The following is a 115,343-nucleotide window of genomic DNA, read 5'->3' on the forward strand; positions in this document are numbered from 1 at the left end:
AGTATTTTGTTAAAATTTCCACAGTTTCCACAATAACTACTACTACTAAGACATTTATTTATTTGATATTTTTTATATTATTAAGAAGAGAAAAAAAGAATGATTGAATTTAATTTACGAAAAAAGTATATTGTGAATGTATAAAGTTCCAAATTCCGATGGAGATTATTTGTAATCAAAATGAGTTGAATAATGCTATACAACTAGTTAGTAAAGCTGTTTCTTCAAGACCAACTCATCCAATTCTTGCAAATATACTTTTAACAGCTGACCAAAGTACAAATAAGATAAGCCTTACAGGATTCGATCTTAATTTAGGAATTCAAACTTCTTTTGATGGAACTGTAAAAAATAGTGGAGCTATTACTATACCTTCAAAACTTTTATCTGAAATAGTAAACAAATTACCTAATGAGACACCTGTTTCTCTAAAAGCAGAAGAAGATTCCGATAATATTTTGATAAAAAGTGATAGAGGTTCTTTCAATCTTAAAGGTATTCCATCTGATGATTATCCTAATTTGCCATTTGTCGAAAGTGGTACCTCTCTAAATATTGATCCTAGTTCTTTCTTAAGAGCTTTAAAATCGACAATTTTTGCAAGTAGCAATGACGACGCAAAGCAATTACTTACAGGAGTAAACTTTACCTTTAAGCAAAATTATTTGGAGTCTGCTTCTACAGATGGTCATAGATTGGCTGTTGCTTTAATTGGTAATGAAGAGCACATAGAAAAGAAAGATAATTCTTTTTCAAATGAAGGAGACTTATCCGTAACTATTCCTACTAGATCTTTGAGAGAAATTGAGAAACTAATCTCATTAAGAAGCACAGATAATTCAATAAAGCTTTTCTACGATAAAGGTCAAGTTGTGTTTATTTCTTCTAGTCAAATAATTACTACAAGAACTCTTGAAGGTACATATCCAAATTATTCTCAATTAATTCCTGATAATTTCTCTAAAATTTTTAATTTTAATACTAAAAAACTAATTGATGCATTAGAAAGAATTGCCGTTTTAGCTGATCAGCAGAGTAGTGTAGTAAAGATTAAATTAGAAAATACTGATTTAGCTTCAATAAGTGCTGACGCGCAAGATATTGGAAACGCAAATGAATCTATACCAGTTTCTTACTCTGGTGATGATTTTGATATTGCATTTAATGTTAGATATCTTTTGGAAGGTTTAAAAGTTATTGGTTCTGAGAATGTACTTTTAAAGTGTAATCTTTCAACTACCCCAGCTATTTTTGTACCAGAAGATAACCTTAATTCTTTTACTTATTTAGTTATGCCTGTTCAGGTTCGTTCTTAGCTTGAAATTACCTAAAGAAATTTTATTAAGTGATTTACTTAAATACAATGTTAAGGGGAACTTGTCTCTTAATTATGGACATGGTGAAAATGTTTGGATGCATCCTCCAGTTCATCGAATTCTAGGATGGTATTCTCGTCCTTCAAACTTTGATTTAAAAAGAAATGTTTGGCGCTTAAATCAAATTAATCAAATAATTGATAATGAAATTTATATTAAAGGTGATCCAGCTATTTCTGATTTAGCAACTTTAAATAGGTTTCCAACTTTAATAGAAGCTAATCTCATAAATATAAACAACTCAAGAATTGGAGTTATTGCAGATTTTTTGTTTGAAATTAAAACAGGTAAAATTAAATATTATTTAGTATCTAGATCGAATCCTAAAATTCCTGGTTCTAGTAGATGGAAATTAAATATTGATAATATTAATGATCAACAACCTGGTTTAGTATTTTGCGAAGTTAATTCTTTAGATGATTTATATTTAATAAAATCAAGTATAAAAAATGAATTTTTTCAAAAAGGAAGAAAAATAATTGAGAGATTTGATGATATGAAAAATGTTGCATCTAATAGATTAGAGGATTGGCTCGAAGAAGATGAAGATATAAACCAAAACTTAGATTTTAAACAAAAAAGTTTTTATAATAACAATAGAACATCAAGATCTTTTAGTGAAAAAAAAGAAGATGACCCTTGGATTTAAAGAATGATAAATAAAGAAAATAATGATCCTTTTGATCTAAATAAAATACTAAATGTTGAAAATTTAACAATTAATGATTACGAAGAGATTTGTAAAAGATTGAAGAGAAAACCTAATAGAACAGAATTAGGGATGTTTGGTGTTATGTGGTCTGAACATTGTTGTTATAGAAATTCAAAACCTTTACTTTCTAAGTTTCCTATTAAGGGAAAAAATGTTTTGGTTGGTCCTGGAGAAAATGCAGGTGTTATTGATGTTGGAAATAATCAAAAACTTGTATTTAAAATAGAAAGTCATAATCATCCCTCTGCCATTGAACCTTTTCAAGGAGCAGCAACAGGTGTTGGAGGAATATTAAGAGATATTTTTACAATGGGTGCAAGGCCAATTGCAGTATTGAATTCATTGAGATTCGGAAATCTTGATAAGCCATCAAATATTGACTTGCTTAGAGGAGTTGTATCCGGAATAGCACATTATGGAAATTGCGTTGGTGTACCTACTGTCGGAGGTGAAATTGAATTTGATGATAGTTATTCTGGAAACCCTCTAGTCAATGTTATGGCTTTAGGACTTTTAGAGACTGATGAAATCGTTTGTTCTGGAGCTAAAAATATCGGATCACCAGTATTATATGTTGGCAACACTACTGGAAGAGATGGTGTGGGTGGTGCCAGTTTTGCTAGTTCAGAATTAACTACCTCTTCATTAGATGACAGGCCTGCAGTGCAAGTAGGTGATCCTTTTATTGAAAAAAGTCTTATAGAGGCATGTTTAGATGCTTTTAAAACAGGAGATGTAATTGCAGCTCAAGATATGGGTGCAGCCGGTTTAACGTGTAGTAGTGCAGAAATGGCTGCAAATGGAAATTTAGGTATATCTATTGATTTAGATTTGGTTCCTTCTAGAGAAGAGAATATGTCTGCATACCAATATTTACTTTCTGAATCACAAGAAAGAATGTTGTTTGTTGTGAAGGAAGAAAAAATTAATAACCTTATTGAAAAATTTACTAAGTGGGGATTACATGCCACTGTTATTGGTGAAGTAATAGAGACTAAGGAGGTAATTATTTATCATAAAGACAAAATTGTTGCTCAAATTCCTACTTCTGCTTTATCTGATGATACGCCTGTAAATGTTCACAAAGTGATTAATAATCCACCTGATTATTTGTTAAAGAAATGGCAATGGCAAGAAAATAATTTACCAGAAATTAATAAGCAAAAAATATTTTCATTGAAATACGATAAGAGTTTTTCTTTATCAGAAATTATTTTAAAAATTCTCTCTAATCCTTCAATAGCCTCAAAACGATGGATTTATAAACAATATGATTCTCAAGTATTGGCAAATACAGTTTTCAAACCTGGAGAATCAGATGCATCTGTAATAAGACTAAGAGAACAAAATGAAAAAAAAAGTAGAGTTTTTTCTGGTATAGCCGCTTCGGTTGATTGTAATACAAGATGGGTTTCACTTGATCCTTTTAGAGGAGCGATCGCTGCAGTTGCTGAATCTGCAAGAAACGTAAGTTGTGTTGGCGCAGAGCCACTAGCAATTACAAATAACTTAAATTTTTCTTCTCCTGAAACAGAAACAGGATATTGGCAACTTTCATCTTCGTGTGACGGAATTTCTGAAGCTTGCAAAATTTTAGAGACTCCTGTTACTGGAGGAAATGTTTCTTTATATAATGAATCAATAAATAAAGATAATAAAATTACTCCTATTAACCCTACACCAGTCATTGGAATGGTTGGGAAAATAGAAAACGTTGAGAAAGCTATAAGTAGTGGATGGAAAAATTCTTATGATCAAATATGGATAATTGGCTCTGATAAATCAGAAAAAACAATTGCAGCTAGTTCTTACTTGGAGTATTTTCATGGAGAAATTACAGGTCGGCCTCCAAAAATAGATTTACAGGATGAAAAATTTTGCCAAGTTTTTTTAAGGAATGCGATTATAAAAAATTTTGTAGTTTCTTCTCATGATGTTAGTGATGGCGGTTTAGCTATTGCTTTAGCAGAATGTTGTATTTTGTCCTCGAAAGGTGCGACCATAGAGTTGCAGAAAGATGCGAATAGAGATGATAATTTATTGTTTGCAGAGGGAGGGTCAAGAATTATTTTTTCAGTAGATAAAAGGAAAGAAAGAGATTGGCTTAATTATTTAAAAAAGATTCAAATAAATTTGAAATCAAGTATTTACGTTAAGAAAATAGGCTATGTTTCGACTCAAACTTTAAACATAAAAATTCAAGATAAAAATATCTGCAATATTAGGGTTGAGGAATTAACAGAAAAATTTAATAATAGTATTTCCGGTTATTTTTAAATATGAAAAATACTTCTCAAATATTTAAATTTTTAAGCAATTAAGTTATGTGTGGAATAGTTGGCATTGTTTCTTCAGATGATGTAAATCAACAAATTTACGATAGTCTCTTGCTGTTACAGCATAGGGGTCAAGATTCAACAGGTATAGCTACAATGGAAAATACTATTTTCCATATTCATAAAGCTAAAGGGCAGGTTAATACCGCTTATAGAACAAGAGATATGAGGAATTTAATTGGCAAAATTGGATTAGGTCATGTTAGGTATGCGACAAAAGGATCAGCAGAAAGTGTGGAGGAAGCCCAGCCTTTTTATGTTAATGCTCCTTATGGAATTGTTTTGATACATAATGGTAATTTGACGAATACTAGAGATCTAGAAAAACAATTATTTAATATAGATAAAAGGCATACAAATTCTTCAAGTGATACTGAAATGCTTTTAAATGTATTAGCGACAGAATTGCAAGAACAAATACATAATCAAGAATTAGAACCTGATACCATTTTTGATGCTGTTAAATCTTTACATAAAAGAATTCAGGGTTCATATGCTTCAATTGCATTAATTTCAGGACATGGTTTATTAGCATTCAGAGATCCTTTTGGTATAAGACCTTTAGTTATCGGGAAAAGACTTTCATTAACTACAAATAAAGAAGAGTGGATGGTTGCTAGCGAATCTTTAGTGCTTGAAAATAACGATTATCAAGTAGTGAGAGATGTAGATCCTGGAGAAGCTGTTTTTATAAACCTTAACGGGGAGTTTTTTTCCAAGCAGTGTTCTGTTAACCCAATTTTATGTCCCTGTGCATTTGAATATGTTTATCTGGCTAGACCTGATTCAATTATGAACGGAATCTCTGTTTATAAAGCTCGTTTAAAAATGGGAGACTACTTGTCTGAAACAATAAAAGAAACAATAAATTCTGGAGACGTAGATGTTGTAATGCCTATCCCTGATTCTTCTAGGCCTGCTGCTATGCAAGTTGCAAGACAGTTAGGTATTGAATATAGAGAAGGTTTTTTTAAAAATAGGTATGTTGGAAGAACATTTATAATGCCTGGTCAGCAAAAACGTAAAAAATCCGTAAGACAAAAATTAAATGCAATGAGTGCAGAGTTTAAAAATAAAAATGTACTAATTGTTGATGACTCGATAGTAAGAGGAACTACTTCAAAAGAAATTGTTCAGATGGCTAAAGATGCAGGCGCTAATAAAGTTTTTTTTACATCGGCAGCACCACCAGTTCGCTTTCCTCATGTTTATGGAATTAATATGCCTAATAGAGATGAATTAATAGCGCATGATAGAACAATACAAGAAATTGCTAGTAAACTTGAAATCGATAATCTTGTTTATCAAAGTGTTGAAAATTTACGTAAATCTATAATAAAAGATTCGCTTATTAAAGATTTGGAGATGAGTTGCTTTACTGGTTCATATGTAACAGGAACAGTAAATCAAGAGTACTTAAATTGGGTTGAAAATGAATATAAATCTTAGTTAAGAAACTTTTCGTGTTTAAAACAATTTTCGAGATATTCTCCGTTATCTAATTTTAAAAAGTCAATTAAAAAATTTTTATTGTTAGATTTGGAATTTAATTTATCAAAATCTAATCTAGCCGATTTATTTTTATTAGTTTCAATATCTAGGTAATGGTTACTTGGCAAAATTTTGATAAATAAATCATCGTTTTTAAGTTGAGTTTTTTCATTTAAATATCCTAAACTGCATTCATTTGCATAATAAATTTCATTACTATTCAGACAAAAGATTTTTCCTTTTTTTGAAATTATATAAATAATATCTCCATTCTGATATGGACAAAAAGAAACAATTTTTTCTGTTGGAAAAAGTTTTGCAAGCATTAATCCCTGTGATTGTTTACTGGTGGGCGATAAAAATTCATTTGATAAATTAAATTTGAATAGTCTTCCTATTGAGGTTAGTATTATTAAATTTTTTTCATTATTGGCTATAAATGAATCAATTATTTTAATATTATTTTTTAATTTTGCAATTGTGAATGATCTATTACTTTTAAGCATATTTTCATCAAATATGATTTTTTTAAATCTTCCATCTGTATTCAAGACACATAAATAATTTTTAGTGCTTTTTTTAAATGAATGAAAATTTACAATTTCGTTTGGATCAATATTCCCAAGAATTTTATTATCTAACTTAAAGTCATTATTGATATTTGATTCCCAATCAACGTGAAAAACTTTTCCTGAAGAAGTTATTCCAATAATTTTTACATCTTTATCGATCCTACATATAAATTTTTGAATGTTTCTATTATCTATAATTTTATTTATATCTTCAAACGATTTCTTATAGTTATTAAAAATCATTTTTTTTAAATATAGTCTATTGTCTATAAATAATTTAGTTTTTTTATTAATCAACTCCTCTAATATCTGATTATTAATTGTTTTTAATTCTTGATTTTGATCTATATTTCTAAGAAGTTTTGTTTTTCTTTTAACATTATATTTTTTCTTCAAAATTAATAATTCTTCTATCAGTAGATTAAGTAATAATTTTCTTTCATTTAATAACTCTTGAAAATAATACTTTTTTTCTTGTAATTTTTTTATATCAATATTTATTTGATGTCTTTCAAGATTGGTTAATTTTTTAAGAGGCATATCTAATACTGAATTTGCTTGTTTTCCACTTAAGTAAAAACTATCGATCAATTTTGATTTTGCTTCTACTGCATTTTCTGAATCTTCAATAATTTCGATAACTTTTTTAATGTCTTTTGTTGCTTTGGATAAACCCTCCAATATTTCAAGCTTTTCAAGAGTGTTTTTGAGAAAATAATTTGTTCTTTTTCTAATTGTTTCTTCTCTAAATTCAATAAAGTAGTTTAAATATTGTTTTAAGTTTAGCTGTACGGGCTTACCATTAATTAATGCTAAAAAGATTGCTCCAAAGTTGGTTTGAAGAGTTGTTTTTTTATATAAGTTTGAAATTACAAGTTCATTATTAGAATCTTTTTTTAACTCTATTACAATTCTCATTCCATCTCTATCGCTTTCATCCCTAATATCAGAAATTCCATTAATTTTGCCTGAATTAACAAGTTCAGCTAGTTTTTCAATCCATCCTGCTTTACTGATTTGATAAGGAAGTTCTGTTACGATCAAAGCATTTTTTTTATGCTTTCCTTTGCCTAAATTTAGTTCCTCTGTTTTTATGATACCTCTAATCGTTATTGATCCTTTTCCGGTATCGTAAAGTTCTTCTACTGCTTTATTACAAATTAATTCTCCTCCTGTAGGAAAGTCAGGTCCTTTAATAAGGTTAAAAAGTTTTTTATTGCTTATTTCTTTATTTTCTACTAATGCAATTAAACCATCTATTATTTCTCCTAAGTTGTGAGGGGGAATGTTTGTTGCCATGCCAACAGCAATACCAGATGATCCGTTCAACAATAAAAATGGAAGTTGAGCAGGAAGAACATCTGGTTCTTTCTGTGAACCATCAAAGTTATTTGAAAAATTTACTGTTTCTGATCCAATTTCTTCAAGAAAGCATTGGTGAGCTATCGGTGCTAATCTGGTTTCAGTGTATCTCATCGCTGCTGGTGGATCATTATCAACAGATCCAAAATTTCCATGGCCGTCTAAGGTGGGATATTTAGTTGAAAAACTTTGTACTAGCCTTACTAGCGCATCGTAAACTGCTTGATCTCCATGAGGATGGTATTTTCCGAGTACATCTCCAACTACTCTTGCGCATTTTCTAAATGGCCTATCTGGCGTTAAACCTAATTCGTACATTGCAAATAATATTCTTCTCTGAACAGGTTTAAGACCGTCTCTTGCATCGGGAAGAGCTCTTCCAACTATTACACTCATTGCATACTCAAGATAAGAACGTTGCATTTCTTCTTGGAGTGAGATGGAAGTGTATTTTTTCTTATACATCAGAGTGCAAAATTGAATATGTTTTAATTAACTAAATTAAGATTAGTTCGTAAAAAAATATTTACCAGTATAAAAATCAAGAAGATGAACTTATTTTTGATTTTGCCAGTATTACATCTTTTTGTAGCTTTTTATTTTGTAAAAGAATTTCTGTTGAGTTTTGCAATTTTTCTCCCCACAACTGTTCTTTTCTATATTCGTAATCAACGTAGTTATGATTTTTAGCTAAAGCTTTTTTTGCTAGCTCAATAGCTAAATTAATATTTTTAATTCTTAGACATGCAGCAAGTCCTAATAATGGTTCAGCATTATCCTGAATTGAGATTGCACTTTCAAAAAGTTTGATTGATAGGTTTATTTTATTTTGCTCGAAATAAGCTAAACCTTTGTTGTTAATCGCTTGCCAAAAATCAGGCTTAATTTGTATAGATTTATCAAACATGTTGATAGCTTGGGCGTAGTTTTTGTTTAACAAATAAATATTTCCTAATTGAAAAATAGCTTTGTGGTTATTTGGTTCAATTTTCAATCCTGTTTCTAGAGAATTTTTAGCATTTTTTTGTTGTGAAATTTTCAAGTAAACATTACTTTTTGCAAAGTGTATTTCGCTCATATTCGGATTAATTTTTTGTGCTTTATTTAGAGAATTTAATGCGTTTTTGTAGAGTTTATTAGCTATCTGTGCTTCAGATAATATTAACCAAAGTTTTTCATTTTTTGAATTTATTTTTACAGCTAATTTAGCTAAATTAAGGCTATCTCTATATTGTCCAAAATATAAAAGTTGATATGCATTTTTGCCAATAGATAAACTGTCCTTTTGTAAATTCTTTATTGTTGGGAAATAATAATAGGGAACAATTGATTTAACTTTTTCTACTTTTAGAAAGTAAAAGCTTATTAAAGATATGCATATTAACCTTTTTAAAAACTTGTTCATCATTATCCTTTATTCCTTAGATTTGCTTCTATGTTTCGTCTCCACATCCATGGTTTTATTCTTTTTAATGTAGTTCCTTTTAGATTTTTTTTCCAAGTATCATCATCCCAATTTAAAGATTCTATATTGAGGTTTTGAATCCAATTTTTTGGAGTAGTTTCAGAAGTATTGTTATATGGGACTGCCTTGTTCCAAGGACATACATCTTGACAAATGTCACATCCTGCAACCCATCCATTTAAATTTTCTTCTATTTTTTTTGGAATGGTCTTTTCTCTACTTTCTATAGTGTGATATGCAATACATAGATCTGACTGTATTACAAAGGGTTCAACTATTGCCTTTGTTGGACAAAGGTCAATACAAATATCACATTTTCCGCAAAGTGATTGATGAGGTTTATCTGGTACTAAATCTTTTGTAAGAATCAAAAAACCCAAAGTAAACCAAGAACCATTTTTTTTATTTATTAAATTACTATTTTTACCTATCCAACCTAAACCTGATTCTTCAGCCCATGCTTTTTCAAGAAGCGGCGAGGTGTCAACACATATTTTCCAATTGCAATCTGGAACTTCTTGGTTGATCCACTTACCAACATTCTTTAATTTCTTATAAATCACTTTGTGATAATCTTCTCCTTGACTAAATTTACCTACCTTGAAGTAGCTGTTGTGGTTTTGTGAATTCTTGTAATTAAATCCAACGCATAAAACACTTTTTGCATTATCTAGGAGTGAGCTTATGTTTTTTCTTCTTTCTGCTTCCATCCATTTCATTTCAGCATGGTAGTTATTTGATAACCATCTTTCTAATGCTCTAGTTCTCATTTTTATACGCGAGCTTCCTGGAATTGAAGCAATTCCAGAAATTGTAAAACCTTCAAAAATTGCTCTTTCTTTTAATTTTTTACTTATTTCTTTTTTGTTTTTAAAATTATCAACCATTTCTTCATTATGTATGGCATTTCTTTTAAAAGTTAATTTTGGAGAAGAAACTAATAAATTATTTAAATTTATTCAAAATAAATATATCCTAACTAAGTAAAAACAGTTAAATTATTAGTAAAGTTAATATAGAAAGAGAAGTTATTTTGGTTGATTCTAATCAAAATCAGAACACGAACTTAGGTTCTAGGCTCCAACAGGATCTTAAAAATGATCTTATAGCTGGCTTATTGGTTGTAATTCCTTTGGCAACTACTATCTGGCTCTCATCATTAGTCAGTAAGTTTGTTTTGTCCTTAGTAACCTCTGTCCCTAAGCAATTAAATCCATTTATTAATTTAAATCCCTTATTACAAGATTTAATTAATCTTACTTTAGGATTAACAGTTCCTTTATTAGCTATTTTGCTTATAGGCTTGATGGCAAGAAATTTTGTAGGAAGGTGGCTTTTAGAATTTGGTGAAGGTACGTTATCAAAAATTCCTGTAGCAGGTGCAGTTTATAAAACTCTTAAACAATTACTAGAAACTTTTTTAAGTAATAAATCTAATCGTTTTAGAAGAGTTGTTTTGGTGGAATATCCTCGTGAGGGACTTTTTAGTATAGGTTTTGTTACAGGCGATGTCGGACCCTCTCTGCAGCCAGAATTGGATGAAAAGTTGTTAAGTGTTTTTATACCAACAGCACCAAACCCAACGACTGGTTGGTACACATTAGTTCCAGAGTCTTCAGTAAAAGATTTAGAAATTTCCGTTGAAGATGCCTTTAGAACGATAATTTCAGCTGGTATAGTCAATCCAGACGAGAAAAACAATACAACAAATCCAACATTTTCAAAATTATTTTCTCAATTACGTGCCTCCACTAATACTTCTTCTTAATTAATGCATAATAATAAATCCCTCTCTAGAGAATTATCTTTAATTTCTCTAGGCCTTATAAAAGACAAAGGTGATTTTAAATTAAATAAATTTCAAATAGAAGAAATTTTTGAATCTGCTTTAGATTCCTTAATTAACCATTGCAGAGATGAATTAGATAATTGCGAATCAGAGTTAGAAAATGCATCACAAAAAATATTAGATAGTGAATTGAAGGAAGGAGTTAACTCCTCTTTTTCAAACATTAGGGACGACTTAAAAAAATCTTTAGCAAAAATTGAAATTGTAATGAATACACTCTCAGTAAGTTTAGATTTTCCAAAATTGATAATTTCTAGTGGACAAATGGATATTAGAGAGGATGTAAATGATAGGGTAAGTAGTATTATCAATAATCTTAAAATTATTGATTCTGATATTGATCAGGTAATGGATGGCTGGAGATTAAAAAGATTACCAAGAATTGATCGAGATATTTTGAGATTAGCCTATGTTGATATGAATTTTTTGAGTACACCAGTTGCTGTTGCTTGTGATGAAGCGGTTAATCTTGCTAATAAATATAGTGATACTAAAGGAAGAAAATTTATTAATGGAGTTTTAAGGAGATTACAAACAGTAAAATTGCAATAATTATTTGATATAAATAAATAGTATTTTAAAATTTATTAAAAAAGGACTATAAATATCTAATGACAAATATTGATTCTGATAATTCTCGAGAATGGGCTGCACAAGCTTATGCATTACTAAAACAACGACAAGAGGAGCAGAAACAAGAATTAAAGAAACAAGAGGAGCAGAAACAAGAATTAAAGAAACAAGAGGAGCAGAAACAAGAATTAAAGAAACAAGAGGAGCAGAAACAAGAATTAAAGAAACAAGAGGAGCAGAAACAAGAATTAAAGAAACAAGAGGAGCAGAAACAAGAATTAAAGAAACAAGAGGAGCAGAAACAAGAATTAAAGAAACAAGAGGAGCAGAAACAAAGTTTGATTGATAGTGATACTAAAGAAAACCTTCAATCATTTAAAAATATTCCTGAACCTGAATTAGGAGATTTTGATGATAATTTTACTTGGTCGGCAATGGTACTAGCTTCACAAGGAAAAAATATCAATCAAATTTCGATAGATGAAATCGATTGGTTAACTAAATTAAGAAGAGGTTTAGAAGAAACAAGAAAAGGATTTGTTACTGAATTATTGGATAAATTAGGAGATGATCCTCTTACTCCGGAATCTCTTGATGATTTAGAGACCCTTTTGATAAGAGCTGATGTTGGTATAGATTCAACTGATAAAGTTATAGGATCTCTTAGAAAAAAATTAAATGAAGAAGTCGTTGGGGGAGAAGCAGGTATAAAATTTTTAAAAAAAGAATTAAAATTAATCATTGACAAACCAATAAAAAATTCAGGCACTGATCTTTTAGTTCCTAAAAAGGGTAAGTTAAACGTTTGGTTAGTAGTAGGAGTTAATGGAGTTGGCAAAACTACTACTATTGGAAAGTTAGCATTCTTGTCTGCGAGAAGTAATTATAAAACCTTGATAGCTGCTGCAGATACTTTTAGAGCTGCTGCTGTAGAACAACTTAAAGTATGGGGTGAGAGGAGTAATGTTGATGTTATATCTAATCAATCAAAGAATGCTGATCCTGCCGCTGTAGTTTTTGATGCTATTAATTCCGCAATACAAAGAAACGTCGATCTTTTATTAGTTGATACAGCAGGCAGATTGCAAACAAAAAATAATTTGATGGATGAACTAGCAAAAATAAAAAAAATTATTGATAAAAAGGCTCCAAATGCAAGTATTGAATCATTATTGGTTTTGGATGCCAGTCAAGGTCAAAATGGTTTAAAACAAGCAAAAAGTTTTGCGAAATCGGCAAATTTAAGTGGAGCAATTATTACTAAATTGGATGGAACTTCAAGAGGAGGAGTATCTTTAGCTGTTGCAGAAGAAGTTAATTTGCCCATAAGATTTATTGGAGCTGGCGAAGGTATAAAAGATTTGAGACCCTTTAATAGTTATGAATTTGTCGAGGCTATGCTTGCAGATAAATAAAAATTTAATTAAATTTTTTTAAAAATTAAAATTTAATGTTAAAACATGACTAACTAATAAATTTGTTGTGACAAATAATCAAAAAGATAAATTATTTTCAAACAAAATTTTAAAAAAATTTTTAGATTATGAATCTACTATTTCTTTAAAAAATAAATATAAATTTGATGAGATCGCACCTTCGTTAGCATACTATTTAAAAACATTTTCCAATATTAATAAGTTTTTGGATTATGTATGCTTAATTTTGAAACATATTTTTGATGATAAAATAATACTGATTATACCTATAAATGACGAGGGAGAGATTTGGTATAAAAACATAAAAATTTCTGCCAATGATAAAGACTCAATAATAAAAGAAGAAATTAATATTTTTTTTAATCAATTTAATTTTTCGAAAAATTTCAAAATTAAGGATAACTTTATATTTGAAAGTTCACTAAAAAATAAATTTAAAGAATATAAGATTGAAAATGAAAAAGTATTATCTAGAGGAAAATGCAGGGGATTTATTTACATTTTTAGCAAAAATAGATCTAGTCAATCGATCATTGAAGATAATCATTTTAATTTTATTATAAATTGTTTAGCTATTGGACTAGAAAATTACTGCTTAATTAAAACCAAAAAAAAGCATGAAAATGTAGATAGAGAAATTTCTATTGGAGCTGAAATACAATCCCAATTACTTCCAGACTATTGTCCTATTATTTATGGTGTTGATCTTGCCGCACATTGTAGGCCGGCGCTGCAATTAGGAGGAGATTACTATGATTTTATGTGTTTAAAGACTAATATCTCAGAAAAAAGAAAAGAAAAAGCAAGATGGGCATTGGTTATTGGTGATGTCATGGGTAAGGGGATACCAGCTGGTCTTTTAATGACGATGCTCAGAGGAATGCTGCGTGCAGAGGTTCTTACAGGTTTACCTCCAGATAGAATTTTGCACGATTTGAATCAACTAGCAATAAATGATCTAGATCAGTCTCATAGATTTGTTACTCTATTTTATTCAGATTATGATCCCAGAACTAGAAAATTAAGATTTGCTAATGCAGCCCATAATCCCCCTTTACTTTGGAAAAGTTCAGATCAGAAAATTGTAAAATTAGATGCAGAAGGTTTTGTACTTGGAATACAAAAAGATGCTGAATATCATTGTGGTGAAATTAAGCTGAGTGAAAATGATTTAGTTCTGTATTACACCGATGGAGTGATAGATACTTCAAATTCTTTAGGTGAAAGATTTGATGAGGGAAGGTTGATTAAAACTTTTTCAAAATTATGTAAGCAATCCTATACATCTCAAGAAATTTTAAATAAATTATTTAAAAAATTAGATGATTTTACAGGACAAAATAGACACCTGGAGGATGATGCATCTATGGTTGTTTTTCAATTGAAATAGATATTTTTTGTCACATATATAAAAAAATGCTTTATTAGAGATATCTAAAGTTTCTTATTGATATGGCAAAAGTTTGGAGTAAAAGATTTGATAATACACTTAATCCTTTCATTGAAAAGTTTAATGCTTCAATTGGCTTCGATAGAAAACTTATTTTAGAAGATTTAGAGTGCTCTATTGCTCACGCAAAAATGCTTGGTAAGACGCAAATTCTAACATCTTCTGAAACTTTAAAAATTATAAACGGTTTAGAGATAATAAAAGTTGAGTATTTGGAGGGTAAATTTTCTCCTAGCTTGCCTTCTGAAGATATTCACTATTGTATTGAAGAAAAACTAATAAGCTTAATTGGTGAAACTGGGAAAAAATTACACACCGGTAGAAGTAGAAATGATCAAGTTGGTACAGATATAAGGTTGTGGTTAAGGAAAGAGATTGACAATATTGAAACTCTAATAATTGATTTGCAAAAATCCTTATTAAACGTTGCGAAATCAAATATTTACACCTTAATTCCTGGTTATACTCATATGCAGAGAGCGCAACCATTATCGTTAGCTCATCATTTATTGGCATATTTAGAAATGTTCCAAAGAGACCGTGAAAGGTTTAAAGAAGTACGATCAAGAGTAAATACTTCCCCATTAGGCGCTGCAGCATTAGCTGGCACAAAAATAAAAATAGATAGGAACTTTACAGCTGCAGAACTGGGTTTTGATAAGATTTATAAAAACAGTATTGATGCTGTGAGTGATAGAGATTTTTGCATAGAGTTTGTTTCTTCATCTTCTTTAGTAATGTCTCATTTGAGTAAAATTTCTGAGGAAATAATTTTGTGGGTAACTGATGAATTTTCTTTTGCGAAATTAACAGATAAATGTGCTACTGGCAGTAGCTTAATGCCACAGAAAAAAAATCCTGATGTTCCAGAACTGATTAGAGGTAAAACTGGAAGAGTTTATGGACATCTTCAAGCATTGTTAACGATGGTTAAAGGAGTACCACTTGCATATAATAAGGATTTTCAGGAGGATAAAGAGCCAATATTTGATACTGCAGAGACTATATCTTCTTGTATTAAAGCGATGACTATTTTAATTGCTGAGGGCATAGAATTTAATATTAAAAATTTATCTGATTCTGTCGAAAATGACTTCTCTAATGCAACTGATTTGGCAGATTATCTAGTTAATAAAAAGGTTCCTTTTAGGACTGCTTATCAAGTCGTCGGTGAAATTGTTAAGTATTGTTTGGAGAGAAAAATTTTGTTTAAAAATATGAAAATTGATGAATTTAAGAAATTTCATCCCGAATTTGATGAGGATTTATTTGTAGATCTTCAACCTCATAATGTTGTTAAGTCAAGAATTAGTGAAGGTGGAACAGGATTTATCCAAGTAGAAAAAGAGGTAAATAATTGGCAGAAAAAATTGTTACTCGAAATTTAAATTATTTTTCTACAACAAGGGTATGCTTTGAAGTAGAATAATAAAGTAAAGTTTATCAACTACTTTTTGTAGTTTTTTTAGAGTTTAAAGTGAGTATTTTTGTTGGCAATTTGCCTTTCCGTGCAGAGCGCGAAGATGTTTTACAGTTGTTTGCCCCTTTTGGTGAAGTTTTGAATTGTTCCTTACCTCTTGAAAGAGATACTGGAAGAAAAAGAGGATTCGCATTTGTTGAGATGGCAGATGAATCTATTGAGTCGACAGCTATTGATGGTTTGCAAGGCACTGAGCTAATGGGAAGACCATTAAGAATTAACAAAGCAGAGCCAAGAGGTTCTGGAGGGTCACGAAGAGGAGGAAGAGGTGGCTACGGTGGTGGAAATAATGGCGGCGGTTATGGCGGCGGTGGCTACAGCGGCAGAAATAATGGCGGCGGTTATGGTGGCGGAAATAATAGCGGCGGTTATGGCGGCGGTTATGGTGGTGGAAATAATGGCGGCGGTTATGGAGGCGGTTATGGTGGTGGAAATAATGGCGGCGGTTATGGAGGCGGTTATGGTGGTGGAAATAATGGCGGCGGTTATGGTGGTGGAAATAATGGCGGTGGCAATTATGACTCCAATTCTTCTTATACCAACAAATCCTCTGGTGCAGAAGGTTGGGAAGATAGAAGTTATGGAAATTCTTCTGAAAACTCTGAATATGAAACTGGTAGAAGTAGGAGAAAAAGAAGCGTTACCAATGAGGGTAATACTTCAAAAGAAGAAAACTAGTAACCCATTTCCTCAAGTTGAGAAGTTAATTTAATAAGGTACTCTATATCTAATTCTTTTTTTATAGATTTAATTGAAATTTGATTACGCCAAATTTTTGCTTTTGGAATGCCCTCGACTAAATTTATAAGATGTTTACAAATATCCCAAGATTTTCCTCCTGTATTTAAATGTTCTTCAATGTAAGGAATTAATGAGAAAATGATATTAGAAGCAGATTTGGGTTTTTTATTGATCCCATAAAATTTTTGATCAATTTCAGACCATCTTAAGGGATATTTATATACAGATCTTCCTATCATTACACCATCGAAATCATTTAGAGCTTTTAATGATTCATCGATATTTGTGAAACCTCCATTGATTTCTATTAATAATTCAGGATTTAATTTTTTTAATTTTTTCACCACATCATACTTAAGCGGAGGTATGGTTCTGTTTTGTTTTGGATTAAAGCCTTTTAATATGGCTTTTCTAGCATGAACAGTAAATCTGTCTGCTCCAGCATTTGCAATACATCTCACAAAATTATTCAAATTTATGAAACTATCATCATCGTCTACACCGATTCTGTGTTTAATCGTAACCGGCAAGTTGCAGCTATTTTTTAGTGTTTCTATGCATTTTGCTACTTTCGCAGGGTCTTTCATTAGTAAAGCACCAAAATTTCCAGAACATACTCTTGGACTTGGACATCCAACATTAAAGTTTATTTCGTCATAACCCCAATCCTCCGCCATTCGTGCAGCTTCTTTAAGGATTTCAGGTTCATCGCCACCAAATTGAATGGATATCGGGTGTTCTTCATCATTAAAATCTAAAAATTTTTCTTTTTTATCCGTATGAAATAAACTTTGAGCTACGATCATTTCCGTATATAAAAGAGCTTCAGAACTTATTTTTCTCATTATCATTCTGAAATGTTTATCAGTACAATCCATCATTGGAGCAATACTTAATTTATGAATATTTTTAATAGAATCAGGATGTATAAAACTCATTTCTTTTTACGTGAGTAAATATATGAATCAATTTTTATCAAGAAGAACTTTTATTCTAATTCCTACTATGTCAATACTAAAAACTTTTTTTAAGCCTATGCAAGTTTTAGCTTCTTCGCTTGCTTCTAAAGAGGAGTGGAATTTATCAAAAGAAGAATGGAAATCAAGGCTCAGTCCAGAATCTTTTTATATTTTGAGGGAGGAAGGCACTGAAAGAGCTTTCAGTAGCGAATTAAATAATGAGAAAAGAAAAGGGGTTTTTCACTGCGCAGGATGTGATTTACCACTTTTTCTCTCAGATAAAAAGTTTGATAGTGGCACTGGATGGCCAAGTTTTTGGGATCCAATTCAAGGATCAGTCGAAACAAAGGTTGATTTTAAGTTAATTGTTCCAAGAACCGAATATCATTGCTCTAGATGCGGAGGTCATCAAGGACATGTTTTTAATGATGGGCCACTTCCTACAGGTAAAAGATACTGCAATAACGGTTTAGCATTAAGATTTGTTCCTGAGTAAAAAATTTGTGCGGCCTTCCGCAACTTGTTTTGTGCAACACTTTATTGGAAAATAGTTTTATTAAATTTTTAGAAAAATGATTGAAAATCAATCAGACAATATTGATATTAAAGAAGATGATGTTTCTAATCAGGATAGTGCCCCTGACGATACTTCATCTGCTGAAGATAAAATCGTTGAAAATGATGATTTATCTTCACAAAAAACAGAAGAAATAAATACTGAAGAATTAAAAAATACTATCTCCAATAATGATGCACGGTTAGAACAGTTAGAAAAAGAGCACGAAACATTAAAAAATCAATATGTAAGAATTTCAGCAGATTTTGATAATTTTAGAAAAAGGCAGTCTAGAGATCAGGATGATTTAAAAGTCCAACTTGTTTCTAAAACTTTAACTGCAATACTTCCAATTGTTGATAATTTTGAAAGAGCAAGACAACAACTAAAACCAGAAAGTGAAGAAGCTCAAGCCCTTCATAGAAGTTATCAAGGATTGTACAAACAATTGGTAGAGGTTTTAAAACAACAAGGAGTTGCCCCGATGAGAGTTGTTGGCCAACAATTTGATCCAAATTTGCATGAAGCTGTGTTAAAAGAGCCGAGTGAAGAGTTTAAAGAAGATTTTATCGTAGAAGAATTGCAGCGAGGATATCACTTAGAGGGAAAGGTTTTGAGACATGCTTTGGTTAAAGTTTCCATGGGGCCTGGTAAACAAAATTCACAAGAGGAAGTAGAAAAGGATACAGTTGAAGAGGGTATTGATTCAGAGGAAAATACTTCTGAAGATGTATAAATTCCAAATTTTTTACTTGAGCGTTCTTTAATGGCTGATTTTTATCAAATACTTGGAGTTTCACGAGATGCTGATGCTGATACCTTAAAAAGGGCTTATAGAAAATTAGCAAGACAATATCATCCTGACGTTAATAAAGAACCTGGTGCTGAAGATAAATTTAAAGAAATTGGGAAAGCTTATGAAGCATTAGCTGATCCTGAAACTAGAGCTAGATATGATCAGTTTGGAGAGGCTGGTCTTGGAGGTTCAGCAGGAATGCCTGACATGGGCGATATGGGTGGTTTTGCAGATTTATTTGAAACCTTTTTTAATGGCTTTGGAGGGCAAACTCCACAAGGAAGAACTCAAAGAAGAGGTCCTCAACAAGGAGATGATTTAAGATATGACCTTAATGTTGATTTTAAAGATGCAATATTTGGCCAACAAAGAGAAATTACAATTCCTCATCTTGAGACATGTGAAGTCTGTAGGGGAACAGGTGCCAAGCAGGGAACCGGACCAAAAACTTGCACAACTTGTGGAGGAAGTGGACAAGTTAGAAGAGCTACGAGAACACCATTTGGCAATTTCACACAAGTAGCTGAATGTCCTTCATGTAATGGGAATGGTCAAATAATCTCAGATCCATGTACAAGTTGCGGCGGTAATGGAGTAAAGCAAGTTAGAAAAAAATTACGAATTAATATTCCTGCAGGAGTTGATACTGGTACTAAATTAAGAGTTTCTGGAGAGGGAAATGTTGGTTTGAAGGGAGGTCCATCTGGAGATCTTTATGTTTTTATAAAGGTAAAGAATGATTCGAAATTAAAAAGAGATGGTGTGACTATTTATTCAGAAATAGTTGTGAGTTATTTACAGGCGATTTTAGGAGATACTGTTGAAATTACGACAGTTGATGGCAAAGTTAATTTAAAAATTCCAAGTGGTACGCAACCAAATACAACTCTTTCACTTGAAAATAAAGGGGTACCTAGACTTGGTAATCCAGTTGCCAGAGGAAATCATGAAGTTCTAGTAAAGGTAAAATTGCCAACTCGGATAACTGATGAAGAGCGAAATCTTTTAGAGGGCTTAGCTTCTCAGTATTCAGATAAAAATATCAATTCCAGTAGTGGACTATTTAGTAAATTATTTGGTAAAGAATCTTAATGACTTTTTTAAAGTATTTGGATCTGAAATCTGTTCCATGTCCTTTAAATGTCGTAAAAATTAAATTGGCTTTAGATAAGTTATCCAAAAATGAACAACTTATTGTTGAATTAGATAAAGGTGAACCAGAAGAAATGGTATTAAAAAATTTAAAAGAGATGGGATGTTTGTATGAACAAATCAAAGAACATGAAAAATTTTTAAAAATAAAAATTCTGAATGAAAACTAATATTAAAAGTTTAGGCTTAGTTACGAAAAAATTTAATGAATTTTTCCTTGTTGACCAAAAAAATAAAGAAAACTTGGGAAATAGCGAAAGATTTTTATGTAAGGTAAGAAAATCTATAAATTTCAAAGATCAATTTATTTATGTTGGAGATGAAGTAGAAATTGATAATATTGATTTAACAAGCAAACGGGCAGTAATAACAAGTCTAAAAAAAAGACAAAATTTATTAAATAGACCATCAGTTGCAAATATTTCTAATATTTACATAACTTTTTCAGTTGAAGAGCCAAAGTTAAATTTATCTCAAGTTAATAGGTTTTTGATATCAGCAGAATCTATGGGGGTAGAAGTCTCATTAGTTTTGACAAAGTGTGATTTAATATCAGATAAAAAACAGATTTTTTTACTTGATAAATTTAAGAAATGGGGTTATCAAGCAATTACTTTAAATTTACATAAATCTAATCACTTTGAAGATTTATTAGCTCAGTTAAAGAAAAAAAGGTGTTCGATTTTTATGGGCCCATCCGGAGTTGGTAAAACTACTTTGCTTAATAAGATAATTCCAGGTCTTCAAAATAGTACTGCTCCAGTTTCCAATAAAATTAAGAGGGGCAAAAACACTACTCGAAATGTTGAGTTATTTTCCATATCTAATCAAAGTTATATTGTTGATACACCAGGTTTTAATATGCAACCTTTAGAGGTTGATATCAGATTGTTACCAAATCTCTTTTCGGAAATAAATAAACAAGTAATTAATGAAGGAATTAGGTGTAAATTTCGGGACTGCTTACATTTGAATGATGAGGGCTGTAATTTAAACAAATCTTTTGAAAGATATCCTTTTTATAAAGAAATGATAGAGTCTTCTAAGAGTCACTATTATCAAAACCCGGAAGATTAAGATTTAATCCACCAGTTAAATCATTCATTCTTTCTTTCATAGTGGTGGTAGATAATTCATGAGCTTTTTGAATGGCTTGTAATATGTTTTGCTCAATTTTTTCTTTATCTGAATTTAAAATATTGTCTTGCACTTCTACCTTTAAGGGAACTTGGTTCCCACTTATCCAGACTTTTACCATTTCATCATCACTTTTACCCTCAATTTCCATATTTTCCAGTTCATCTTGCAATTTTTGAGCATCTTGTTGAATTTGTTTAGCTTTTTTAAAAGCTTCTGTAAGTTGTCCAAAATTAGGAAGTCCAAAACCAGCCATTTGATAAAAAAAGTTTCTTTAATTAGGATAGTCAAAACCAATCATTCTTACTTCCGGTTGCAAATAAATACCTTTGTTTTGTAGTACTTTTTGTTGAATTGCAGTTATTAATTCATAAATATCTTTTGAACTTGCTGAAGAATTGTTAACTATAAAATTTGAATGCATTGTTGAAATTTCTGCACCACCAATTTTAAAACCTTTTAAACCCATATCATCAATTATTTTTGCTGCATAATTATTTTCAGGATTTTTAAAAACGCTACCAAAACTTGGTAAATGATATGGCTGTGTTTTTGTTTTAAATTTAAGGTTATTTTTGGTTGTTTGAATTAATTTATCGAGATTCCCATTAGGTTCAAAATGTAGTTTTGCACTAATAATTGCCAAATCATTTTTTTGAAAAGAGCTTGATCTATACTCAAAATTGATATCTTTTTTGTCAATTTCAAGTTTTTCATGAGTTTTATTATTTATAACTTTTACAGATATAAGATTTTTTGCTAACGATAAATCACCAGTCCCGGCATTCATATAAATTGCTCCTCCCAAAGTTCCTGGAATTCCGACAGCCCATTCCCCTCCTTGCAATCCATTTTTAGCGAGAGAATTAGATAATGTTGGGAGCATCACACCTGCTTCTGCTTCAACAATTCCTGAATATTTTTCTATTTTTAATGACTTCATTTTTTTTGTACATATAACTAAACCTTTAATGAAAATATTGTTTATTAAAAGATTTGATCCTGCTCCAATTATTTGGCATCTTTTATTTCTGGAATTACACCATTTTATTAAATAAGAAAGTTCTTTTACATTTCTTGGTTCAGCAAAATATTCAGCTATTCCACCAACTTTTATAGTTGTATGATTACTTAGATTACAGTTTTCAGAAAAAATTTTTTTATTCATAAATTAAGTAAAAATTTTAGTTATCTTTTCTTTTTAAAATTGACCAAAAATTATGACAATTTCCAGCTCCCATATTCAAAATTAAATCTCCTTTTTGAGTTAATTTGTAAAAGTTTTTTGCTATTTCATGATAATTATTTAAGTAACAAACATTTTTGTTTCTTTTATATATCAAATCGGTAATAATTTTTGAAGTAATTTTATCTTTGTTTACTTCTCCTGCAGAATAAATACTAGTTAAATAAATAACATCTGCTTTTGATAATTCTTCAGCAAAATCTTTAGCAAATTGTTTGACTCTAGAATATCTGTGAGGTTGAAATATGGCTATTAATCTACTTTTTTGAAATTCATTATTGAGTGTTTGCTTAACAAATAGTCTTCCTAATTTAATTGTTTCTTTTATTTCGTTTGGGTGATGTGCATAGTCATCATAAAAGCTTCTTCCATCTATTTTGCCCCTGAATTCAAATCTTTTTTTTGGTAGTTTGAGGTATTTAATATTTTTCTTAATTTCTATAAAATCTACACCTATCATTCTTGAAGCTGCAATTGCGGCGGTGATATTAGATAAGTTGTGTAGTCCTGGAATTGGAATATTTAAATTACTAATGAAATTTCCATTTTCAAAATACTCCCCAACCGTGTGACTTTCGGAAATCTCAGTAGGGATTATGGCATAATCAACGTTTTTTGCTGTTGTGTTTGACCACTTAATATCAGAATAAAAATTATTTCTCGTGGTAACACAGTCAAAATTAAGTAATAATTTTTTTGAGTTTGCAGCGAATTCTTTAAAAGAAGATATAACTTTACCTAAATCAGAAAAATGATCGCAATGATCAAAGTCAATGTTATTAATTATTCCAATATCAGGTTTATATTTATTAATTGTCCCATCAGATTCATCAACTTCAGCTACTAAGAATTTTGTATCTTCCAAATGACAATTAGAGTTGTAGATAGGAATTATACCTCCTGTTATTGAAGAACAATTTTCTGTACATAACTCAAGAAGTGTTGAGAGAAATGTACTGGTTGAAGTTTTTCCATGACTGCCTGCTACTGCCAATGAGATATAAGTTTGCATTAGCATTGACAGTATTTCTGAACGATGTTTTATTAAAAATTTTTTTTCTCTGCAGTATGAAAATTCTTCATTTTCTTGTTTGATTGCGGAGCTTACAACAAAATAAATCAATTTGTTGGTAAATTTTGAAATTACAAATTCAATATTTTGTCGAGCTTGAGAAGTAAAGATTACTGCACCTAATTGTTCTAATTTATTAGTTTCATTGTTTTTCACTAGATCAGAGCCTGAAACTGAACAACCTTTTTTAAGTAAACCCATTGCTAATGCTGACATTCCAATACCTCCGATCCCAATAAAATGAAAATGACTTTTCAACATTAATTCTTTATCCAATGTGTATCTTTTACTTAAATTAAAATAACTTCTAGGTAAAATTTTGCTATTTTTTTTAAAAAAAAAAAAGTTTTTTCTCCTTGAATTAATACAAAACTAGACTTATTTGCTTAATAAATCAAAAAAACCTTACGTTATTGCACAAAATTCAGTATGATCAGCAACTTAGGTTAATCATTTAGAAATTATTAGTTATGACTTTGCGTGTTGCAATTAACGGCTTTGGCAGAATTGGTCGAAACTTTATGCGTTGTTGGCTTAGTAGAGGGGCTTACACCAATATTGAAGTAGTAGGAATTAATGTTACCTCTGATCCCAAGACTAATGCTCATCTATTAAAGTACGACTCAGTCCTTGGGCAACTTGATGGTGTTGATATTCAATATACTGATGACACTTTTGTAATTAATAACAAGACAATTAAGTGTTTCTCTGATAGGAACCCACTTAATCTTCCTTGGAAAGACTGGGGTGTAGATTTGGTTATTGAATCTACTGGAGTTTTTAATACAGATGTAGGTGCAAGTAAGCACTTAGAAGTTGGAGCAAAAAAGGTAATTTTAACTGCTCCTGGTAAAGGCGATGGGGTTGGTACTTATGTAGTTGGAGTTAATGCTGATACATATAAACATAAAGATTATGATATTTTGAGTAATGCAAGTTGTACAACAAACTGTTTAGCTCCAGTTGTAAAAGTTTTAGACCAAACTTTTGGTATTAACAAAGGTTTGATGACCACAATACATAGTTATACAGGCGACCAAAGAATTCTAGATAATAGTCATAGAGATTTAAGAAGGGCTAGAGCTGCTGCTACAAATATCGTTCCTACTTCTACAGGTGCTGCAAAAGCAGTAGCACTTGTGTATCCAGAAATGAAAGGCAAATTAACAGGAATTGCAATGAGAGTCCCAACTCCTAATGTTTCAGCAGTAGATTTCGTTTTTGAATCTTCTAAGTCTGTCACAACCGAAGAAGTCAATAATGCTCTTAAGGAAGCATCTTTAGGTTCAATGAAAGGCATTATTAAGTATGGAGATGAACCATTAGTGTCAAGCGATTATGCAGGTACTAACGAATCATCAATTGTAGACAGCGACCTCACTATGTGTATTGGTGATAATCTTGTTAAAGTCCTTGCTTGGTATGATAACGAGTGGGGCTATAGTCAAAGGGTTGTTGATCTAGCAGAGATTGTTGCTAAAAATTGGGAATAATTAAAAGTGCTTATAAGGAGTCTTCTTCAATAATTTATTTTTACTTTTATCTTTAAATTCTATTGATGGTACACCTTTAGCAAGATAACCGATTGCGTAAATGCTTTTATCTAATTTAGATAAATTATTGGCCCATTTTTTGGGTAATGAGAAAACTAACTCGTAATCTTCACCTCCAAAAAAATAATACTCATCCCATTTATCTCCTTGGGGCCAATCTTTATCTTTGGGTATTTTTTCATAATTCATTATTGCTTTACAGTTACTAGCTACTGTTAAATCTTGTATAGCTTGAAAAAGACCATCGCTACTATCGGTACATCCTATTCTCTTTATTTTTTTATTGGATCGAGTTTTTAGGAGATTTTTTAGAAAATTTGGGTAAACTTGAGGGCGACAAAAATGTTTAATAGATTTACTGATTAATCTTTTATTAAGAGAAACATTGTTATCGAAATTAATTTTATTTTGTATCAAAAATCCTAGTTTGCTAAGTCCATGAATTCCTGTGGTTAAGATAATATCTCCTGGTTTACAAGCATTTCTTCGTAATTCAAGTTCACCTTGAATCCCAAAAGCTGTAATTGAAATAATTTTTTTATCTCCTTTTGAGCAATCTCCCCCAAGAATCACCCCGCCATATTTTTTTAATGCTTTATTTATTCCTATGTATAATTCTTCAACCCAAATCCACTCAGTTCTAGCAGGCAGAATTAGACTTATTGTAATGCCTATAGTTTTTTTGCTTCCGCTGGATAATAAGTCAGAGATGTTGCAAACAACAGCTTTCCATCCAAGGTCTTGAGAGCAAATTGTATTGTCATTGAAATGAACATTTTCTACCAAAGAATCAGTATTAACAAGTAAATTTTCTTTTTTAGTTTTGATTAAAGCGCAATCATCTGAAATTTGATTTTTAGGCATAAATTTTTCTAGCCTTTTTATTAATTCTTTTTCCCCTATGTCTTTTAGTACTTCTTTATGCATTTAATTTGAGATTTTCAATCCCTTCTAAAACATCAACTGAGATTATTGTGTCATCTTTACTAAGCTGTTCTAGTACATCAAATCCATCTATGACGTAACCAAAGGCAGCATTCCTCCCGTCAATTAAATTTCGACCTGCAGGATTTAATTCTGCTTCATATAAAAAGAAGAAAAATTGCGATGAGCCATCATCAACTGAGGTATTGGAATGGGACCATCCTAGAGTGCCAAGTGTTGCAAAAGGTAATGTTGGGGTCTCTGTGTACAGACCTAAATCTTCAAAAGTTTGATTATAAAAAGTATCTTTTTGATCAGGAATTCTAATTTCTAATGGAACGTGACGTTCTTCGTTTGTTTCAGGATCTATATATCCAATAGCTTCACCAATAGGATCACCTGTTTGCAATACAAAAAATTCTTCTGCTCTGTTAATAGGTAAATCTTTGTAGAAGTTTTTTGAAGCTAAATCTACAAATGCTCCCGCTGTAAGTGGAGCGTTGAATCCATCCACAATAGCTTGCATATCTCCTTTGGAGGTCTTTATATTGACTTTTGCTCTGCCCAGTAATCTTGGTAAATTATCAAACTCCTTGGGAATAGCGTAGGGAAATTCATTTGGCAGAAAATATTCTTCTAATCCACCTATTTTATCTAAAGCATTTCTGCGGGTCGCTATAAATGAGTATTTATCCTTTGATTTTGAATATTCTTGAAGACTATCAAAATTTTCTTTTAGTTCTAAAAATGTTTGTTCAGCAATTTTCTTATTATCGTTTGGTAATTCTTGAATAATCCGGCTTTGGTATTTTTTTAGTAAAGATTGACATTTTGTAACAGTTTTCGTAAGGGCGGGCCATCTTCCTCCTCTTACAAGGTCACTAGTTTCTTCCAATTTGTGTTGAATTTCTTGTAACTCAACTTGCTTGATAGGTAGTGCGTTCCTGAGGATTGCACTAGGGTCTTTTACTGCATTTCCAGTGGGCAAATCAGCCAGTACTTCAATCGGTTTAAAGAGAAAAACCTCAAAAATTATGATTAATAGAATTAATAAAAGTTTGTTCTGATTTGATAAGAATTTTTGCATAGCACTCTTGCAGGTTTATGATCCATGAGGATTTAATACAGGAATGATTTCCAGTAACGATTTTCGCACAGGTACCACCATCGAATTAGATGGACAAGTTTGGCGTGTTGTAGAATTTCTACATGTCAAGCCTGGTAAGGGTTCTGCTTTCGTGCGAACAAAATTAAAATCAGTTCAAAGCGGCAACGTGGTTGAAAAAACTTTTCGAGCCGGAGAATCTGTACAACAGGCTATCCTTGAGAAGTCTAACCTGCAACATACTTATGTGGAGTCTGAAGATTATGTTTTTATGGATATGACAAGTTTTGAAGAGACAAGACTTTCCTCTGAACAAATAGGTAAAGGCGCTAAGTATTTGAAAGAGGGAATGGAGGTTAATGTAATTTTCCACAATGGTAGAGTTTTAGAGGTAGAACTTCCAATATCTATCACTTTGAAAGTAACAGAGACTGATCCTGGAGTTAAAGGTGATACTGCTAGTGGGGGTACGAAACCAGCTATCCTAGAAACAGGTGCTCAAGTTATGGTTCCTTTATTTATTTCAGTAGGTGAAATGATTAAAGTTGACACTCGTAATGATAGTTATCTTGGACGTGAAAATTAATGGCTATGAAATTAGATCATGAAGACTTAAATCGCCTAATAGAGAAAATCTCTACAAGCGATATTCAAGAATTCTCGCTTGAGGGAGAAGATTTTAAGCTAGAAATAAAAAGAAATTTATTTGATCAAAACCAAGTTACTAATAATTTAGTTTCTAATACTTCGTTTGATAAGCAAAAAATTGTTAATCAAAAATCCATCAATGATAATGCTTCAATAGTTAGCGAACCTGAAGTACAACAGGTAGCCCCTCCTGGGCGTTCAGGCCTCACTGAAATCACTTCGCCTATGGTAGGAACGTTTTATAGGGCTGCAGCGCCCGGAGAGGATCCATTCGTCGAAGTAGGAAATAAAGTTAATGTCGGTCAAACTATATGTATTTTGGAAGCTATGAAGTTAATGAATGAAATTGAATCTGAATTTAATGCTGAAATAGTTGAGATTCTCGTTGAGAATGGAACGCCAGTTGAATTTGGCCAAGTTTTAATGCGTGTTAAGCAGTTTTGAATTTTTAGTCATTTCTGCAGCAGCTTTTATAGCTTCAATCATGCTTTGAGATTGAGCTATTCCTTTGCCAGCAATATCAAAACCCGTTCCATGATCAGGAGATGTTCTTATAAAAGGTAAACCTATTGTGGTATTTACTGAGTAATTAAAAGCTATAATTTTCATTGGTATTAAACCTTGATCATGATACATGGCAAGAATGCCATCATGTTTTTCGGAATCTTTATTTGTCCAAGCTTTGGCGGAAGAATTCCAGCAACTATCTGGAGATAAAGGTCCTAACAATTCAATATTTTTATTCCTCTCATTCCAAGCTATCAATGCATCAGTGAGCCAATCTTGTTCTTCATTACCCAAAACCCCCTCTTCGCCAGCATGAGGGTTTAATCCGGCAACTTTTAAAATAGGTTTATCATTATAGGTACAACAAAAATCTTTAAAAAGATCTAATTTTGAATGGATTAATTTTGTTGTTAATTTTTTTGGAACCTCACAAAGAGCTATATGGGTTGTAGCTAGTAAAGTATTGAATCTCCATCCTGTAATTGGTGATTTTGCTGTAAATAACATTCCAACATTTTTAACTCCACACATTTTTGCTAATACTTCAGTTTGACCAGAGAAGAAATGACCTGCAATGGACCATGATTTCTTGCAAATTGGTCCAGTTACAAGTGCTGAATTAGGATTTTGTTGTACAATTTCAATTGCTTTTTTTAAGTAATAGAAACTTGAATTACCATAACTTGATTTATCGTTTTCGTCAGATGAAGAAATTTCGAGATCATGAATTTTTAAATTTTCAGGATTTGCGAGGTTTTTTAATCCTAATGTTCTTAGGTGTTTATATGTATTTTGTAGATTCTTTTTTGAACCAACTAAAATAAAGTCGGTATTTTCGGGAATCTCATTAGAACCAAGAGCCTTTAAGATTATTTCAGGCCCAATTCCAGACTCATCTCCGACGCTTAAAACTATTTTTAATTTATTATTAGTATTCTGAAAGTCCATAAAAAGTTTTTTTATTTTTAACTATTCAAATAGCAATTCTTTAAACCTATTTTATAGTTTTTATAAATTAGTTTATATCCAAGTGTTTCACATAAAAGTTTATTAGAAACTCTTCTATTTTCCATCCAAAAAGATTTAGCGATAGGTGATAATTCCTCTTTTGCATCCTCAAATATTATTGGCTTTGGCATTTTTAAACCTAATAAATCGTAGCAATATTGAATAACTTCAACTTGAGAGCAGGGTTCATCATCTGCAATATTAATAATCTGGTAAAACTTTAAAGAATTCTTATTTTTTAATAAATAGATAATTGCATTTGCAATATCGGCTACATGAATCCTTGAAAATACCTGATTTTTTTTTGAGATAACGCGTATTTTTTTATTTTTTATTGCTTCAAAGGTGGATCTTCCAGGGCCATAGATACCCGGTAGCCTAAAAATTTGTACGGGTAAACCTGATTCAATCCATTCTTTTTCACAATTTAACCTCTTATGACTCCTTTTTTGAAAAGGGTTAGGTTGATCAATTTCAGAAACCCATTCACCTTTTGTGTTCCCATATACTCCTGTGGTAGATAAATACCCAACCCATTCAAGTGATAAACTTTTGAGCTTATGTCTAAGACTTTCTAAAACTGGATCTTTACCATTGTTGTCCGGAGGTATGCAACTAAGAATATGTGTAACTCCATCAAAAATTTTTTTATTAGGGATCATACCGTTTTCACTGTTAAAAACGAAACTATTTGGATCATTTTTTTCAGATCTCGAACTTGTTAAGGCTGTACAACCTAATTGCCTTATTTTTTTTGCAAAGAAACTACCGCTAAACCCACACCCTAAGATTAAAAATTTATTTTTATTATTTAGTGAGCTTGCGGGATTTTTCATGTGACGCTAGGATAGTACATATGTATTATATAATGATGAAAACAGTTGTTAGGCCTGATTTAAAATCAAAAACTTTCTGCATTAACAAAAGTTATTTGCGTCCGATAGAAAAAGAAGCCAGTTTTGTTAGTTATAGATTCTACCAAAAATTTTTTGTCATTCTCATTTCATTTTCGACAATTTTAATATTCCCAGAATCGCCAAGAGATTTGGAAAAGTTATGTGAGAGCTATAACTCTAAAAATATTTGTAATGTTTGGTAGTCAAGCTGCTTTATATGTTGAATCTTTTTTTTTGTAATTTATATTATTTGTATTAAAATTAGGATTTGCCCATTGCAGTAATCTTATTGCTAATCTTAGATCACCTTCCAACCAAGCTCTAATAGCCATTGCTCTGCGAGGATCATAAAATTTTTGTCTTCTATACCAATACAAAGCATTTTCATCTGATTTATCCCCGTTACATGAGAGACATGCAGGCACACAGTTTTCTGTTGTGCTTAAGCCGCCTTGGCTTCGTGGTAATACGTGATCAATAGATTCTGATGGCTTTCCGCAATATATACAACTTTTTCCTGTAAATCTATGAATAGACTTTCGCCATTGTCTCAATCTGAACTTAGGACATAAATCCTCTAGAAACACCGCATCATTAGTATGCATTCAGATTTTTTAATTAAATAAATAATGGCTTGAATATATCAAAAGTCAATATTTATTTATTATGTTTTAGGCTGAATTTGAGTGCAAAACTATAATTTAGTGTTGATAGATACAAAATAAAGTGTGTTGAAAAATCTATTTAATCGTTCTAACTTAATATTTTTTAATAGCTATATCTTTCAAGGGTTTCTTCTGAAAATTCTTCATTAGATTCTTTTTCTTTTCTTTTTTTTTCTTTTTGTAACTCTCTTTGTAGTTTCCTATCAGGATGTAAATTATCTAAGTATTCAATACAGTAACTAAATTTTTCTCGTTCTCTAATAACTGTTTCAGTGATTTGCGATGCTGCTTGCCTAGGTGAGACTTTAAAAATTCCTCCTCTTTGTTTTTTGATATAGGTATAAGCAGCTTCCCAGCTACTTCTATGGTCATTTCCGCTGTCTCGCATGCTGCAAAAAATTTCAGCTCCAAATGAGCCTGCATGAACTTTTGATGTTGTAAAAGCTAAAGGTGTAAATATACCTAAAGTTATAAATATCAGTTTTTTCTGCTTTAATCTTTGCATTAAACTTTTTTCTTCTATTTAAAAATATCTTTTATTAACAATATGTCTATAGAAATTTAAGATTTTATTATTCCAAATAAGTTTAAACACTTCACTACAAGAGGAAGAATTAAAAGCACAGTAATTAACCTTACTGCGTGCAGAGTTGCGACTGCAGCACCAACTCCATATTCTGAACCTACAAGACTCATCCCGCTTATACCTCCAGGTGCGGCCCCAAGAATAGTTGTAATCACATCTATATTAAGTAATCTGCTTGTCCATAATCCAATTGCTAACCCCGTAATAACTAAAGTAAAGGTTATCAATATCGCAGGCCTCCACAAGCTTTGAAGATCAATTAAAGAGTCTTTAGTTAACGATGTTCCAATTACTGTCCCGATGCCAATCTCTAATATTGTTCTTGTTCCAGTAGGCCACTCTGCAATATCCACTTTGCCACTGATGCTCAGTAAACTTGCGCCTAATAAAGCTCCTGCAAGTGGAGCTGCAGGAATACCCGTTTTGAGGGCTAAAGTTCCAAAGATTCCACCAGCAATTAGATAATAGATTAGATTAATGTTTGGCATAAAATTTAAAGGAGTTCGGAATAATATTAGAAAAAATTTTTTTTTCTTGGGTTGATAGTCGAATTATATTTCTCCAACCCTCCCATAATGACCCCTTTTATTGGCATAATATTATAAAAGGGTGAATTTTATGTCTTCACAGATTTCATACAGAGCTAATAAAAGCCGTATAAAGAAAAAACTATCTTTTTTCGAGGGGGGCCATCAGCTAGAAAAATTAGAGTTTGCTCTTGCAATTGCTCAAACTAAGGGGGATGAAAAAAAATCAATTTCTCTAAGAAAAAAAATTGTCGAATTAGGTGGAAATGTTGAGGAGCCAGGAACTTAACTTATTTTGATTCAAGACAATTAGTTGCCAACATTAATGCATCGCCTGCTTGTTGTGTTGTTATCTTGCCAAGCTCAAGAAGAACATAGCTGATAGCAGAAATGACAGTAATTATATCTCTATCGTTTACATAGCCCAAGTGACCAACTCTAAATATTTTTCCTTTCAAATGATCTTGACCACCAGCAAGTAAAATATCAAACTTACTTTTTATTAACTTTCTGAATTCTTCAGCATCCATTTCTCCAGTTTTTATCGCAGTAATTGAAGGACTTAAATAATTCTCATCAGCAAATAATTTGAGATTTAAAGCTTTCATGGCTGTGCTCATTGCCAATTTGTGCCTATTATGTCTGAGAAAAATGTTTTCTAAGCCCTCATCTCGCATCATTTTTAAAGCTTCATCTAAAGCAAAAAATAAATTAACTGCTGGAGTATATGGGTTGCTATTACTTAGAAGACTTTTTTTGTATGATTTTAAATCTAAATAAAATTTAGGTAAATTAGATTCTTCTGTAGCTGCCCATGCTTTTTCGCTCATTGATATAAAACTTAGGCCTGGGGGAATCATATATCCTTTTTGTGATCCTGAAGCAACGATATCTAGTTGCCACTCATCTATTGGTACATTGCAGGCCCCAAGACTTGTGACGCAGTCAACAATAGATAATGCTTTTTTGTGTTCTTTAATATATGAGCTAATAGTTTTTAGATCATTAATTACACCTGTTGAGGTTTCAGAGTGGGTTAATATGACGGCTTTTATTTCTTTTTGTTTATCCTCTTCTAATATTTTTTTGAATTCATCTGGATTAAGGGCAGTACCCCATTCCGAATTAATTTTTATTACCTCTAATCCAAATGTTTTAGCTACTTTTACCCATCTTTCACCAAATTTTCCATTTTCTCCACAAATTACTTTGTCACCTTTACTTAAAGTATTAATTATTCCAGCTTCCATAGCGGCAGTTCCGCTTCCAGTAATTGTGAGAATATCATTTTGAGTTTGATGAAGCCATTGTAAATTTTTAGTGGTAATTTCTACCAACTCTTGAAATTCCTTACTTCGATGGCCAATAGGATGCTTGCTTAATGCTTGTAAAACTTTTTCTGGAACTGGTGTGGGCCCAGGAATCATCAATGATAATTTTTGTTGTATGGCCACTTTTTATTAAATAGGTCATTCTTAGATTAGTTCTCATTATATATTTTTCAATTACTTGATTTGAAAAAAGGATTTTCTTTACCTCTATGGGTTGCCGGGTCTGCAAAGGCAGCATTAAAAAAACTTGTAGGGTCTTCTTTTGAAAATTATGAATTAATAAAAATTCCTAATGAAGAAAAAAGAATCAAAATAGAAATTCATTCTGTTGGTCTGTTCAAAGATGACTCGCATGCGTTAGGAATTTCATTTGCAAAGTCTGGTTTAGATCTTGACATTACACAGAATTTAGAAATATGGACAATAGCTTCTTTAGAAAAAATTTCTTTGAATAATCCTGTTCAAACAAATCCAATAAACATTATTCCAGGATCTGGTGTTGGTATCAAAGAAAATACTTCAGAAATATGTATTTCTGATTTTGCTAAAGAACTTTTATATGAAAATTTATTGGAAATTATTCCCGCGGGTTTTTATTTAAATTTAGAAATAATTTTTCCAAAAGGGGAGTTTCTAGCTGAAAGAACCAGTAATAAGTCATTTGGTATTGTAGCCGGGTTATCTATTATTGGTACTTCTGCTGAGACTTATTCGAGTGCTTCACCTGATCAATTAGAAGAAGCTAAAACAAAGCTATCAAAATTAATGAAAAATGATTTTAAAGGAAAGGTTGTTTTTGTTATTGGTGAAAATGGCTTAAATTTAGCAAAAACTTGTAATGTTAATTTGCCAATTATAAAGGTTGGTAATTGGATAGGGCCATTAATAGTTGATGCTGCAATAAAAAATGTAAAAACTGTAATCCTTTTTGGTTATCATGGGAAATTAATAAAATTAGCAGGCGGCATTTTTCATACACATAATCATTTAGCTGATGGAAGAATTGAAATTCTTGTTTATTTAGCTGTTCAAGAAAAAGTACCACCTGAAATCGTAGTTAAATTATCTTATTTAAATACTCTTGAAGATGCCTTATTACTTCTTGAAAGATTTGATAAATCTACAGCTGAAAAATTATTCAAACACTTATCAAATACGATTGAGAAGCGTTCTTTTGCATATGTTAATAGGTATGTTAAAACTGATATGGAAATTGCAGCAATTATTTTTGATAGAAAAAGGGAAATAAGGTGGACTGGAACTATAGGTAGTGATTATATTTCTTATTTTCAATCCAATAAATTTTAAATTGATTCTGCTTTTGTAAAAAAATTGAGCTAACTTTTATACATGAGTCAAAAATCATTAAAAAAAGAACGAGAGCCTTCAATATTAATTTTAGATTTCGGATCTCAATATTCTGAATTGATTGCTAGAAGGATTCGAGAAATTAATGTTTTTTCACTTGTTGTTAGTAACTATATTTCAATTGAGGATATTCAAGATATTAATCCTAAGGGCATAATTTTGAGTGGAGGTCCTAATTCTGTATATGCTCAAAATGCTCCTAAATGTGATAAAAAAATTTTTGATTTAGGAATTCCTATTCTTGGCATTTGCTATGGAATGCAACTAATAGTCAAAGAACTTGGAGGATCTGTAACTTCAGCCACTAAAAAAGCTGAGTACGGTAAAGCACCAATAAATATTGATCTAGAATGTGACCTTCTTTCTAACGTAGTAGATAAATCTATAATGTGGATGAGTCATGGGGATTCAATTAATTGTTTGCCTGACGGATTTAATAAAATTGCTCATACGGAGAATACAGTCCATGCAGCAATTTCACATGATAATAAGAAATTATTTGGGGTACAATTCCATCCTGAAGTGGTTCATTCAGAGTTTGGAATGACAGTAATTAAAAATTTTGTTCATAATATTTCTTGTTGTGCAGCTGATTGGACAACCGAAACTTTTTTAGAGGAGACGATTCCTAGGATAAGAGAACAAGTTGGCAATAAGAAAGTTCTGCTTGCCTTGTCAGGAGGAGTTGATTCTTCAACCCTTGCCTTCTTGCTTAATAAAGCAATTGGAAATCAGTTAACATGCATGTTTATAGACCAAGGTTTCATGAGAAAAGGTGAACCTGAGTTTTTAATGAATTTTTTTGATAAAAAATTTCATATAAAAGTTGAATACATTAATGCTAGGGAAAGGTTTATTGCAAAATTAAAAGGGATTACTGATCCGGAACAAAAAAGGAAAATTATTGGTGGAGAATTTATAAGAGTTTTTGAAGAAGAAAGTAACAAGCTGGGACCTTTTCAGTACTTAGCGCAAGGTACTCTTTATCCTGATGTAATTGAAAGTGCTGGTACTAATGTTGACCCTAATACAGGGGAGAGAATAGCCGTAAAAATAAAGAGTCATCATAATGTTGGCGGATTACCAAAAGATTTACAGTTTAAATTAGTTGAGCCATTAAGAAAACTTTTTAAAGATGAAGTTCGAAAATTAGGAGCTGCTTTAGGTTTGCCGGATGAAATCATAAAAAGGCATCCATTTCCAGGCCCAGGTTTAGCAATAAGAATTTTGGGAGAAGTGACTAATGAAAAACTTGATTGTCTAAGAGATGCAGACTGGATAGTGAGAGACGAAATTAAAAAAGCAGGTCTATATGATGATATTTGGCAAGCTTTCGCAGTATTGTTACCAGTTAAAACTGTTGGTGTTATGGGTGATAAAAGAACTTATGCCTGGCCAATAGTTTTACGTTGTGTATCTAGTGAAGACGGAATGACAGCAGACTGGTCAAAAATTCCTTTGGAGATTTTGGAAAGAATTTCAAATAGAATCGTAAATGAAGTAGTTTTAGTTAATAGAGTCGTTTACGATATTACAAGTAAACCCCCTGGAACTATTGAGTGGGAGTAATTTAAGAAATGTTCTAAAAAATTAAAGTCTTTTAATTTTTTGAACAAATTTTTTAATGACAATAAAAATGCAATGAGCCAGATTATTAAATTAAGTCGTTCTACTGTTGAGAAATACCTTAGTTGTCCAAGATGTTGTGTACTTGATAAAAAATATCAAATAAAACCTCCATCATTACCATTTACTCTAAATATAGCTGTAGATAATTTATGTAAAAATGAATTTGATTACTACAGAAGCATTCAGAAACCACATCCATTGTTTATTGAACATGGTATTGATGCTGTTCCTTTTAAACACGAAGATTTAGAACGTTGGAGAAGTAATTTTCAAGGGATTAGATATAAGTCAATTGAACATAATTATGATTTTGGTGGAGCTGTCGATGATATTTGGCAGAAAAAGAATGGTGATCTTATCATTATTGATGTAAAAGCAACTTCTAGAAATAATTTTGATTGGTCTGAAACTTTTAATAAATACGAATATGCAAAAGCTTATAAGAGGCAATTGGAAATGTATCAGTGGTTATTTAAAAAAAATGGTTTTCAAGTTGCTAAGGAAGCTTATCTTTTGTACTTTAATGGAAAGAAAAATGAAGAGCTATTTAATAATCAATTAAATTTTGATGTGCATTTAATTAGATTAGATTGTTCTACATCATGGGTAGAGAATAAGATTATAGATACTGTAAATTTATTACGGTCAGAAATTTTCCCTAAACCTTCATTAAATTGTGAATACTGTAATTATTTAAAAAAGCGTTGGCAGTTATCAGTAACTTAGTACTCATAAAAAATTATCTGATATTCCTGGAAAATTAGTAAATAAAAGATAACCTTTAATTAGATTATAAAATTTTGGCTTTTGATAAATTCTAAAGAAACTGAAAAAAAGATAACTAATCATCTTCAAAAAGATGTAGTAAAAATATCTGGTAAAACAATTTTTATCAATCCTTTTTTGTATTGGCGGAGGTTTGATGAAAATACAAATAGATGGCTGAGAGAACCTGGTCAAATGTCAGAGGCTCAAATTCAACCTAATAGGAATCGTTTTTATCCGGAAATAGAGTGGGCTGATTTAAGTCATGAGCAAAAGCTCATAAAAGATGGGACTGTAGAGATGTTTTTAAAAACTCTTGAATTGATAAGTACGTTTCACCCTTATCTTAATTCCGGGCATTTATTAGAGGTTGAGAGAAAAATGACGATAATAAAAAAAATACCATTTGAAAAGTGGGTTACAAAATCCTTCGCCAAAAAAGCAAAATTATTAGAAAATGAAAAAAGAAAATTTCAAAGAGAAAGGTTTTTTAGTAGCTGGAAGGAATGGTTCAGTCTTGAAAATACACAACAAGCTATTCTGCCATTAATAGTTACTATATTCATATCATCATTCATTGGCTGGACTCTAGGGATATCTAAAAATAGTTGTAATCCTTATTTTGAACAAAACTTAGATCAAATAAATTAATTTCTCTGCTATGTTTCTCAGTATGGTACTTAATATTTTTTTGAAAAAATAAATTTTTTTATTTAGAATTAAGATGAAATAAACAATTAATCTTAAAAATAAAATTTTTATGAATGAAAATTTTACTTCAAATTATATTAAAAATGATGAGTTCACACTGAATACTGAAGAAAGTGACTATAAACATTTAATTACTGTTCTAAAAGAGATAAGGGAAACCATTTCTTTACTGGAAAAAAAGATATCTAAATAATTTTAAAATTTTTGATAAAAAATAACTCTAATAAAAAAATTATTTCATTAAAAAGGCAACCTTTAGTCTTACTAATTTTTTCTTCTATTTCGTTTTTGTTGATTTTATTAAGGTTAATTTTTTTACAGCTATTAAATCATGAATCTTTTAAAACAATGTCTGATGAAAATAGGATTAGGCTCATTGCTGCTCAACCAATACGGGGAAGAATACTTGATAAAAATGGTTATATTTTAGCCGATAGTAGAGTTAAATATTCTTTAATAATTAAGCCTCAATCTGTAAATCAAAGCAATTGGGAAAAACATAAATTACTAATCTCTGATTTATTAAAAGTTGATAGTAATTTAATACAAAAAAAATTTTTTAATGGTTTAAAAAATCAAAAACTTTCAGTAACTATTCTTGAAGATTTAAATGTGGATCAATTAATAAAATTTAAAGAAAATGAAGATAATCTACTTAGTTTTGAAATAGCTTCGAAATTAATTAGAAATTATCCTTATAAATCAGTTGCTGCACATGTTATTGGGTATACTCAGCCAATCACAGATTCAGAATATAGTTTTTTATCCAAAAAGGGTTATAAATTTAATGATTTAATAGGAAGAACTGGAATTGAATATGTTTACGAAGACTTTATAAGGGGTGAATGGGGTGGAGAAATGATTGAAGTAAATTCTTTAGGGAAATTTCAAAAATCATTGGGTATTAAACCTCCATTACAAGGTAATGATATTGAATTGACAATTGATATGAATTTGCAATTAGTTGCTGAGGAAGCACTTAAAAATAAAAAAGCTGGAGCAATAATTGTGATGGATCCTAGAGATGGTGCAATAAGAGCAATGGCCAGTAAACCGACTTTCGATTTGAATTTTTTTTCAAAGGATTTTAAGCCTCAAAAAGAATATAATGAGCTTTTTGATTCTCCTGATAAACCTCTTTTTAATAGGGCATTAAATGCTTATGATCCAGGAAGTGTTTGGAAAATAGTAACAGCTTTAGCTGGCTTAGAAAGTGGTATATTTCCTAGTAATACTTTGTTAGAGACAAAACCATGTATCACTTATGGGAGTCAATGTTTTCGCGAACACAATGATTTAGGTTTTGGTGTTATAGGTTATGAAGATGCTTTACGAGTTTCAAGTAATACATTCTTTTATCAAGTCGGATATGGTGTAGGAGTCGATAAAATTTACGAGATATCTAGAAAACTTGGTTTTAATTCTTTTTCTGGCATTGAAATTTCTGAACAAGAAAATGTAGGATTCATAGCTAATAGTAAATGGGCTAATGAAGGTAGAGGATGGGGCAAACCAGGTAGAACTCCTTGGGTTCCAGAAGATATTGCAAGTATGTCTATTGGCCAATTTGTTGTCCAAGTTACTCCTATTCAAATTGCTAGAGCATATGCTGCCATAGCAAACGGAGGATATTTAGTTACTCCTCATTTAGCTAAAAATGATGGGGAATATTTTTCAGATAAAAAACGTATTAAATTAGATTTAGATCCAAAAAATATTGAGTTGATAAAACGAGGTCTTAGAAAAGTAGTTGAGTCAGGTACTGGTGTATCAATTAACTATGGGGTTTCAAATTTACCTCCAGTTTCAGGTAAAACTGGAACTGCTGAAGATGGTGAAGGCGGATTAGATCATGCTTGGTTCGTTTGCTTTACTCCCTCTGAAAAGAGTGAGCTGCTAGTGGTTGCTTTTGCTCAAAATACACCTGGTGGAGGCTCTGTACATGCACTTCCAATGGCCAGACAAATTTTAAAAGTTTGGAATGAACAAAAGTGATATTTATTGTAACGATTAAGTGTTTATGTTTTTAATTTTTTCATTTGTAAAAGTCTTTTAATAATATCTTCAACAGTTTTGGTATCTATGGGTTTACTATATGATGACAACATTTGTCTCCCTAATACTTGACTACCTAAATGGACTAATTGTATCCGTAAAGAGGTTAGTAGTTCTAATCCTATACCCCCTGAAAATGTTGCAATTGCAATTGGTTGACCATTAAATAAATTCCTAAAATCATCTCCAGAAATTGAAAGCCATGCGATGAAATTGGAGAGAATTGGAGGTATAGATCCATTATATTCTGGAGCACAAATAACCCACTTTTCTATTGCGAAAAGCTTTTTTTTAATTTCTTCTATTTCAACTGGAATATTGTCTTTGTTATGAATTCGTGGATTAAATAGAGGTATGTCAAGAGTGGTTAGATCTAATATCTCAGAATTTATTTTAAGCTCAATACTTTTTGCAAGAAACTTTTTAGAAAGTTCTAGATTTTTCCCACAACTAGCTGAGATGATTATTAAATCTTTAGATTCAGTCATAAATTAGATAAACAAATTTAATAGTTAGCACCAGTTTTGCGGTGGTGAACTGCTGTTAGACTATCGGATTTAACTATATTACCGTGTAGCACTTCGGCGTAAATCACCCAATGATCTCCACATTCCATTCTCTCTTTTACAGAAGCATCTAACCATGCTAATGACTCAGGAATTATTATCTGTTCGTTAGGAGTCAATTCAATGTTTAATCCTTCAAATCTATTTTCTCCAGGCGCAAAGGGTCTTGTAAATCTTTTCAAAGGTTCTTTAAAATCTTTTTCACTTAGAATATTTAATGCGAATGAATCTCCAATTTGAAGCAAAGATTCTACTGATCTATCTTTTGCTACTGCGATACTTAATCCAGGAGGAGAAAAACTTGCTTGACTAACCCATGATGCAAGCATCGCTCCTTTTATATTGTTTTCATCTTTTCCTTTGGAAGCAGTAAGAACGCAAAGTGAACCAATTACTCTTCCAAGAGCTTGTAGCTTTGGATCTGTTTTGCTTGTTATCATTCCTGTATCAGATTTTCTAGGTTTTTTCTTTGTTTTTTTTATGATTGTTCTTCCAAAGTGAGTTCCTATTTCTTCTAGTTCTTTAATCTTTGGTTTATTAGGGCTAAATTTAATTCTTATAGGATCAAAATTAAACTTAAAACCACCGTCTTTCAATTTTGATTCAAGTAAATCTATTGCTTCACCGCTCCAGCCAAAACTACCAAAAATTCCTACTGGTTTATCTCTATTTCCCTCTGATAACAATGTTCCAAGTGCACTTACTATAGGAGTTGGAGCATGACCCCCTAGTGTGGGAGACCCTATTAAATATCCATCAGCATTTTGAATGGATTTTACAAGTACATCATTAGGGGTAAATTCACAATTAATACTGTCTACCTCAACTGAAGTTCTATTGATCCCTTTAGCTAATGCGTCACCAATGGATGCTGTATTTCCATATGCACTTGCATAAATTAAAACGATTTTAGGATTATTTGTTATGAGATTTTCACCCCATCTGATGTAGTCAATTAGAAAGCTTTTTAAGCTGTATTCAATAGCTGGACCATGTAATGGTGCGATAGTTTTTATATCATACTCTGCAATTTTTTCAGTTATTGTTATCACTTGATTAGACATTGGTGCCATAAGGCAATCATAAAAATGCTTTCTATCAATTTCTGTACATAATCGATTTTTTTCAGACCAATATTTAGATGAAATGTGTGCTGAAAAGATCTTTTCACTTAGAAGGAGTTCTTGATTTCTTTCATATACTATTAGGCCTCCAGGCCAACGGGCTGTTGGTATAGGAATTAAATCTAGTGAAATATGATCTAATTCTAAATGATGTTCTTTTTTGACTACTTTTAATTTGGGTAATTGAATTTCAATAAAGTTTTTTAAGTTAGGATTTCTTTGATTCCAAAGTTCGGTAATAAGTTTAAAACCAGGATTTGAGCAAATAATAGTTAAGTTTTGAAAATGCGTACTAATTTTTTTTATGGTTTCTATGATTTGTGGATTAATATGACCAGTAATTATATTGATTTTATGTAATTTGAATTGACCATAAAAACTAGATATTTCCTCAAAAAATTTATCTAAATATTGTTTTTCAGGAGGATGAATAATAAAAAGTTCCTCATTACTTCTCATTAAAAAAGTATTAAAAGAGGACCCTTGTTCAAGACTAAACTCAAGTTCAAATCTTTCTTTATTTTGATCTAGAAATCTGATGCAAATAATATTTTCGGTAATTTCAAATTTTGATAATTTTTGATTTTTTGAAAGTAAGTTTTTATTAATTTCTGACATTTTAAAATTTATTTTTAGTTTTAATTTGTGGTAGGCATGCTTATGATTGACGTCATATTTATCTTTAATGAAGATTCAACTATCGACCTGCACATGAAATTCTTTTTAAAATCGTTTAATATCAGTAAATTATACCTACAAAGTAGCTAATACGTTTATATTGCTTGTACGTTTTCCATGTCGTACTATTAATTTTCAATACCTTCACTAGAGTATTCCTGTTTCGGATTTTTTATTATTATCACTATCCATATAGCTAGAATATAAAAAAGGGATTCCAAAGGGACTCTTCTACATTGTTTTCAGTAAGGGATAAAAGACTTGAAGATGAAAAAAGATTCTCTAATTTTTGTTTAAATTTTATTTATACATAAAAAAGGATCCCTATAACTAGAGATCCTTTAATAGATTTACTAAATCTAGTGTTTCCTTGTTACCACTATTTTAGTAAACCACTCCTACACACGTATTTACAATATTACAGATATTTCTTTTCCGTGGATGCAGGTAAAGGAATGTTATTTAATTGTCACATGTGACAGTTGGCAAAGAATAATATTTGGACTTTAAACTTTAATCAAATAATTTATTCTTTAGATGTGTGAGTGAGTTGTTGAAAATATCTTAATTTTTAAAATGAAAATTCTTATCACAACTCTTATATTAGGCGCTTCTTTTCCAGTTAATGCTCATGAGAGCATTGGAGATCACATTTATCAAGAAGCATATGAGTCACAAAAAGGATACGCATATGAGAACAAGTGCTTCAGTTATGAATATAGGGAAAAATATATTCCAGGTACTTCAACGTCTCCAGGCTATGTCAAATCTTATAGTGAGAAAGTTTCTATCCCATGCAATAGTCATCGCAAGGTATTTAACCATTATCATCATAAGACTGAACCACAAACTGCGTATGTGAAATATAAACCTGCTCCAAAATGCACTGGAAGTACAGCTTTAGGTGGATTAATCGGTGGTGGAATTGCAGCATCTTTATCAAAAAGTGATGCATATAGCTGGAGTATTCCTTTAGGTGCAGTTTTAGGTGCAGGAATTGGAAATGCCGAATGTCAATAATTATGGTTTTCATTTAATATGGGGGCCAATTTTCAACGGATTTTAAACTATAAATCAAAAAAACCTAGTTATAACTTCAATCTATATTTTCTTCAACTGGATTTCAAAGTATATTTTTTCTATCTGATTGTATTGATACCAACGGTTTATAAATACTCTAAGTCCAAAGACTGGTCAATAGTGATTACCAACTTTTCTATGATGAACAGCGGTTTTGCATGATAAGTCTGATACATTACCATTTTCAACAATTCCGTATATTATCCAATGATCAGGAGTTTCTAATCTTGAACTAACTTTGCAATCTAAAAAAGCGAGTGAATCTGATAGAACAGGTCCACCGATTGCAATGTTTTTAATTACATCTACATCTGCAAATCTATCAGCTCCAGGAGCAAATCTCTTTAAAAAATGTCTAAACATTTTTTGATAGTTGTCTTCTCGCAAGATATTTACAACAAATCCTTTCCCAACTTGCATAAATGATTCAATAGCTCTATCTTTTGCAACCGCAACTGTAATACCTGGAGGAGAAAAACTTGCTTGACTGACCCAACTTGCAACCATTGCACTTTGTCTAAATGTCGAACCTTCTCCTTGGCTAGCTGTAACTACATATAATCCCCCACTTAACCTACCTAAAGCTTTATCTAAATTTGAATCCAGACTCTTCATTGAAGCTATATTTTTCTTCTTATTTATCAATTGACCCAAGTCAGTTCCGGCTTCTTCGAATTGTTGATAAATAATAGGATCTGGAATGTTTTTAACTCTTAAAGGAGAGAAAGCTTCTTTTTGACCAAGTTCTCTTAATTTATTAGCTAAGGAATCTATTGGCTCATCATTGCCACCAAACGCATCATAGACAGCTGTAAATTGTTTTGATTTTAGTGCTGCAAATAAAGTACCAAAAGATTCTTTTAATTCATTATCTGAATTTACTGGCCAAGTGGGGATTACTACTGCTTTGGATTCCGAAATTAAACTTGTTAATTCTTGAGGGTCGGAAGATCTTAAATCAATTAATTGAACCTGTGCATCTGCTTTACTTATTCCATGAGAGATCGCCTGACTTAGTCGATCACAATAACCATAGTCGCTTATATAGCAGACTGATACAAAATCATTACCTTTGCTTTTATTGCTACTCCATTCTAGATATTTTCCTTTCCAAAAATTGACTTGATTTTGAAGTAAAGGCCCATGACCTACAGCTATTGTTTTTAATTCAGGTAGCTTATCTATTCTTTTAATTGCCTGCAGAACACTTCTAGCGTTTGGACCCATTAGGCAATCGTAATAAAAACGAAAATCATCATATATTTCTTTTTGATCAGCATCATAAAATTCATCAGAACAATAATGGAGTCCAAATGCATCACATGTGTACAGAACTTGAGTGCTGTGGTCATATGAAAAAATTGTATCTGGCCAGTGTAAATTTGGGGCGCTTATAAATTCAATATTATGCTCTAAACCGCTATTAGGATTAGTTCCGAGATTTAAAAACTCTCCACTCTTAACCTCTAGACGTTTAAAGGGAATATGTATTTGATCTTCAATAAATTTAAGAGCTAATTTGGATCCTACGACTGTGATATTTTGATTTAATTCTAAAAGATTACCTATTAAACCAGAATGATCAGGTTCTGTATGGCTTGTAATTAGATAATTAACTTCTTGTGGATTTACATTTTTCAGTAATTCTTTAAACCATAATTCTTCGAACTTTGCGTGACTAGTATCAATAATTGCTAGTTTCTCGCCTTTAATAATAAAACTATTGTAAGTAGTTCCATTTCTTAAACCAAATTCAATATCAAATCTACTACGATCCCAATCCAAAGATCTTATGGCACAAGAATCATCAGCAAAGTTTTGAGATTGAACCGACAACTTGTTATTAGTTTTTGCCAATTTAGAATTACTTGTCTGGGCAGAGGCTATCATAGAATAATTAGCTTTATAAATTAACTTTAGTTATATAGAATATAAATTCGCGTGATTATTTTTGCGAAATAACCGAAATTACGCTTTTATTTAATTTTTAATCTTCTTATTCTGGATAAATGACATCTCAACTTATTAAAAAAATAGTTACTGGAGATGAGATAAGAAATGCTTTTTTAAAATTTTACAGTGAAAAATTACATAAAATCATTCCAAGTGCATCTTTGATTCCAGATGACCCTACGGTTATGCTCACAATTGCTGGAATGCTACCTTTTAAACCAGTTTTTTTAGGTTTAAAAGAAAGACCATCAAAAAGGGCTACATCTAGCCAAAAGTGCATCAGAACAAACGATATAGAAAATGTTGGAGTTACAGCTAGACATCATACTTTTTTTGAAATGCTTGGTAATTTCTCTTTTGGTGATTATTTTAAACGAGAGGCTATTCAATGGGCTTGGGAATTAGTTACTAATATTTATCAACTTTCTGTTGAAAATATAATTGTGAGTGTTTTTCACGAAGACGATGAGTCTGCAAAAATTTGGAGAGATGAGATTGGCATTCATCCAGATCGGATAGTAAAACTAGGTGAGGAAGATAATTTTTGGTCATCTGGCAAAACAGGTCCATGTGGACCTTGTTCAGAACTTTATTATGATTTTCATCCTGAAAAGGGTCTGAAGAATATTGATTTAGAAGATGGAGATCGTTTTATTGAATTTTATAATCTTGTTTTTATGCAATATAATCGTGATCCTAATGGAAAATTGACAGATTTAAAATTTAAAAATATTGATACAGGAATGGGTCTTGAAAGGATGGCTCAAATACTACAAAAAAAGCAAAATAATTATGAGACAGATTTAATTTTTCCTATTATTCAAAAAATTTGTGAGATTGCAAATATTGATTATTTTTCTTCAGATGATAAAAACAAAATTTCTTTAAAAATCATTGGTGATCATACAAGAGCTGTTATTCATTTAATTTCTGATGGAGTAGCAGCAAGTAATCTCGGTAGGGGATATATATTAAGGAGGCTTATTAGAAGAATGGTCAGACATGGCAGATTATTAGGTATAACAAATGAATTTTTACCTCATATTGCTACTGTCGGGATCAATTTAATGCAAAATAATTATCCTGATTTAAAAAATAATATTGATTTAATTTTGAATGAGATAAAAATTGAAGAAATAAGATTTAGGGAAACTCTTGAAAGAGGAGAGAAATTGCTAGATGAGTTAATTTCTTCAGGGCAGAAATTAATTTCTGGTTTTAAAGCTTTTGAACTTTATGATACTTATGGATTTCCTCTAGAACTTACTGTAGAAATTGCCGAAGAAAATAATATCAGCGTTGATGTAAAGGGTTTTGAAGAAGAAATGAATGGACAAAAAGAGAGAGCTAAAGCCGCTTCAAGTAATATTGATTTAACGTTAGAGGGATCATTAGAGCGAGAAATAGATCTTTTTAGCAAAACTGTTTTTAATGGTTATAATTCACTCCTTTCGGAAGCTGAAATCAAGGGTATATTCCTGGATTCAACATTAGTTAAGCAAGCAAGTGAAGGTCAGAAAGTTTTAATTGTTCTTGATCAGACATCTTTTTATGGAGAATCTGGCGGACAAGTTGGTGATATTGGAACGATATTTTCAAAAGATGTAGAGGTCTTGGTAGATAATGTTATTCGAAAGAAAAATGTTTTTTTACATTATGGAAAGATTAAAAAAGGAATATTAACTATTGGACAAAAAGTTACGACTAATGTTAGCCCCTCTAATAGAGCTAAGGCTTCTGCAAATCATACAGCTACTCATTTATTACAATCTGCACTTAAATCAGTTGTTAATGAAAGTGTTGGACAAAAAGGTTCATTAGTAGCCTTTAATAAATTACGATTTGACTTTAATTCCTCTAATCCTATTTCTAAAGATCAAATTTCTAAGATTGAGACTTTAGTTAACTCTTGGATTATGGAAAACCATGCCCTAGAAATAAAAAATATGTCTAAGAGTGAGGCTCTTGAAAAGGGCGCAGTCGCCATGTTTGGAGAAAAATATGATGATGAAGTGCGCGTTGTTAATGTACCAGGAGTTTCAATGGAACTTTGTGGTGGCACTCATGTTCTAACGACATCCGAATTAGGTTCTTTCAAAATAATTAGTGAAGAAGGAATCTCAGCTGGAGTAAGAAGGATCGAAGCATTATCAGGCCAATCAGCATTAGACTTTTTCAGTGATAGAAATGCTTTAGTAAATCAACTAAGTGATTTGTTAAAAGCAAATCCTAACCAACTTTTTGAAAGGGTTAATAATTTGCAAGTAGAGCTTATTAATAAGAACAAAGAGATACAAAAAATGAAAGATGAAATTGCATATTTTAAATACTCTTCTATAAAATCATCCGCAGAAATAGTAAATTCTTTTTCAATTTTAGTAAATCAGATTGATGGCTTAGATGGTAATTCTTTGCAATCTGCAGCACTTAATTTAACTTCTCATTTAGGTAACAAAGCAATAGTGATTCTTGGGGGAATACCAAATCCAGAAAATAGAAAGTTGTTATTTGTAGTTTCTTTAGGTGATGATGTAGTAAAAATAGGATTGCATGCAGGTAAATTAATTGATGAGATTGCAAGAATGTGTTCGGGAGGTGGAGGAGGAAAGCCTAACTTTGCTCAAGCAGGTGCTAAAGATATTGATAAGTTAAGTGATGCTCTAGATTATGCTAAAAATCATTTACAAAAAAAATTAGATAGTCATTCTGATAAATAACTACTTTTTCTGAGACTAATTTCGATTTGATCTATTAATTTCCTTGCTTCTTCAATAGTTAATTTTTTTTGATCAATTGCTGATTCAGTATTAAGTCTTATAGATTCAACCAAAGAAGCTGAACTGTAATCTAATAATTGTAAAATTTCAGATTTACTTTCCTCTTTAATAATATTTTTGACCTTATATGAATCATCTTGATTTATGTCTATATGAACAACGTTTGTACTTCCAAATAAATTGTGCAAGTTTCCTAATGCTTCTTGATAGGCTCCAGTCATAAAAATTCCAATTAAATAATCTTTATCTGCCTCTGGCTTATGTAAATTTAGTAATGATTTAATTTTTCCATCATCAATAAAATTATTTAGTTTCCCATCTGAATCACAGGTTAAATCTGCAAAGTTGCCTTTGCAGAACGGCTCCTCTAAGTGCCTATGTATTGGTACAATTGGAAAAATCTGATTTATTGCCCAGCTATCGGGAATAGATTTAAAGATAGATAAATTTGCATAATAAGTTGATGCAAGAGTTTCTGTAATTTCAGATAAATTAGGGTGATTGATTTCATCATTATTCAGGTTATTAGAAATTTCTTTTGCGCAAGCCCAAGTAAGTTCTTCGGCATAAGCTCTTTCTGCCAAACTTAAAAATCCTAATCTAAAAGCGACTAAGCAATCTTCTTTAAACTTTTTTGCATCATTCCATAGTTCAATTATTTGAGATAAATTTATTTTTTTATTTTTAAGTTTTTTTAATTCATAGTAAGTTTCAAGTAAATTTGAAATTATTAATTGTTGATTTTTTTTATCAAAAATTTGTAGTTTGGAACTGACATTGCTTGTTCCTAGGACATTAAAAATTAAAACTGAACAATGACTAATTATTGCTCTTCCACTTTCTGAGATTATGGTTGGATGCTTGATATTATTTAATTCACATGAATCCTTAATAGTTGCAATTACATCGTTCGCATAATTTTGAAGAGAATAATTAGTGGAGGTGTTTGAGGAGGTTTTAGTTCCATCAAAATCTATTCCTAATCCTCCCCCAACGTCGATATATTGCATTGGAGCTCCTAGTTTGCATAGTTCAACATATATTTGACTCGCTTCTTGTAATGCGTCTTTGATTACAGCAATATCACTTATTTGACTGCCTATATGAAAATGGAGCAATTTCATTTCGTTGATAAGATTTGCTTCTTTTAGTTCTTTTATCGTCAACATAATTTCTGGGATTGATAATCCAAATTTGGAATTATCTCCAATAGATTTACTCCACCTACCACTACTTTTACTTGATAACTTTGCTCTAATTCCTATCAATGGAGTTGCGTTAAGTTCCTGAACTGCTTGAATAATTCTTCTTACCTCATCTCGTTGTTCAATAACTATTATTGGATTTTTACCGAGTTTTCTTGCCAAAGTAGCAATCTCAATATATTTTTTATCTTTATATCCGTTGCATATTAATAATGCATTTTGGTTTTCAAGAAGTGCAAGGCCAATTAATAGTTCTGATTTACTTCCTACTTCTAAACCAAAATTCCATTGGCTACCAAACTCTATTATCTTTTCTAGGACATTTTTCTGTTGATTACATTTGACAGGAAAAACGCCTTGATAAATGTTCTCATATTTATAGGTTTTTATTGCTTTTAAAAAAGAGTCATGTAATGCATTTATGCGATCTTTCAAGATATCATTAAATCTGATTATTAATGGAGGATTTATTTCTCTACTCTTGAGTTCTTTGACAAGCTTAAAAAGATCAATCTTATTTTCAGATTTCATATCTTTAGTTACTGATATATTTCCTTTGGAATTTATAGAAAAATATTTATCTCCCCATTTGTCTATGTTATAAGTCGAAATACTATCTTCAATAGTCCAAATATTCTTTAATTTTTTCGGCTCAAAATTGGTCAATTTATGTCTTAGTGATTAATAAATGTTTTTGAAAATAACTCAAAACAATATCTTTTATTTTAATGATTACTTGCCAAGTTACCACCCAAAAGTTGAATATACATAGAGTGATTATTAACTAAATGACCAAAGAGAGAACTTTTATTGCAATTAAACCAGATGGAGTTCAAAGAGGATATGTTTCTGAGATTATTGGCAGATTTGAAAAAAAAGGATTTAAATTGGTTGGATTAAAGCAATTAATTCCTTCAAAAGAAATTGCTCAAAATCATTATGGAGTACATAGAGAAAGACCCTTTTTTGATGATTTAGTAGACTTTATTTCAAGTGGGCCTGTTGTAGCAATGGTGTGGGAAGGCGAAGGAGTAATTTTGAGTGCTAGAAAACTAATAGGGGCAACAAAACCTCTGGAAGCAGAGCCTGGAACAATTAGAGGTGACTTAGCTATTGATATTGGGAGGAATATTATTCATGGTTCTGATGGAGAAGATACAGCAAAATTTGAAATTGATCTATGGTTTAACGAAGAGGAATTATGTGAGTGGGAAACTTCTGATTCGAAATGGCGATCTGAAAATTAAAATTTAAATCGCAAATCTATCTAAACTAAATTTTTCTAAAAAGTTTTTTTCTATTTCTTTGAGATTTTTATTTTGAACTATTTTCAAAAGAAGATCACTTGTTATTGCAGAAAATAAAACTCCATTTCTGTAATGTCCTGTAGCTATAAAAAGATTTTCAATTTTTGATTTTCCAATTATTGGTTTTAGATCTGGTGTGCAAGGTCTAAATCCCCACCAATGTTCCATTTGTGGCCAATTAATAGCTTCTGGTAATAAGGTGAGAATGCCTTCTTGCAATTGTTTTATTCCATTAGGAGTATTACCCTGATTAAATTTTGAATCTTTTTCAACTGTCGCTCCAACTATAATAAGGCCATCATCACGGGGAACTAGATAAGTTTTTGGACCAAAAATAACTCTTTTCAAAAAATTTGCTGGACCTTGTATTGATAGCATTTGTCCCTTTACAGGAAAGACTGGAATTTTATTAAAAATTTTTTTACTCCAAGCACCGCTGCATATAATTGCTTTTTCGCAGTTAATTTTTTTTATTTCCCCAGTGGCACATACAACTGTTGCACCTATAACTTTGTTTTTTTCGAATGTCAAATCTTCTACTTCTGATCCCTCTTGAAATTCGACTCCATGCAAGGAGCATGCTCTCTCAAGAGCACGCATCAATCTTCTTCGGTTATCTATTTGCCCATCTTGTTCAAAAAGTAAACCATGTTTCCAAATAGAATTCATTCCATTAATTTCTGTTTGAAGATCTTTGTGATTTAAATATTTTCCATATTCATAAGTGGGAAACTCTTCAAGATCTTCTTTGTTTTTAAATGGAACTACTATGCCACATTTTCTTAAACCGCATTTAATATTACTATCTTGTTCTATACTTTTTATCCACTTTGGAATTAGATTTTGACTTTCTTGGCCAAATTTTAGTAATTCATCTTCGAGCCCTTCGGCATGAGTAGCTAACATTCCTGCAGCAACAAATCCAGCTGATTCATTTCTGTTTTTGCTTAAAACTAAAACTTTGAAGTTATTTCTAGAAAATTCATAAGCAATAGATAAACCCAAAAGTCCACCCCCAATGATTAATATTGAATTTTTGGTTTCTTGTGACATTTAAAAATTAATATTTTTTTGTGTTTTGGTCCTCTTTTCCTTTATATCCAATAATATTAATAAAGAGACTTTTGATAATGAACAATTTGGATTCTTGGGAAGCTGTGATTGGTTTGGAAACTCATGTACAGCTTAATACGAAAAGTAAAATATTCACATCTGCGTCAACAGCTTTTGGTGATGCACCTAATACGCATATAGATCCTGTAGTTTGTGGGTTACCAGGAACCCTTCCAGTTTTGAATGAGACTGTTCTTGAGTATGCTGTAAAAACTTCGTTAGCATTAAATTTAAACGTTGCAGAACATTGTAAATTTGATAGAAAACAATATTTTTATCCTGATCTGCCTAAAAATTATCAAATTTCACAATTTGATGAGCCATTAGCTGAAAATGGTTGGTTAGAGGTTGAAATAATTGAAAATGACAAAGATCCTTATATCAAAAAAATTGGTATAGAAAGGCTACATATGGAAGAAGACGCCGGAAAACTAGTCCATTCAGGAAGTGATAGATTAGCTGGCTCTAAGTATTCTTTAGTTGATTACAATCGTGCCGGAATAGCGCTTTGTGAGATTGTAAGTAAACCAGATATTAGATCAGGTAAAGAGGCATCTGAATATGCTTCAGAGATTAGAAGAACAGTTAGGTATCTAGGGGTATCAGACGGAAATATGCAAGAGGGTTCATTACGCTGTGATGTCAATATTTCAGTTAGAAAAGGACCTAATGCTCCTTTTGGTACCAAAGTGGAAATAAAAAACATGAATTCATTTTCTGCAATTCAAAAGGCTTGTGATTATGAAATAGCCAGACAAATAGAAGTTTATGAAAATGGAGGGAAAATTGTTCAAGAAACAAGGTTATGGGATGAAGCTAAGCAATTAACGAAAAGTATGAGATTAAAAGAAGGTAGCAGTGACTATAGATATTTTCCTGATCCTGACTTAGGTCCAATTGAAATAACAAAAGCCCAACAAGAAATATGGTTTAAAGAACTACCAGAATTACCTTCAAAAAAAAGAAATAAATACGTAAGTCAATTTGGGTTGTCTGCATATGATGCAAGGGTAATTTCTGATGAAATAACCATGGCAAACTTTTTTGAAGAAACAGTAGCAAATGGTGCTGAGGCCAAACTAGCTTCAAATTGGGTAACAAGTGATATTGTGGGCTATTTAAAATCAAACAAACTAAGTTTTAGTCAATTAAAGCTTAGTCCTGAAAATCTTGCTGAAATGATAAACATGATTTCAAAAAATATTATAAGTGGAAAAATTGCAAAAGAAATTTTACCTGAACTTATTCAAAAAAATATTCCTCCGAAAAAATTAGTCGAAGAAAAAGGGTTGGCAATGATATCTGATTCTTCAAGTATTTTACCAATAATTGATGAACTGATAAATGAACATCCAAATGAAGTTCAAGCATTTAAAAATGGCAAAACTAAGTTACTTGGTTTTTTTGTTGGTCAACTTATGAAAAGAACAAAAGGTAAAGCTGACCCGAAACTTGCAAATAAACTTCTTATGGAAAAATTGAATAGCTAAAGTTTAAAGAAGCTCTTTTATCGTATTGATCCATTTATTTTCATCATCTGAATTATCTAAAATAATATCTGAAAATTTTCTTTTTTCTTCAAAACTTAATTGACAATTTATCAATTCATATGCCTCTTTTTCGCTAATTTTATCTCTTGTGGTAAGTCTTTTTTTTTGTAGTTCTTTAGGACATTTAACTAACCATATTTCAGTGCAAATATCTTCAAATTTTGCTTCAAATAATAATGGAATAACCAATATTATAGTTTGATTATTTCTGTATTGACTGCATTCTTCTATCATTCTTTCTTTAATTAAGGGGTGAAGCAGTTTTTCAATCCATTCCTTGCTTGCTGAATGTTTAAAAATAATGTTCCTTAAAAGTTTTCTGTTTATTTCCCTTTCTGAATTGCTTTTATTATCAATAATTTTATTTCCAAAATAATTTAAAATTTTCTTATATCCATATGTATTTGGTTTGATTAATTCTCTTGAAAAATGATCTGCATCTAATATTGGTAGGTTTTTATTTTTTCTAATGTAATTAGTTATGGTTGTCTTCCCACTTGCAATACCTCCTGTTAAACCAATTCTTCTTTGGTTGTTTTTTAATTTTTGAAGAATATCCATATAATTAATAATAATCTAATTACTTAGTTTCTTTAGTATTAAAGAGTAGTTAGTATGAATTAAAATACCAAAAAGTTTGAGCCAGTTAGATTCCAATTGGTCGTTTGTTGATGACAGTAAGGTAACACCTAAGGGGTTTCTTTTTGCTGGGATATCTGCTGGTTTAAAAGCTTCTAATAAAAAAGATTTAGCACTAATCCTCGCTCCAGAAGGAAGTATTTTTAGTGGGATGTTTACTCAATCAGTAGTCCGCGCTTCTTGTGTGGATATTTGTGAGGAAAGGATTAAAACAACTTCAGGTTTTGTAAGAGCAATACTAATTAATTCTGGTCAAGCAAATGCCTGTACAGGAAGTCTTGGCATTCAACATTTTCAAATTGCTACAGGAAAGATTGCGGAACTTTTAGGAATAAAAGAAGAAGAAGTTTTAATGTGCTCAACTGGTGTAATTGGTGTTCCAATACAAATAAATGATTTAGTAAAAAATCTACCGAATTTAGTTAGTGATTTAAAGGATAATAATTTTGAAAATGCAGCAGAAGCAATTTTGACTACTGATTTGACTTTGAAAAAAGTGTCAATAGAGACGATTATTCAAGGTAGAAAAATAAAAATAGCAGGATTTGCAAAAGGTTCAGGAATGATTTATCCCAATATGGCTACAATGCTTGCTTTTCTAACCTGTGACGCGGGTATTGAAAAAGAAGAATGGGATAATATGATTGCTATTGCTGTTAAAAAATCTTTTAATGCAATATCAGTTGATGGAGAGACAAGCACAAACGATTCTTTTGTTGGAATAAATTCAGGAGAGAAAATTGACAAAAGATTTTTTCCAATAATCCAAAAAGGGATTGATATTGTGTGTCAAAATTTGGCAAAAAATATTGCAAGGGATGGAGAGGGAGCAAATTGCTTATTAGAAGTTTTAGTTCAAGGGGCAAAAAATACTGATGATGCAATTATGGTTGCTAAATCTATTTGTAATTCCGCATTGGTAAAAACTGCGATCCATGGCTGTGATCCTAATTGGGGAAGAATCATTTCCGCTGCAGGTAATGCTGGAGTTAAATTCAACTTAAATTACGTTGATTTGTATATAGGTAATTATCAGATTTTGGAAAAGGGAAAGTTAAATAAATTTGATCCACAAAAAGTCACAGATTACATTGAATCCAGAATGAAAGGTAGATATTTAGTTGATGATATTGTAAAAATTATGATTAACCTCAATTCTGGCGAATCGGAAGGTGCAGCTTGGGGATGCGATCTTTCTAAAAAGTATGTTGAAATAAATAGTGAATATACTACTTAAGCCTTAGTAAATCCATTGGTATATATTCATTTATACAAAGAAACAGTATTGTTAAAGTTCCAATTACAGAACCTATCAAACCTCCAAAAAAATTAACTAATAATCTAGATTGTGGAATTTTTGTTTCTTCACTTTTTTCTTCTTCAAAATCAGAAGAATCAACTACTTTTAAGCGCTGATTGGTTGTTGGTTGTTTAAGTTGTTGGTGTCGGATGAGGGCTTCGAAATCAGGCATGGAATTTGTGAGGCAATTGAACAATAAGCAGACCAGCCCGTCATTCGACGAGGATCTGATCTACCTAAATCGTCTACAGCTTCAAATACAGCATTACCCGCGGCTTCTGCTTTATCAAAAGCTGAAAGTAAGGGTATAAATGTATCAAATACATATAAACCAAAATTTTCTAGAGCTGCTTTGGCTTGTTGCGCTGCTTTTTGCTGTCTAAAATCAACTTTTACTATCACTACAGCATGGTTTACTTTTAAGTTGCTTAATAAATTAGCTAGTTCAACAGTTAATTCTACTGATCTCGCTTTTGCAGTTGTAGGTAAGATAACTAAATCTGAACCATATGCTAAGTGTTTAAGTTCTTCTTGATCACTGCTAGCCTGTCCATCAGTTATTACGATTTCTGATGATCTTGATGCTTTAGCAGCTGAACTGACTGGGAAAACTGGAAATGGAAGATTGCCTCTTGATGAGTAAGCTAATGCAGATCTATTCTTATCGGCATCTACTATGCAAACTTTTTTACCTTCAGAATGCCAAACACTAGCTAGGTGAATACTTGTGCAGGTCTTCGCCACACCCCCTTTTTGTCCGCAAACGGTAATGAACAATTTTTTCTTTTTATTTCTCTTACTTTGGAGAATAATTTCTTAATGTCAAGAGAAATTGATTTTTAATGCTTTAAAACTTATTTTTTGAAATATTTAAAAGAGGATAATATTTTTAGATAACCTTAAAAAGTGCTTTATTTAAATAGTTTAGTGAAGAAAAGAATTGGATTAGGTACTTGGTCGTGGGGGAATAAGTTTTTTTGGAATTATCAATCTAAAAATGACGATGATCTACGTGAGACATATAATGAAGCTTTACAAAGGGGTTTTAATCTAATTGATACTGCAGATTCTTACGGAACTGGGAATCTTCAGGGTAGAAGTGAATTTTTGATAGGCAAATTTTTACTAAATACTCCCTCTGCAAAGAAAAAAAGAATTCAAGTAGCAACTAAACTTGCGCCTTATCCTTGGAGAATCGGTGAAAGAGGTTTTAATAAACCTTTTTTGAAAAGTTTAGAAAGACTCAATAACAAATTAGATATAGTGCAATTACATTGGTCAACTGCAAAATATTATCCTTGGCAGGAATTAGGGCTTTTGAATAATCTTTGCGATTTAAAAGATCAAGGCTTTGATTTTCAAATCGGCTTATCAAATATAGGCCCTAAAAGATTGAAGAAATTAATAAATTTCTTAGCCAAAAGAGATCAGAGCATAAAAAGTGTTCAGATACAGTTTTCTTTGCTTGCTCCCGATTTAGGAAAACAATATCAGGTAAAAAAAATTTGCGAAGAACATAATATTGATTTCTTTGCTTATAGTCCTTTGTCTTTTGGAATACTTTGTATTGATCCAGATCAAGAAGAAGATAAAGAAAAAAGTTTTATTCGTAATGCTTTATTTGAAAACTATAAAAAACCAACATATGAATTGCGGAGGTGTCTAAAAAGAATTGCGTATCAAAGATCAGTTTCCCAAGCGCAAGTAGCAATTAATTGGTGTTGTTATCAAGGAACTATTCCAATCGTTGGAATGCGCAATAAATCTCAAGTCATAGATATATCGAATGTATTTAATTGGAATTTAAATAAAAATGAATTTAAAGTACTTCAGGAATCTTCAAAAAAATGTTTAAAAAAAATGCCGAAAAATCCTTTTTCGAGTAATTAATTAATTTTTAGCTAGATGTTTTCTTATTTTTTTTTATTTGAAAACTATTATTCCATAGTTCATTAGGAAATTTTTCACCAGTGAATCTAATAACTTTTGGTTTGAGATTTATTATCAAGTAATTTAAATTTTTTTTAGATTCCATTTTGCAAGATTGAATTTTTTTTATAAGATAAAATAATTTAAAACTTATCTTCGCAGTATTTATACTTAAAAAATTAAAAAAATTCTTTTTAATACAAGTAATTGCAGCAATATTTACAAACTAATAAATTATCTACTACAACTTCTTAGTTATTTAAAAAAGTGGAGTCCTTCCAGACTCCTTGTATCATTTGGTTGATAAGGCTGATATAACCCCATCTCCTTTAGGATCAAGCAGCAACTGGTGCTGTTTGACGGGAGAAACTAACGATTTTGTTAGCATTTGTGTTTTTGCTCTAACCGAGCAGGCTTCAGTCACCTTCCTTATGCCCCGTCGAAACCATTACAACCCCAAATAGTGGAGTTGAGCGGAATCGAACCGCTGTCCGAAACATCGGTTGAGATCACCTAGTCCAATTGGACATTTATATTCTGACAGGCAAAATGAGTATTGAATAGTTTTTTTAAGTTTTTATCTTATATGAATGTAGTGGCATCAGCTCCAGAGGGACTAGAGAAATATTTAGCTAAAGAAATTTCAAATTTAGGCGGCTTTAATATTAATACTCATAAAAGATTTGTTAATTTTGAATGTGATTTTGAAACTTTCTATAGAGTTCATTTTTATTGCAGATTAGCGTTTCGTTTTTATAGAGAAATTACCAGTTTTAATTGCTATGACAAGCAATCTTTATACGAAGGGGTTAGAGATTCATTTGATTGGTTAAGTTGGTTGCATTATAAAAAAACGTTTAATGTTCAAGTAACAGGGAGAACATCTTCTTTAAGTCATACACATTTCACTGCTCTTGAAGTTAAAAATTCCATAACTGATTTACAAAAGGCAGTTTGGAATAAAAGATCCAATATTTCCTTAGAAAATCCTGATTTTATCATTCACCTTCATTTAAATAATCATAAAGCAATTATCAGTCTTCAAAGCACTGTGGAAAGCTTACACAAAAGAGGATATAGACCCGCAGTTGGAAATGCCCCATTAAAAGAAAATTTAGCTTCTGGATTGATAAATATGACTCAATGGAATGGCAAAGTCCCTTTAATTGATTTTATGTGCGGCTCAGGAACTTTTTTAATTGAGGCAGTTAACCAATTTCTTGAAGTTCCTATTAATATGGATCAAGTATATCTTTTTGAGAATTGGTTGGACTTTAGGAGGGATATTTATCTTAATGAAAAAAGTAAGGCAAAAAATAAAATTATAGATTATGACAAATTACCAACAATCATAGGCTGTGAAATTAATAAAAAGGTTTTTGAACAGGCGAAAGTAAATATATCATTGGCTGGACTTGAAAATTATATTGAACTTATAAATAATGATTTTTTAGAACTAAAATTAAAATGTAAACCAGGGATCATACTGTGTAATCCTCCATATGGCAAAAAATTAGGCGATGAAAATGAATTGATCTGTTTGTATGAGCAAATGGGAGTCTTCTTAAAGAATAATTTTTCAGGTTGGGAATTTTGGTTGCTAAGTGGAAATCCAAAACTAACAAAATATTTGAAAATGAAATCTTCATTGAAAATTCCTGTTAGCAATGGTGGAATAGATTGTAGATGGATAAAGTATTTAATAAGATAATTTATTTTTTGCCTAAAACAGCCTTTGTTGTCTTGCCTAAACCCTCTAATGTTTGAGGAAGGTAAGGTCCTTTAGCTAATTTTCCTCCAAGCTTCAAACTTAAGCCTGCAAGAAATAAATCGATAAATATTATCAGTAATAAATTATATTCAATATTCCAGTTATTATATTTCGTAAGAAAAAGATAAAAAATAATATGGATGCAAATTAGTACTGATAATAATAATGTGCTGCCAATTGCCAAAAATATTCCACCACTAATTAATCTTCTTTTTTCTCTATCTACTTCTTGAAGAGCTATTCTTACATGCAGATCCATTACTGAACTTGCGATCGCTGAAATTCTTGAAGCAGTATTTGCAAAGTTTTTACTTTTTGGTTTTTCCATATTATTTTCTGCCACTATTTAGGAGAGTACCTATTAGTAAACCAATACCAGCTGCAATAGCAATAGATAATAGTGGTTTTTTTCTTATTGGACTTTCTATTTTTGGTCTAAGAGTATTGTTAAGTTCTTCTAATAACTCTTCTAATTGACTTTCGATAGGTTCAATTTTTTCTGATATCTCCCAATTGTTTTCTCTTATTGAATCAATGATTTCAAATAGTTGGCGTTTTGTTCCAATTGCAGAGGTTCCACTATGGCTAGAAATTACTTCAACTAAATCATCAATACTCCCTTTTGTGGCGTCAAGGGTTTGTTGTGCAATGGTAGGCCACTTTTCTTTTATTAAAGGTATTAAACTATCAATTTTTTCAAGTAACCATTTTTCAGAGATAACTTCTTGTTCAGGAAGTTCAGAGTTATCTTCTTTCTCTTCTACTTCTTTGGGAGGATGGTAAGTCTCCATTTTTTATACTTGTTTATTTAAGATTAGACCCTATTTTATTGATTTGGAACCCTTATCTAAAGAATTGTGCGATTTATATAAAATAAAAACATATAAAAGTTTATTTACATTTTATTTATCTACGCTGTTCTGCAAGAAGGTTTTGTTAAGCTATTACTGAATTTATTAAAAGAGTTTAAATTTCATCATGAATATTACATTTGCATCATTAATTTTTGCATCTCGCACAATCCCTACAGATTTTGGATTAATAGCTGCTGCTATCGCTGGAGCTGGAAGTTTGCTATTCATTGCTTTAAGATTTGTTCCTGACGCAAGTAATTAAATAACGGGAACATCTTTGAGAAGATATATCTTTATCTCAACTATGTTTTGAAAATAGATTCGATTTATTTATCAATTAAATAATGAATAAATGGGTTTTGCTTGAACATAAAGTTTATTCTGATAACTCTTTTGATATTCATTTTGATTTTCTTGTTGAAAATGGAATAGATTGTTTAACTTGGAAATTTTTAAAACTACCTTTATTAAATCAAGCTCCTATAGAAATTTCTAAGCAGCCAAACCATAGACTTGTTTGGCTGTCCAGGATAGACCATGAACTTTCTGACAATAGAGGGTTTGTAAAAAGAATTGATCATGGAATATTTAAAAACGTTTCTAATAAATTGGATCCTGAATTTTATCGTTTCATATTGGATGGTAAACTTCTTTCTGGTTTATTTGAAATTTCGGCTAATTCTTGTAAATTGAGCAAAAATTATTAATATTCTTTTTATAAATAAACGTAATATTTCTATTGAGAATTTTTGCGAATTAGTTATGCTTACTTAGCTATATGAGACTTTAGATTGGTACATATCAATCAGGTCGAGTTTGAAAATTTTAAATCTTTTGGGGGAAATGTAAAAATTCCTCTTGAAGAGGGTTTTACAGTGGTTACAGGTCCTAATGGTTCTGGGAAAAGTAATATTTTAGATGGAATTTTATTCTGTTTAGGTTTAGCTAATAGTAGAGGGATGAGGGCTGAAAGATTACCAGATCTAATAAATAACTCAAAAGTTAAAGAGGGTAAGTCATCAGAAACATCTGTATCGGTAAAATTTAATATTCAAGATTGGTCTCCCAGAGAGGACCTTCCGCCTTTGGAACTAGAAGAAGAAGAAATTGCCCTTAATAAAGCTCAAAAAGAATGGGTAGTTTCTAGAAAATTAAGGCTTATGCCAGGTGGTTCTTATGCTTCTACTTATACTTCTGATGGAAAACAATGTACCTTGCAACAAATACAGAGAATATTAAGAGATATTAGTGTTGATCCTGAGGGCAGCAATGTAGTTATGCAGGGTGATGTCACAAGAATAGTATCAATGAATAATAAGGAGAGGAGAAATCTTATTGATGAATTAGCTGGAGTCGCACTTTTTGATACAAGAATAGAACAAACTAATTCAAAATTAAATGACGTTTTCGAAAGACAAGAAAGATGTGAAATTTTAGAAAATGAATTGCAATCTAATAAGAATAAGCTTGAAAAAGAATGTGAAAAAGCAAAGCGATATAAAGAGTTAAAGGCAAAACTACTTCAAATAATAGAATTAGAGAAAGTTCTTATTTTTGATAAACAAGTTAAGTATGTTGAATCTATAGAAAAAAAAGAAAGTGAAATTGAAAAAAATAAAATATTATTTAATAAACAAAAAGAATCTATTCATAAAGAAATATCAGTCTTAGAAGATGCTTTGAAAATACTGGTTGATGAGCTTAAGGAGAAAGGAGAGGATAAATTGATTAAAGTGAATTCTGATATTGGAAGTATTAACTCTAGCTTGCGAGAACTTGATAGGATATCAAGTTTGAATAAAGAAGAAGGTATTAATTTACAAAAGCAGAGAGATGAAATTGCAATTTCTAAAAGGAATATTGAGACAGAAAAGATGAGACAAGAAAATTTTGATGATAATTTTTTAAATCAATTGAACTTGCAAATTGATGATTTAACTTTAAAACATAAACTATCCAGAAAAAAACTTTCTGATGCGGCTGGAGAATCTGGAGAATTCTCAAAACAAAGCATTAAATTAAATTCTGAGCTTGAAAGTATAAAAAATCAAATTAATCCTTTGGAAATAAAAAAAAGGAAAGTTGAAGAAGAAACTATTCAAAATAATATTCAAAAAGATGAGATATTATCTCAGATTGACGCCTTAGAGTTAGAAAAGCAGAAACTTTTTGAGGGAAATCAAAGAAAAAAAGAGATATCCGATACAAAGAATAAAAATTTGGCAAGTAATAGCTCAGACATTAATTCTTTGAAAAATGAAATTGATTTATTAAATAAAACTAAAATAAGGCTAAACGATGAGCAATTAAGGCTTGAAAAGAATTTATCTAGATCTGAAAGTAGAAAGGAGGCTTTAAATGAATCCAGAGGATCGTATGCTCTCAGAATTCTTTTAGAGGGAGGGTTAGAGGGTATACATGGTTATGTAGCTCAACTTGGAGAGGTCAGTGAGAAAAATAGATATGCATTAGAAATTGCTGCTGGAAATAGGCTTGGACAAATTGTTGTTGATAATGATCATATTGCAGCAAAAGCAATTGAAATTCTTAAAAAAAAGAAAGCAGGAAGATTAACTTTCTTACCTTTAAATAGAATTAAAAGTCAAAATAAGAATTATGCAATTTCAAGATTTGAAAATAATAGGGAGAATGGATTTATTGATAAAGCTATTAATCTAATTACTTTTGATGAAGTCTACTCAGATGTTTTTCGATATGTTTTTGGAGATACTTTGGTTTTTTCAGACTTATCCTCAGCTAGGCTATCCAAACAAAAAAATAGGTTGGTAACCTTAAGTGGTGAATTATTAGAAGCAAGTGGTGCTATTACAGGAGGCAGTAAGTTAAATAAAGATTTGGCTTATAGGTTTGGAATTAATAATGATATTGATGATTCAAGTCCTATAAAAGAAAGATTATTAATTATCGAAGAAGCTTTAAAAGAGTCAAATAATGATTTGATAATAAAAAATAATAGACTTAGTAAATTAAATTCTTACCGCAGTCAAATAATTGAGGATTGTGCCTCAATTAATAAAGAAATTGAAGTAAATCAGGATTCTCTTAAGGCTTTCTCGCAAAGAATTGAGGATTGTAAATCGAGATTAAATAAACTTGATACTGCTAATAATTTATTAGTTAAAGAATTAGATCATTTAAAAAAAGAATTGAAGCCTTACCACGATAAGTTTGATCAACTGCAAACCATTCAAAAGGCTTATTGTGAAAAAAATAAAAAATCATCATTAATAGATTTCAATAATGATTTTAATAATCTTGATAAGAAACTTGAATTACTTATTAAGGAGAAAGACACATTACTAGAAAAGAAAAATCAATTTGCTTTAAATAAAGAGCGTATTAAAAATTCATTAGAAATTATATTATTACAAGAAAAAAACTTGCAGGAATCTATCAAAGAACTTGCAATCGCTCATAGTCAATGGATAGAGAAAAGAGATAAATTTACAAAAGAGCTTTTAGTTCTCGATAATCAAAAAAAATCTCTTGAGAATGATCTAGGTTTGTTGAGAAGGAAAAGAGATGAATTAAATACTTCAATTTCAAATAAAAGACAAGAATATAACAACTATTTACTGAAGCTTGAATATCTTGAAAGGGATATGCATACTCTTAAAGAAGAGATGAGAAGTGAAAAAATAAAATTAGAAAATTATAAAAAAGATCTTCCTAACCCTGCCCCTAAGTTTGGAGAACATGAAGGGAAGACTCTTGAATCTTTGCAATCAGAAATATCGATCATAAATGGAAACTTACAAAGCTTAGAACCGGTTAATATGTTAGCTCTTGATGAATTAGAAGAATTAATTGAGAGATTAAATGGTCTGAGAGAAAAATTAGAAATTTTATCTAATGAAAGATCTGAATTATTACTGAGAATAGAAACTGTATCGACTATGCGTCAGGAGGCTTTTATGCAAGCATTTGTAGAAGTTGATAAACACTTTAGAGAAATTTTTGCAAATCTATCTGATGGAGATGGCTTCCTCCAACTTGAAAATCCTAATTCTCCTTTGGAAGGAGGATTAACTTTAGTAGCCCATCCTAAGGGGAAAAATGTTAGAAGATTAGCCTCTATGTCAGGTGGTGAAAAATCATTAACTGCTTTAAGTTTTTTATTTGCTTTGCAAAAGTATAAACCTTCACCTTTTTATGCATTAGATGAGGTTGATAGTTTTTTAGATGGCATAAATGTTGAAAGGTTGTCAAAATTAATATCTAATCAGTCATCAAATGCTCAATTTATAGTCGTAAGTCATAGAAGGCCTATGATTAGTGCGTCTGAACGAACAATTGGTGTTGCGCAAGCAAAAGGAGCTAATACTCAAGTTATTGGGTTACCAAATGCTGCATAAACACACTTTTTTAATTTTATACGTCAGAATGATAAAAAGAAATTTATGAGCTTGTCTAACACATCTGCTAATAAGAATCTCCCTAACTCAGTTCCTAGCGAACGTTTATGGTTAAGGTCAGAATTAATGGGGACACAAGTTATAACTACTGATACTGGTAGGCGTTTAGGCGTTGTTGGCGAAGTGGTTGTTGATATTGACAGAAGAGAAGTAGTCGCTTTGGGATTAAGAGATAATCCACTTACAAGGTTCTTACCAGGTTTACCAAAATGGATGCCCCTGGAAAGTATAAAGCAAGTTGGAGATGTCATATTAGTCGATTCCCTAGATTCTTTGAGTGAAAGTTTTTCTCCAGAAAGATACGGTAAGGTAATTAACTGTCAGGTGATTACTGAATCTGGACAACTTTTAGGAAGAGTACTTGGTTTTTCGTTTGATATCGAGACCGGAGATTTGATTTCTCTTGTCATGGGTGCAGTTGGTGTTCCACTTTTGGGTGAGGGAGTTTTAAGTACTTGGGAAATTCCTGTTGAGGAAATTGTAAGTAGTGGTACAGATAGAATTATTGTTTACGAAGGTGCTGAAGAAAAATTGAACCAACTAAGTAGTGGGCTTCTTGAGAAACTTGGAGTAGGGGGTTCTTCATGGGATGAAAGGGAAGCAAGTAGATACTCGGCAAATCTCGTACCAGTTGAGAATCAGTTACTTTCAGGTTCTGAATCAGAACAGCAAAATAATTTGGTTGAGGAATATGCAGAGGCTGTTGAACAAGATGATTATGAAGATGATTATGAAGATGATTATGAAGATGAACTTGAATATGTTGAAATAAAGGATTCTTCAGAGGAAATTGATAACAGAAAAAAGCTATATATGGAAAATGATTATTCTGATAAGATCGAGAATCAAAATAGTTACAATCAAATAGATGAAAAGAAGAATATTGATTTTAAGCAAAATAAACGGTCAATAACTAATTTAGCTTCGAAAAGACCAATTCAAAATTCAATAGAAACTTTAGATATTGAACCACTGGATGAACAAAATTTAATTAAAGATAATAAAAAATCAGAAAAGTTTGAAATTGATGATCCCTGGTAATTGTCAAAGTTTTTTTATTAAATTAATAATCATAGAAGCAAGTTTTTTTGCGGCACCTTTATCACCCCTTTCTTTGTGTAAATTATCAGTAATACTTTTTAATTGATCGCTATCTTTAATTAGAAATAATACTTCTCTGGCAATTTCTCTAGGTGAAATATTTCCTATCCTTTCAGGGACAATCATTCTTTTAGCTTTAATATTAGGCCAAGCAAAAAACTTCTTTTTTTTAAAATAAAAATTTTTAATTGTAAAGGTTATTAATTTATTTATAAATGAAATTCTTCCAATTACTCCAAAAACACCATCCCAGGCATTCATCATATTTAAATGTTGAGTTGGTAGAACAACTAACATTGGTAGAGTAATTGCAGCTAATTCTGCAGTATTTGCTCCAACTGTAGTAATCGCAAGATCACATTCTTTTAATATTTCATAGCAAGGATGTTTTTTAATTAGATAAATTTTTGTATTTTTTGATGTTTCAATAACATAATCAAAACAGGAGTCTTTGATGTTTTTAATAGTTTTGATTTTTGATGAATAATATCTTGAAATTGGATTTCCCTCGCTTAGAAAAAATAAATATTCATCTTTATTAGTGGTTGGGGCAATAGGAATTATAAAATTTATATTTTTACTTTCTTTAGATATAAGATCTGCAATTTCTAAAAAAAAAGGAATTCCAACAGAGAGCTTTGCTTTTTTAGAACCCGGCAATAATGCAATATAGTTTTTTTCTTTATTTTTTAATGATACTTCACTATCAAATTTAATATCTGCCATCAAATCGCCAATAATTTGACATTTATTTTTATGTTTTTTAGGAATTAACTCTTTTACTTTTCTATTCATAGCAGCAATTTCGTTTGTCCATTGAGGCCATCGTGAAATCCATTCAGCATATGTGATATTTAAATAACCTAATCTTTTAGCAAGTAAAATGCTCCAAAATTGATCTCCGCCAAGGAAAATAACTATTCCTTTTTTTGGCCAACTCGCAAAGGAATGTGGGTTTATTAATAATTTCCAAAAACTTTTGGGTTTTGTAATTAATTCGAATTTATTCCATGAATTTGCAACTAAAAATTCTTTACCAGTGGCGTTTGGGCAAGGAACAAGGACCAACCTAAGAATGATGTCTAGTTTATCGTCCTCAAATAATGATTGATTTATTTTGTTAAGCTCATCCACTACAGGATTTACCCATGTAGTTAATTCACCAGGACCATTGGAAATTATAACTACTGCAACTGATTCTTTTTTCATTGCAGTTAAACCATAATACATTAAATGCGGACGGCGAGACTTGAACTCGCAAGGCCTAAGCCACACGCTCCTTAGACGTGCGCGTCTACCAATTCCGCCACGTCCGCAAAGGGTTTTCAGCAGCCTGGGGATGCTTAAACCTTAAAAATATCATACATTATTGGCTGAATTAAGCATGTAGTACGAAAAGAGTTTTTTTGAATATGATGAATAATTTTTCTATTGCATAAAACAAATATTTATACATATATAACGTTTTAGGTTGTATTGTAAAAAATGTCCTCTGATCACTAAAAAATTTTGTTGAATACTTTGGCAAATAATTTTTTATTTTAAGTCATTTCATTTCTTCAATTTTATTTTCATAATGGTTGAAAAAGTTTTAATTGCTAATCGTGGAGAAATAGCTTTACGAATTGTCAGAAGTTGTAGAGAACTAGGTATTGCAACCGTTGCGGTTTTTAGCACTGTAGATAAAAAAGCATTACATGTTCAGCTTGCTGATGAGGCGGTTTGCGTAGGAGATTCATTAAGTAATAAGAGTTATTTAAATATTCCAAATATACTTGCTGCTGCAACATCAAGAGGAGTTGATGCTATTCATCCTGGTTATGGATTTCTTGCGGAAAATGATAAATTTGCTGAGATGTGTAACGATCATGGCATAGTTTTTATTGGCCCATCTCCTAAAGCTATTAGATCAATGGGAGATAAATCTACAGCTAAAGAAACTATGGAAGCAGTTGGAGTTCCAACAGTACCTGGTAGTAAAGGCTTGTTATCAAATGTAGATGAGGCTTATAAATTGGCAGATGATATTGGCTATCCGGTAATCATTAAAGCCACTGCTGGAGGAGGGGGAAGAGGTATGCGGTTGGTTGAAAAATCTGATAATCTAGAAAAAATGTTTAAAGCAGCTCAAGGCGAAGCAGAAGCAGCTTTTGGTAATGATGGTTTATATATGGAGAAATTTATAAAGAAGCCAAGACATGTAGAAATTCAAATCTTGGCCGACAGGTCAGGTAATGTTGTTCATTTAGGAGAGCGAGATTGTTCAGTGCAAAGAAGACATCAAAAGTTGCTAGAAGAGTCTCCTAGTCCTGCAATTAATACTGAGCTAAGAAAAAAAATGGGGAATGCAGCTATTGCTGCTGCAAAAAGTATCGGCTACGAAGGAGCCGGGACAGTTGAATTTTTAGTTGATGATGATAATAATTTTTATTTTATGGAGATGAATACTAGGATTCAAGTTGAACATCCTGTTACTGAAATGGTTACAGGGGTTGATTTAATAGCTGAGCAAATTAAAATCGCAAGTGGAGCAAATTTGGAATTTAACCAGGATGATATCCATTTAAATGGTCATGCTATTGAATGTAGAATCAATGCTGAAGATCCTTCACACAATTTCCGACCTTCACCTGGAAAAATAACTGGGTGGCTTCCTCCTGGTGGCCCTGGTGTAAGGGTGGATAGTCATGTCTATACAGGCTATGAAATTCCTCCTTTTTATGACTCATTAATTGGTAAATTAATAGTTTGGGGAAAGGATCGTAATACTGCAATTAAACGTATGAATAGGGCTTTAAATGAATGTGCAATAACTGGTATTCCCACAACAATTAACTTTCATCTAACCTTACTGAATAAATCTAAATTTAAGCAGGGTAAGATACATACTAAATATGTAGAAGAAGAATTATTGCCAAATTACTGAGAAAAAATTAAATGATTCCTATGAAATATGTGTATGCAATGCAAGTTTTATAAGCCCTTGCTGACCGACTAAAATTTCTCTTAAAAAGCTTATAACTCCGATCCAAATTACGGGTCCAACATCAACGCCTCCAATAGGAGGAATTAGTTTTCTTGTTAAATTAAGAATAGAGCTTGATGGTATTGAAACTAATAACCATATCCCTTTACTTAAATCAATTTTTGGGTACCAACTAAGTATTAATCTTATTAGAAAAACTATAGTTAGATATGAAAGAGAAATTCCTAAACTAATATCTAAAATTTGAAGAGAGTTTACAAGCAAGAAATCACAATTATTTAACTCATCTTAATAAATAACCCATTGAAACGTATTTAATTCGTATTATAAATTGAGAATTTAATATTTAAAAAGTGTTTCAAATTTCGAATTTATTATTAGCCGCAGATTTTTCTGCTGAAGTTGCAAATAATTCCGCAGTCGGAATGATAGGTAGTTTTATTGCTGCTGCCTTACTTATCGTTATACCAGCCACTGCATTTTTGATTTTTGTCAGCCAGAAAGATTCCCTCGATCGTACTTCTACTGGAAGACGCTAGTTTTTGTAGAAGTTTTAAGTACACTATATATAGGGGATATAAGTAACCCTTTAAAAAATAATTTTTTGGAGAAAGAATGTGGTCAATGCTAGTCTCAATTGGGCCAGTATTGTTGGTATAGTTCTCGCGGTATGTGGGGGAGGCCTTTATTTTTTGAGGTCCTTTAAGCCTGCCTTGGCCAGGGATTATGATGTTTTCTTCGCAGCAATTGGACTTTTGTGTGGAGGAATATTATTTTTTCAAGGCTGGAGGTTAGATCCTATCCTTCAGTTTGGTCAGTTTTTACTTGCAGGAACTACAGTTTTTTTCGCATATGAAAGTGTGCGATTGAGGGGAGTTGCTACTGATCAAGCTAGAAGGTCATCTTATTTTGACGATGATCCTATTTCTGATGGTCCCAGAAATTCTAGAGGCCGATTTAATGACGATTACGATAGGTTTGAAGAACCTGAGAGACAATCCAGAAGATTTAAACCTCAAGAAGATGAATTTGAAGAAGACTATATGGAGGGGAGATCTCGTAGGAGGAATGTTTCAAGAGCCATACCCTCTGCTGCAGCAAGTAGAAGTAGGCCATCTACAAGGGAAATAAGTCAGTTTGAAAATGACGAACCTATAAGAAGGAGAAGACAGACTTCTGAAGATAGAAATAGTAAACAACCAGAAACAAATAACTTTGGTGAGAGAAGAAATTTATCTCGCGATGAAGTTAAAACAGGGTCTAGACCCAGAATGAATCGTACAGTTTCTAGAAAAGATAATATCTCTAGTCCTGATGGTTCTTCTCCAGTAAGAAAGAAACCTACTAGATCACCTATTAGGCAGCAAACTTCAACAGCTGAAGTAGAAGATGCATCATTTAAAGATGCTAATCAAGCCAAAAAACCACGCGAGACCCGCAGAGTAAGTTCTTCACCTAGATCAAGTACAAAAAATCAAAATAGTAGATATAATGTTGGAATTAATAAGAGGAAACCTAGAGATAACAGTTCTAGATTTGATGATTAATCATAAGATTCCCGCCCATTTTAAAAACGATTGTTTACTAAATAATTCAATAAGTACTATTGCTAGGAAGCCAATCATTGCAAATCTTCCATTAGTTATTTCAGAATAACTACTCCATCCAAATTTGTATTCATCTTTAATTTCTATAGATTTTTCATCTAATGTATTGTTTTCAATTTGTTCATTGATCTGATTCGTATCATTTTGCTCTTCTATAAAACTCTCATTCTCTAAATTAGTTACTTCTGAGTTAGTTTGCTCTTCTTTAGAATTCATTTTTTTTACTAATCATTAAAATTATACTTATCAGAAGTCAATAATTTCCAGTCTCCCTGACCATTTAATTCTAAAATATTTTCATGAAAATCTTTTAAGCTAGGTCTATGTCCAACACTAATAAGAGAAAGTTCTCGTTCCTTTAGTAAACAATATAGTTTTTTTTCGGTATCAATATCTAAGGCACTTGTTGCTTCATCAAGTACTGCAAATCTTGGAGAGTTTAGTAAGAGTCTTGCAAAAGCTAATCTTTGTTGCTCGCCTAAGGAGAGAATTCGTGGCCAATCTTGTTTGATATCAAGATTAGGATACCGATCCACTAAAGTTTTTAAATTTACTTCATGAAGTACAGAAGTAAGATGTTCATCACTAAATTTATTGACTTCTGTGGGATAACATAATTGTTCCCTTAATGAACCAAGTAGCATATATGGTTTTTGAGGTATGAATAATAATTCTCCAATTTTTGGTTTTTTAATTACTCCCTGATCGGGTTCCCATAAACCACTAATCATTCTTAGTAAAGATGTTTTTCCGCACCCAGATGGTCCTACTACCAAAAGTGATTGATTATTGTCGATGCTCAAATTTAAATTTTTAATTATTGTTTTATTTGATCCTGGTGGGCAAAGGTCAGCATTATTAATAAGAATTGAGGGGTAATCTGAAATAACGTTTTGATTGCTTGTTGGATTGGTTTGACTAATGGATTCAACTTTTGATTGGAATCCTTCTAATCTGCCAATACCAGCAGTAAATTTTGCGAGTTCTTCAATTTGATTAACAATGAAAAATAACGAACCTTCAACCATGCCAAATGCAAAGCTTGCCTGGATAAAGCGTCCATAATCAATATCACCTTTAAAGTAAGGGATTGCCATTATTAAATATGGAAAGAAATTTCCAGCATAATTAATGGATCTTCTCATTACGTCTATTATTACTCTCCATATAATCAGTAAATTAAAGTTTCTCACCACTTCTCCTAAGCGTCTTTCAGTTTCACTTCGCTCAGGATTCTCTCCAGAGTAAAAGGCTATTGATTCAGCATTATCTCGAATATGTACTAAGCCATATCGAAAATCTGCTTCATATCTGAGTTGATCAAAGTCAATCTTTACAAGATTTTTTCCAGCAATTAAGAGGATAGAAGTTGCAAATGCGGCGTAACCAAATAAAGAAAAAGTAAGTGTTGTACTAATACTCCATAAAATAAGAATATTAAGTGAAAATGTTAGTAGGGCATCAAAAATACCTAATGTGAAAGAGAGACTTTGCCCGGTAAAAGCTCGGGTATCATCTGTGATTCTTTGATCGGGATTATCTACATCGGTTTGTTCTTCATCATTGGGATTTAACTGGTAATAAGCTTTATTAGTCATATAATCTTTGACTAGACTTTTTGAAAGCCATTCTCTCCAAATTATTCCTAACTTATATGTAAAAAATATTTGGGAAACCCGTATCGGTAGAGCCACAGCGAAACAACAAGCGTAAATCCCCAATATCCGATAAAATCCATCTTCTTGTTTTTCTACTAAAGCATTTGTTAAATCTCTTGCAATGAATCCAATACCTGCGTTTATTCCGTTTACAGCTAAAAGCATTAATACAATTATCGCGAGGAATAACCAATGTAACCATCTACGGTTTTTTAATTGACGTCTTAAGCTAAAAAAACTTCCTGATCCAATTAGAAATAATGCAGAGAAAAGCAATCCCCAACTCCCAGCCCAAATTGAATTGACAGTATTTACTACACCTCCGAAATACTTATCAAGAAAAATTGGTTGAAAGCTTTCAAAAAAACTTATTATTCCTGTAAGACCAACAAGTACTACTCCACCAACACAAAATAAAAGAGAAATTAAGAGCCAAATGAATTGGAATCCATTACATTGATCTATGGGAAGAAAAAACGGCTGAGATAGCTTCCTTAATTTTTGTAATTGGTACAGTATTTTGGATTTATTATTAACTGCTTTATTCATTAATAGACTAGTGTTATGAATTAAATTATAACTTTTAGTAGTCTATTGACCAAAGCCAATAAATGAAAGTGCCCAGTCAGGTAAGTTCAAGTAATTCAAGATTGTTGCATCAAATTCATGAACTTTTGGAAAAGATTTATCTAATGCCCACCATAGTAGAAAAGGTAAATTAAATAAAATTTGTAATTGCCATTTATAAGTTAAAACGTTCCAAATTTTTATTAACTTAGTTTTGAGTGAATCATCTAGTTCTTCCCAATTTTTTTGAATTAAATTGAATAAATTTTTAGATTCTGTATTTAACGATTCTGGAGTATTCATTTTGTTTTTATTTATTTATAACCCATTAATATTTCTTTCGAGAGTTTTAACCTGGCGGCCAATTCATTTTTCTTCCAGATAAAAAATGAATATGTAAATGAAAAACTGTTTGTCCCGATTCTGCTCCAGTGTTAATTACTGTTCTCCAATTAGTTAAATTTTTTGATTTAGCTATTTTGCTACCAACAAAAAGTAAATGCCCTAATAAATTTGCATCTTGCTCAATACATTCTAATAAACTGATTATTGGCTTTTTAGGAATCACTAAAAAATGTACTGGAGCTTGTGCCTGGATATCATTAAACGCAATACAAAACTCATCTTCATAAAGCTTATCGCAGGGTATTTCTTCATTAATGATTTTTTGAAATATTGTTGTTTCAGTCATTAAATGAATTAATTAATTGAGATAACGTCTTTTTCGTTAAACCCTTCTTTTAAAAGTTCTTTGTTCAAATCATCTTTTGATGTAACTCTATCTACAAATAATATTCCATTTAAGTGATCCATCTCGTGTTGAATACACCTCGCTAGAAGTCCATCTGCTTTCATTTTACGTGGTCGTCCCATTTCATCTCTAAATTTTAATTTTATAGTTGATGGTCTTACTACATTCAAATAGACACCAGGTATACTCAAGCAGCCTTCTTCGTATGAATTAAGGGTTGTTCCAAAGTCTGTAATTTCTGGATTGATTAATATTAAAGGTTCTGCTGCTGAATCTTCAAAATTTACGTCTATGACAAGAAGTTCTTTGTTGATTCCAATTTGAGGTGCAGCAAGTCCAATTCCTTTAGCTGCATACATGCTTTGAAGCATTTCTCTAGCAAGTTTTCTAATGGATTCGTCAACTTTAGTTATTCTTTTGGAATTTTGTCTTAATACATCATCACCAAGTTTATAAATGTCTAGAGATGGCTTACCTGGTTGTTCTTTTGCAATTTTTTCTGCGTTACCATTTGTTCTTGACTTTTTTGCAAGTTGTGAAAAATGGTTTGCCACGTTAAAAAAAAGGTTTTTACTTAATAGTTTAGCTATAAAAATACTAGCACTTTAATTTGCATTCTTTATAGTTTTTTTAAATGAGTAATGATGATCAGTTAAAAGTTAGACATACTGTATCTAAAAAAAAATCTTTTAAGGAATTAACTATTGTTAGGGATATCATTTTTTGGATTGATCCTGTTGGTGAAGGTCAAAATGAAAATGCTATTTTTGTAAGACCATTTAATGAAAAAGAGGCGTTTCCTCAGAAATTAACAAGTAAAAAATATAATATTAAAAATAACTTTCATGGATATGGTGGTAAATCTTATAAATGTATATTTTTAAAAAATAATTTTTATTTGATATGGATAGATCAGATTACCAATGCATTATGGTTTCAAATTTTTAAAGAGGTAGCATCAAATTACAGAAGTCAAAAAAGATACCTCGATTCAGTGCAAGAACCCAGACAACTATCTAAATCAATTGATGGAAATTTCGATTCTTCATTTGTTATTTCTCAAAAAAATTTTTTGTATGGTATTTGTGAAATAAATAATAGAGATTACTTATTTTCTTTAAACTTAAAAAAAACTAAACAAGATGTTTATCGAATAAAAAAATTTAAAAATTTCGCTGGAGAATTATCTTCTAATAATTCTTTTAGCTTACTTTCTTGGGTTGAGTGGGATTCGCCATACATGCCCTGGGAGAAAAATGATCTTTGTTTTGCCACAATTGACTTAGATGGAGAGATAACAAAAATAAAAAAATTCTCAGATAAGCTGATTAATGTCAAAAAAAACGTTTCTTTTTTTCAGCCTTATTGGATAAGTGAAACCATTTTAGTATGTTCTGAAGATAGTTCTGGATGGTGGAACTTATTGTTTTTAGATGCTAGTAAAATTGAAAATATTTTTATTAAAAAAAGAGTAGAGAGAAATTTTGTTGAATATGGAGTACCTCAGTGGGTCTCAGGAATCACATTTTTTTCAGGGGATATAAAAGATTTATTTTGTTTAGCAAAAAAAGAAAATAATTTACTAGTTGAACAATATAAAGATCTTCAATTCGTTAAAGAATTTTCTACTCCTTTTGCCTCAATCAGTGATTTTAGTGTTTTTGAGAAGAAAGTAGTTTTGAAAGGTTATGGATCTGATTTTCTTGGAAATTTACTTGAAATTGATTGTAATAAGCAAGTTTTATCAAATGTTTTTGAGGAAATAAATGCTGAATATATAAAAGATTGTTCAAAACCTGAATCTTTTTGGTTTAAAGGTTTTGAAGATAAATCTACTCATTCTTTTTTATATAAGCCGCTAGTTGAAAAATTTAGAAAACCACCGCTTTTTGTTAGAGCTCATAGTGGACCAACTTCATTTTTTGATGGATCATATAATTCTGAAGTTCAATATTGGACGTCGAAGGGATTTTTTGTTGCTGAAGTCAATTATGGAGGATCATCAGGATTTGGCAAAGCATATAGAGAGAGGTTGAATTATAAATGGGGTATTGTTGATTCTTATGATTGCAAATCACTAGCTCTTGAATTAATTAAATCAAATCAAGTTGATAGTGATAAAGTAGTAATTTTTGGGAACAGCGCTGGTGGGTTAACTGCATTGAATTGTTTATTATATGGGTCTATTTTTACAGCAGCAATTTGTAAATATCCTGTTATTGATTTGAAGGATATGCATCAGAACACACATAGATTTGAAAAAGATTATTTAAATTCTTTGGTAGGAAATTATGCAAAAAACCATGATGATTATATAAATAGATCACCGATAAATCATATTAAAAAAATAAAAAAACCTATCTTATTGTTTCATGGAAAAAAAGATACAGTTATTTCTTATGAACAAACTTTAAAAATTCAAGAAATTTTGATTCAGAATAATAAATATTCAGAAGTTATTTTTTTTGATAATGAAGGGCATGGTTTTAGAAATATTGAAAATAAAGAAATAGTAATGCAAAAATCTCAGGAATTTTTAAAAAATGCTTTGAATATTTAAGAATTGATTTTTAGAAAATCAATAGTATCTTTTAATTTTTCTATAAATATATCAATTTCTTCCTTATTGGTTGTGAAATTCATGCTGATTCTAGCTGTTGATTTAATTCCAATGTATCTGTGAAGAGGTTGACAGCAATGGTGGCCACTTCTGATGCAAATTCCTTTTGAATCAAGAATTTCAGCAATATCATTTGAATGTATATTTTTTATATAAAAGGTGGCAAGTGAGGCTCTGTCTGGATCTATTTCTGGCGATGGACCTATGATTTCAATATTTTCTATTTGATTTAATTTTTTAAATAAATATTTAGTAATAGTATTTTCATATTTATGAATTTCATTCAATCCAATATTGTTAATATAATTGATCGCTTCTGCAAGACCTATTGCTTCTGCAATGGCTGGAGTTCCAGCTTCAAATTTGTGTGGTAGCTCTGCCCAAGTACTTGTCTCTTCAAAAACATCCTGAATCATTTCGCCACCTCCAAAGAGAGGAGGAATTTTTTCTAGGATTTCTTTTCTTGACCAGAGGAAACCGATACCTGTAGGACCGCATAATTTATGTCCTGATCCAGCTAAAAAATCTATATTAAGATCTATCACATCCAGTTTTTGATGAGCTAAACTTTGACATGCATCAAGTAACATTAAAGCACCTTTTTGTTTAGCTAATTTAGTTATTTCTTTGATTGGATTACAGCAACCTAGAGTATTACTAACATGTACTATGCTAACAAGTTTAGTTCTAGATGTTAGTTTTGATTTAAAGTCGTCTATATCTAATTTCCCATCTTTATCTATACCTATAAACTTTAATTTGCATTGATTTTTTGCTGCAACCATTTGCCATGGAACAATATTGCTATGATGCTCCATTATTGATAGGAGAATTTCGTCGTTTTCTTTTAATGAATATTCTCCCCATGATCTAGCTACTAAATTGATTGCCTCAGTAGCATTTCTTGTGAAAATAATTTCTTTTGCTGAATTCGCTTTTATATATTTGCTAATTAAATATCGTGCATTTTCAAATTCTTCTGTAGCTTTAGCACTTAATTGATGTGCCCCTCTATGTACATTGGCATTAAAGTTTTTGTAATATTCATCAATTTTTTTTAAAACTTGTATTGGTTTTTGTGTGGTTGCCGCATGGTCTAAATAAATAATTTGCTCATTACTTTTTAAGTTCTTATTTAAAAGAGGAAAGTCTTTCTTCGTTATTTCGGGAAAATTTTGAATCGTTTCCATTAATTCTCATTTAAAAGTTTATCAAGCAAATCCCATTTATCTTTTGAAATGGGAATAAATGAAATTATTTCTTGAAAGTAAGAACTTAATTGTAGTTTACTTGCCTCTGTTAATGTGATCCCTCTTGTTCGCATATAAAAAAGTTCCTCTTCATTTAGTTGCGAGATTGTAGCACCATGTTTGCATTTGACATCATCAGCAATTATTTCTAATTGGGGTTTGGTATCTATTTGCGCGAGGTTTGATAAAAGTAAATTTCTGCTTAATTGGGAAGCATCAGTTCTCTGGGCAATTTTCGGAACTATTATTGAACCTTCAAATATTGCATGTGATTTATCATCAGCAAGTGATTTATTAATTTGATCTAGAAATCCATTTGGTCCATTAAATTCTATTTTTGTATAGGTTGAAATCTGCTCATCGTTTTTTGTTATTTGCATACCTTTGATATTTGTTTTAGCGTTTCCAGCAGATTGTTTAATACTAATTTCAAATCTCGCGTAATTAAATTTGAAATGTAAAGATCCTAAGTTGTATGTACTATTTTTTTCTTGAATTACATTGAGAGAATTTAATAGATTTGATCTGATTTCACCGTACGAAACAACACCATGATTTACGGAACTATTTTCTTTCAAGCAAAAGAAAGTTGATTGAGATAATGAAGAGTTTTCTTTACCAAGATTTACTTGTAATAATTCAACATCACAATTCTTTTCTAAAAATATTACGAGGGTTTTTGCGGTTAAAGAATTACTTGATGCGTGACTAAAAATTTCAATAGGAGGAATTTTTGATCCATTTATTTTTAATCCCAAAATATTATCTTTACAACTTAAAGATAGATTTAGCAGGTCACTCCAATTTTCGTTTTGCTTAAAAAAAGATATCTCTTCTTTGATATATTTTTGTAATTCATCCTCACTTAATTGCTGTATTGAATAATTTTCCTTTATTAATTTAATTTGGCAATTCTCACCAATTATTAATCTAATATTACTTTGAGAATTTTTTGGATATGGTATATCATATTTTGAATCTTTTTCATTAACTGAGTAATCTAAAAAGTTTGACAATTTTGATTTATTTGAAAGTCTCCATAGTTCACTTTTAGGATTAGGGAGAGGGCTTGATTGTAATTTATGAAGACAGATTTTTTGTATTTCTGTGAGGTTATCATCCGATTTATTAGTTTTTATTTTTTCAATAATTTCCATTTTTCAGGTCTCTTTTATAAAGTTATCAGTCCATTCATACCCTTTTTCCTCAAGCTCTAGAGCAAGATCACTCTCACCAGTTTTTATGATTTGCCCGTCTGACATAACATGGACATAATTTGGTTTAATCTCATCTAATAATCTTTGATAGTGGGTAATAAGTATAATTCCAGTTTGTGTATTAGATATTTTTTTAATTCCTGATGCCACTATTCTTAGAGCATCGATATCTAGACCAGAATCGGTCTCATCTAATATTGCGATTTTGGGCTCAAGTAAAGCCATTTGCAGAATCTCATTTCTTTTTTTTTCACCTCCGGAAAAGCCTTGATTGACACTCCTCGATAGGAATGCATGATCCATTTTCACAATTTCTAATTTTTCTTTAACTAATTCTTCAAAATCAAAAGTATCCAATTCTTCTTTATTGAGGAATTTCCTTCTAGCATTAGTTGAAACTCTAAGAAACTCAAGATTACTTACACCTGGAATCTCAATTGGATATTGAAAACCAAGAAAAATTCCTGATTGAGATCTCTCTTCAGGTTCAAGAGAGTTGATGTTTTCACCTAAAAATTTTATGTTGCCATTTGTAATATTATACGAGGGATGTCCTGCAATGATTTTCGAAAGAGTACTTTTGCCACATCCATTTCTTCCCATAATGGCATGGATTTCTCCAGGATAGACAGTAAGTGAAACCCCTTTTAAAATTGGAAGATTATCAGTAGATGCAGATAGATTTTCAACTTCTAAAATTGGATCTGATTCTTTCATTTTACTTTGCATTTCAGTTTAGAAATTGATTAATTAACCTACTGATCCCTCTAGTTTAAGTGCCAGTAACTTATCTGCTTCAGCAGCAAATTCCATAGGTAATTGATTAAATACATCTCTGCAAAAACCGCTGACCATCATAGATACTGCCTCCTCAAATTCTATACCTCTGCTTTGGAGATAAAAAAGTTGATCTTCTGAGATTCTACATGTGCTTGCTTCATGCTCAATTTCAGAATTGGGTTGTTGAGATTTGATGTAAGGGAATGTATTTGCAGAAGCTTGATCCCCTATTAACATTGAATCACATTGACTGTAATTTCTTGATCCTGTAGCTTTTGTTCCCATTTTGACAAGACCTCTGTAGCTATTTTTTGAGTTACCTGCACTAATACCTTTGCTAACAATAGTTGATTTGGTCTTAGGACCAATATGGATCATTTTTGTGCCGGTATCTGCTTGCTGAAGATTATTGGTGAGAGCCACTGAATAAAATTCTCCAACAGATTCTTCCCCTAAAAGAAGACAGCTAGGATATTTCCATGTAATTGCAGACCCTGTTTCAACTTGAGACCAGCTAATTTTACTTCTCTTACCTAAACATTTTCCTCTCTTGGTGACAAAATTAAAAATTCCGCCAATACCTTCTTCATCACCAGCATACCAATTTTGCACTGTTGAATATTTTATTGAGGCGTCGTCAAGAGCTATGAGTTCCACAACGGCAGCATGTAGGGTATTTGTATCAAACATTGGTGCTGTACAGCCTTCTAGGTAACTTACAGAACTTGATTCTTCAGCAATGATAAGAGTTCTTTCAAATTGTCCAGAATCTCCACTATTAATTCTGAAGTAAGAAGATAGGTCCATGGGACATTTAACACCTTTTGGGATATAAACAAAAGAACCATCACTAAATACAGCAGAATTTAGTGCTGCAAAATAATTATCACTAGCTGGAACAACTGTACCTAAATATCTTTCAATCAAATCCGAGTGATTTTTTACAGCTTCACTAATTGAGCAGAATATAACTCCATGTTCAGCAAGTTCTTCTCTAAAAGTAGTAGCTATAGAAACACTATCAAAGACTGCATCCACCGCTACATTTGTGAGTTTTTTTTGCTCGGTAAGAGGTATTCCTAATTTGTCAAAAGTCTCAAGAAGTTTGGGATCAACTTCATCCAAACTAGAAATTTTCTCTTTTTGTTTGGGAGCAGAGTAATAAATTATATCTTGATAATCGATTTGTTTGTATCCTAATCCTGCCCAATCAGGTTCATCCATTTTTTGCCATTTTTTAAAAGCTTTTAATCTAAAATCAAGAAGGTATTGTGGTTCCTCCTTTTTTTTTGAAATAAGTCTAACTATATCTTCATTCAATCCCTTTGAAATTTTTTCAGTTTCTATATCAGTAACGAAACCATATTTGTAAGGCTCTTTTACTACATCTTTAACTAAATTTTCGTTGGCCATGTTATCCAAAAATAACTTATTACAATTAGATTTATATACTCTAACGAAAGATACCCCCATTATTGAGTTTTTTTCTTTATTAAAACTAAAAATTAATGTCTAATCATCTTGATCCATTGTCTAACCCCTTAAACGTGCAAACTATTCAAGAAATTGATAATCTTGATCTACCAATAATGCAGAAACATCATTTAAGAATTCTCGCTCATTGCTTACAGATTTTACAAATTCTCAAGGTAGATAATAGTTGTGAATATCAAAACAAAAATCTCTTGAGAGAATGGTGTGATAATCAATCCCAAAAATTTGATGATAAAAAATTTAGTGATCTTTTTTATGAGCAATTAGAATCAACTTCAAAAAAATTAAATATTTTTTCAAAAAAATTAGGTAAAAGTATTGAGGATTTAGAGATAGATGACTTAGTACTTCTAGTTGAAGAACGCTAGAACCTCTCGAATTGATCCCGAAGAAAAAATATATTTTTGTTGAGTCGTTAACAAATGTAGGTAATAAAATTTAAAAAAAAGAAAAATTAATTTACATTAAAGAAATTCTAAAAATTTATTAATTGTATTGATACCAACTGTTTTGACGAGAAATATCAATTCCGAGAATTTTTGAGTAGTCAGAGGATGCTGACGACAGGGCAAAAAGACACACAATTAACAAAAAAAAAGAACATACTGATCCCAAATAAAAACGGAGATTTTAAAGTGGCTGATGGGATCATGAATAAAGATCAATTACTCTCACTTACCCTCAGACAATTACGTCAAGAAGCAAGTAAATTATCAGTACCGCTATATAGCAGAAAAACAAAGGCTGTTTTAATTGATTTAATAATTAAATATCAAGAAAAATCCTCCAAAAAAATATCTACCAGTTCATCTCAGCCAAAATTTGAAGAAACTTTAGATTCCAAAATTTACAATAGTAGTGAAGAAGTCAAAACAAATGTAGTTTTCTTACCGAGAGACCCAGATTGGGCATATGTTTTCTGGCAAATTTCTGATTCTGATCGAGAAAAAGCACAAACATTGGGAGCGAATAAATTATGTTTACGATTATTTGATGCATCTGGTTCTGAAGGTACCAACTTGAATCAAGGAACTCTAAGAGAGATAGCAGTTGATAGCTATAGTACTGAGTGGTATTTGCCAATTCCACTTGCTGATAGAGACTATAAAGTTGAATTAGGTTACAAATATGGCTTTAACTGGATGTCTTTGGCTTTCTCTTCCATAAGTCATGTTCCTGGATCCCATCCATCTGAGCAAATTCTTGATAAATTCGTACCTTTTAATCTGGATTCCACATCTGAATCAATACCAGATATTTCTAATCCTGTTGCTTCAGAGCAAAATGGTATGCATGAAAGGTTATACCAAGCAGCAACTAATATTCCTCTCAGAAGAAAAGTTGGTTCTGAAGAATTTATGGAAAATGTAAATTCAACAAATCTCAATGATAATCTTACAGACTCAGGTGCTGGTAAATGGTCGTCTGGTTTAAACGATTCTGGAAGTGGAATTGTTAAAAATAGATCTTTTTGGCTCGTTGCTGATGCTGAATTAATTGTTTATGGAGCTACAGAGCCTTCTGCAAAATTGACAATAGGTGGAGAAGATGTTCCTCTTGCTGCAGATGGTACTTTTAGAATTCAAGTTCCATTTAGAGACGGGACTCAAAAATATGATATTAAAGCTGTTGATGTATCTGGAGAGCAAGAAAAAAGTATATCAATGAAATTTGATAGAACTACTCCACTTGACGACACTAATGAAAAAGATAATGCTGAAACTGAATGGTTTTAACAAAATAAATTAATGCTGAAAAAAATTGTAGCTTTTACTCCATTGCTTGGGGCATTAACCTTTCCACTAATAGTGCCAATTACAATTTCTAAATTCGGTGTTAACTATGGAATTCTCAGTACGTTATTAATTTCTTCATTATGGTTTATCGCTATGTTAAGAACTTCCGAAATGCCTCATTAATTTAGTTAGATTTTTAAAAGTTTTTTGAAAATATGACTCAAGTTAGCGTAATTAATATCAATTCTCCTTTTTTAGATCAAAAACCAGGCACATCTGGTTTAAGAAAAAGTACTTTAAAATTTCAGGAAGAACATTATCTAGAAGTTTTTATTGAAGCAATCTTGCAATCATTGGATGATTTAAAAGGTTCAAAGTTAGTAGTTGGTGGTGATGGCAGATATGGCAATATTGAAGCAATAGAAAAAATTGTCCAAATATGCGTTGCACATAAAGTTCAAAAGATTATTGTTCCAAAATACGGTTTATTATCTACTCCTGCGACATCACATTTAATTAGAAAAGAAAAGGCTATTGGTGGAATTATTCTTTCTGCAAGCCATAATCCTGGTGGGATTGATGGCGACTTTGGAGTGAAATTGAATATATCTAATGGTGGTCCAGCTCCTGAGATAATTACTAATAAAATTTTTAAGGCTTCAAAATCACTAACTAATTATAAAATTTGTAAAATTGAATTACCTAATTTTAGTGAATATGGCACTTATTCTTACGGTGAAACTACATTAGAAATTATTGATGGATTAAGAGATTATTCAAATTTGATGGAGAAAATTTTTGATTTTGATCAAATTAGTGATTTTTTAAAAAAAGACTTCTCGTTAATCTTTGATGCAATGAATGCGGTTACAGGTCCATATGCAAAAAATATTTTTGTTGAAAAAATGGGACTTGCAAATGATTGTGTCATGAATGGTTACCCTTTAAAAGATTTTGGAGGTTTACATCCTGATCCTAATCTTACTTACGCATCTCACTTGGCAGATTTGTTATTAAATAAAAAATCTTATAGTTTTGGTGCTGCCTGCGATGGAGATGGGGATAGGAATATGATTTTAGGAAGTGGATGTTTTGTAAATCCTAGTGATAGCCTCGCAGTTATCACTGCTAACACACAATTTGTTCCTGGTTATAAAGATGGCATTACAGGTGTAGCACGATCCATGCCAACCAGCTCAGCGGTTGATAATGTTGCTCGAGCATTAAATATCCCTTGTTTCGAGACACCTACTGGTTGGAAGTTTTTTGGAAATCTTTTAGATTCTAATTTAATTACTTTATGTGGAGAAGAAAGTTTCGGAACAGGTAGTAATCATGTGAGAGAGAAAGATGGACTTTGGGCAGTTTTGTATTGGTTACAAGTTTTAGCTGTGAAAAAATGTTCGGTAAGTGATTTGATGCAGAATCATTGGAAACAATTTGGTAGGAATTATTATTCAAGACATGATTATGAGGCAATCCCCTCAAATATTGCTAATCAAATCTTTGGTAACCTAAGTTCTATGCTCGAAAATTTAAAAGGAAATAGTTTTGCTGGCCATTTAATTAAAGTTGCAGATAACTTTTCATATTTAGATCCTGTTGATAATTCCACAAGTGAAAATCAAGGTTTAAGATTGGTGCTTGATGATAATTCTCGAGTAATTGTGCGCCTTTCTGGAACTGGAACTAAGGGTGCAACATTAAGACTTTATTTTGAGAAATTTTTCAATCCTCAAAAGAATCTTTCGTTAAATCCTCAGATCGCTTTGAAACCTCTAATAAATGATTTAGATGCTTTATTAAATATTTCAAAACTTACTCAAATGGAAACTCCTACAGTAATTACATAGAATTTAAAGTAATTATTTTTTGGTTTTATTTATATGCATTCAGAAAATTTATTTACTAATTATTCTCAAATAGAAAATAATGCACCTTTGGCAGATCAATTAAGACCAAAGAATTTGGAAGATTTTTTTGGTCAACAATCAATCCTGAATGAGAATTCGCTTTTAAGAAGTGCAATATTAAATGATAAGATTAGTAATTTTATTTTTTCAGGCCCTCCTGGTGTTGGAAAAACTACTCTAATTGAAATTATTTCCTTTAATACGCGTTCAAAATTAATTAAGTTAAATGCAGTATTATCAAGCGTTAAAGAATTAAGAAATGAAATCGCTAATGCAAAAGATAGATTAATAAATTCAAAAAGAAAAACAATTTTATTTATCGATGAGGTTCATAGATTTACATCAGTTCAACAAGATGCTTTATTACCTTCAATAGAAAATGGAACTATAACTTTTATTGGTGCTACAACTGAAAACCCTTTCTTTGCTGTCAACAAAGCGCTTGTTAGTAGGTCTCGAATTTTTACATTACTTCCTTTGTCAGAAAATGATTTGCAGAAAATATTACAAAGAGTCATAAATCACTATTCTAAAAAAAAAGATTCAAAAAAGATTTACATAACTCAAGATGCTACAAGTCATTTAATTAAATTTTCTGGCGGTGATGCAAGAACATTAATCAATGCGCTAGAGATGGCCATAGAAACAACTACTGAAAATGATGCTAAAGAAATCAAGATTAATCTCTCAATAGCAGAGGATGCAATTCAAAAGAAAAATATTGTGTACGATAAAAATGGTCAAAATCATTACGATGTAATAAGTGCCTTTATCAAGTCCATAAGAGGTTCTGATCCGGATGCAACTTTATTCTGGCTTGCAAATATGCTGGAGGTTGGTGAAGATCCTAATTTTATTTTTAGAAGACTACTTATATCTGCCTGTGAAGATATTGGAATTGCTGATCCTAATGCCATAGTAGTTGTACAATCCTGTTGTGACGCTTTTGATAGAGTTGGTTTTCCAGAAGGATTATATTTTTTAACGCAGGCTTCTTTATATTTAGCTATGTCTCCAAAAAGTAATAGTACGAAAAGTATTTTTAAAGCAATTGAAAAAATCAGATCTATAAATGCTTTTGATGTTCCACTTCATTTAAAAAATAATTCTAGTAGTTATGTTAATCCTCATAATTATCAAGGTAATTGGGTCGAACAAGAATATCTTCCTAAATCTTTAAGAGGTTTAAAAATATGGGAACCAAATAATAATGGATGGGAAAAAACTCAATATGAAGAATTTCTTAGAAGAAAAAAGAACTAAAAATTTTTCGAACAACAAATAATTTCAGGATTTAAAGAAGTTTTTTCTTCGTAGGCTAAAGCGATAGTCCAATTATGGAAGTTAATCTGTGAATAATTTAAATGTATGTTCTTCTTCTTATGGATTAATTCTTTTGGCTTTTCAAAAAATTGCCAATGTTTAATGTCTTTAGCTAATTTTCCATGATCCCATTTTATAGCTGCTTCAACTGCACACCATTGATTTAAAATCATATTTTTTGTTAAATAATTATTATGGTTTGATTTATTGGTATGAAAAAAATATTTTTCTGCAAGTTTTATATAGTTAAAATCTCTATCTGTTCTCTCAATATCAATCCCTATTTTGTTTTTATGCCAGACTATAGTAATGGCATCTTTACAATGACTTAAACTAATATTTCCCATGCCAGAAGGTAAGCTTGGAGGCTCTCCAGGATGAGCATTAATTGGAATTTCTAGGGGGTCTAAATCAAAAAGTGTTGAAAGTGATTGTCGCAAATAAGCTCTTGTTTCTAAGAAAATATTTGATCTTGAATTTGTTAGATTTTTTGCAGTTTTAATTTCTTCTAAAGTTGCGACATCTTGCACACCTTTAATCTCATAAAACCAAATTTTTGGTATTTTATATTCATACTCATTTAATAATTTCAATGGCTCTTAAGGTTGGCGACAAAGCACCAGAATTTAAATTAAAAGATTCTTTTGATAAAGATGTTTCTCTTAGTGATTTTAAAGGTAAAAGAATAATACTATATTTTTATCCAAAAGATAATACTCCAGGATGTACTAAGGAAGCGTGTAATTTTAAAGAGAATTGGGATTTACTCCAAAAAAATAATATTGTTGTGCTTGGTATTAGTAAAGATAATGCATCCTCTCATCAGAAATTTATAGACAAATTTAATTTACCTTTTATTCTTTTAACTGATCCTGAACCTTTCAAAGTTTCTACTGATTATGATAGCTATGGATTGAAGAAATTCATGGGAAAAGAATATATGGGAATGATGAGAAATACTTTTTTAATTGATACTGAAGGTAAAATCGAAAAAATTTACTTAAAGGTAAAAGCAGCAATAATGGCTGATCATATAATTGCAGACCTTGGGTTAAGCTAATTTTCTTACAGACAGGTGGTGAATAATCATCCCTTCCATAACTAAATTAGGAGCATTGATAATATTTTGTTTTTGATTCTTTAGAGATTTTGTGAGTAATTGAGAGTCTCCTCCACAGATTATCAAAATATCCTTTTCGGGATTAAATAAACTGTTAATCGCACCAGTAAGAGAGTTGATTACTCCTTTTAAGATTGCTTCTTCTGTATTAATTAAAAAATCTTTGATCGGAATATCATATTTTTTGGGAACTTTAAGATTTTTTGTATTTTGTTCCATTGATTTTAATTGTGTTAGAAAACCTGGAAGAAGTTGACCACCAATAATAGATCCATTTGAATTTAATTTTGTTATTGATAATATTGTTCCAAAATCTGCAATTAGCAAATCTTTTTTGAAAGGGTTTTCAATAATTTTTAAAGCGGCAGTACAGGCAAGAGCTCTATCAACTCCAAAATAATCAGGAAGATTTGATAACTTAATATCTTTAGTTTTGATTTCATTTTCTTTTTTCAGCAAAAAATTTGGTAATGTTCCCACAGAAGTCCAAATTAATTTATCAAGATCTATAGTTTTGGGAACTTTTTGCTCTTTTTTGGTATGGAAGAATTCAGATTTATTTTTAGAATATTGAGCCCAATGAAGCCTACTATTGCCTACTAATAAAAAATTTATATCTGAGACCATTTTTCTATGATTAATTTAATCATTAGTATGTATTCCGCATTCTTGTTTAATCCCTCCAAATCTTGTATCTCTTCCTTTTGTTTGGATACCATCGGGACTGCTTGAATGCCAATCTCCTACAGAAGAATAACCTTTGATAAAAAGTGGATGGGCAGGCAAGTTATTCTCTTCCATATAATAAAAAATATCTTTATTTGTCCAATTTAATAAGGGTCTTAAAGAAAGTCTTTGCCGAATTACGTCTATCAATTTCATTTTGTTTCTATTTTCTGTTTGACTTGATCTAACACCACTTGCCCAGCAATAAATATTATATTTTTCTAGCCCATTATCTAAGGGTTTTATTTTTCTTAACTCATGATACTTATCTAAATCACTCTCTTTATTTGTTTCCCAAAGTTTTCCATATTTAGCCTCCATTCTTGCTGGAGATAATTCACTTTGAAGAACTTCTACTTCTAATGATAAATCTTCAATAAGTTTTTCAGCGTAGTGGTATGTTTCTGGAGGCAGGTATCCTGTATCTATCCAAAATATTTTGATTTTTTTTTGTAGACATAATTTACTAACCATATCTAAGATAACTGATGACTGTATGCCAAAGCTTGTTGTTATAGCAAATTGATTATCAAACTTTTCATAACCCCAAGTAAGCATTTCTTGAGGCTTCATATCTACTAGCTCTTGGTTATATTTCCTTAACTTAGGTTGAATATCTTTAAGTATGTTTTCAATCATTCTTCAATTTGGTTATGAGTTGAATGTTATTTCGCTCAATTTAAGAATTATTCGTATAGTTTAATAATACATTTACGCATAACAATATTTCGCTAATGAAATCAATACAAAAACCAATAGTAATAGTTGGAGCAGGTTTTGCAGGTATGACATTTGCTTTGAATTTAAGGAAACTTAATCCCTCTTTACCTATTCTTGTAGTTGATTCTGAATATAACTTTATATTTAAACCGTTAATGTACGAAGTCTTAAGTAAAGAAATAAGAAGTTGGGAAGCTACACCAAAATTTGCAAATATTTTTTCTAATGCAGGTATAACTTTTTTAAGAAATTGTTTAACTAAAATTAACTTCAAAGAAAATATTCTTGAATTTAGTGACGACTTAAAATTAAGTTATCAATATCTTGCTCTCTGTACAGGATCTATTCCGAATAGTTTTTTAATAAAAGGTGTAGATGAAAATTGTTATTTTTTTAATGATTTTCAAGATCTAAATAAATTAAAATCTTTTTTTAATAAATCACAAAAAGCTACGTTTCATAAAAAGTTATTCATAGTTGGAGGTGGCCCCTCTGGCATTGAGTTGGCATGCAAAATTAAAGATTTATTTAAAGACCAATTTGATATTAATGTAATAGAAAAATCAAATGAAATTCTCAATAAAAATAAAATTTTTAATAGAGAACAAGCAGAGAATGCATTAGATAAAAGAAAAATTAACGTTCTTTTGAATTCCACAGTAAAAGAAGTCTCAGAAACTAAAATTAGTATCACTAGTGATGTTGGAATAACTTCATTTGATAAAGATATTGTTATTTGGACTGCAGGTGTTAAACCTAATTTGTCTTACTTAGAAACTGATGAAATAACAAAAAAATTTGGACGAATTTTAGTTAATAAAAATTTGCAGATAGAAAATTATAAAAACTGTTTTGCTATTGGTGATATTTCAGTTATTGAAGGAATGGAGGATTTACCCATAACTGCTCAGGTCGCCATGCAGGAAGGAAATCATCTTGCTAATAATTTACAACTTTTAATTCATGGAAAGGATCCTTTACCGTTTGAATTTAAAGATAATGGTGAAATGATTAGCTTAGGAATAGGCGAAGCTTCCATTTCTGGGCTTGGGGTTACTTTCTCTGGGAAACTTGCTTTTGAGGCAAGAAGACTTATATATGCTTCCAAGTTGCCTGATATTACGGAAAGCTTAAAATCTGCATCTTCATGGATATTCCAAAAAAAATCTATTCTTAAACAGTTTTTTAAAAAAGATAATCCGAATTAAACTTTTTTGAAATATTGTTTTTGGGTATATTGAGTTAAATAAGTTTCATATGAATTTAATTGCAGTAGTTAGTAATAATTTTGATGCGTTTATAACGGTAGTTGTTTTAATATTGTCAATAATTTTATTTATAAAAAATACTATTGCGCCAGAATTGACTGGATTGTTATGTGTTGGAATATTTATATCTACAGGAGTTCTTTCTCCTGAAAAAGCTTTAGCTGGATTTGGTAGCCCATCCTTAATTACCCTTATGGGTTTATTCGCAGTTTCCTCTGCATTATTTAAAAGTGGTGCCTTAGATAGAGTAAGAGAATTGATTTCTTCTGAAAGTATTAGAACGCCAAGGAAATTAATTTCTTTAATAGCTTTTTTGATTGCTCCAATATCTGGAATTGTACCTAATACTCCAGTAGTAGCTTCTTTGTTACCTTTAATTGAAGGTTGGTGCGAGCGGAGAAATATATCACCATCAAAAGTTTTATTACCTCTTTCTTTTGCTACTTTGCTAGGTGGAACTTTGACATTATTGGGTAGCTCAGTAAATCTTCTCGTAAGTGATATTAGTCAACAATTAGGTTATGGAGCTTTGGAATTATTTAGTTTGACTTCAGTCGGACTTCCTGTGTGGCTTATAGGTACAACTTATATGATTCTTGTTTCTGACATCCTTTTGCCAGATAGAGGGAGAGATAAAGAATTTATTAAAAATGGTGACATGAATATATACTTTACTGAAGTTACTATTCCCTCAACTTCAGAATTAGTTGGACAATCTGTCAGAAATAGTAGATTGCAAAGAAGATTTGATGTTGATGTTCTAGAATTGCAACGAAATGGGAAAGTTATTCTTCCTCCTTTGGCTGATAGAAAGATTGAACCGGATGATAGATTAATAATCCGCGTTACTAGGGCAGACTTATTTAGGCTGCAGCAGGAACATACAATTCTGTTAGGCGAGAACAGAACATCTTTCGATGGAGTTCATTTTTTCTCGGATGATGAAGGTACCAAGACCTTTGAAGCATTGTTACCAGCTGGCTCAACTCTAGCTGGTGCAAGTCTGAGAGAATTAAGGTTTAGGCAGCGTCATAATGCAACAGTTTTGGCACTAAGAAGAGGTCAACAAACTGTTCAGGAGAGATTAGGCCAAGCTGTTTTAAGGGCTGGAGATGTATTATTGTTACAAGCACCGTTAGATTCGATAAGAGGTCTGCAATCTAGTAATGATTTGCTTATTTTAGACCAATTCGAAGATGATTTACCTTTCTTGATAAAAAAACCTATATCGATCGGAATTGCAATAGGCATGGTGGTTTTGCCTTCGGTTTCTAATATTCCCTTAGTAGGTTCGGTTCTTTTGGCAGTGATTGCAATGGTTGCTTGTGGATGTTTAAGACCTGCAGAGATACAAAAATCAATTAGATTAGACGTCATTTTATTGCTGGGATCTTTATCGTGTTTTAGCGTAGCTATGCAGATAACTGGATTAGCAGATTTAATTGCAGTTAATCTAAACTTTGCCCTTAATGGAATGCCTCTTTATTTTGCACTTGTCGTAATTTTTGTATCTACAGTTATTCTTACGCAATTTATAAGTAATGCTGCTTCGGTTGCTTTGATTTTGCCTGTTGTTATTGAATTCTCAAATGTTTTAGAAATTTCACCAAGCGCTTTAATAATGCTTGTTTTATTTGGTGCAAGTCAATCTTTCTTGACTCCAATGGGTTATCAAACAAATTTAATGGTTTATGGTCCTGGAAGATATAGATTTTTTGATATCGCAAAATACGGAGCTGGATTAACACTTATAATGTCATTTACTGTGCCAGCATTGATAATTTTAAATTACGGGTAATATCGTGAAATTCACAAGTAAGGTTTATAAGTTAAAAGATGCTTACAAAAAGCTCTCTGTACCTCAATTTACTATTGTTACAGGCTTGTTTATTATTTGTCTTGGAACTTTAATTTTAAGCTCTCCATTATGTTCATCTTCAAAGGTTGGTTTGTGGGAGGCATTTTTTACATCAACTTCTGCTATAACCGTAACTGGCTTAACCATAATAGATATTGGTGTTGATTTAAATTTCTTTGGCCAAGTTTTCTTGGCTTTTATGCTTTTATCAGGTGGTCTAGGATTAATGGCCATTACAACATTTTTACAAGGGTTTGTTGTCAAGGGGACAAAGCTAAGAACTAGATTAGACAAAGGAAAGACTTTAGATGAATTTGGAGTTGGAGGAATTGGTCGAACTTTTCAAAGCATTGCTATCACAGCGATTAGTATCATATCCTTGGGTGCAATTATCTTATATTTTTTTGGATTTGTTGACATTCAAAATAATTCGGAAAGACTATGGTCCTCGATTTTTCACAGCATTTCTGCATATAACAATGCAGGATTTTCATTAATGTCAAAAAGTCTTCAAGACTATAGAACAAATTATCTGGTGAATAGTGTTTTTGTTTTTCTCATTGTTATGGGTGGATTGGGTTGGCGGGTTATTGATGATATTTGGAGTCATAAAAAAAATCTTTCTTATAGAAAATTAAGCCTTCATTCCAGACTAGTTATTAGGACAAGTTTGTCTTTAATATTGTTCGGATCATTAGGATTCTTTATTACTGAATCATTGCTAAATAGTCAATTTTTTAATGATTTAAATTTGTTTGAACGATTAATGTCATCTGTCTTTGAAACAGTAAGTGCAAGAACTGCAGGCTTTACAAATTTTCCGATTTCTTTGAACTCTATCTCAGATACGGGTCTTTTATTATTAATGACGCTTATGTTTATTGGAGCAAGTACCGGAGGTACTGGTGGAGGCATAAAAACAACTACATTTATTGCTTTAATGGCTGCAACTAGATCAACTTTAAGAGGTCAGAAAGATGTAATTATTAGCAACAGATTAATTTCAGATAAAGTTATCCTAAAGGCAGTTGGAATCACAGTTGGATCTTTGCTTTTTGTTCTTTTAATGGCAATGTTGCTTAGTACAACTAATACTTTTGTTAAAAAAGAATCATTCACATTCCTAGAAATTCTGTTCACTTGCATATCTGCATTTGCAACAGTTGGTTTTGATATTGGTTTAACTGCAAAATTAAATCATTTTGGTCAATTTATTCTTATTGTGGGTATGTTTGTGGGCAGACTTGGTATCCTTTTGCTTTTAAGTGCACTTTGGCAGGCTCTTTATAAGAGTAGAATAGATAGACAAAAGAGAATTGGCTATCCTAGGGCTGATCTATATGTTTAAGTTTGACTGAGTTTTATTATGGCTGATTGGTGGCAGTGGTCTCAAAAGAGAGAAAATGAAGCACTCACTTTTGCAGTTGTCGGCGTTGGAAGATTTGGAACCGCAGTTTGCAGAGAACTTATTAGTAATGGTGCAGATGTTTTGGCTGCAGATTATTCGGAAAAAGCTATTGATGATTTAAGGCAATTAGAGCCTTCGATAGAAGCGAGAGTAGTAGATTGTACTGATGAAGAGTCTATGAAGGAATCGGGAATACTTGAAATGAATACTGTTGTAGTGGGTATTAGTGAACCCATTGAAGCCAGTATAACTACAACTCTTATTGCAAAGGACAGCGAAGGCAGCAAAGTGAAAAGAGTAATAGCGAGAGCTACCAGTGACTTGCACGAAAAAATGTTAAAAAGAGTAGGTGCAGATAAAGTTGTTTTCCCATCTAGGATGCAAGGAGAAAGATTAGGTTTGGAACTAGTAAGACCAAACTTAATCGAAAGATTAGAACTTGATAATCAAACTGGTATAGATGAAATAACTGTTCCAGAGGAATTTATTGGAAGATCTTTAAGAGATTTAAATTTGAGAAAAAATTATTTAGTAAATGTTCTTGCTGCAGGACCTGCTGAAGAGTTAACAGTTAATCCTCCAGCAAAATATATTTTGGAAAGAGGCAATATTTTGGTAGTCATGGGTAAAACTGTAGATTTACAGAAATTGCCTCAAAATTAATTATTTTTAATCAGAATTTTTATAATATCTAATCCTTTGAGGAGCTCTTTTTAATCTTCTGACGCTTTGTTTTTCAAGTTCGTTTCTAAATTTATCAGTATTTAAATTATTTTCTGAAATAGGTGATTTACTCTCTTTTTCGAAATATTTTTTTATACCTTCTTGTATTAATACTTTTGCCATATTACTAACTGTCCTAGATTCGTTACTGGCTAAAATAGTAAGTTGCTCGCATATTAATTCTGGAAGAACTACTTGAATTCTAGGAGATTTAGGCTTCCCATTAGTTGAGTTTTGACGGGTAGCCATGAGTCAAAGTTGATAACTGTTACTTATTAGTATACACAGTTAGTCAAGGATACTATCTTTGTGTATATTATTAGTAAGGAAATTTATGTCCGTATCAATTAATTGTTTTATTGTCCCATGAAAAATTCAAGAAAAATTGATTCTCCTAAAAGGTCGATAATTGATAAACCGAAAAAAAGATTGGTTAATTCTGATTCTCACGATAATGAAAATAGTGACGTATTGGTATCAGCTGTAATTAGTCCATATTTGTTAACTCATCTTCACCATATTCTTCAGCAGTCTGAGTATTATGCTCAAAAAGATGGTAGAAAATCTCACGCAGCTAACTTTGCGAAACTAAGAAAAGTTTTATGTTTAGACGCAAGAAGTATGGCAGATGCCTCTGCAAAAGAGATAAAAGATGTTGATAATGATTTATCTATTAATAAATATAATGAACAAAATGTAGCTTGAAGTAATAATCTATTAATAAATAGATTTTAAAAACATGTCCAGTAACGCTGAGAAGCTCTATAAATTAATAGCCAACGATTCCAAAAAGAAACAAAGTCTCTTTATGACAGCCTTAACTAATCCCAAAAAAGCCTTAGATACAATATGCGATATTGGCAACGAGTTAAATATTTCTGTGACCAAAGAAGAGGTTATTGAATATTTGGGTACCATTGATGATGAGGCAACTAAAATGTGGTTAATCAAGGCTCGAGGCGGTCTTTAGGAAAAGGTTTCGAATAATTATTATTTGGATTAGGAATAGGTTTTATTCTTTTGTTGTAGCCACCTCCACCAGCCAAAGTCCAAAAAAACCAATAACTTGGAATTGCAAGAGCTGCAGCTATGAAAATTACCACAATTTGTTCTATTCTTTTCATGGTTTAATTTTATTCCACAAAATATTTTTTAGTAAATAAGCCACAGATTTTGTAAATTCTATTTTTAAAACAGTGATTAGATTTGAAGGTGTAAGCAAAATTTATTCAACAGATGTTGTTTTAAAAAATATTAGTTGGGAGATTAAGAAAGGAGAAAAAGTTGGCTTAGTTGGTTCTAATGGTGCAGGTAAATCAACCCAATTTAAGATTTTAATTGGAGAGGAAGAGCAAACAAGTGGAACTATCATCAAAGAGGGAAATCCTAAAATTTCCCATTTAAAACAAGAGTTTGATTGTAATTTGAATTTTTCAGTGAGACAGGAATTAGAAAGTTCTTTTAAAGATATACAAATTGTTGCCATTAAACTTTTAGAAATTGAGAATAAAATGAAATCATTGGATATAAAAAAAAATTCCGATGAACTTGAAATATTTGTTAATCAACTCGCAAAATATCAAGCAAAATTTGAAGCTTTAGGTGGTTATAAAATGCAATCTGATGTAGAAAAAATATTACCAAAATTAGGCTTTTCTATAGAAGATGCTGATAAATTAGTTGGCAATTTCTCAGGTGGTTGGCAGATGAAAGTTGCACTTGGAAAAATAATCTTACAAAAACCTGATTTACTTTTACTGGATGAACCAACAAATCATTTAGATTTAGAAACTATTTTTTGGTTGGAAGAATATCTGTCATCGCTTAAGATTGCAGTTATAATAATAAGCCATGATAGATATTTCTTGGATAAATTATGTAAAAAAATAATTTTTGTAGATAGAGGAACATCTGAAACATATAATGGGAACTATTCTTTTTTTGTCGAACAGAAATCTTTGAATGAAGAATCACAAAATAAGGCATATCAATTACAACAAAAAGAAATTGATTTACAGAAGAGGTATATAGATAGATTTAGAGCTAGTGCAACTAGAAGTTCTCAAGCAAAGAGTAGAGAAAAACAATTAAAAAAGATTTCTAAAATTGAGGCTCCCACAGCAAAATCAAAAAGTCCTGTTTTTAATTTTCCAGAGTGCCCTCGCTCAGGAAAATTAGTTCTAAATATCAAAAATTTGTCTCATAGTTTCGAGGATAAAATTCTTTTTTTAGATATTAATTTAAAGATTTCTTCTGGGGATAAAATAGCAATATTGGGACCTAATGGCTGCGGTAAATCTACATTGCTTAAAATTATTATGAAAAAAATATCTCCTGAAATTGGAGAAATTAATCTTGGTAAACATAATATAATTACTAGCTATTATGAACAGAATCAGGCTGAAGCACTTTCACTTGACGAAAGGGTTATTGATTTAATATTTAATAAGTCTCCGGAATGGTCCCAAAAAAAAGTTAGAACATTTTTAGGAGGTTTTGGCTTTCAAAATGAAACCGTTTTTAAATATATTAAACAACTCAGTGGGGGAGAAAAGGCAAGATTAGCATTAGCGCTCATGATTATTAATCCTAGTAATTTCCTTCTTTTGGACGAGCCAACTAATCATTTGGATCTGCAATCTAAGGAAAACTTAGAATTAGCAATTAAAAATTATAAAGGTTCATTATTAATCATTTCTCATGATCGGTATTTTATTTCAAAGGTTGCAAATAGAATTGTTGAAATTAAAGATTCAAAGTTATTTTCATATGATGGTAATTACGAATATTTTTTAGAAAAAACTCAAAGCCAAAAAATTTGATTTCTTTTAATAAAATTTACAATTGGCTAAGTAAGATAACTCATTTATCTTTACATAGTTTACCGTCCTTGATTAATCTTAAAAATACAAAAATAGATTTTAATAATTTAAATGAAAAATTATGATTTCCAAGAAAAACAATTTCAAATTTCTGATCCTATTGAAAGTTATTTTGAATGCATTACTTCTTGTGATATGAAAGATGGTAGATGTATTTCTAGATGTGTGGAGATACTTAAAAGGAATGATAATTAAATTTTTTAGTTCTTTTGTAGATTAGTAATATCAGTTGGTCTTACTTTTAATTTAATAAACTTATTTTTACGCTGCAAAAATATATCTATTTGTTTTTTGGTACCATTTTTACTAATTTGTTCTATTACGTCTGATGCATTTTCAATATCTTTATTGCCTATTTTAATTAAAATATCACCTATCTTAATTCCACTTTCTTCAGCTGGACTGTTCGGTACTACATATCCAACTTTTACTACATTATTTTTTCTCTCAGCATTAATTTCTTCTATTAGGCTAATTCCAATCATAGGATGTATTACTTTCCCATTGTTTAAAAGTTGATAAGCAATTTCCTTAGCTTTATTAATTGGGATTGCGAAACTCAAACCTGCTCCTGGACCTGATCTTATCAACGTATTAATACCAATTACTTCTCCATCGCTATTTAATAGTGGGCCTCCAGAATTGCCGGGATTAATAGCAGCGTCTGTTTGTATTAGTTCAAGTTTTTTATCATATATTCCTAATTGATTTACGTTTCTATTTAGATTACTAATAATACCAAGAGTAACTGTGTTTTCCAGTCCGAATGGATTTCCAACTGCGATAGCCCAATCACCAACTTTAATCTTTTCAGAATCGCCCAATTTTGCTTTTGGCCAAGGCCCTTTCCCTTTAATCTGTAGAACAGCTAAATCAGTAAAAAAGTCTTGGCCTATTAGTTTAGCATTTAATTTTTTGCCATTAGTCAAACCAACAATTACCTTATCTGAGCCATTCACTACATGAGCATTGGTCATTACAAGTCCATCTGCAAATATAAATCCACTGCCTTGGTTTTGCTCTATCCTTGGTCGATTATCGTTGGGCAAATCTAATCCAAAAAATCTTTCAAAATATGGGTCTAGATATAGTTGAGAATTTCTTGGAAAATTTCTTTTTTTAACATATCTTTGAGTATCAATTGTCACCACAGCTGCACCGGTTTTTTCTACGGCTTTGGTTATGAAAGATTTGTTTGAATAAAAATTTTCTTTATGATATTTTGTTTCAGTTAATGATTCGGATATTACATTTGACGGATATATAGAACCTATTGCAATTAATGAGGAGAGTAATACTTGCTTATAATTGAAAATCTTCAATTTTGATTTTTTTATTTTTTTCGAAAACATAAATACACATTAGTTGTGTAATTTAAATATAACTACTAAAAAAATTAATTTACTTAAGAGAAAAACTTATTAACTAAAAATAGCTAATTTTCTTTTTTTCAGGCTATGATGACTATCATAAGCAAATTAATTTATAAGTTTGATGACTCTTCTATTTCCGATTATATATTCTGCAGCTCTAACCTATTTAGTTTGGAAAGCTTTTAAGGTGATGTCTAATGGTTGGGGCATTTCTAGCACTACAAAAAAAGATTTTTACAAATCAAATTTAAAACAAAATAAATATACAATACATCCAGAACTTCTTGATAAATCAGGAAATATAACAGAGGAGGAGTTACTAACAGTAAGATTTTCAAATGATAATGATACTTCCCTAGGAGAAAAGGGCTCAACAACTGATTAAACGAACAAAAATTTAGGAAAAAAAAATTGGAATTAAGAACTAAAATTGTATCAGCGGTCATAAGATCTCTTAAGTTACCCCCAAGGTTTAGATTAAAAATGGTTAAAGAAGATCCTGTTAGGCTTGAACTAAGCTTAACTCCTTCTTATGGAAAGAATCCAATTATTGTTGGTTTAGTTGAATCTTTAGACTTGGTTGCTCGAAGAGATAGAGAAGGGAGGTTACCCAGAGATCTGCAAGGAACATGGGATTGGACAGTAAGACATGGGAAAGTTAGTACTGGAGGATGGAACCCTATGTTAAAGGAAGCATTACAAACAATGTTTGAGACAGGATTGCCAGCAATTGTATATGAGGAATTAACTGGAGATGAGTATAGACCTGTTGATGGTGTTAGACATATCAAATAATTAATTTATTATTTATCATAAATTCTTCCTCAAAACGTTAAAATATTTATGCTAGTAATTTAATTAATTATGAATGATGATAATCAACAAAGATTTGGCTTTGTTAATTTTGCTGAAACCTGGAATGGTCGTATGGCAATGATTGGAATTTTGATTGGACTAGGCACTGAACTAATTACTGGACAAAGTATCCTTAGACAAATTGGTATAGGTTAAAATTTTTATTTTATTTCCTCTGCTTTAATCTCAATAGTACTTTCACCAGGTTTTTTGTTTAATTTATTTTTACTTACATTTTTTAAATCTCCACCACAATTTATACAGTATTCACTAATTCCTAAGTTGATCGATCCACAATTATCACAAGTATTTATTTTCGACTTGTAAAAGTTAAAACCCATAAATACTAAAAGTAATAATAAAAGAGGTATCAAAAAGAGGAGGATCAAAATATTACCGACGAAACTCAAAACAAAATTAATTCCAAAAATAGGTATTACTAATAAAAAAATTAAAGAGTAAGTTATCAAATTTTTATTAGCTTTAAGAAAATAACTCATCGAATTTATTTTTATCTCTTGTATCTTTTTTTATTTAATAATGACATTCTAGCAATAACAACGCTCCAACACTGTCCAAAATATAAAATTACTCCTAATAGCCATACCCACAAAGTAAGGACAAGAAAACCTCCAATAAAACCATATGCTTGAAACCTGGCTCCAAGAGAGAGAATGCTTTTACTTACGGCAAGGTTCAATGTGGTTAGGCCAATTCCAATAAGAAAAGATCCTGGTAAAAGTGGTATCAAAGGAACTTTTCTACTAGGTAAGAGACCTTGCAATAAAAGAGCCATTAAAGTAAATCCAATAAGTGGTATTGCAAATTGACCAACTTGTAATAATGGCAATTTTAGTAATAAATTAGAAATTAAATTATTAGATTCTGAGATATTGTCCAAAACATTACTTGGAATCATCCTAAGATTTGCACTGATTTGATCCAAGACCATTAAGAAACCTATAAAAAATACTATTAAAAATGCTTCAACTCTATTTCGGAGAAACCTTGAAGCTTGTTCTCTCCAAGCAGCATTTACTTTTTTAGATGGAAGTTCATCCTCCCAAAGCCTATCAGATCCTCTTTGTAGAGATAAATATGCATTTCCTGCTGTAAAAAGCAAAAACATAGCTCCTAGAATACCTGCTCCAAAACCTTGATCAATTAAATTAAATAAGGTTGTCTCTACTAATTCAACTACTGAAGGTGGTAAAAGTTGAGCTGCAATAGAAATTATTTGTTGATCTAAACCTTCTTGTTTACCTAGGAACCAAGACGCTATTGAAAGAGAAATTAGAAGAATTGGAAAAAATGATTGAAGTGTGTAGTAAGCAAATGCAGCACTTAAATCAATGCAATCAGATTTACTCCATCTCTCACAAGCACCCCACAAACTTTTCAGTATCCAAGTTGAGATGCGCTGCATTTTTATCTTATTCAAATATTTATCTTATATTTCTCATTGTATTGTATCTAATTAAGAAATTTTTCAACCAATTATTTTTTTATTATGCAACTATTTTTCTAATAATAAATTACCCCATGGCTTTAAAATTTTAATTTTTTCCGTTGATCTACCAGCAATTAATGGAAAATTAACATTACTCAAATCTTCACCTGAAACTAAATTTAAGGGATCTGTTTCTAACCACTCTATAGAACAATTGAGTTCTTCTAATAAAAGCCAAGCCGCCGCAATATCCCATATTTTTGGGGTTGATTCTATTGCTCCGAAAGTTTGACCCATTGCTACACTTGTTAAATTTAAACTCGATACACCTAGTAGTCTTATTTTTCCAGGAAAAACTGAGTTTGGGTTTTTTTGTAAAATTTTTATGGATCTACTACATAAAGAAATGCATTCACTTTGATAGTTATTTTGATTAGGATCAATTTTCTTATTATTCAACCAAACACCTTTACCTTTTATTGATACAAATTTTTTTTTCAACGTAGGGATTATTAAAAAAGAAGATTCGGGTCTACCATCCACAAATCTTGCTACTGATATAGACCAGTATGGAATTCCTGCAGCAAAATTTGTTGTTCCATCAAGTGGATCCACTACCCAATATGCTTCTGTATTAGGAATCGACTTTCCTCCTTCTTCACTAAGGACGCCCTCGTCGGGAGCTATTGATGCTAGCCCATTAACTATTGTTTTATCACTCCATAGATCACAACTTGTTATTAATGATCCGTCCGATTTATTGCTAGCACTAATATTTCCAAAATCATTTATTTGACGTTGACTAACTAATTCAAATAAAGAATCTAGTTTGTTTAGTTGATTATTAGTTAAATTTGGGTGTTTCATATTGATATATTGCAAATGGATTTTTTATCTCCTATTTTATTATTTTTTTTATCCAAGCAATTTTTATTTTTTTCAAGGAAAGTTAATCTTTCTAATTCATCTAAGTTCAAATTGAAATTAAAAATAGCAGTAATTTTTTTTGATTTCGCATTACTCAATTCACTCTGTCTTAAAAGTACATCTTTAAGAGTTGATATTCCAACATCATATCTAAGCCTGGAAAGCCTAACAGATTCTTTACTAGAATCAATTTCTTTAATAGACGAAATTATTTTCTCTTCATTTAGTTTAAGATTCAAATAGGCTTTACTGATATTTGTAGTCAAGACATTTTTTAAATTTTCAAAAGCATATTTTTCAGCTTCTGCATCTGCTATTTTTGATTTGTAAGATTTCTTATCTTGTCCACCATTAAAAATATTCCATGCAAAATTGAGACTTATTGTGTTTGTATAGTTAGATCCATATTCTTCATAATCAATTTCATTTGATAATGAGTCGCCCTTGGAGAAAGTACTAGAAAATATGTTGCTTATGTAAATATTTGGTTTACTTTTTGATAAAAAACTATTTGCTTGGCTTTTTTTTATAGATTTTTGAAGAAGAAGGTTTTTTAATGAAAGATTTCTATCTAAACCCTCTTTAACATTTTTATCTAATTTATGATTCCAGAAACCTATTAAACTTTGCTCTTTGTTAATCTCAATATCTCCTTGTATATAAAGAATTTCTTTGAGGGAAATTTTGTTAATTTGATGCTCAATTATCTTTTCATTTAAAGATAGTTTATCTCGTGATAATTGAGCTTTTGCCTCCAGAACCTCAAATTTTGTGCCAATTCCAGCATCTAACTTCGCTTCAGCATCATTCAAACTAGTAATTGATAAATCAAGTGTAAATTTTTTGTTTTGGATATCCTGGTAAGACTTTTGAAATTTGTGATACCTTTTTCTTGCTTCTTGTATTAGATCTTTTTTCTTAATCTCATAATTATTTTTTGCAATTTTGAAATTTTGTTTTGCAATTTTAATTTCGCTTCCTCTCTGAGGATCAATTAAATCAAATCTAATAATAAGAGATGGATTAGCCGTAAACTGCGAAGTTTTTAAAGTCTCTAAATTGCTATTGTAATTTTTACCTAAGGTATATTTTGGTAACCCATTGGCTTGAAAATCTAAGGATGGATATCTTTGAGATATTTGACTTGAAAGATTAAATTTCGCTGAAGTAACTTTATTTTGTAATGATTTTAACTCTGGATTATTTAAGATAATTTTTTCTATCTCATCGTACTTTATAAAAGAAATATTTTCTTTCTCATCTAAAACATTACCCATATAGTTTTTCGTTTCGCTGGAAAATACATTAAGTGAATTTATACATAAAGCAACTGGCAAAAATAGAATGGGATTTATTACTTTTCTAAGCATTTTTTAGAGTATTGGTATTATTAGATTTTCCAATCAGAATATTTATAATATCATTTGAATCATCAAGAATGTGAATTTTGGTATTCAATTGATTTTCCACTTCTTTGATATTTTTGTCATCTAAAAATAAATCAGTATTAAGTTTTAACATGATTGATGGTAGATAAATAGCCTCTCCTAAGTCCTTATTTTTCAGGCCGTAAATTAGATCTTCTCCCGTTAAAAGTCCTGTTACAACTTGTTCTTGACCCCAATAAATGCTAGGTAAACCATATAAATTTATCGTTAATCCATCAATTAAGTTTAATTTTTTAACTATGGGAATAAGCGCCTCATAAACTAATTTACCAACAATCCAACTTATTTTTTTGGGCTTATTTACTTTTTCAGGTAGGTTTTTAGTTTTTTCACTTAATGTTTTGAGGAAGCTTCTAATTGAACCTACACCATTAGATTCTTGTGGCATATTTTCATAGGTTTTGTAACTAGGTAAATTTGTACCAGCTATTAAATACCATTCGTCTGCTAGCCAACAAAAACGAGTTCCAAGATTTAATTGTAATGAGGCTTGAATTCTTTCTACTTGTTTAATTGTTTTTATTGCGTATTCTGAACTGATCGATTTCATGCCATCATTTTCTGGTCTAAATTTTGTTAGTCCTACAGGAACTATTGCAACTGAAAGGACTGTTTTCGCTGTTTTTTTGTGAAAATTAGCTAGTTCGTAAATTGATCGCTCAAGAATTTTACCATCGTTTATATCTGGACATACAACAATTTGAGCATGTATTTGAATAGAGTTCTTTTCAAACCATGAAATTTGATCAAGAATTATTCTTGCTCTTTTATTTTTTAATAATTTTTCTCGAGTATCAGGATCTGTCGCATGAACAGAAACAAAAAGTGGGGATAGTTTTTGCGTAGCTATTCTTTTCCAATCTTCTTTACTTAAATTCGTTAGAGTGAGATAAGAGCCATAAAGAAAACTTAATCTATAATCATCATCCTTTACGTAAAGGCTTTTTCTTTTACCGCTTGGTTGTTGATCTATAAAACAAAATGGACATTTATTATTGCATTGCCTGATTGAATCAAATAATGCATCTTTAAAATTAATGCCTAAATTCAGATCTTGATCTTTTTCTATACTTATGTCGTGAATTTCATTATTTTTATCTAAAACAGATATATTTAAAAACTCTTCACTAATAAGAATCTGATAATCAATTAAATCTCTTGGTTTTTTCCCATTAATACTAATGATGGAATCACCAGATTCAAAGCCAACTTCTTGTGCGATGGAATTATCTTCAATACTTTCAATTTCTGCAGGGTTGATTTTACAAGTTGTATTTGGAACTAAAATATCATTAGAAACCTCTTTGTAATTAATTTCTTGCCACACAATTTAATTCCAAATATTCTATTTATTTATATTTTAAACTCAAATATGACTTAAGGAGTATTAAATACTTTTAAAATCAAAAACATTATTTTGAAATTTATGGCCTTTTATTTATTAAAATATGTCATTCGCACTTTTTTCAAACTCGATTTAAATTGATTAAATGATCTTTATAAACTTTATTCATTGAAAGAATTAATTACAAAAAATTTAGAAGTGAAAGATAAATTTAACCTTGAATTGCATAATACACTTCATTCGTGTGAAAGTATTTTTTTATCAAGGCCAATTGCTCTAAGGTTGTGGTCTTCTTTTTTTGTAATACTGCCTATATTTGTTCAAGCTCCTTGGGTAAGATTTGAACCAATAAGTGCTCTTTGTTTTACTTTTGTTATTCTTTTAGGTGCATTTTTTTTGAATAAGAAAAAATCAAATAAATGGTTCATCGTGAGTTCATTATTAATTGGTGTTTCAGGAAGTTGGCTTGGTGGGTGTTTGTTCTGGGGATGGTTAAGTCCATTTCCTATTCTTCATATTCCTGTTGAATCTGTTGTGCTTCCTTTAGCTTTTATTGGTCTGGGTACAAATTGGAAAATTGGTTCGAGTTTTTATATTTCCTCTTTGTTTGGGACTGCAGTTACTGACATTACTATATTTCTGACAGGAATAATGGATCAATGGAGGGAGGTGATTGCAGCTGATTCTGAAAATGCACCTTTAATTCTTAAAAAAACATCTGAAAATCTTATTCATATAAAATCACTATCCATTATTATTGTTGTCGCACTTATTCTCTGGTTGATTTCAAAAGAAATTTTTGATTCTGGGACTATTAACTCTACTAATGGTAAAGCCCTCTTGGTTTCGAGTTATGTAATTCAAACGACATTAATTGTTGATGGTATTTTTATATTTTTAGCAATCTTACAACCCACTTTAAGTGGATTGGTTTAATGTTGAGGCCTCCTTTTTCTCAAAATGCCATACCACTAGAGAATTGGGACGTGATAGTTATAGGTGCTGGAGCTGCAGGACTTATGACTTGTCTTGAATTACCTGAAAATTTAAAAGTGCTTCTTTTAAATAGGAATACCAGCAAGGTATCCTCTAGTAGATGGGCTCAAGGAGGTATTGCTTCTGTTGTTAGACAAGATGATTCATTTGATCTACATGCTCATGATACTTTGAAGGCAGGAGATGGACTTTGCGATTTTGAAGCAGTAGAAATGCTGGTTAAAGAGGCCCCAGGTTGCGTCGATAGATTGCAGAATTTAGGGATGATTTTTGATCAAAGCTCTGATCAATTAGCTACTACTTTAGAAGCGGCTCATTCTCGCAGAAGAGTCTTGCATGTTAAAGATCGAACTGGCAGAGCATTAGTTGAAGTTCTAGAAGAACATATTGAGTATAAAAAAAATGTTCTTCACTGCAGGGGTGTTAGGGTCACTGAACTTCTAATTGAAGATAAGGAATGTAAAGGTGTTCAGGTTCTTGATGGAGCCAATTTATATTGGATTAAATCAAGAGCTGTCGTTTTAGCTACAGGTGGAGGAGGGCATTTATTTACAAATACAACTAATCCTCCACAGTCCTCAGGAGAAGGCATTGCTCTTGCATGGAAAGCAGGTGCTGCTATTGAAGATCTAGAGTTTGTTCAATTTCATCCAACCGCTTTAAAATTTTATGGTGCACCTTGCTTTTTAATATCTGAGGCACTTAGAGGAGAAGGAGCTATTTTAGTGGATAAAAATGGTGAAAGCCCAGTTAAAAATCTTGAAAATCGTGATTTAGCCTCTAGAGATCAAGTTAGTAGAGCAATTATGAAAAATATGAATGATAATAATGTAGATCATGTTGGCTTAGATCTTCGGTATATTGACCCAGAAAAAATTGTAGAGCGCTTCCCAACGATCTTAAGTAGATGTCAGGATTATGGAGTTAACCCTTTAAATGAAGTTATACCTGTAGCTCCTGCAGCTCACTATTGGATGGGAGGTGTTAAAACTGATCTAAATGCATCTTCTACAAGAAAAGGATTATATGCCGTTGGAGAAGTAGCTTCTACAGGTGTTCATGGCGCTAATAGACTGGCAAGTAATTCACTAATGGAGTGTCTTGTTTTTGCAAGAAAAATGTCTTCAATTGTTTTGAATGATCCCCCCGTATTTGCAAAATTTGATAGATCATTGAAAGAGTTCGATATTGAAGATCCTAAAGAAGATCAAATTTCCAAAATTGCTGAAAAAATTGATGAACTAAGAAAACTATGTTGGTTAAATTTAGGTGTATCTCGAAATAAGGAAAATATGAGTAAATTTTTAAATTACATTCAAAGTGATATAGATAAATTACATAAAAATGATTTAATAAATAGTCTTGAAAAAATAAAATTTGATCAAAAAATAAAACTTAGTGAACGCAACAGGCGAGTCTTGAATCTTTTACTTGATTTAAAGAATAGACAAATAACAACTATAACCTTATTAAAAGCTTGTCTATTTAGAGAGGAAAGTAGAGGGGGGCATTATAGAGATGATTTCCCTCAAAAAGATAAAAATTGGGAATGCCATACTAGACAACACTTAGATCAAAAAATTCAAAAAAGATTTATTAAAAATTAAGATCTCCCTGATAGTTAGTTTTTTGGGCCAATTCTTTCAAATCAACCGTACCACTAGTGATTTCTCCATTGATTTCCCAAGAAGGAAATCCACTAATTCCTTTCGTTTGGCATAGCTCATACTCATTATCTTTACCATCTTTAGCACATTCAACTACTTTTAATTCTTTAACTGCTTCTTTACCAAACAATTGTTTCTGATCGTGGCAATGCGGGCACCAGTATGCACTATACATAACAATATTGTTTTCACTTAAAAATTTTGCAAACTTTACCTTTTGGGGAGAGCTTGCAGTGGTAATTATTGGTGATATATTTTCAGTGGGGTTTGCAACATCAGTAGCATTAGAGGGGTCAACGTTTGCTGACCAAATTAGACCCCCCAGCAGGACACTAATGGCTACAATGAAACCTCTAATAATCATAGGTTCTCTACTTTCGAACTTTGCTCCAATCATAGAAACTATAAAGATAGAAAACGATAAAATTGCTGAAAGTATACAAAAAAAACAATATGCTTGAATCTTAAAAAACATTATATTTATCAATAAAAAGCTAAATATTGATGACGCACAAGAAATTAGAAATAATAACCACCATAAAAACTTATTTAGTTTTTCTCTTGGGGAAATTAAATTAAGCGAGAGTATTATTGTGATAACTAATATTGATAAATATGTTATAAATCCAGCTAATGAGAGAGGTATGTTAACTTGATTATTTTCAAATAAAGTACCCCAAGGACTATTTAAAACTGTTTCACAACCATTTTGTATCCCTGGGCATGAAAGAGAAGAAAATAATCCCCAGTTTTTTAAAGTAATCGAACCTGTGTCAACTATGCCTATAGTGCTAAGAATTGCTATTATGATTTTTGGCCATTTCAAATCTTTTTTATTTCTTTTGTTTAAAGTCTTAAGGGCCATACAAAATGAAGGTTTGTAATTTATATTATCTATCGTAATATTATTTTGGCATCAAAGTTATAAAAGAAATGCTTTTTAAATCTGTTAATTCTTATTTTTTAAGTTGTGAAACAAAATAGTCTAAATATAGAAGGAAAAAAACTATCTAAGATTGCATTTAGTCATGTTGGTTGTGAGAAAAATCTTGTTGATACTGAACATATGCAAGGCTTATTAGATAAAGAGGGTTATGAAGTTGACAGCAATATTAATGATGCAAATATTGTTGTTGTAAATACTTGCAGTTTTATTGAAACAGCTCGAGAAGAATCTGTTAGAAAAATTCTAGAATATACAAATCAAGGAAAGAAAGTAATAGTTGCAGGCTGTATGGCTCAGCATTTTAAAGATGAGCTTATAAAAGAAATTCCTGAAATAAAAGGTTTGGTTGGGACAGGAGATTATCAAAAGATAGCAAAGGTTTTAGACAGAGTAGAAAAAGGGGAAATCGTTAACGAAGTTTCAAAAATACCTGAATTTATTGCAGATGAGGAAATACCTCGTTTTGTAGATAAAAACAAATTTGTTGCTTATCTTCGCATTGCTGAAGGCTGCAACTATAATTGCGCTTTTTGTATTATTCCTAAGTTGAGAGGTCCTCAAAGAAGTAGAACAATAGAATCTATAGTTTCAGAAGCCAAAAGTCTTGCAAAAAATGGTATTCAAGAAATCATATTAATTAGTCAAATAACAACTAATTATGGTCAAGATATTTATGGAAAACCATCATTAGCCAGACTTTTGAATGAGCTTTCTAAAGTTCCAATTCCCTGGATAAGGATACATTATGCTTATCCAACAGGTTTAACTGATGAAGTTATTAGAGCTTTCAAAGATTCAAATAATATAGTGCCTTACTTTGATTTGCCACTTCAGCATAGTCATCCAGATGTGTTGAAGAGTATGAATAGACCTTGGCAAGCTTCTTTGAATGAATCAATTTTGGAGAAAATTAGAGAAGAAATTCCATCTGCTGTATTAAGAACTAGCCTTATTGTTGGTTTCCCAGGAGAAAAAAAAGAACATTTTGAACATCTTCTCGAATTTTTGGATAGGCACAAATTTGATCATGTGGGAGTGTTTATTTTTTCTTCTGAAGAAGGAACTGCAGCTTTTAATTTGCCAAATAAAGTATCTCCAGAGGTTGCAGAGGCAAGAAAAGATAACGTTATTTCAGTTCAACAAAATATCTCTAAAGATAAAAATCAGACATATGTTGGTTCAAAAATGAAGATTTTGGTAGAAAAAACATCAGATAATAACGAATTAATAGGTCGGTCCTACAATTTCGCGCCTGAAATTGACGGGACTGTAATTTTATCTGTTAAAGATAAAATTGATTTGAAAAATTATATTGGGAAATTTGTTGAAGCAAATATTTCTTTTGCGGATGAATATGATTTGTATGGAGAGACTATTAAAATTTTGTAATTTTTTAAATTAATTTAACTGCTCTTAAGAGCTTATCTAATGCGAAAGCAGCTCCAAAACCAAAACCAATAAATGCAAAATAGAAAATGATGTTCATTAATTTTTTAATTTTTTTTAATCTAACATCACATTAAAAGATAAGATCTTTTCGTTTAATTTCTTAATCTTGGGTATATGGTAATTTTTTGTATAAACATTCTTCTGCTTTTTGTAGTTCCCGCCCTAGATATAGAGCATGATCGAATCTGGTTATTAAGTCATTTCTTTCTTCAGTGATCAATATTCCAAGTTGTTTTGCACTAATACCTTTAAAAACTTCATTACTAACTCTTTTATTTTGAGAGTCGCATTTAATTGGTTCATTTGTTTCGGGGTCAAGTGCATAGCCTTCGTCATCGATGTTATTTAAAAAGTGCTCTAAAATAATTTTATTTTCTCTTAAATCTACTTTTATAATAAAATAACCTTTTGGATCTAAGTCTATATATCGGTTGGATAGATTATTATCAATCTTTATTTTTTTATCTAAATTTTTACTAGGATCCATTCTTAGAAGTTAAAAAACTATATTACTAATATAATCTTTGGCATAGCCAAATAATTTTTTATTTGAAGGGTATAGAATTATTCTCAAATTCAATTTCCATCTTGGTTTGTTTATTAACTTCATTTAGCCAAGGATAAATTATATTTTCCATATTTTTGTCAAACCACTTATGCAAGCTAATAGAGCTTTTTGCAAAAAACCCCCTTCGCCTTTTATGTTTACCACCTGCTCCAGGATCAAAAAAATGGATACTATTTTTTATTGCCCATTCAATTGGCTGATAGTAACATAATTCAAAATGTAAATTTGATATCTCTTCTTGACTACCCCAATATCTACCCCATAAGTTTTTTTTATTTTTAACGCACATCGACATAGCAAAAATATCATTTGAATGATTTTTTGATGCGCTAAATAATAAGATATTTCTTTTATTACTTACAATTTTTTCGAAAAATGTAGATGTTAGATATTTACTTCCCCAAACTCCCCACCTCGAACAATGCTGTTCATAAAAATTATGCATTTTTTTAAGGATTTCTTGGTTGATATCATCTTCATTAAAAATTTCTACTTTAATATCTTGTTTAGAAATTGATTTCCTCTCTTTTTTGATATTTTTTCTCTGATTAGAGTTAAATCTAGAAAGAAAATCATCAAAAGTTTTTTCTCCATTACTCCTCCATTCACTGCTGGAATTTATCCATTCATGGTATCCCAAAGATTTAAGATGGTTGCCCCAGCTTTCATCAATATATAAAAAATTACAACTTAAAATTTTGTTTGTAATCGCAAAGCTTTCGATATGGTTTATAAGTAAATTTGTAAGTTCTTTCTTATCTTTATTTTTTTTATAAAGAAATTGATATCCATTTACAGGACTATAAGGACTCATTCCAATTAATTTAGGGTAATAATTTAAATTCAGCTCTTGCGCCAATCTCGCAAATGATTGATCAAAAATGAATTCTCCATAGCTATGATTTTTTAAAAAAAGTGGAGCAATTCCTAATATTTCTTCATTTTTATAAGCAACAAAATATAGAGGCTGCCAACCAGTTTCTCTTGAAACACTTTTTGATATCTCAAGGTTTTTAAGCCAAGTCCATGCATAAAATGGGTTATTGATTTCATTTGCTAATTCATTCCATGTCTCCTTGGAGATTTCTTGAATTGATAATTTGACTTCAACTTTATGTATTTTTTTGGTCATTGATTATTGAATCTATTTCAAATTTTTTTGTAATGAATATGGATTTCATTATTCATTAAATTTTTAATTGATTTTATTTCCCATAGTCTTTTGAGATTAAAAATCTCATTTGTTTGTTCTGGAGGAATCCATGTATATCTACCTCCAATAATTCGTGGAATAATTGTAATTTTTATATCTGTTATAAGATCTTCTTTTATAAATGAATTTATAAGTTTTGCGCCTCCTAAAAGAGCTAGATCATTTATCCCTTGTTTTTTTAGTGAAATTAAAGTTTTTCTCCATGAATCTTCGAAAAAGAATTGTTTCTCGAATTTATTATCCGACAAATTATCAACTTTACTTGAGCTTATTAGCCATCTTTTAATTGGTTGACGAAAGTATTGCCAATTACTGTTAAATTTTTTGCTATTTGAAGCAACTATAGAAATTGGTTGGCTTTTTGATATATTTACTACGTCATTATCATTTAGATTTTTAATTATGTAAGTTGATTGATGAGCTATTAAAGTACCTAAACCAAAAATGGTGGCATCAACCATTGATAAGTTTTGATTTAACATTTTTTTATCTTCTTCGCTTCCAAGATGGGATTCTCCACCTCCAGGAAATGCAATTCTCCCATCAAGACTAGATGCTATAACAATTATTACTCTTGGGATACTCAAGTTTGCGTGACTAAACTATTTTCAAGTTTCAAATTCAATGAATTTGTTAACTTTTGATCAACATAAATTTCTGCAGCATTATTTGGACTCTCCTGGAGTCTTATTTTGTGTAATGTTGCACCAAGTTTATGTATTGGTTTTTTAAGAATATCAGAAATATATAAAGCTATATTTTCAGCAGTTGGAACACAATTATGGAAAAATTCGATGTCTTTATTTAAAAAAGTGTGATCTAGTTGTTCAACAACTAAATCATTAATTATCTCTTGGAGGGCAGATAAGTCGCAAACCATTCCTGTTCTTTTATCAATTTCTCCTTTTACAGTTATATCGACAAGATAGTTGTGACCATGTCCATTAACTCTGGCACATTTCCCATAGATTTTTTTATTTTCATCAAAGGATATCTCTTCTTTTGCAAGTCTATGAGCGGCTGCAAAATGAGTTTGTACTGTTAAAAATGCTTCCATGTTTTTTCCAAAATAATCAACCCATAAATTTGGGTTTTCATAAAGCCTTAGACTTGTAAGAGGTAAATCATCCTTTAGACGACCCCAAATGACTTTTACTAATGCTTCAGTTGTGGGAAGTATACCCTCTTGATTATCAATATTAAATTCAGGCCAGACATCATTTAAAAAATGAAAATCTAATTGTCCAGTAACCTTATCTTTAATAGAGTGTTTTACATCAGAGAGATTAAGTACCATTCCATCAGAGTCTAGTTCTCCACCCATTGAAACAATAAGTTCGTAATTATGACCATGACCTGGTGCAATACTGCACTTTCCAAAAAGAGAAAAATTTTCTTCTGGGCTTTTTTCAGGAAGCCAATAACGGTGACTAGAACTAAAGCAGGCACGTCGAGTTATGACGCATTCACGTCCTTTTCCATGTAATGGTTTGGATTGTGTAGAAGTCATACCTGTCTGCGATAATACTATCTTAAGGTTTTAAATACGCTTTTGTCTTTATGGAACAATCCATTATCAAAAAAACAGTTCATTCTATAAAGGGCAGAAGCATATTTTTAATTGGAATGATGGGTTCTGGTAAGTCACAAACTGGTTTGAAGCTGGCTCAATTATTGCATTACAAATATATTGATTTAGATTCATTAATAGAAAAGTTGGCAAAAAAATCTATCAATCAAATTTTTAATGATGAAGGAGAAGATAATTTCCGTGAATTAGAAGCAAACTGCCTTAAAGAAACTATCAAAATTCCTTCATTAGTAATCTCAACTGGTGGAGGAATAGTTACCAAATCGGAAAACTGGGGAATCTTAAGACAGGGTATAATTGCTTGGATAGATCTCGATAAAAATATAGCAATTGAAAGATTGAAAAATGAAATTGAAAATAGGCCACTTCTTCATGGAAAGAATCTAAATGATTTATATACGAGCATTTTTCAATCTAGAAAAAATTTGTATTCTCAAGCTGATCTGAGAATTCAAGTAAAAAGAGAAAATATTGAAGAAGTCGCTATGAAAATAATTAATGCAATTCATAAAGAAATAATTAGTTAATCTGGTTCAATTCTTACTGCAAACCATTTGATAACATATCCTAATTTTATTTCTAATTCATAAGTGCTTTCCAATAATTCTTCAAAAAATTCTTGATCAGGAGCTTCTATATTTTGATATATTGTTTGTGTTTCTGTCTTACTAAGCCAATTCTTCAACCATAAAATTGCTTCTTGTTTTGATACAATTTTTTCTTTTGAATCTGGCTCTAATAATACATAATGATCTGATGCTCTTATTAGTGGATTTGACATAATGAAAATTATTCTTGGATTAATACTTTGTTTGATTTTTCAAGGAATTTTTTTAGAAAGTTCTTTTGCTCTAGTAGATTCTAACGTACGAGAGTTTTTGGAAAATCGTGTAAATCAATGGCCAGAATTATATTTGCCAAATTTTAAATTATCTGACACTTCTAAGGATTTAATTTATCCTAAATGGTTCGAGGGGAATTGGCTTGTTACTTCTCAAGATATAATTAATGATTCTGAAGAACCTGTTATTTATAAAGTAAATTTCTTTAAGAATGATTCAGATTTAATTATTGGAAATCGTGCAAAAAATTCTGAATCTATTGGAAAAGCAATATTTGGTGATACCTTAATCAAGGTTGTAGATGATCCTCAATCTATTAATAATCAAATTACTTATTTAAAAGATGATCTTTATATCGATTCAAGAATTACAGGGAGAAATCAGATTCAAGATGATGATATTTTTTTCGCAGATGAGCTAGTGATACAAACAGCACATAAGCCAGGCGCTTCAAGGATTAATCAGGTAGAGACCATTAGTAAATTTCAAAAATGTTCCGAAGAAATATTGCAAGTTAATAATTCAATCAAACCGTCAATTTGTGGAGTGCAATATGTTGCTTCTTATGGCTCAAAAGTTGGTGATCCTTCTATTCATGCTATAAAAACAAATAAATATAAATTAAAGTTTGAATTTATTGAGAGCTAGCACTAAAAAGATATTCTTCTAAGTTGTTCCTCCACATAAAAAGATTTTCTAGATAAGGGTTATTTATGTATTCTTGACACCCCTCTCCTGAAAGAATTGGCCCTGAAGACTTTGGAAATTTAAGAAGTGATAATTGAGCTGCAATTGAAATATCTGCAATTGATAAACTATCTCCAACTAGATTTTTTTTGTTGATCAAGGATTTTGATAAAGCTTCCAGTAATTTTTGGAGTTCTAAATTATCTTTAGAAGACAAAACTACATTAGAAATTTTACTAAGATTTTCAAAAGGTAATTTATCTACAATACTTTTAACTGAAGAAGGTATTTCATCTGGAAGTAATGCAGTTCTTAGCTGTGGGTTTTCTATTGCAGATTTTATTAAAGCTTTTCTACAAGTTGCAGCCATTGTAGTATCTGCCCAGTCTTCGATTAGTTTGCATTGTGCAAATAATATTGGGTCCTCAGGAAAGAGTGGATTGTTATCATTTTTTTTATCTATATATTCGCAAATATTTGATGAGTCATGAATAATTTGATCATTACTATCGACTATTACAGGTACTTGTTTTTGACCTGATAATTTAAAGATTTCAAATTGGCCTATTCCAGGCGTTACTTCTTCAACTCGATATTGTAGTTTTTTTGCATGAAGTGCCATTCTTGTTTTTAAACAAAAAGCACTATGCCTAAATTGATATAATGTAATCATGCTGTTTAATGTTTGTTAAAACTTAGCTAAAAAAGTAATCTATTTGTGGAGCTGATGGGCGAATTTTTCTCTAATGTTGCAAGATATCCCAAATATTTAATATCCATCATTGTTGGGGGACTTGTTGCTTTGCTTGAACCTTTATTCAAGAATAGATCAAATCCACTCACAATAGTAGGTTTGATATCTTCTGTCCTAAGTGCTTTCATAACTGTTTATTTTGTCTTGCAAGCTATGACAAACCCAATAAATTTATAACCATAATGCCAAATAATTACCGTCTTGCAAAAGTTTCTTCTCTTTTGAAGAAAGAAATAACCCTTATTTTGCAGAATGATTTGGAAAATGATCTTATTAGAGATCATTTCGTAAATATTTCTAAGATTGATTTATCAGGTGATTTGCAACACTGTAAAATTTACATAACTTCAACTGCTCAAGAGAAAGTGAGGAAAGAGATTGTAGCAAACTTGAATACTGCTAAAAGCTTTATAAGACATAGTTTAGGAAAAAGAATAGAGATGAGAAGAGTGCCAGAGATAGTTTTTAAAGACGATGTTGTTCTTGATAAAGGATTATCTGTCTTGAAACTTCTCGATGAATTAAAAAATAAAAACCAAAATAATAATGTTGAGGACAAGGATGCCAATAGTTGATCTACCTCTTGATCAAAGAAATATAATTATTACTCGATCAAAAGAAGGGATATTGGATATAAAAAAGATATTCACAAGTAAGGGCGCTAATGTATTTGATTTGCCTGCAATAAGTATTGGTGATCCTGATGATCTGAATCCTCTTGACGAAGCATTAAATCAAATAAATGATTTTCATTGGATTATTTTTTCCAGTAGTAATGGGATTAAATTTGTGGATAAAAGACTTAGATACTTTAATAGTTCATTAAAAGAATGTTCTAAAAAAACAAAAATCGCTGTAGTCGGAGAAAAAACTTCAAAAACTCTTGATGATTTTGGGATTAAGGCTGATTTCATACCTCCAGAATTCGTTGCTGAAAGTTTAATTAATAATTTCCCAGTATCTGGTTATGGACTTCGAGTCTTTGTACCAAGAGTTCAAACAGGTGGTAGGGATCTAATTGCAGATCAATTTAGAAAGGCTGGTTCCCGTGTATTTGAGGTTGCTGCATATGAAACTAGATGTCCCGAATCAATTCCGGAAGAAACAATTGATATTATTTCTAATCGAAAAGTAGATGCAATTATTTTCTCAAGCGGTAAAACCGTAGTAAATGCTGCTTTTTTACTAGAAAAAAAACTTGGT

The 115,343-nt window shown here is 31.0% G+C and carries 118 protein-coding genes and 1 tRNA gene (1 of these 119 running past the window's edge); 64 read left to right on the top strand and 55 right to left on the bottom strand.

Annotation, left to right across the window (positions count from 1 at the left end):
• The first annotated feature begins 158 nt into the window (after positions 1 to 158).
• Genes dnaN through purF form a run of 4 tightly spaced genes read left to right on the top strand, consistent with a single transcriptional unit; the run spans position 159 to position 5,873 of the window.
• Positions 159 to 1,316: a DNA polymerase III subunit beta gene (gene dnaN / locus HA151_RS00005; protein ID WP_209105534.1), complete on the top strand. Its 1,158-nt coding sequence runs from the start codon at positions 159 to 161 to the stop codon at positions 1,314 to 1,316.
• A 1-nt stretch (position 1,317) separates the two neighbouring features.
• On the top strand, positions 1,318 to 2,025 hold the full coding sequence (locus HA151_RS00010) for a PRC-barrel domain-containing protein (protein WP_209105535.1): 708 nt from the start codon (positions 1,318 to 1,320) through the stop codon (positions 2,023 to 2,025).
• 3 nt (positions 2,026 to 2,028) lie between these two features.
• Positions 2,029 to 4,365 carry a phosphoribosylformylglycinamidine synthase subunit PurL gene (gene purL / locus HA151_RS00015; RefSeq protein ID WP_209105536.1) on the top strand — a complete coding sequence of 779 codons (2,337 nt, stop codon included), beginning with the start codon at positions 2,029 to 2,031 and terminating at the stop codon, positions 4,363 to 4,365.
• 47 nt (positions 4,366 to 4,412) lie between these two features.
• Entirely contained in the window at positions 4,413 to 5,873 is a 1,461-nt protein-coding gene (gene purF, locus HA151_RS00020) for an amidophosphoribosyltransferase (protein ID WP_209105537.1), read from the top strand.
• On the opposite strand, the gene HA151_RS00025 is transcribed toward purF, so the two are convergent.
• The 3 genes from HA151_RS00025 to queG form a co-directional block, all read right to left on the bottom strand.
• Positions 5,870 to 8,314: a DNA gyrase/topoisomerase IV subunit A gene (locus tag HA151_RS00025; RefSeq protein WP_209105538.1), complete on the bottom strand. Its 2,445-nt coding sequence runs from the start codon at positions 8,312 to 8,314 to the stop codon at positions 5,870 to 5,872. The genes purF and HA151_RS00025 overlap by 4 nt on opposite strands.
• Before the next feature lie 76 nt (positions 8,315 to 8,390).
• Positions 8,391 to 9,254 carry a tetratricopeptide repeat protein gene (locus tag HA151_RS00030; protein ID WP_209106109.1) on the bottom strand — a complete coding sequence of 288 codons (864 nt, stop codon included), beginning with the start codon at positions 9,252 to 9,254 and terminating at the stop codon, positions 8,391 to 8,393.
• A 2-nt stretch (positions 9,255 to 9,256) separates the two neighbouring features.
• Positions 9,257 to 10,201: a tRNA epoxyqueuosine(34) reductase QueG gene (queG, locus tag HA151_RS00035; RefSeq protein WP_209105540.1), complete on the bottom strand. Its 945-nt coding sequence runs from the start codon at positions 10,199 to 10,201 to the stop codon at positions 9,257 to 9,259.
• A gap of 146 nt (positions 10,202 to 10,347) precedes the next feature.
• On the opposite strand from queG, the gene HA151_RS00040 reads away from it, so the two are divergent.
• The 6 genes from HA151_RS00040 to HA151_RS00065 all read left to right on the top strand — a co-directional run bounded on the left by HA151_RS00040 (position 10,348) and on the right by HA151_RS00065 (position 16,780).
• Positions 10,348 to 11,082 (top strand): DUF502 domain-containing protein, encoded by a 735-nt coding sequence (locus tag HA151_RS00040; RefSeq protein WP_209105542.1) that lies wholly within the window; start codon positions 10,348 to 10,350, stop codon positions 11,080 to 11,082.
• 3 nt (positions 11,083 to 11,085) lie between these two features.
• Positions 11,086 to 11,715: a transcription antitermination factor NusB gene (gene nusB, locus HA151_RS00045; protein ID WP_209105543.1), complete on the top strand. Its 630-nt coding sequence runs from the start codon at positions 11,086 to 11,088 to the stop codon at positions 11,713 to 11,715.
• Between the two features lie 59 nt (positions 11,716 to 11,774).
• A complete protein-coding gene (gene ftsY / locus HA151_RS00050; protein ID WP_209105544.1) occupies positions 11,775 to 13,151 on the top strand; it encodes a signal recognition particle-docking protein FtsY in 1,377 nt (458 codons plus the stop codon).
• 67 nt (positions 13,152 to 13,218) lie between these two features.
• A complete protein-coding gene (locus HA151_RS00055; protein ID WP_209105545.1) occupies positions 13,219 to 14,562 on the top strand; it encodes a PP2C family protein-serine/threonine phosphatase in 1,344 nt (447 codons plus the stop codon).
• A 62-nt stretch (positions 14,563 to 14,624) separates the two neighbouring features.
• Positions 14,625 to 16,010, top strand: coding sequence for an argininosuccinate lyase (gene argH, locus HA151_RS00060; RefSeq protein ID WP_209105546.1), 1,386 nt, complete (start codon positions 14,625 to 14,627; stop codon positions 16,008 to 16,010).
• Positions 16,011 to 16,099: 89 nt separating this feature from the next.
• Positions 16,100 to 16,780 (top strand): RNA recognition motif domain-containing protein, encoded by a 681-nt coding sequence (locus tag HA151_RS00065; RefSeq protein ID WP_209105548.1) that lies wholly within the window; start codon positions 16,100 to 16,102, stop codon positions 16,778 to 16,780.
• Here the strand turns inward: HA151_RS00065 and dusA are convergent.
• Complete coding sequence (dusA, locus tag HA151_RS00070; protein WP_209105549.1) at positions 16,777 to 17,781, bottom strand: tRNA dihydrouridine(20/20a) synthase DusA; 1,005 nt, start codon at positions 17,779 to 17,781, stop codon at positions 16,777 to 16,779. The genes HA151_RS00065 and dusA overlap by 4 nt on opposite strands.
• Before the next feature lie 22 nt (positions 17,782 to 17,803).
• Here dusA and msrB point away from each other — a divergent pair, with 22 nt between their 5' ends.
• From msrB to rsgA, 5 genes are all read left to right on the top strand, one after another.
• On the top strand, positions 17,804 to 18,298 hold the full coding sequence (gene msrB / locus HA151_RS00075; RefSeq protein WP_209105550.1) for a peptide-methionine (R)-S-oxide reductase MsrB: 495 nt from the start codon (positions 17,804 to 17,806) through the stop codon (positions 18,296 to 18,298).
• A gap of 76 nt (positions 18,299 to 18,374) precedes the next feature.
• Positions 18,375 to 19,094, top strand: a complete 720-nt coding sequence (grpE, locus tag HA151_RS00080) for a nucleotide exchange factor GrpE (protein ID WP_209105551.1) — start codon at positions 18,375 to 18,377, stop codon at positions 19,092 to 19,094.
• 30 nt (positions 19,095 to 19,124) lie between these two features.
• The gene (gene dnaJ, locus HA151_RS00085; RefSeq protein ID WP_209105553.1) at positions 19,125 to 20,246 is read left to right on the top strand and encodes a molecular chaperone DnaJ; all 1,122 of its coding nucleotides are present in this window, start codon (positions 19,125 to 19,127) and stop codon (positions 20,244 to 20,246) included.
• Positions 20,246 to 20,476 carry a sulfurtransferase TusA family protein gene (locus tag HA151_RS00090; protein WP_209105554.1) on the top strand — a complete coding sequence of 77 codons (231 nt, stop codon included), beginning with the start codon at positions 20,246 to 20,248 and terminating at the stop codon, positions 20,474 to 20,476. Before dnaJ ends, HA151_RS00090 begins: the two co-directional genes overlap by 1 nt.
• The gene (rsgA, locus tag HA151_RS00095) at positions 20,466 to 21,383 is read left to right on the top strand and encodes a ribosome small subunit-dependent GTPase A (protein WP_209105555.1); all 918 of its coding nucleotides are present in this window, start codon (positions 20,466 to 20,468) and stop codon (positions 21,381 to 21,383) included. Before HA151_RS00090 ends, rsgA begins: the two co-directional genes overlap by 11 nt.
• On the opposite strand, the gene HA151_RS00100 is transcribed toward rsgA, so the two are convergent.
• The 3 genes from HA151_RS00100 to murC are packed head-to-tail and all read right to left on the bottom strand — an operon-like array spanning position 21,349 to position 24,037.
• Entirely contained in the window at positions 21,349 to 21,699 is a 351-nt protein-coding gene (locus HA151_RS00100; protein ID WP_209039190.1) for a YbaB/EbfC family nucleoid-associated protein, read from the bottom strand. The genes rsgA and HA151_RS00100 overlap by 35 nt on opposite strands.
• Positions 21,700 to 21,717: 18 nt before the next feature.
• Positions 21,718 to 22,611 (bottom strand): UDP-N-acetylmuramate dehydrogenase, encoded by an 894-nt coding sequence (gene murB, locus HA151_RS00105; protein WP_209105556.1) that lies wholly within the window; start codon positions 22,609 to 22,611, stop codon positions 21,718 to 21,720.
• Positions 22,612 to 22,627: 16 nt separating this feature from the next.
• Entirely contained in the window at positions 22,628 to 24,037 is a 1,410-nt protein-coding gene (gene murC / locus HA151_RS00110) for a UDP-N-acetylmuramate--L-alanine ligase (protein ID WP_209105557.1), read from the bottom strand.
• A gap of 194 nt (positions 24,038 to 24,231) precedes the next feature.
• Between murC and gap the strand changes: the two genes are divergently transcribed.
• Positions 24,232 to 25,254 carry a type I glyceraldehyde-3-phosphate dehydrogenase gene (gene gap / locus HA151_RS00115; protein ID WP_209105558.1) on the top strand — a complete coding sequence of 341 codons (1,023 nt, stop codon included), beginning with the start codon at positions 24,232 to 24,234 and terminating at the stop codon, positions 25,252 to 25,254.
• Here gap and thiL read toward each other — a convergent pair whose 3' ends face one another.
• The gene (gene thiL, locus HA151_RS00120) at positions 25,255 to 26,241 is read right to left on the bottom strand and encodes a thiamine-phosphate kinase (protein ID WP_209105559.1); all 987 of its coding nucleotides are present in this window, start codon (positions 26,239 to 26,241) and stop codon (positions 25,255 to 25,257) included.
• A complete protein-coding gene (locus HA151_RS00125; protein WP_209105560.1) occupies positions 26,234 to 27,325 on the bottom strand; it encodes a peptidylprolyl isomerase in 1,092 nt (363 codons plus the stop codon). Before HA151_RS00125 ends, thiL begins: the two co-directional genes overlap by 8 nt.
• A gap of 43 nt (positions 27,326 to 27,368) precedes the next feature.
• Between HA151_RS00125 and efp the strand changes: the two genes are divergently transcribed.
• Both efp and accB read left to right on the top strand, forming a co-directional pair.
• A complete protein-coding gene (gene efp / locus HA151_RS00130) occupies positions 27,369 to 27,929 on the top strand; it encodes an elongation factor P (protein ID WP_209105561.1) in 561 nt (186 codons plus the stop codon).
• Positions 27,929 to 28,435, top strand: a complete 507-nt coding sequence (gene accB / locus HA151_RS00135; RefSeq protein ID WP_209105562.1) for an acetyl-CoA carboxylase biotin carboxyl carrier protein — start codon at positions 27,929 to 27,931, stop codon at positions 28,433 to 28,435. Before efp ends, accB begins: the two co-directional genes overlap by 1 nt.
• Here accB and pdxA read toward each other — a convergent pair.
• The 5 genes from pdxA to HA151_RS00160 all read right to left on the bottom strand — a co-directional run bounded on the left by pdxA (position 28,412) and on the right by HA151_RS00160 (position 32,141).
• On the bottom strand, positions 28,412 to 29,446 hold the full coding sequence (pdxA, locus tag HA151_RS00140; protein WP_209105563.1) for a 4-hydroxythreonine-4-phosphate dehydrogenase PdxA: 1,035 nt from the start codon (positions 29,444 to 29,446) through the stop codon (positions 28,412 to 28,414). The two genes, accB and pdxA, sit on opposite strands and share 24 nt — an antisense overlap.
• Before the next feature lie 17 nt (positions 29,447 to 29,463).
• On the bottom strand, positions 29,464 to 30,342 hold the full coding sequence (locus HA151_RS00145) for an NAD-dependent epimerase/dehydratase family protein (protein ID WP_209105564.1): 879 nt from the start codon (positions 30,340 to 30,342) through the stop codon (positions 29,464 to 29,466).
• A gap of 263 nt (positions 30,343 to 30,605) precedes the next feature.
• Positions 30,606 to 31,007: an HNH endonuclease gene (locus tag HA151_RS00150; protein ID WP_209105565.1), complete on the bottom strand. Its 402-nt coding sequence runs from the start codon at positions 31,005 to 31,007 to the stop codon at positions 30,606 to 30,608.
• Positions 31,008 to 31,170: 163 nt separating this feature from the next.
• The gene (locus HA151_RS00155) at positions 31,171 to 31,572 is read right to left on the bottom strand and encodes a DUF6554 family protein (RefSeq protein WP_209105566.1); all 402 of its coding nucleotides are present in this window, start codon (positions 31,570 to 31,572) and stop codon (positions 31,171 to 31,173) included.
• A gap of 56 nt (positions 31,573 to 31,628) precedes the next feature.
• Entirely contained in the window at positions 31,629 to 32,141 is a 513-nt protein-coding gene (locus HA151_RS00160) for an AbrB family transcriptional regulator (RefSeq protein WP_209105567.1), read from the bottom strand.
• Between the two features lie 130 nt (positions 32,142 to 32,271).
• On the opposite strand from HA151_RS00160, the gene HA151_RS00165 reads away from it, so the two are divergent.
• Positions 32,272 to 32,469, top strand: coding sequence for a hypothetical protein (locus HA151_RS00165; RefSeq protein WP_209105568.1), 198 nt, complete (start codon positions 32,272 to 32,274; stop codon positions 32,467 to 32,469).
• A 1-nt stretch (position 32,470) separates the two neighbouring features.
• On the opposite strand, the gene HA151_RS00170 is transcribed toward HA151_RS00165, so the two are convergent.
• Positions 32,471 to 33,607, bottom strand: coding sequence for a pyridoxal-phosphate-dependent aminotransferase family protein (locus HA151_RS00170; RefSeq protein WP_209106110.1), 1,137 nt, complete (start codon positions 33,605 to 33,607; stop codon positions 32,471 to 32,473).
• Positions 33,608 to 33,694: 87 nt separating this feature from the next.
• On the opposite strand from HA151_RS00170, the gene cbiD reads away from it, so the two are divergent.
• From cbiD to mrdA, 5 genes are all read left to right on the top strand, one after another.
• Positions 33,695 to 34,819, top strand: a complete 1,125-nt coding sequence (gene cbiD / locus HA151_RS00175) for a cobalt-precorrin-5B (C(1))-methyltransferase CbiD (protein ID WP_209105569.1) — start codon at positions 33,695 to 33,697, stop codon at positions 34,817 to 34,819.
• A gap of 42 nt (positions 34,820 to 34,861) precedes the next feature.
• A complete protein-coding gene (gene guaA / locus HA151_RS00180; protein ID WP_209105570.1) occupies positions 34,862 to 36,448 on the top strand; it encodes a glutamine-hydrolyzing GMP synthase in 1,587 nt (528 codons plus the stop codon).
• Positions 36,449 to 36,520: 72 nt separating this feature from the next.
• Positions 36,521 to 37,234, top strand: coding sequence for a PD-(D/E)XK nuclease family protein (locus HA151_RS00185; RefSeq protein ID WP_209106111.1), 714 nt, complete (start codon positions 36,521 to 36,523; stop codon positions 37,232 to 37,234).
• 81 nt (positions 37,235 to 37,315) lie between these two features.
• On the top strand, positions 37,316 to 37,924 hold the full coding sequence (locus HA151_RS00190; RefSeq protein WP_209105571.1) for a hypothetical protein: 609 nt from the start codon (positions 37,316 to 37,318) through the stop codon (positions 37,922 to 37,924).
• Positions 37,925 to 38,191: 267 nt separating this feature from the next.
• Complete coding sequence (mrdA, locus tag HA151_RS00195) at positions 38,192 to 39,979, top strand: penicillin-binding protein 2 (RefSeq protein WP_373922061.1); 1,788 nt, start codon at positions 38,192 to 38,194, stop codon at positions 39,977 to 39,979.
• Between the two features lie 23 nt (positions 39,980 to 40,002).
• Here mrdA and HA151_RS00200 read toward each other — a convergent pair whose 3' ends face one another.
• Together HA151_RS00200 and HA151_RS00205 are read right to left on the bottom strand one after the other, a co-directional pair.
• The gene (locus HA151_RS00200; protein ID WP_209105573.1) at positions 40,003 to 40,527 is read right to left on the bottom strand and encodes an NAD(P)H-dependent oxidoreductase; all 525 of its coding nucleotides are present in this window, start codon (positions 40,525 to 40,527) and stop codon (positions 40,003 to 40,005) included.
• Positions 40,528 to 40,544: 17 nt separating this feature from the next.
• On the bottom strand, positions 40,545 to 42,347 hold the full coding sequence (locus tag HA151_RS00205) for a diflavin flavoprotein (protein ID WP_209105574.1): 1,803 nt from the start codon (positions 42,345 to 42,347) through the stop codon (positions 40,545 to 40,547).
• Between the two features lie 636 nt (positions 42,348 to 42,983).
• Here HA151_RS00205 and HA151_RS00210 point away from each other — a divergent pair.
• Positions 42,984 to 43,427: a hypothetical protein gene (locus HA151_RS00210; protein WP_209105575.1), complete on the top strand. Its 444-nt coding sequence runs from the start codon at positions 42,984 to 42,986 to the stop codon at positions 43,425 to 43,427.
• 174 nt (positions 43,428 to 43,601) lie between these two features.
• Here the strand turns inward: HA151_RS00210 and HA151_RS00215 are convergent, their stop codons facing one another.
• Positions 43,602 to 45,377: a diflavin flavoprotein gene (locus HA151_RS00215; protein WP_209105576.1), complete on the bottom strand. Its 1,776-nt coding sequence runs from the start codon at positions 45,375 to 45,377 to the stop codon at positions 43,602 to 43,604.
• A 119-nt stretch (positions 45,378 to 45,496) separates the two neighbouring features.
• Here HA151_RS00215 and alaS point away from each other — a divergent pair, with 119 nt between their 5' ends.
• On the top strand, positions 45,497 to 48,157 hold the full coding sequence (alaS, locus tag HA151_RS00220) for an alanine--tRNA ligase (protein ID WP_209105577.1): 2,661 nt from the start codon (positions 45,497 to 45,499) through the stop codon (positions 48,155 to 48,157).
• Here alaS and speA read toward each other — a convergent pair.
• Positions 48,142 to 50,088: a biosynthetic arginine decarboxylase gene (gene speA / locus HA151_RS00225; RefSeq protein WP_209105578.1), complete on the bottom strand. Its 1,947-nt coding sequence runs from the start codon at positions 50,086 to 50,088 to the stop codon at positions 48,142 to 48,144. The genes alaS and speA overlap by 16 nt on opposite strands.
• A 122-nt stretch (positions 50,089 to 50,210) precedes the next feature.
• On the opposite strand from speA, the gene ndk reads away from it, so the two are divergent.
• The gene (gene ndk, locus HA151_RS00230; RefSeq protein WP_209105579.1) at positions 50,211 to 50,669 is read left to right on the top strand and encodes a nucleoside-diphosphate kinase; all 459 of its coding nucleotides are present in this window, start codon (positions 50,211 to 50,213) and stop codon (positions 50,667 to 50,669) included.
• A 3-nt stretch (positions 50,670 to 50,672) separates the two neighbouring features.
• Here ndk and thiO read toward each other — a convergent pair whose 3' ends face one another.
• Complete coding sequence (gene thiO, locus HA151_RS00235; protein ID WP_209105580.1) at positions 50,673 to 51,782, bottom strand: glycine oxidase ThiO; 1,110 nt, start codon at positions 51,780 to 51,782, stop codon at positions 50,673 to 50,675.
• A 77-nt stretch (positions 51,783 to 51,859) separates the two neighbouring features.
• On the opposite strand from thiO, the gene gatB reads away from it, so the two are divergent.
• Entirely contained in the window at positions 51,860 to 53,332 is a 1,473-nt protein-coding gene (gatB, locus tag HA151_RS00240) for an Asp-tRNA(Asn)/Glu-tRNA(Gln) amidotransferase subunit GatB (protein WP_209105581.1), read from the top strand.
• Between the two features lie 3 nt (positions 53,333 to 53,335).
• Here the strand turns inward: gatB and coaE are convergent, their stop codons facing one another.
• Positions 53,336 to 53,953: a dephospho-CoA kinase gene (coaE, locus tag HA151_RS00245; RefSeq protein WP_209105582.1), complete on the bottom strand. Its 618-nt coding sequence runs from the start codon at positions 53,951 to 53,953 to the stop codon at positions 53,336 to 53,338.
• Between the two features lie 76 nt (positions 53,954 to 54,029).
• On the opposite strand from coaE, the gene argJ reads away from it, so the two are divergent.
• Entirely contained in the window at positions 54,030 to 55,268 is a 1,239-nt protein-coding gene (gene argJ / locus HA151_RS00250; RefSeq protein ID WP_209105583.1) for a bifunctional glutamate N-acetyltransferase/amino-acid acetyltransferase ArgJ, read from the top strand.
• A 168-nt stretch (positions 55,269 to 55,436) separates the two neighbouring features.
• Here the strand turns inward: argJ and HA151_RS00255 are convergent, their stop codons facing one another.
• Positions 55,437 to 56,108: an AAA family ATPase gene (locus HA151_RS00255; RefSeq protein WP_209105584.1), complete on the bottom strand. Its 672-nt coding sequence runs from the start codon at positions 56,106 to 56,108 to the stop codon at positions 55,437 to 55,439.
• A 150-nt stretch (positions 56,109 to 56,258) separates the two neighbouring features.
• On the opposite strand from HA151_RS00255, the gene HA151_RS00260 reads away from it, so the two are divergent.
• Both HA151_RS00260 and HA151_RS00270 read left to right on the top strand, forming a co-directional pair.
• Complete coding sequence (locus HA151_RS00260) at positions 56,259 to 57,221, top strand: aldo/keto reductase (protein WP_209105585.1); 963 nt, start codon at positions 56,259 to 56,261, stop codon at positions 57,219 to 57,221.
• Between the two features lie 625 nt (positions 57,222 to 57,846).
• On the top strand, positions 57,847 to 58,971 hold the full coding sequence (locus tag HA151_RS00270) for a THUMP domain-containing class I SAM-dependent RNA methyltransferase (protein WP_209105586.1): 1,125 nt from the start codon (positions 57,847 to 57,849) through the stop codon (positions 58,969 to 58,971).
• A gap of 1 nt (position 58,972) precedes the next feature.
• Here the strand turns inward: HA151_RS00270 and HA151_RS00275 are convergent, their stop codons facing one another.
• On the bottom strand, positions 58,973 to 59,359 hold the full coding sequence (locus HA151_RS00275) for a phage holin family protein (RefSeq protein ID WP_209106112.1): 387 nt from the start codon (positions 59,357 to 59,359) through the stop codon (positions 58,973 to 58,975).
• A gap of 1 nt (position 59,360) precedes the next feature.
• Entirely contained in the window at positions 59,361 to 59,822 is a 462-nt protein-coding gene (locus HA151_RS00280; protein WP_209105587.1) for a DUF883 C-terminal domain-containing protein, read from the bottom strand.
• A 187-nt stretch (positions 59,823 to 60,009) separates the two neighbouring features.
• Here HA151_RS00280 and HA151_RS00285 point away from each other — a divergent pair, with 187 nt between their 5' ends.
• The 4 genes from HA151_RS00285 (at position 60,010) to HA151_RS00300 (ending at position 65,362) form a co-directional block, all read left to right on the top strand.
• Positions 60,010 to 60,147, top strand: coding sequence for a hypothetical protein (locus HA151_RS00285; RefSeq protein ID WP_209105588.1), 138 nt, complete (start codon positions 60,010 to 60,012; stop codon positions 60,145 to 60,147).
• Between the two features lie 82 nt (positions 60,148 to 60,229).
• Complete coding sequence (locus HA151_RS00290) at positions 60,230 to 60,592, top strand: hypothetical protein (protein WP_209105589.1); 363 nt, start codon at positions 60,230 to 60,232, stop codon at positions 60,590 to 60,592.
• A gap of 84 nt (positions 60,593 to 60,676) precedes the next feature.
• Positions 60,677 to 64,261: a chromosome segregation protein SMC gene (gene smc, locus HA151_RS00295; RefSeq protein WP_209105590.1), complete on the top strand. Its 3,585-nt coding sequence runs from the start codon at positions 60,677 to 60,679 to the stop codon at positions 64,259 to 64,261.
• Positions 64,262 to 64,306: 45 nt separating this feature from the next.
• Positions 64,307 to 65,362 (top strand): PRC-barrel domain-containing protein, encoded by a 1,056-nt coding sequence (locus HA151_RS00300; protein ID WP_209105591.1) that lies wholly within the window; start codon positions 64,307 to 64,309, stop codon positions 65,360 to 65,362.
• 3 nt (positions 65,363 to 65,365) lie between these two features.
• Here the strand turns inward: HA151_RS00300 and HA151_RS00305 are convergent, their stop codons facing one another.
• Positions 65,366 to 66,652 (bottom strand): glycosyl transferase, encoded by a 1,287-nt coding sequence (locus HA151_RS00305; RefSeq protein WP_209105592.1) that lies wholly within the window; start codon positions 66,650 to 66,652, stop codon positions 65,366 to 65,368.
• 4 nt (positions 66,653 to 66,656) lie between these two features.
• Positions 66,657 to 66,738, bottom strand: a tRNA-Leu gene (locus HA151_RS00310).
• Between the two features lie 260 nt (positions 66,739 to 66,998).
• Between HA151_RS00310 and accC the strand changes: the two genes are divergently transcribed.
• The gene (gene accC / locus HA151_RS00315) at positions 66,999 to 68,348 is read left to right on the top strand and encodes an acetyl-CoA carboxylase biotin carboxylase subunit (RefSeq protein ID WP_209105593.1); all 1,350 of its coding nucleotides are present in this window, start codon (positions 66,999 to 67,001) and stop codon (positions 68,346 to 68,348) included.
• 18 nt (positions 68,349 to 68,366) lie between these two features.
• Here the strand turns inward: accC and HA151_RS00320 are convergent, their stop codons facing one another.
• Positions 68,367 to 68,672: a YggT family protein gene (locus tag HA151_RS00320; protein WP_209105594.1), complete on the bottom strand. Its 306-nt coding sequence runs from the start codon at positions 68,670 to 68,672 to the stop codon at positions 68,367 to 68,369.
• 89 nt (positions 68,673 to 68,761) lie between these two features.
• Here HA151_RS00320 and psbX point away from each other — a divergent pair, with 89 nt between their 5' ends.
• Both psbX and HA151_RS00330 read left to right on the top strand, forming a co-directional pair.
• The gene (gene psbX / locus HA151_RS00325) at positions 68,762 to 68,947 is read left to right on the top strand and encodes a photosystem II reaction center X protein (protein WP_025905805.1); all 186 of its coding nucleotides are present in this window, start codon (positions 68,762 to 68,764) and stop codon (positions 68,945 to 68,947) included.
• Positions 68,948 to 69,025: 78 nt separating this feature from the next.
• Complete coding sequence (locus HA151_RS00330; RefSeq protein ID WP_209105595.1) at positions 69,026 to 69,955, top strand: Ycf66 family protein; 930 nt, start codon at positions 69,026 to 69,028, stop codon at positions 69,953 to 69,955.
• Here HA151_RS00330 and HA151_RS00335 read toward each other — a convergent pair whose 3' ends face one another.
• The 5 genes from HA151_RS00335 to def are packed head-to-tail and all read right to left on the bottom strand — an operon-like array spanning position 69,956 to position 73,545.
• A complete protein-coding gene (locus HA151_RS00335; protein WP_209105596.1) occupies positions 69,956 to 70,231 on the bottom strand; it encodes a chlorophyll a/b-binding protein in 276 nt (91 codons plus the stop codon).
• Positions 70,232 to 70,239: 8 nt separating this feature from the next.
• A complete protein-coding gene (locus HA151_RS00340) occupies positions 70,240 to 72,222 on the bottom strand; it encodes an ABC transporter ATP-binding protein/permease (RefSeq protein WP_209105597.1) in 1,983 nt (660 codons plus the stop codon).
• A gap of 42 nt (positions 72,223 to 72,264) precedes the next feature.
• The gene (locus HA151_RS00345; RefSeq protein WP_209105598.1) at positions 72,265 to 72,543 is read right to left on the bottom strand and encodes a hypothetical protein; all 279 of its coding nucleotides are present in this window, start codon (positions 72,541 to 72,543) and stop codon (positions 72,265 to 72,267) included.
• A 46-nt stretch (positions 72,544 to 72,589) separates the two neighbouring features.
• Complete coding sequence (locus HA151_RS00350) at positions 72,590 to 72,931, bottom strand: histidine triad nucleotide-binding protein (RefSeq protein ID WP_011862106.1); 342 nt, start codon at positions 72,929 to 72,931, stop codon at positions 72,590 to 72,592.
• Positions 72,932 to 72,939: 8 nt separating this feature from the next.
• Positions 72,940 to 73,545 (bottom strand): peptide deformylase, encoded by a 606-nt coding sequence (def, locus tag HA151_RS00355; protein ID WP_011862107.1) that lies wholly within the window; start codon positions 73,543 to 73,545, stop codon positions 72,940 to 72,942.
• Positions 73,546 to 73,625: 80 nt separating this feature from the next.
• Here def and HA151_RS00360 point away from each other — a divergent pair, with 80 nt between their 5' ends.
• The gene (locus tag HA151_RS00360) at positions 73,626 to 75,551 is read left to right on the top strand and encodes an alpha/beta hydrolase family protein (RefSeq protein ID WP_209105599.1); all 1,926 of its coding nucleotides are present in this window, start codon (positions 73,626 to 73,628) and stop codon (positions 75,549 to 75,551) included.
• Here the strand turns inward: HA151_RS00360 and HA151_RS00365 are convergent.
• Genes HA151_RS00365 through sufB form a run of 4 tightly spaced genes read right to left on the bottom strand, consistent with a single transcriptional unit; the run spans position 75,548 to position 80,271 of the window.
• Positions 75,548 to 76,801, bottom strand: a complete 1,254-nt coding sequence (locus HA151_RS00365; protein ID WP_209105600.1) for an aminotransferase class V-fold PLP-dependent enzyme — start codon at positions 76,799 to 76,801, stop codon at positions 75,548 to 75,550. The genes HA151_RS00360 and HA151_RS00365 overlap by 4 nt on opposite strands.
• Positions 76,801 to 78,018: a SufD family Fe-S cluster assembly protein gene (locus HA151_RS00370; RefSeq protein ID WP_209105601.1), complete on the bottom strand. Its 1,218-nt coding sequence runs from the start codon at positions 78,016 to 78,018 to the stop codon at positions 76,801 to 76,803. Before HA151_RS00370 ends, HA151_RS00365 begins: the two co-directional genes overlap by 1 nt.
• Before the next feature lie 3 nt (positions 78,019 to 78,021).
• Positions 78,022 to 78,807 carry a Fe-S cluster assembly ATPase SufC gene (gene sufC, locus HA151_RS00375; RefSeq protein WP_209105602.1) on the bottom strand — a complete coding sequence of 262 codons (786 nt, stop codon included), beginning with the start codon at positions 78,805 to 78,807 and terminating at the stop codon, positions 78,022 to 78,024.
• A gap of 21 nt (positions 78,808 to 78,828) precedes the next feature.
• On the bottom strand, positions 78,829 to 80,271 hold the full coding sequence (gene sufB / locus HA151_RS00380; protein WP_209105603.1) for a Fe-S cluster assembly protein SufB: 1,443 nt from the start codon (positions 80,269 to 80,271) through the stop codon (positions 78,829 to 78,831).
• Between the two features lie 95 nt (positions 80,272 to 80,366).
• On the opposite strand from sufB, the gene HA151_RS00385 reads away from it, so the two are divergent.
• The 5 genes from HA151_RS00385 (at position 80,367) to HA151_RS00405 (ending at position 85,264) form a co-directional block, all read left to right on the top strand.
• Complete coding sequence (locus HA151_RS00385; RefSeq protein ID WP_209105604.1) at positions 80,367 to 80,720, top strand: hypothetical protein; 354 nt, start codon at positions 80,367 to 80,369, stop codon at positions 80,718 to 80,720.
• Between the two features lie 267 nt (positions 80,721 to 80,987).
• Complete coding sequence (locus HA151_RS00390) at positions 80,988 to 82,088, top strand: DUF4912 domain-containing protein (RefSeq protein WP_209106113.1); 1,101 nt, start codon at positions 80,988 to 80,990, stop codon at positions 82,086 to 82,088.
• Between the two features lie 12 nt (positions 82,089 to 82,100).
• Positions 82,101 to 82,271 (top strand): hypothetical protein, encoded by a 171-nt coding sequence (locus HA151_RS00395; RefSeq protein ID WP_209105605.1) that lies wholly within the window; start codon positions 82,101 to 82,103, stop codon positions 82,269 to 82,271.
• A gap of 32 nt (positions 82,272 to 82,303) precedes the next feature.
• Positions 82,304 to 83,941 (top strand): alpha-D-glucose phosphate-specific phosphoglucomutase, encoded by a 1,638-nt coding sequence (locus HA151_RS00400; RefSeq protein WP_209105606.1) that lies wholly within the window; start codon positions 82,304 to 82,306, stop codon positions 83,939 to 83,941.
• 33 nt (positions 83,942 to 83,974) lie between these two features.
• Positions 83,975 to 85,264, top strand: coding sequence for an AAA family ATPase (locus HA151_RS00405; protein WP_209105607.1), 1,290 nt, complete (start codon positions 83,975 to 83,977; stop codon positions 85,262 to 85,264).
• Here the strand turns inward: HA151_RS00405 and HA151_RS00410 are convergent.
• On the bottom strand, positions 85,261 to 85,917 hold the full coding sequence (locus tag HA151_RS00410) for a 4'-phosphopantetheinyl transferase family protein (RefSeq protein WP_209105608.1): 657 nt from the start codon (positions 85,915 to 85,917) through the stop codon (positions 85,261 to 85,263). The two genes, HA151_RS00405 and HA151_RS00410, sit on opposite strands and share 4 nt — an antisense overlap.
• On the opposite strand from HA151_RS00410, the gene bcp reads away from it, so the two are divergent.
• The gene (gene bcp / locus HA151_RS00415) at positions 85,917 to 86,384 is read left to right on the top strand and encodes a thioredoxin-dependent thiol peroxidase (RefSeq protein WP_209105609.1); all 468 of its coding nucleotides are present in this window, start codon (positions 85,917 to 85,919) and stop codon (positions 86,382 to 86,384) included. The genes HA151_RS00410 and bcp overlap by 1 nt on opposite strands.
• On the opposite strand, the gene HA151_RS00420 is transcribed toward bcp, so the two are convergent.
• On the bottom strand, positions 86,376 to 87,071 hold the full coding sequence (locus HA151_RS00420; protein WP_209105610.1) for a type III pantothenate kinase: 696 nt from the start codon (positions 87,069 to 87,071) through the stop codon (positions 86,376 to 86,378). The genes bcp and HA151_RS00420 overlap by 9 nt on opposite strands.
• 15 nt (positions 87,072 to 87,086) lie before the next feature.
• A complete protein-coding gene (locus tag HA151_RS00425) occupies positions 87,087 to 87,809 on the bottom strand; it encodes a phosphoadenylyl-sulfate reductase (RefSeq protein ID WP_209105611.1) in 723 nt (240 codons plus the stop codon).
• Positions 87,810 to 87,904: 95 nt separating this feature from the next.
• Here HA151_RS00425 and HA151_RS00430 point away from each other — a divergent pair, with 95 nt between their 5' ends.
• Genes HA151_RS00430 through HA151_RS00445 form a run of 4 tightly spaced genes read left to right on the top strand, consistent with a single transcriptional unit; the run spans position 87,905 to position 93,087 of the window.
• A complete protein-coding gene (locus tag HA151_RS00430) occupies positions 87,905 to 89,098 on the top strand; it encodes an NAD(P)/FAD-dependent oxidoreductase (RefSeq protein ID WP_209105612.1) in 1,194 nt (397 codons plus the stop codon).
• A gap of 49 nt (positions 89,099 to 89,147) precedes the next feature.
• Positions 89,148 to 90,956: an SLC13 family permease gene (locus HA151_RS00435; protein WP_209105613.1), complete on the top strand. Its 1,809-nt coding sequence runs from the start codon at positions 89,148 to 89,150 to the stop codon at positions 90,954 to 90,956.
• 4 nt (positions 90,957 to 90,960) lie between these two features.
• Positions 90,961 to 92,364: a potassium transporter TrkG gene (locus tag HA151_RS00440; protein ID WP_209105614.1), complete on the top strand. Its 1,404-nt coding sequence runs from the start codon at positions 90,961 to 90,963 to the stop codon at positions 92,362 to 92,364.
• Positions 92,365 to 92,382: 18 nt separating this feature from the next.
• Positions 92,383 to 93,087 (top strand): potassium channel family protein, encoded by a 705-nt coding sequence (locus tag HA151_RS00445; protein WP_011862125.1) that lies wholly within the window; start codon positions 92,383 to 92,385, stop codon positions 93,085 to 93,087.
• Between the two features lie 6 nt (positions 93,088 to 93,093).
• On the opposite strand, the gene HA151_RS00450 is transcribed toward HA151_RS00445, so the two are convergent.
• Positions 93,094 to 93,396, bottom strand: a complete 303-nt coding sequence (locus tag HA151_RS00450) for a ribbon-helix-helix domain-containing protein (RefSeq protein WP_209105615.1) — start codon at positions 93,394 to 93,396, stop codon at positions 93,094 to 93,096.
• Positions 93,397 to 93,513: 117 nt separating this feature from the next.
• Here HA151_RS00450 and HA151_RS00455 point away from each other — a divergent pair, with 117 nt between their 5' ends.
• Both HA151_RS00455 and HA151_RS00460 read left to right on the top strand, forming a co-directional pair.
• The gene (locus HA151_RS00455) at positions 93,514 to 93,852 is read left to right on the top strand and encodes a hypothetical protein (protein ID WP_209105616.1); all 339 of its coding nucleotides are present in this window, start codon (positions 93,514 to 93,516) and stop codon (positions 93,850 to 93,852) included.
• A 34-nt stretch (positions 93,853 to 93,886) separates the two neighbouring features.
• A complete protein-coding gene (locus HA151_RS00460; protein ID WP_209105617.1) occupies positions 93,887 to 94,117 on the top strand; it encodes a hypothetical protein in 231 nt (76 codons plus the stop codon).
• Here HA151_RS00460 and HA151_RS00465 read toward each other — a convergent pair.
• Positions 94,095 to 94,271, bottom strand: coding sequence for a hypothetical protein (locus HA151_RS00465; RefSeq protein WP_209105618.1), 177 nt, complete (start codon positions 94,269 to 94,271; stop codon positions 94,095 to 94,097). The genes HA151_RS00460 and HA151_RS00465 overlap by 23 nt on opposite strands.
• A gap of 72 nt (positions 94,272 to 94,343) precedes the next feature.
• Between HA151_RS00465 and HA151_RS00470 the strand changes: the two genes are divergently transcribed.
• A complete protein-coding gene (locus HA151_RS00470; protein ID WP_209105619.1) occupies positions 94,344 to 95,969 on the top strand; it encodes an ABC-F family ATP-binding cassette domain-containing protein in 1,626 nt (541 codons plus the stop codon).
• A gap of 111 nt (positions 95,970 to 96,080) precedes the next feature.
• A complete protein-coding gene (locus tag HA151_RS00475) occupies positions 96,081 to 96,224 on the top strand; it encodes a hypothetical protein (RefSeq protein WP_209105620.1) in 144 nt (47 codons plus the stop codon).
• 5 nt (positions 96,225 to 96,229) lie between these two features.
• Here HA151_RS00475 and HA151_RS00480 read toward each other — a convergent pair whose 3' ends face one another.
• Positions 96,230 to 97,381 carry a trypsin-like peptidase domain-containing protein gene (locus HA151_RS00480; RefSeq protein WP_209105621.1) on the bottom strand — a complete coding sequence of 384 codons (1,152 nt, stop codon included), beginning with the start codon at positions 97,379 to 97,381 and terminating at the stop codon, positions 96,230 to 96,232.
• 142 nt (positions 97,382 to 97,523) lie between these two features.
• On the opposite strand from HA151_RS00480, the gene HA151_RS00485 reads away from it, so the two are divergent.
• From HA151_RS00485 to HA151_RS00495, 3 genes are all read left to right on the top strand, one after another.
• Positions 97,524 to 97,787: a DUF2973 domain-containing protein gene (locus HA151_RS00485; protein WP_209105622.1), complete on the top strand. Its 264-nt coding sequence runs from the start codon at positions 97,524 to 97,526 to the stop codon at positions 97,785 to 97,787.
• Positions 97,788 to 97,813: 26 nt separating this feature from the next.
• Positions 97,814 to 98,197, top strand: a complete 384-nt coding sequence (locus tag HA151_RS00490) for a hypothetical protein (RefSeq protein ID WP_209105623.1) — start codon at positions 97,814 to 97,816, stop codon at positions 98,195 to 98,197.
• Positions 98,198 to 98,266: 69 nt separating this feature from the next.
• Positions 98,267 to 98,413 (top strand): high light inducible protein, encoded by a 147-nt coding sequence (locus HA151_RS00495; protein ID WP_209105624.1) that lies wholly within the window; start codon positions 98,267 to 98,269, stop codon positions 98,411 to 98,413.
• Between the two features lie 5 nt (positions 98,414 to 98,418).
• Here the strand turns inward: HA151_RS00495 and HA151_RS00500 are convergent, their stop codons facing one another.
• From HA151_RS00500 to HA151_RS00520, 5 genes are all read right to left on the bottom strand, one after another.
• Positions 98,419 to 98,757 carry a hypothetical protein gene (locus HA151_RS00500; protein WP_209105625.1) on the bottom strand — a complete coding sequence of 113 codons (339 nt, stop codon included), beginning with the start codon at positions 98,755 to 98,757 and terminating at the stop codon, positions 98,419 to 98,421.
• 11 nt (positions 98,758 to 98,768) lie between these two features.
• Positions 98,769 to 99,683, bottom strand: a complete 915-nt coding sequence (locus HA151_RS00505) for a YihY/virulence factor BrkB family protein (protein ID WP_209105626.1) — start codon at positions 99,681 to 99,683, stop codon at positions 98,769 to 98,771.
• 90 nt (positions 99,684 to 99,773) lie between these two features.
• Positions 99,774 to 100,574: an inositol monophosphatase family protein gene (locus HA151_RS00510; protein ID WP_209105627.1), complete on the bottom strand. Its 801-nt coding sequence runs from the start codon at positions 100,572 to 100,574 to the stop codon at positions 99,774 to 99,776.
• Positions 100,571 to 102,004, bottom strand: coding sequence for a TolC family protein (locus tag HA151_RS00515; RefSeq protein ID WP_209105628.1), 1,434 nt, complete (start codon positions 102,002 to 102,004; stop codon positions 100,571 to 100,573). Before HA151_RS00515 ends, HA151_RS00510 begins: the two co-directional genes overlap by 4 nt.
• Positions 101,997 to 103,409, bottom strand: a complete 1,413-nt coding sequence (locus HA151_RS00520) for a TIGR03279 family radical SAM protein (protein ID WP_209105629.1) — start codon at positions 103,407 to 103,409, stop codon at positions 101,997 to 101,999. Before HA151_RS00520 ends, HA151_RS00515 begins: the two co-directional genes overlap by 8 nt.
• Before the next feature lie 186 nt (positions 103,410 to 103,595).
• Between HA151_RS00520 and HA151_RS00525 the strand changes: the two genes are divergently transcribed.
• Positions 103,596 to 104,363 carry a DUF3120 domain-containing protein gene (locus tag HA151_RS00525; protein WP_209105630.1) on the top strand — a complete coding sequence of 256 codons (768 nt, stop codon included), beginning with the start codon at positions 103,596 to 103,598 and terminating at the stop codon, positions 104,361 to 104,363.
• Positions 104,363 to 106,030, top strand: coding sequence for an L-aspartate oxidase (nadB, locus tag HA151_RS00530; protein ID WP_209105631.1), 1,668 nt, complete (start codon positions 104,363 to 104,365; stop codon positions 106,028 to 106,030). The genes HA151_RS00525 and nadB overlap by 1 nt, the downstream gene beginning before the upstream one ends.
• On the opposite strand, the gene HA151_RS00535 is transcribed toward nadB, so the two are convergent.
• Positions 106,020 to 106,955 carry a vitamin K epoxide reductase family protein gene (locus HA151_RS00535; RefSeq protein ID WP_209105632.1) on the bottom strand — a complete coding sequence of 312 codons (936 nt, stop codon included), beginning with the start codon at positions 106,953 to 106,955 and terminating at the stop codon, positions 106,020 to 106,022. The two genes, nadB and HA151_RS00535, sit on opposite strands and share 11 nt — an antisense overlap.
• A gap of 105 nt (positions 106,956 to 107,060) precedes the next feature.
• On the opposite strand from HA151_RS00535, the gene rimO reads away from it, so the two are divergent.
• On the top strand, positions 107,061 to 108,425 hold the full coding sequence (gene rimO / locus HA151_RS00540; protein WP_209105633.1) for a 30S ribosomal protein S12 methylthiotransferase RimO: 1,365 nt from the start codon (positions 107,061 to 107,063) through the stop codon (positions 108,423 to 108,425).
• Positions 108,426 to 108,429: 4 nt separating this feature from the next.
• Here rimO and petL read toward each other — a convergent pair whose 3' ends face one another.
• From petL to HA151_RS00565, 5 genes are all read right to left on the bottom strand, one after another.
• Positions 108,430 to 108,522, bottom strand: coding sequence for a cytochrome b6-f complex subunit PetL (petL, locus tag HA151_RS00545; protein WP_011375671.1), 93 nt, complete (start codon positions 108,520 to 108,522; stop codon positions 108,430 to 108,432).
• A gap of 63 nt (positions 108,523 to 108,585) precedes the next feature.
• Positions 108,586 to 108,972 (bottom strand): DUF4346 domain-containing protein, encoded by a 387-nt coding sequence (locus tag HA151_RS00550; protein ID WP_209105634.1) that lies wholly within the window; start codon positions 108,970 to 108,972, stop codon positions 108,586 to 108,588.
• A 58-nt stretch (positions 108,973 to 109,030) separates the two neighbouring features.
• Positions 109,031 to 110,185: a peptidogalycan biosysnthesis protein gene (locus tag HA151_RS00555; protein ID WP_209105635.1), complete on the bottom strand. Its 1,155-nt coding sequence runs from the start codon at positions 110,183 to 110,185 to the stop codon at positions 109,031 to 109,033.
• 17 nt (positions 110,186 to 110,202) lie between these two features.
• Positions 110,203 to 110,853, bottom strand: coding sequence for a dihydrofolate reductase family protein (locus HA151_RS00560; protein WP_209105636.1), 651 nt, complete (start codon positions 110,851 to 110,853; stop codon positions 110,203 to 110,205).
• The gene (locus tag HA151_RS00565; RefSeq protein WP_209105637.1) at positions 110,850 to 111,776 is read right to left on the bottom strand and encodes a 6-pyruvoyl trahydropterin synthase family protein; all 927 of its coding nucleotides are present in this window, start codon (positions 111,774 to 111,776) and stop codon (positions 110,850 to 110,852) included. Before HA151_RS00565 ends, HA151_RS00560 begins: the two co-directional genes overlap by 4 nt.
• A 50-nt stretch (positions 111,777 to 111,826) precedes the next feature.
• On the opposite strand from HA151_RS00565, the gene HA151_RS00570 reads away from it, so the two are divergent.
• Positions 111,827 to 112,384 carry a shikimate kinase gene (locus HA151_RS00570; RefSeq protein WP_209105638.1) on the top strand — a complete coding sequence of 186 codons (558 nt, stop codon included), beginning with the start codon at positions 111,827 to 111,829 and terminating at the stop codon, positions 112,382 to 112,384.
• On the opposite strand, the gene HA151_RS00575 is transcribed toward HA151_RS00570, so the two are convergent.
• Entirely contained in the window at positions 112,381 to 112,638 is a 258-nt protein-coding gene (locus HA151_RS00575) for a chlororespiratory reduction protein 7 (protein ID WP_209105639.1), read from the bottom strand. The two genes, HA151_RS00570 and HA151_RS00575, sit on opposite strands and share 4 nt — an antisense overlap.
• Before the next feature lies 1 nt (position 112,639).
• Here HA151_RS00575 and HA151_RS00580 point away from each other — a divergent pair, with 1 nt between their 5' ends.
• Positions 112,640 to 113,347: a DUF6816 family protein gene (locus HA151_RS00580; RefSeq protein WP_209105640.1), complete on the top strand. Its 708-nt coding sequence runs from the start codon at positions 112,640 to 112,642 to the stop codon at positions 113,345 to 113,347.
• Here HA151_RS00580 and HA151_RS00585 read toward each other — a convergent pair.
• Positions 113,334 to 114,059: a glutathione S-transferase family protein gene (locus tag HA151_RS00585; protein WP_209105641.1), complete on the bottom strand. Its 726-nt coding sequence runs from the start codon at positions 114,057 to 114,059 to the stop codon at positions 113,334 to 113,336. The genes HA151_RS00580 and HA151_RS00585 overlap by 14 nt on opposite strands.
• Positions 114,060 to 114,113: 54 nt before the next feature.
• Here HA151_RS00585 and HA151_RS00590 point away from each other — a divergent pair, with 54 nt between their 5' ends.
• The 3 genes in view from HA151_RS00590 to HA151_RS00600 are tightly spaced (at most 5 nt apart) and all read left to right on the top strand, a layout consistent with a single transcriptional unit that may run on beyond the window.
• Positions 114,114 to 114,317, top strand: coding sequence for a DUF751 family protein (locus tag HA151_RS00590; protein WP_209105642.1), 204 nt, complete (start codon positions 114,114 to 114,116; stop codon positions 114,315 to 114,317).
• Between the two features lie 5 nt (positions 114,318 to 114,322).
• On the top strand, positions 114,323 to 114,715 hold the full coding sequence (gene rbfA, locus HA151_RS00595) for a 30S ribosome-binding factor RbfA (protein ID WP_209105643.1): 393 nt from the start codon (positions 114,323 to 114,325) through the stop codon (positions 114,713 to 114,715).
• Positions 114,702 to 115,343, top strand: the 5' portion of a protein-coding gene (locus tag HA151_RS00600) for a uroporphyrinogen-III synthase (RefSeq protein ID WP_209105644.1). Its footprint extends 156 nt past the window's final position; only the first 642 of its 798 coding nucleotides appear in the window; it begins with the start codon at positions 114,702 to 114,704; its stop codon lies off the right edge, out of view. The genes rbfA and HA151_RS00600 overlap by 14 nt, the downstream gene beginning before the upstream one ends.

This window comes from Prochlorococcus marinus XMU1419 (assembly GCF_017695955.1).
Classification (GTDB): domain Bacteria; phylum Cyanobacteriota; class Cyanobacteriia; order PCC-6307; family Cyanobiaceae; genus Prochlorococcus_A; species Prochlorococcus_A marinus_AD.

Bases quoted from the DNA above. Each gene is read 5' to 3' on its own strand.
- dnaN (WP_209105534.1), top strand. From the start codon at position 159: ATGGAGATTATTTGTAATCAAAATGAGTTGAATAATGCTATACAACTA.
- purL (WP_209105536.1), top strand. From the start codon at position 2,029: ATGATAAATAAAGAAAATAATGATCCTTTTGATCTAAATAAAATACTA.
- purF (WP_209105537.1), top strand. From the start codon at position 4,413: ATGTGTGGAATAGTTGGCATTGTTTCTTCAGATGATGTAAATCAACAA.
- HA151_RS00025 (WP_209105538.1), bottom strand. From the start codon at position 8,314: ATGTATAAGAAAAAATACACTTCCATCTCACTCCAAGAAGAAATGCAA.
- HA151_RS00030 (WP_209106109.1), bottom strand. From the start codon at position 9,254: ATGAACAAGTTTTTAAAAAGGTTAATATGCATATCTTTAATAAGCTTT.
- queG (WP_209105540.1), bottom strand. From the start codon at position 10,201: ATGGTTGATAATTTTAAAAACAAAAAAGAAATAAGTAAAAAATTAAAA.
- nusB (WP_209105543.1), top strand. From the start codon at position 11,086: ATGCATAATAATAAATCCCTCTCTAGAGAATTATCTTTAATTTCTCTA.
- ftsY (WP_209105544.1), top strand. From the start codon at position 11,775: ATGACAAATATTGATTCTGATAATTCTCGAGAATGGGCTGCACAAGCT.
- argH (WP_209105546.1), top strand. From the start codon at position 14,625: ATGGCAAAAGTTTGGAGTAAAAGATTTGATAATACACTTAATCCTTTC.
- dusA (WP_209105549.1), bottom strand. From the start codon at position 17,781: ATGAGTTTTATACATCCTGATTCTATTAAAAATATTCATAAATTAAGT.
- msrB (WP_209105550.1), top strand. From the start codon at position 17,804: ATGAATCAATTTTTATCAAGAAGAACTTTTATTCTAATTCCTACTATG.
- grpE (WP_209105551.1), top strand. From the start codon at position 18,375: ATGATTGAAAATCAATCAGACAATATTGATATTAAAGAAGATGATGTT.
- dnaJ (WP_209105553.1), top strand. From the start codon at position 19,125: ATGGCTGATTTTTATCAAATACTTGGAGTTTCACGAGATGCTGATGCT.
- HA151_RS00090 (WP_209105554.1), top strand. From the start codon at position 20,246: ATGACTTTTTTAAAGTATTTGGATCTGAAATCTGTTCCATGTCCTTTA.
- rsgA (WP_209105555.1), top strand. From the start codon at position 20,466: ATGAAAACTAATATTAAAAGTTTAGGCTTAGTTACGAAAAAATTTAAT.
- HA151_RS00100 (WP_209039190.1), bottom strand. From the start codon at position 21,699: ATGGCTGGTTTTGGACTTCCTAATTTTGGACAACTTACAGAAGCTTTT.
- murB (WP_209105556.1), bottom strand. From the start codon at position 22,611: ATGAATAAAAAAATTTTTTCTGAAAACTGTAATCTAAGTAATCATACA.
- gap (WP_209105558.1), top strand. From the start codon at position 24,232: ATGACTTTGCGTGTTGCAATTAACGGCTTTGGCAGAATTGGTCGAAAC.
- thiL (WP_209105559.1), bottom strand. From the start codon at position 26,241: ATGCATAAAGAAGTACTAAAAGACATAGGGGAAAAAGAATTAATAAAA.
- HA151_RS00125 (WP_209105560.1), bottom strand. From the start codon at position 27,325: ATGCAAAAATTCTTATCAAATCAGAACAAACTTTTATTAATTCTATTA.
- efp (WP_209105561.1), top strand. From the start codon at position 27,369: ATGATTTCCAGTAACGATTTTCGCACAGGTACCACCATCGAATTAGAT.
- accB (WP_209105562.1), top strand. From the start codon at position 27,929: ATGGCTATGAAATTAGATCATGAAGACTTAAATCGCCTAATAGAGAAA.
- pdxA (WP_209105563.1), bottom strand. From the start codon at position 29,446: ATGGACTTTCAGAATACTAATAATAAATTAAAAATAGTTTTAAGCGTC.
- HA151_RS00145 (WP_209105564.1), bottom strand. From the start codon at position 30,342: ATGAAAAATCCCGCAAGCTCACTAAATAATAAAAATAAATTTTTAATC.
- HA151_RS00150 (WP_209105565.1), bottom strand. From the start codon at position 31,007: ATGCATACTAATGATGCGGTGTTTCTAGAGGATTTATGTCCTAAGTTC.
- HA151_RS00155 (WP_209105566.1), bottom strand. From the start codon at position 31,572: ATGCAAAGATTAAAGCAGAAAAAACTGATATTTATAACTTTAGGTATA.
- HA151_RS00160 (WP_209105567.1), bottom strand. From the start codon at position 32,141: ATGCCAAACATTAATCTAATCTATTATCTAATTGCTGGTGGAATCTTT.
- HA151_RS00165 (WP_209105568.1), top strand. From the start codon at position 32,272: ATGTCTTCACAGATTTCATACAGAGCTAATAAAAGCCGTATAAAGAAA.
- HA151_RS00170 (WP_209106110.1), bottom strand. From the start codon at position 33,607: ATGATTCCTGGGCCCACACCAGTTCCAGAAAAAGTTTTACAAGCATTA.
- guaA (WP_209105570.1), top strand. From the start codon at position 34,862: ATGAGTCAAAAATCATTAAAAAAAGAACGAGAGCCTTCAATATTAATT.
- HA151_RS00185 (WP_209106111.1), top strand. From the start codon at position 36,521: ATGAGCCAGATTATTAAATTAAGTCGTTCTACTGTTGAGAAATACCTT.
- HA151_RS00200 (WP_209105573.1), bottom strand. From the start codon at position 40,527: ATGACTGAATCTAAAGATTTAATAATCATCTCAGCTAGTTGTGGGAAA.
- HA151_RS00205 (WP_209105574.1), bottom strand. From the start codon at position 42,347: ATGTCAGAAATTAATAAAAACTTACTTTCAAAAAATCAAAAATTATCA.
- HA151_RS00210 (WP_209105575.1), top strand. From the start codon at position 42,984: ATGAAAATTCTTATCACAACTCTTATATTAGGCGCTTCTTTTCCAGTT.
- HA151_RS00215 (WP_209105576.1), bottom strand. From the start codon at position 45,377: ATGATAGCCTCTGCCCAGACAAGTAATTCTAAATTGGCAAAAACTAAT.
- alaS (WP_209105577.1), top strand. From the start codon at position 45,497: ATGACATCTCAACTTATTAAAAAAATAGTTACTGGAGATGAGATAAGA.
- ndk (WP_209105579.1), top strand. From the start codon at position 50,211: ATGACCAAAGAGAGAACTTTTATTGCAATTAAACCAGATGGAGTTCAA.
- thiO (WP_209105580.1), bottom strand. From the start codon at position 51,782: ATGTCACAAGAAACCAAAAATTCAATATTAATCATTGGGGGTGGACTT.
- gatB (WP_209105581.1), top strand. From the start codon at position 51,860: ATGAACAATTTGGATTCTTGGGAAGCTGTGATTGGTTTGGAAACTCAT.
- coaE (WP_209105582.1), bottom strand. From the start codon at position 53,953: ATGGATATTCTTCAAAAATTAAAAAACAACCAAAGAAGAATTGGTTTA.
- HA151_RS00270 (WP_209105586.1), top strand. From the start codon at position 57,847: ATGAATGTAGTGGCATCAGCTCCAGAGGGACTAGAGAAATATTTAGCT.
- HA151_RS00275 (WP_209106112.1), bottom strand. From the start codon at position 59,359: ATGGAAAAACCAAAAAGTAAAAACTTTGCAAATACTGCTTCAAGAATT.
- HA151_RS00280 (WP_209105587.1), bottom strand. From the start codon at position 59,822: ATGGAGACTTACCATCCTCCCAAAGAAGTAGAAGAGAAAGAAGATAAC.
- HA151_RS00285 (WP_209105588.1), top strand. From the start codon at position 60,010: ATGAATATTACATTTGCATCATTAATTTTTGCATCTCGCACAATCCCT.
- HA151_RS00290 (WP_209105589.1), top strand. From the start codon at position 60,230: ATGAATAAATGGGTTTTGCTTGAACATAAAGTTTATTCTGATAACTCT.
- HA151_RS00300 (WP_209105591.1), top strand. From the start codon at position 64,307: ATGAGCTTGTCTAACACATCTGCTAATAAGAATCTCCCTAACTCAGTT.
- HA151_RS00305 (WP_209105592.1), bottom strand. From the start codon at position 66,652: ATGTATTATGGTTTAACTGCAATGAAAAAAGAATCAGTTGCAGTAGTT.
- accC (WP_209105593.1), top strand. From the start codon at position 66,999: ATGGTTGAAAAAGTTTTAATTGCTAATCGTGGAGAAATAGCTTTACGA.
- HA151_RS00335 (WP_209105596.1), bottom strand. From the start codon at position 70,231: ATGAATTCTAAAGAAGAGCAAACTAACTCAGAAGTAACTAATTTAGAG.
- HA151_RS00340 (WP_209105597.1), bottom strand. From the start codon at position 72,222: ATGAATAAAGCAGTTAATAATAAATCCAAAATACTGTACCAATTACAA.
- HA151_RS00345 (WP_209105598.1), bottom strand. From the start codon at position 72,543: ATGAATACTCCAGAATCGTTAAATACAGAATCTAAAAATTTATTCAAT.
- HA151_RS00350 (WP_011862106.1), bottom strand. From the start codon at position 72,931: ATGACTGAAACAACAATATTTCAAAAAATCATTAATGAAGAAATACCC.
- HA151_RS00360 (WP_209105599.1), top strand. From the start codon at position 73,626: ATGAGTAATGATGATCAGTTAAAAGTTAGACATACTGTATCTAAAAAA.
- HA151_RS00365 (WP_209105600.1), bottom strand. From the start codon at position 76,801: ATGGAAACGATTCAAAATTTTCCCGAAATAACGAAGAAAGACTTTCCT.
- HA151_RS00370 (WP_209105601.1), bottom strand. From the start codon at position 78,018: ATGGAAATTATTGAAAAAATAAAAACTAATAAATCGGATGATAACCTC.
- sufC (WP_209105602.1), bottom strand. From the start codon at position 78,807: ATGCAAAGTAAAATGAAAGAATCAGATCCAATTTTAGAAGTTGAAAAT.
- sufB (WP_209105603.1), bottom strand. From the start codon at position 80,271: ATGGCCAACGAAAATTTAGTTAAAGATGTAGTAAAAGAGCCTTACAAA.
- HA151_RS00385 (WP_209105604.1), top strand. From the start codon at position 80,367: ATGTCTAATCATCTTGATCCATTGTCTAACCCCTTAAACGTGCAAACT.
- HA151_RS00395 (WP_209105605.1), top strand. From the start codon at position 82,101: ATGCTGAAAAAAATTGTAGCTTTTACTCCATTGCTTGGGGCATTAACC.
- HA151_RS00400 (WP_209105606.1), top strand. From the start codon at position 82,304: ATGACTCAAGTTAGCGTAATTAATATCAATTCTCCTTTTTTAGATCAA.
- HA151_RS00405 (WP_209105607.1), top strand. From the start codon at position 83,975: ATGCATTCAGAAAATTTATTTACTAATTATTCTCAAATAGAAAATAAT.
- bcp (WP_209105609.1), top strand. From the start codon at position 85,917: ATGGCTCTTAAGGTTGGCGACAAAGCACCAGAATTTAAATTAAAAGAT.
- HA151_RS00420 (WP_209105610.1), bottom strand. From the start codon at position 87,071: ATGGTCTCAGATATAAATTTTTTATTAGTAGGCAATAGTAGGCTTCAT.
- HA151_RS00425 (WP_209105611.1), bottom strand. From the start codon at position 87,809: ATGATTGAAAACATACTTAAAGATATTCAACCTAAGTTAAGGAAATAT.
- HA151_RS00430 (WP_209105612.1), top strand. From the start codon at position 87,905: ATGAAATCAATACAAAAACCAATAGTAATAGTTGGAGCAGGTTTTGCA.
- HA151_RS00435 (WP_209105613.1), top strand. From the start codon at position 89,148: ATGAATTTAATTGCAGTAGTTAGTAATAATTTTGATGCGTTTATAACG.
- HA151_RS00445 (WP_011862125.1), top strand. From the start codon at position 92,383: ATGGCTGATTGGTGGCAGTGGTCTCAAAAGAGAGAAAATGAAGCACTC.
- HA151_RS00450 (WP_209105615.1), bottom strand. From the start codon at position 93,396: ATGGCTACCCGTCAAAACTCAACTAATGGGAAGCCTAAATCTCCTAGA.
- HA151_RS00455 (WP_209105616.1), top strand. From the start codon at position 93,514: ATGAAAAATTCAAGAAAAATTGATTCTCCTAAAAGGTCGATAATTGAT.
- HA151_RS00460 (WP_209105617.1), top strand. From the start codon at position 93,887: ATGTCCAGTAACGCTGAGAAGCTCTATAAATTAATAGCCAACGATTCC.
- HA151_RS00465 (WP_209105618.1), bottom strand. From the start codon at position 94,271: ATGAAAAGAATAGAACAAATTGTGGTAATTTTCATAGCTGCAGCTCTT.
- HA151_RS00475 (WP_209105620.1), top strand. From the start codon at position 96,081: ATGAAAAATTATGATTTCCAAGAAAAACAATTTCAAATTTCTGATCCT.
- HA151_RS00480 (WP_209105621.1), bottom strand. From the start codon at position 97,381: ATGTTTTCGAAAAAAATAAAAAAATCAAAATTGAAGATTTTCAATTAT.
- HA151_RS00485 (WP_209105622.1), top strand. From the start codon at position 97,524: ATGACTCTTCTATTTCCGATTATATATTCTGCAGCTCTAACCTATTTA.
- HA151_RS00495 (WP_209105624.1), top strand. From the start codon at position 98,267: ATGAATGATGATAATCAACAAAGATTTGGCTTTGTTAATTTTGCTGAA.
- HA151_RS00500 (WP_209105625.1), bottom strand. From the start codon at position 98,757: ATGAGTTATTTTCTTAAAGCTAATAAAAATTTGATAACTTACTCTTTA.
- HA151_RS00505 (WP_209105626.1), bottom strand. From the start codon at position 99,683: ATGCAGCGCATCTCAACTTGGATACTGAAAAGTTTGTGGGGTGCTTGT.
- HA151_RS00510 (WP_209105627.1), bottom strand. From the start codon at position 100,574: ATGAAACACCCAAATTTAACTAATAATCAACTAAACAAACTAGATTCT.
- HA151_RS00515 (WP_209105628.1), bottom strand. From the start codon at position 102,004: ATGCTTAGAAAAGTAATAAATCCCATTCTATTTTTGCCAGTTGCTTTA.
- nadB (WP_209105631.1), top strand. From the start codon at position 104,363: ATGTTGAGGCCTCCTTTTTCTCAAAATGCCATACCACTAGAGAATTGG.
- HA151_RS00535 (WP_209105632.1), bottom strand. From the start codon at position 106,955: ATGGCCCTTAAGACTTTAAACAAAAGAAATAAAAAAGATTTGAAATGG.
- petL (WP_011375671.1), bottom strand. From the start codon at position 108,522: ATGAACATCATTTTCTATTTTGCATTTATTGGTTTTGGTTTTGGAGCT.
- HA151_RS00550 (WP_209105634.1), bottom strand. From the start codon at position 108,972: ATGGATCCTAGTAAAAATTTAGATAAAAAAATAAAGATTGATAATAAT.
- HA151_RS00555 (WP_209105635.1), bottom strand. From the start codon at position 110,185: ATGACCAAAAAAATACATAAAGTTGAAGTCAAATTATCAATTCAAGAA.
- HA151_RS00565 (WP_209105637.1), bottom strand. From the start codon at position 111,776: ATGACTTCTACACAATCCAAACCATTACATGGAAAAGGACGTGAATGC.
- HA151_RS00570 (WP_209105638.1), top strand. From the start codon at position 111,827: ATGGAACAATCCATTATCAAAAAAACAGTTCATTCTATAAAGGGCAGA.
- HA151_RS00575 (WP_209105639.1), bottom strand. From the start codon at position 112,638: ATGTCAAATCCACTAATAAGAGCATCAGATCATTATGTATTATTAGAG.
- HA151_RS00580 (WP_209105640.1), top strand. From the start codon at position 112,640: ATGAAAATTATTCTTGGATTAATACTTTGTTTGATTTTTCAAGGAATT.
- HA151_RS00585 (WP_209105641.1), bottom strand. From the start codon at position 114,059: ATGATTACATTATATCAATTTAGGCATAGTGCTTTTTGTTTAAAAACA.
- HA151_RS00590 (WP_209105642.1), top strand. From the start codon at position 114,114: ATGGGCGAATTTTTCTCTAATGTTGCAAGATATCCCAAATATTTAATA.
- rbfA (WP_209105643.1), top strand. From the start codon at position 114,323: ATGCCAAATAATTACCGTCTTGCAAAAGTTTCTTCTCTTTTGAAGAAA.